The 88852-nt window shown below is 43.7% G+C and carries 89 protein-coding genes and 1 riboswitch; of the genes, 49 read left to right on the forward strand and 40 right to left on the reverse strand.

Annotated features, from left to right (window positions below):
* The 6 genes from Q8W40_RS23805 to arcA form a co-directional block, all read right to left on the reverse strand.
* A partial coding sequence (locus Q8W40_RS23805) for a ZrgA family zinc uptake protein (protein ID WP_305400806.1) occupies positions 1-545 on the reverse strand: 545 nt, incomplete at its 3' end.
* Between the two features lie 39 nt (positions 546-584).
* Entirely contained in the window at positions 585-869 is a 285-nt protein-coding gene (locus tag Q8W40_RS23810) for a DUF2607 family protein (RefSeq protein ID WP_305400808.1), read from the reverse strand.
* A 212-nt stretch (positions 870-1081) separates the two neighbouring features.
* Entirely contained in the window at positions 1082-1543 is a 462-nt protein-coding gene (gene pyrI, locus Q8W40_RS23815) for an aspartate carbamoyltransferase regulatory subunit (protein WP_305400809.1), read from the reverse strand.
* Positions 1544-1558: 15 nt separating this feature from the next.
* Positions 1559-2488, reverse strand: coding sequence for an aspartate carbamoyltransferase (gene pyrB / locus Q8W40_RS23820; protein WP_305400811.1), 930 nt, complete (start codon positions 2486-2488; stop codon positions 1559-1561).
* A gap of 227 nt (positions 2489-2715) precedes the next feature.
* Positions 2716-3720, reverse strand: coding sequence for an ornithine carbamoyltransferase (argF, locus tag Q8W40_RS23825; protein ID WP_305400813.1), 1005 nt, complete (start codon positions 3718-3720; stop codon positions 2716-2718).
* A 167-nt stretch (positions 3721-3887) separates the two neighbouring features.
* On the reverse strand, positions 3888-5108 hold the full coding sequence (gene arcA, locus Q8W40_RS23830) for an arginine deiminase (protein WP_104399888.1): 1221 nt from the start codon (positions 5106-5108) through the stop codon (positions 3888-3890).
* A 662-nt stretch (positions 5109-5770) separates the two neighbouring features.
* Here arcA and rraB point away from each other — a divergent pair.
* The 3 genes from rraB (at position 5771) to Q8W40_RS23845 (ending at position 7789) form a co-directional block, all read left to right on the forward strand.
* Positions 5771-6184, forward strand: a complete 414-nt coding sequence (gene rraB, locus Q8W40_RS23835) for a ribonuclease E inhibitor RraB (RefSeq protein ID WP_101111139.1) — start codon at positions 5771-5773, stop codon at positions 6182-6184.
* Between the two features lie 172 nt (positions 6185-6356).
* A complete protein-coding gene (locus Q8W40_RS23840; RefSeq protein WP_305400814.1) occupies positions 6357-7154 on the forward strand; it encodes a glycosyl hydrolase 2 galactose-binding domain-containing protein in 798 nt (265 codons plus the stop codon).
* A gap of 110 nt (positions 7155-7264) precedes the next feature.
* Positions 7265-7789: a GNAT family N-acetyltransferase gene (locus tag Q8W40_RS23845; RefSeq protein ID WP_305400815.1), complete on the forward strand. Its 525-nt coding sequence runs from the start codon at positions 7265-7267 to the stop codon at positions 7787-7789.
* A 13-nt stretch (positions 7790-7802) separates the two neighbouring features.
* Here Q8W40_RS23845 and Q8W40_RS23850 read toward each other — a convergent pair whose 3' ends face one another.
* The 3 genes from Q8W40_RS23850 to Q8W40_RS23860 form a co-directional block, all read right to left on the reverse strand.
* Complete coding sequence (locus tag Q8W40_RS23850; protein ID WP_305400816.1) at positions 7803-8708, reverse strand: bifunctional helix-turn-helix transcriptional regulator/GNAT family N-acetyltransferase; 906 nt, start codon at positions 8706-8708, stop codon at positions 7803-7805.
* A gap of 75 nt (positions 8709-8783) precedes the next feature.
* Positions 8784-9176, reverse strand: coding sequence for a DUF2061 domain-containing protein (locus Q8W40_RS23855; protein WP_305400817.1), 393 nt, complete (start codon positions 9174-9176; stop codon positions 8784-8786).
* A 77-nt stretch (positions 9177-9253) separates the two neighbouring features.
* A complete protein-coding gene (locus tag Q8W40_RS23860) occupies positions 9254-9418 on the reverse strand; it encodes a hypothetical protein (RefSeq protein ID WP_305400819.1) in 165 nt (54 codons plus the stop codon).
* Between the two features lie 109 nt (positions 9419-9527).
* Between Q8W40_RS23860 and Q8W40_RS23865 the strand changes: the two genes are divergently transcribed.
* Together Q8W40_RS23865 and Q8W40_RS23870 are read left to right on the forward strand one after the other, a co-directional pair.
* Entirely contained in the window at positions 9528-10781 is a 1254-nt protein-coding gene (locus Q8W40_RS23865) for a YjgN family protein (RefSeq protein WP_305400820.1), read from the forward strand.
* Positions 10781-11773 carry a M48 family metallopeptidase gene (locus tag Q8W40_RS23870; RefSeq protein ID WP_305400821.1) on the forward strand — a complete coding sequence of 331 codons (993 nt, stop codon included), beginning with the start codon at positions 10781-10783 and terminating at the stop codon, positions 11771-11773. The genes Q8W40_RS23865 and Q8W40_RS23870 overlap by 1 nt, the downstream gene beginning before the upstream one ends.
* Positions 11774-11880: 107 nt before the next feature.
* Here Q8W40_RS23870 and Q8W40_RS23875 read toward each other — a convergent pair whose 3' ends face one another.
* Positions 11881-12270: a RidA family protein gene (locus Q8W40_RS23875; RefSeq protein ID WP_305400822.1), complete on the reverse strand. Its 390-nt coding sequence runs from the start codon at positions 12268-12270 to the stop codon at positions 11881-11883.
* Between the two features lie 75 nt (positions 12271-12345).
* Positions 12346-13599: an amino acid deaminase gene (locus Q8W40_RS23880; protein ID WP_305400824.1), complete on the reverse strand. Its 1254-nt coding sequence runs from the start codon at positions 13597-13599 to the stop codon at positions 12346-12348.
* Between the two features lie 351 nt (positions 13600-13950).
* On the opposite strand from Q8W40_RS23880, the gene Q8W40_RS23885 reads away from it, so the two are divergent.
* Together Q8W40_RS23885 and Q8W40_RS23890 are read left to right on the forward strand one after the other, a co-directional pair.
* Positions 13951-15399: an N-acyl-D-amino-acid deacylase family protein gene (locus Q8W40_RS23885; RefSeq protein ID WP_305400826.1), complete on the forward strand. Its 1449-nt coding sequence runs from the start codon at positions 13951-13953 to the stop codon at positions 15397-15399.
* A 55-nt stretch (positions 15400-15454) separates the two neighbouring features.
* Entirely contained in the window at positions 15455-15847 is a 393-nt protein-coding gene (locus tag Q8W40_RS23890; RefSeq protein ID WP_126609614.1) for a RidA family protein, read from the forward strand.
* Positions 15848-15950: 103 nt separating this feature from the next.
* On the opposite strand, the gene Q8W40_RS23895 is transcribed toward Q8W40_RS23890, so the two are convergent.
* Positions 15951-16502: a YtfJ family protein gene (locus Q8W40_RS23895; RefSeq protein ID WP_305400829.1), complete on the reverse strand. Its 552-nt coding sequence runs from the start codon at positions 16500-16502 to the stop codon at positions 15951-15953.
* Between the two features lie 208 nt (positions 16503-16710).
* Here Q8W40_RS23895 and Q8W40_RS23900 point away from each other — a divergent pair, with 208 nt between their 5' ends.
* Positions 16711-16920: a DUF1107 domain-containing protein gene (locus Q8W40_RS23900; protein ID WP_305400831.1), complete on the forward strand. Its 210-nt coding sequence runs from the start codon at positions 16711-16713 to the stop codon at positions 16918-16920.
* Positions 16921-16958: 38 nt separating this feature from the next.
* Here Q8W40_RS23900 and msrA read toward each other — a convergent pair whose 3' ends face one another.
* Positions 16959-17591: a peptide-methionine (S)-S-oxide reductase MsrA gene (gene msrA / locus Q8W40_RS23905; RefSeq protein ID WP_305400833.1), complete on the reverse strand. Its 633-nt coding sequence runs from the start codon at positions 17589-17591 to the stop codon at positions 16959-16961.
* A 441-nt stretch (positions 17592-18032) separates the two neighbouring features.
* On the opposite strand from msrA, the gene Q8W40_RS23910 reads away from it, so the two are divergent.
* The 11 genes from Q8W40_RS23910 (at position 18033) to Q8W40_RS23960 (ending at position 22557) form a co-directional block, all read left to right on the forward strand.
* Positions 18033-19226, forward strand: coding sequence for an AraC family transcriptional regulator (locus Q8W40_RS23910; protein WP_305400835.1), 1194 nt, complete (start codon positions 18033-18035; stop codon positions 19224-19226).
* 93 nt (positions 19227-19319) lie between these two features.
* Entirely contained in the window at positions 19320-19520 is a 201-nt protein-coding gene (locus tag Q8W40_RS23915) for a RebB family R body protein (protein ID WP_101111123.1), read from the forward strand.
* A gap of 52 nt (positions 19521-19572) precedes the next feature.
* Positions 19573-19842 (forward strand): RebB family R body protein, encoded by a 270-nt coding sequence (locus Q8W40_RS23920; RefSeq protein WP_101111122.1) that lies wholly within the window; start codon positions 19573-19575, stop codon positions 19840-19842.
* Positions 19843-19866: 24 nt separating this feature from the next.
* Positions 19867-20133 (forward strand): RebB family R body protein, encoded by a 267-nt coding sequence (locus Q8W40_RS23925; RefSeq protein WP_004398402.1) that lies wholly within the window; start codon positions 19867-19869, stop codon positions 20131-20133.
* Positions 20134-20181: 48 nt separating this feature from the next.
* A complete protein-coding gene (locus Q8W40_RS23930; RefSeq protein WP_101111121.1) occupies positions 20182-20466 on the forward strand; it encodes a RebB family R body protein in 285 nt (94 codons plus the stop codon).
* Positions 20467-20523: 57 nt separating this feature from the next.
* Positions 20524-20817 (forward strand): hypothetical protein, encoded by a 294-nt coding sequence (locus Q8W40_RS23935; protein WP_101111120.1) that lies wholly within the window; start codon positions 20524-20526, stop codon positions 20815-20817.
* Positions 20818-20932: 115 nt separating this feature from the next.
* Positions 20933-21376, forward strand: coding sequence for a RebB family R body protein (locus tag Q8W40_RS23940; protein ID WP_305400839.1), 444 nt, complete (start codon positions 20933-20935; stop codon positions 21374-21376).
* A complete protein-coding gene (locus tag Q8W40_RS23945) occupies positions 21366-21623 on the forward strand; it encodes a hypothetical protein (protein WP_305400841.1) in 258 nt (85 codons plus the stop codon). Before Q8W40_RS23940 ends, Q8W40_RS23945 begins: the two co-directional genes overlap by 11 nt.
* 16 nt (positions 21624-21639) lie before the next feature.
* On the forward strand, positions 21640-21918 hold the full coding sequence (locus Q8W40_RS23950; RefSeq protein ID WP_126607925.1) for a RebB family R body protein: 279 nt from the start codon (positions 21640-21642) through the stop codon (positions 21916-21918).
* Positions 21919-22046: 128 nt separating this feature from the next.
* Positions 22047-22235 (forward strand): RebB family R body protein, encoded by a 189-nt coding sequence (locus Q8W40_RS23955; RefSeq protein WP_101111116.1) that lies wholly within the window; start codon positions 22047-22049, stop codon positions 22233-22235.
* 55 nt (positions 22236-22290) lie between these two features.
* Positions 22291-22557: a hypothetical protein gene (locus Q8W40_RS23960; protein WP_101111115.1), complete on the forward strand. Its 267-nt coding sequence runs from the start codon at positions 22291-22293 to the stop codon at positions 22555-22557.
* A 390-nt stretch (positions 22558-22947) separates the two neighbouring features.
* Here the strand turns inward: Q8W40_RS23960 and Q8W40_RS23965 are convergent, their stop codons facing one another.
* The 3 genes from Q8W40_RS23965 to Q8W40_RS23975 form a co-directional block, all read right to left on the reverse strand.
* Entirely contained in the window at positions 22948-23844 is an 897-nt protein-coding gene (locus tag Q8W40_RS23965; protein ID WP_305400844.1) for a hypothetical protein, read from the reverse strand.
* A 283-nt stretch (positions 23845-24127) separates the two neighbouring features.
* On the reverse strand, positions 24128-24697 hold the full coding sequence (locus Q8W40_RS23970) for a cysteine dioxygenase (RefSeq protein WP_305400845.1): 570 nt from the start codon (positions 24695-24697) through the stop codon (positions 24128-24130).
* 213 nt (positions 24698-24910) lie between these two features.
* Positions 24911-25705 (reverse strand): substrate-binding periplasmic protein, encoded by a 795-nt coding sequence (locus tag Q8W40_RS23975; RefSeq protein WP_305400847.1) that lies wholly within the window; start codon positions 25703-25705, stop codon positions 24911-24913.
* 175 nt (positions 25706-25880) lie between these two features.
* Here Q8W40_RS23975 and Q8W40_RS23980 point away from each other — a divergent pair, with 175 nt between their 5' ends.
* Positions 25881-26435: a hypothetical protein gene (locus Q8W40_RS23980; protein ID WP_305400849.1), complete on the forward strand. Its 555-nt coding sequence runs from the start codon at positions 25881-25883 to the stop codon at positions 26433-26435.
* Between the two features lie 145 nt (positions 26436-26580).
* On the opposite strand, the gene Q8W40_RS23985 is transcribed toward Q8W40_RS23980, so the two are convergent.
* From Q8W40_RS23985 to Q8W40_RS24000, 4 genes are all read right to left on the reverse strand, one after another.
* Complete coding sequence (locus Q8W40_RS23985) at positions 26581-28350, reverse strand: GMC oxidoreductase (RefSeq protein WP_305400851.1); 1770 nt, start codon at positions 28348-28350, stop codon at positions 26581-26583.
* Between the two features lie 43 nt (positions 28351-28393).
* Positions 28394-28936, reverse strand: coding sequence for a cupin domain-containing protein (locus tag Q8W40_RS23990; protein WP_305400852.1), 543 nt, complete (start codon positions 28934-28936; stop codon positions 28394-28396).
* Positions 28936-29346 carry a PAS domain-containing protein gene (locus Q8W40_RS23995; protein WP_104399869.1) on the reverse strand — a complete coding sequence of 137 codons (411 nt, stop codon included), beginning with the start codon at positions 29344-29346 and terminating at the stop codon, positions 28936-28938. Before Q8W40_RS23995 ends, Q8W40_RS23990 begins: the two co-directional genes overlap by 1 nt.
* A 408-nt stretch (positions 29347-29754) precedes the next feature.
* Positions 29755-30330 carry a TetR/AcrR family transcriptional regulator gene (locus Q8W40_RS24000; protein WP_305400855.1) on the reverse strand — a complete coding sequence of 192 codons (576 nt, stop codon included), beginning with the start codon at positions 30328-30330 and terminating at the stop codon, positions 29755-29757.
* Between the two features lie 128 nt (positions 30331-30458).
* Between Q8W40_RS24000 and Q8W40_RS24005 the strand changes: the two genes are divergently transcribed.
* Positions 30459-31526, forward strand: a complete 1068-nt coding sequence (locus Q8W40_RS24005) for an L-dopachrome tautomerase-related protein (protein ID WP_305400857.1) — start codon at positions 30459-30461, stop codon at positions 31524-31526.
* Between the two features lie 160 nt (positions 31527-31686).
* Here Q8W40_RS24005 and Q8W40_RS24010 read toward each other — a convergent pair whose 3' ends face one another.
* Entirely contained in the window at positions 31687-34908 is a 3222-nt protein-coding gene (locus Q8W40_RS24010) for a LamG-like jellyroll fold domain-containing protein (protein ID WP_305400859.1), read from the reverse strand.
* 1247 nt (positions 34909-36155) lie between these two features.
* On the opposite strand from Q8W40_RS24010, the gene Q8W40_RS24015 reads away from it, so the two are divergent.
* From Q8W40_RS24015 to Q8W40_RS24025, 3 genes are all read left to right on the forward strand, one after another.
* A complete protein-coding gene (locus Q8W40_RS24015; protein ID WP_305400860.1) occupies positions 36156-36647 on the forward strand; it encodes a hypothetical protein in 492 nt (163 codons plus the stop codon).
* 443 nt (positions 36648-37090) lie between these two features.
* Positions 37091-37699, forward strand: coding sequence for a hypothetical protein (locus Q8W40_RS24020; protein WP_305400862.1), 609 nt, complete (start codon positions 37091-37093; stop codon positions 37697-37699).
* Between the two features lie 141 nt (positions 37700-37840).
* Entirely contained in the window at positions 37841-38656 is an 816-nt protein-coding gene (locus Q8W40_RS24025; protein ID WP_305400863.1) for a cobalamin-binding protein, read from the forward strand.
* Positions 38657-38747: 91 nt separating this feature from the next.
* Here Q8W40_RS24025 and Q8W40_RS24030 read toward each other — a convergent pair whose 3' ends face one another.
* The 3 genes from Q8W40_RS24030 to Q8W40_RS24040 all read right to left on the reverse strand — a co-directional run bounded on the left by Q8W40_RS24030 (position 38748) and on the right by Q8W40_RS24040 (position 40285).
* The gene (locus Q8W40_RS24030) at positions 38748-39107 is read right to left on the reverse strand and encodes a hypothetical protein (RefSeq protein ID WP_305400865.1); all 360 of its coding nucleotides are present in this window, start codon (positions 39105-39107) and stop codon (positions 38748-38750) included.
* A 64-nt stretch (positions 39108-39171) separates the two neighbouring features.
* The gene (locus Q8W40_RS24035; RefSeq protein WP_305400867.1) at positions 39172-39762 is read right to left on the reverse strand and encodes a DUF2589 domain-containing protein; all 591 of its coding nucleotides are present in this window, start codon (positions 39760-39762) and stop codon (positions 39172-39174) included.
* A gap of 28 nt (positions 39763-39790) precedes the next feature.
* Positions 39791-40285: a DUF2589 domain-containing protein gene (locus Q8W40_RS24040; RefSeq protein ID WP_305400869.1), complete on the reverse strand. Its 495-nt coding sequence runs from the start codon at positions 40283-40285 to the stop codon at positions 39791-39793.
* An 863-nt stretch (positions 40286-41148) separates the two neighbouring features.
* Here Q8W40_RS24040 and Q8W40_RS24045 point away from each other — a divergent pair.
* From Q8W40_RS24045 to Q8W40_RS24070, 6 genes are all read left to right on the forward strand, one after another.
* Positions 41149-42453 (forward strand): IS4 family transposase, encoded by a 1305-nt coding sequence (locus Q8W40_RS24045; protein WP_370693426.1) that lies wholly within the window; start codon positions 41149-41151, stop codon positions 42451-42453.
* Between the two features lie 784 nt (positions 42454-43237).
* Positions 43238-43963 carry a hypothetical protein gene (locus tag Q8W40_RS24050; RefSeq protein ID WP_305400873.1) on the forward strand — a complete coding sequence of 242 codons (726 nt, stop codon included), beginning with the start codon at positions 43238-43240 and terminating at the stop codon, positions 43961-43963.
* Positions 43964-43975: 12 nt separating this feature from the next.
* Positions 43976-44455: a hypothetical protein gene (locus tag Q8W40_RS24055; protein ID WP_305400874.1), complete on the forward strand. Its 480-nt coding sequence runs from the start codon at positions 43976-43978 to the stop codon at positions 44453-44455.
* A gap of 235 nt (positions 44456-44690) precedes the next feature.
* Complete coding sequence (locus Q8W40_RS24060) at positions 44691-45338, forward strand: hypothetical protein (RefSeq protein WP_305400875.1); 648 nt, start codon at positions 44691-44693, stop codon at positions 45336-45338.
* A 639-nt stretch (positions 45339-45977) separates the two neighbouring features.
* Entirely contained in the window at positions 45978-46340 is a 363-nt protein-coding gene (locus Q8W40_RS24065) for a hypothetical protein (protein WP_305400877.1), read from the forward strand.
* Between the two features lie 205 nt (positions 46341-46545).
* Positions 46546-47850 (forward strand): hypothetical protein, encoded by a 1305-nt coding sequence (locus tag Q8W40_RS24070; protein ID WP_305400879.1) that lies wholly within the window; start codon positions 46546-46548, stop codon positions 47848-47850.
* Positions 47851-48300: 450 nt separating this feature from the next.
* On the opposite strand, the gene Q8W40_RS24075 is transcribed toward Q8W40_RS24070, so the two are convergent.
* The 10 genes from Q8W40_RS24075 to Q8W40_RS24120 form a co-directional block, all read right to left on the reverse strand.
* Positions 48301-48852, reverse strand: a complete 552-nt coding sequence (locus tag Q8W40_RS24075) for a GNAT family N-acetyltransferase (RefSeq protein ID WP_305400881.1) — start codon at positions 48850-48852, stop codon at positions 48301-48303.
* 412 nt (positions 48853-49264) lie between these two features.
* Positions 49265-50410, reverse strand: a complete 1146-nt coding sequence (locus tag Q8W40_RS24080) for an MFS transporter (protein ID WP_305400883.1) — start codon at positions 50408-50410, stop codon at positions 49265-49267.
* Entirely contained in the window at positions 50407-51744 is a 1338-nt protein-coding gene (locus Q8W40_RS24085) for a cache domain-containing protein (protein ID WP_305400885.1), read from the reverse strand. Before Q8W40_RS24085 ends, Q8W40_RS24080 begins: the two co-directional genes overlap by 4 nt.
* Positions 51741-52736 carry a gamma-aminobutyric-acid receptor subunit beta gene (locus Q8W40_RS24090; RefSeq protein WP_305400886.1) on the reverse strand — a complete coding sequence of 332 codons (996 nt, stop codon included), beginning with the start codon at positions 52734-52736 and terminating at the stop codon, positions 51741-51743. The genes Q8W40_RS24085 and Q8W40_RS24090 overlap by 4 nt, the downstream gene beginning before the upstream one ends.
* Positions 52733-54229 carry a pyridoxal-dependent decarboxylase gene (locus Q8W40_RS24095; RefSeq protein ID WP_305400887.1) on the reverse strand — a complete coding sequence of 499 codons (1497 nt, stop codon included), beginning with the start codon at positions 54227-54229 and terminating at the stop codon, positions 52733-52735. The genes Q8W40_RS24090 and Q8W40_RS24095 overlap by 4 nt, the downstream gene beginning before the upstream one ends.
* Positions 54230-54433: 204 nt before the next feature.
* Positions 54434-55390 (reverse strand): hypothetical protein, encoded by a 957-nt coding sequence (locus tag Q8W40_RS24100; RefSeq protein WP_305400889.1) that lies wholly within the window; start codon positions 55388-55390, stop codon positions 54434-54436.
* A 4-nt stretch (positions 55391-55394) separates the two neighbouring features.
* Complete coding sequence (locus Q8W40_RS24105) at positions 55395-56117, reverse strand: hypothetical protein (protein WP_101111094.1); 723 nt, start codon at positions 56115-56117, stop codon at positions 55395-55397.
* 94 nt (positions 56118-56211) lie between these two features.
* Positions 56212-57066 (reverse strand): hypothetical protein, encoded by an 855-nt coding sequence (locus tag Q8W40_RS24110; RefSeq protein WP_305400890.1) that lies wholly within the window; start codon positions 57064-57066, stop codon positions 56212-56214.
* Between the two features lie 30 nt (positions 57067-57096).
* Positions 57097-57396: a hypothetical protein gene (locus tag Q8W40_RS24115; protein WP_305400892.1), complete on the reverse strand. Its 300-nt coding sequence runs from the start codon at positions 57394-57396 to the stop codon at positions 57097-57099.
* Between the two features lie 15 nt (positions 57397-57411).
* Positions 57412-57981 carry a PhoU domain-containing protein gene (locus Q8W40_RS24120; protein ID WP_305400895.1) on the reverse strand — a complete coding sequence of 190 codons (570 nt, stop codon included), beginning with the start codon at positions 57979-57981 and terminating at the stop codon, positions 57412-57414.
* On the opposite strand from Q8W40_RS24120, the gene Q8W40_RS24125 reads away from it, so the two are divergent.
* The gene (locus Q8W40_RS24125; protein ID WP_305400896.1) at positions 57980-58240 is read left to right on the forward strand and encodes a hypothetical protein; all 261 of its coding nucleotides are present in this window, start codon (positions 57980-57982) and stop codon (positions 58238-58240) included. The genes Q8W40_RS24120 and Q8W40_RS24125 overlap by 2 nt on opposite strands.
* Here Q8W40_RS24125 and Q8W40_RS24130 read toward each other — a convergent pair.
* From Q8W40_RS24130 to Q8W40_RS24140, 3 genes are read right to left on the reverse strand one after another with little or no spacing between them, the layout of a single operon-like run.
* Entirely contained in the window at positions 58206-59150 is a 945-nt protein-coding gene (locus Q8W40_RS24130; RefSeq protein ID WP_305400897.1) for a hypothetical protein, read from the reverse strand. The genes Q8W40_RS24125 and Q8W40_RS24130 overlap by 35 nt on opposite strands.
* A gap of 41 nt (positions 59151-59191) precedes the next feature.
* Complete coding sequence (locus Q8W40_RS24135) at positions 59192-59965, reverse strand: lamin tail domain-containing protein (protein WP_305400899.1); 774 nt, start codon at positions 59963-59965, stop codon at positions 59192-59194.
* Between the two features lie 59 nt (positions 59966-60024).
* Positions 60025-60915 (reverse strand): N-acetylmuramidase family protein, encoded by an 891-nt coding sequence (locus Q8W40_RS24140; RefSeq protein WP_305400901.1) that lies wholly within the window; start codon positions 60913-60915, stop codon positions 60025-60027.
* A gap of 268 nt (positions 60916-61183) precedes the next feature.
* On the opposite strand from Q8W40_RS24140, the gene Q8W40_RS24145 reads away from it, so the two are divergent.
* From Q8W40_RS24145 to Q8W40_RS24160, 4 genes are all read left to right on the forward strand, one after another.
* A complete protein-coding gene (locus tag Q8W40_RS24145; RefSeq protein WP_305400903.1) occupies positions 61184-64786 on the forward strand; it encodes an FG-GAP repeat domain-containing protein in 3603 nt (1200 codons plus the stop codon).
* Between the two features lie 203 nt (positions 64787-64989).
* On the forward strand, positions 64990-66705 hold the full coding sequence (gene tamA / locus Q8W40_RS24150; protein ID WP_305400905.1) for an autotransporter assembly complex protein TamA: 1716 nt from the start codon (positions 64990-64992) through the stop codon (positions 66703-66705).
* The gene (gene tamB, locus Q8W40_RS24155) at positions 66702-70454 is read left to right on the forward strand and encodes an autotransporter assembly complex protein TamB (protein ID WP_305400907.1); all 3753 of its coding nucleotides are present in this window, start codon (positions 66702-66704) and stop codon (positions 70452-70454) included. Before tamA ends, tamB begins: the two co-directional genes overlap by 4 nt.
* A gap of 24 nt (positions 70455-70478) precedes the next feature.
* Entirely contained in the window at positions 70479-70826 is a 348-nt protein-coding gene (locus tag Q8W40_RS24160; protein ID WP_101111083.1) for a gamma-glutamylcyclotransferase family protein, read from the forward strand.
* A 138-nt stretch (positions 70827-70964) separates the two neighbouring features.
* On the opposite strand, the gene ppa is transcribed toward Q8W40_RS24160, so the two are convergent.
* Both ppa and fbp read right to left on the reverse strand, forming a co-directional pair.
* Positions 70965-71495, reverse strand: a complete 531-nt coding sequence (gene ppa, locus Q8W40_RS24165) for an inorganic diphosphatase (RefSeq protein ID WP_305400909.1) — start codon at positions 71493-71495, stop codon at positions 70965-70967.
* Between the two features lie 225 nt (positions 71496-71720).
* The gene (fbp, locus tag Q8W40_RS24170) at positions 71721-72731 is read right to left on the reverse strand and encodes a class 1 fructose-bisphosphatase (protein WP_305400911.1); all 1011 of its coding nucleotides are present in this window, start codon (positions 72729-72731) and stop codon (positions 71721-71723) included.
* 349 nt (positions 72732-73080) lie between these two features.
* Here fbp and mpl point away from each other — a divergent pair, with 349 nt between their 5' ends.
* The 5 genes from mpl to thiQ all read left to right on the forward strand — a co-directional run bounded on the left by mpl (position 73081) and on the right by thiQ (position 78701).
* Positions 73081-74445 (forward strand): UDP-N-acetylmuramate:L-alanyl-gamma-D-glutamyl-meso-diaminopimelate ligase, encoded by a 1365-nt coding sequence (gene mpl / locus Q8W40_RS24175; protein WP_305400912.1) that lies wholly within the window; start codon positions 73081-73083, stop codon positions 74443-74445.
* Positions 74446-74478: 33 nt separating this feature from the next.
* Positions 74479-75102, forward strand: coding sequence for a flavin prenyltransferase UbiX (locus Q8W40_RS24180; RefSeq protein ID WP_305400913.1), 624 nt, complete (start codon positions 74479-74481; stop codon positions 75100-75102).
* Between the two features lie 54 nt (positions 75103-75156).
* Positions 75157-75288, forward strand: a riboswitch (TPP riboswitch).
* A 45-nt stretch (positions 75289-75333) separates the two neighbouring features.
* A complete protein-coding gene (gene thiB / locus Q8W40_RS24185; RefSeq protein WP_305400915.1) occupies positions 75334-76341 on the forward strand; it encodes a thiamine ABC transporter substrate binding subunit in 1008 nt (335 codons plus the stop codon).
* A gap of 67 nt (positions 76342-76408) precedes the next feature.
* Positions 76409-78004 (forward strand): thiamine/thiamine pyrophosphate ABC transporter permease ThiP, encoded by a 1596-nt coding sequence (gene thiP / locus Q8W40_RS24190; RefSeq protein ID WP_305400917.1) that lies wholly within the window; start codon positions 76409-76411, stop codon positions 78002-78004.
* The gene (gene thiQ / locus Q8W40_RS24195; protein ID WP_305400934.1) at positions 77997-78701 is read left to right on the forward strand and encodes a thiamine ABC transporter ATP-binding protein; all 705 of its coding nucleotides are present in this window, start codon (positions 77997-77999) and stop codon (positions 78699-78701) included. The genes thiP and thiQ overlap by 8 nt, the downstream gene beginning before the upstream one ends.
* Before the next feature lies 1 nt (position 78702).
* On the opposite strand, the gene Q8W40_RS24200 is transcribed toward thiQ, so the two are convergent.
* Positions 78703-79101 (reverse strand): DUF2170 family protein, encoded by a 399-nt coding sequence (locus Q8W40_RS24200; RefSeq protein ID WP_305400919.1) that lies wholly within the window; start codon positions 79099-79101, stop codon positions 78703-78705.
* A gap of 566 nt (positions 79102-79667) precedes the next feature.
* Here Q8W40_RS24200 and Q8W40_RS24205 point away from each other — a divergent pair.
* The 9 genes from Q8W40_RS24205 to Q8W40_RS24245 all read left to right on the forward strand — a co-directional run bounded on the left by Q8W40_RS24205 (position 79668) and on the right by Q8W40_RS24245 (position 88445).
* On the forward strand, positions 79668-79973 hold the full coding sequence (locus Q8W40_RS24205; protein WP_305400920.1) for a PTS sugar transporter subunit IIB: 306 nt from the start codon (positions 79668-79670) through the stop codon (positions 79971-79973).
* Positions 79974-80058: 85 nt separating this feature from the next.
* A complete protein-coding gene (locus Q8W40_RS24210) occupies positions 80059-81393 on the forward strand; it encodes a PTS sugar transporter subunit IIC (protein ID WP_305400922.1) in 1335 nt (444 codons plus the stop codon).
* A 57-nt stretch (positions 81394-81450) separates the two neighbouring features.
* Positions 81451-81762 carry a PTS lactose/cellobiose transporter subunit IIA gene (locus tag Q8W40_RS24215; protein WP_305400923.1) on the forward strand — a complete coding sequence of 104 codons (312 nt, stop codon included), beginning with the start codon at positions 81451-81453 and terminating at the stop codon, positions 81760-81762.
* A 9-nt stretch (positions 81763-81771) separates the two neighbouring features.
* Entirely contained in the window at positions 81772-83091 is a 1320-nt protein-coding gene (locus Q8W40_RS24220; protein ID WP_305400924.1) for a 6-phospho-beta-glucosidase, read from the forward strand.
* A 30-nt stretch (positions 83092-83121) separates the two neighbouring features.
* Positions 83122-83862, forward strand: a complete 741-nt coding sequence (chbG, locus tag Q8W40_RS24225; protein ID WP_305400925.1) for a chitin disaccharide deacetylase — start codon at positions 83122-83124, stop codon at positions 83860-83862.
* 134 nt (positions 83863-83996) lie between these two features.
* The gene (locus Q8W40_RS24230; protein WP_305400927.1) at positions 83997-84992 is read left to right on the forward strand and encodes a LacI family DNA-binding transcriptional regulator; all 996 of its coding nucleotides are present in this window, start codon (positions 83997-83999) and stop codon (positions 84990-84992) included.
* Positions 84993-85113: 121 nt separating this feature from the next.
* On the forward strand, positions 85114-85938 hold the full coding sequence (locus Q8W40_RS24235; protein ID WP_305400928.1) for an HDOD domain-containing protein: 825 nt from the start codon (positions 85114-85116) through the stop codon (positions 85936-85938).
* A 265-nt stretch (positions 85939-86203) separates the two neighbouring features.
* Positions 86204-87454, forward strand: coding sequence for an HD-GYP domain-containing protein (locus Q8W40_RS24240; RefSeq protein WP_305400930.1), 1251 nt, complete (start codon positions 86204-86206; stop codon positions 87452-87454).
* 190 nt (positions 87455-87644) lie between these two features.
* The gene (locus Q8W40_RS24245; RefSeq protein ID WP_305400932.1) at positions 87645-88445 is read left to right on the forward strand and encodes an XRE family transcriptional regulator; all 801 of its coding nucleotides are present in this window, start codon (positions 87645-87647) and stop codon (positions 88443-88445) included.
* The last annotated feature ends 407 nt before the right edge of the window (positions 88446-88852 follow it).

Raw genomic sequence — 88852 nt, forward strand, 5'->3', positions numbered from 1 at the left:
TGATGGTCATGTTTGTCATGATCGTGCTTATCATGGTCATCGTGATGGTCATGTTTGTCATGATCGTGCTTATCATGGTCATCGTGATGGTCATGTTTGTCATGATCGTGCTTATCATGATCGTCGTGATGGTCATGTTTGTCATGATCGTGCTTATCATGGTCGTCGTGATGGTCATGTTTGTCATGATCGTGCTTATGATGGTCATCATGACCGTCATCTTCTCCCAGTGTATGACGAACTTCAGTAAAGGTCGGCTTACACTGAGCGGCGCTAGAAAGCGTCATCACTTTGTCTGCTTGGTTTAATACAGACAAGGCATTAGCTAGCTGTTTCTTTTGCTCTGCATTTTTAGGCGCACTTTCAAAACCAACAACATCAGCGCCCGGAGCATGAATTTCCATCAATAGCTCGTCACCGTCTTGTGCAATGTTAAGTTCTACCACACCGTGGACGTGCGCATCATGTTGACGAAATTCTTCTGCGTGTGCCGATGTTGTAACGATAGCCGCTGCCAATAGTGAAAGTTTAAATACGTGGTTCATGTTTACCTCTGTTTATAAATTTGAATGAAAAGTAGATGGCTAAACGTGAACAAGTGGAGGAGATCGAGCATGATAATACGGCAACGGTGCAAAGCTTGGTTTCAGAACATCGTAGGCTTGTGTCCAGAAAAAATGCGGCACATATGGAACCGAAGGAATCGATCCCGAAAGAGCATACTTACTGATCGAAAACATCTCACACGCATGTTCTTCATGGTGCGCAGGTTCCCAATCCTGACTGTGTACAACAAACGCTGCACTCAACCACAGCACACAGCTAATGGCGAGAAAAGCGAAGAATTGTTGAAACGTCCGTAAATGCATTTGAGTCAAATATCAAAAATAAAGGCTAAATGTAATAACATAACAAGGGTGCTGCAAGCGAATTTTCTACCCTTTCAAACCGGTGTCATTATTCCAACAACAAAGAGCGACCTAAGTGGTCGCTCTTTATACTCAATCTATAGATTAGGTGTTGCTGAACCTAGCACCTTGAGATGACTTGAGTATATATTCACAACGATAATCTACGATGATTAAAGTTCGGTGACAATCTCACGCGAAAACGCTTTCTCACAGTACTTACACTTCAAACGCACATCTTCATTTCGCTCGATGAGAGAGAATGACGTATCAATAGGTTCGAAGTTTGAGATACAGTTGCTATTAGGGCATGCGAATACCCCCAAGATTTTTTCAGGCAGTGTTAGCGCTAGCTTTTTCACTACCTTGTACTCTTCGATTTGATTCACGGTTGCATGGGGCGCATACAGTGCCAGTTTTTGCGCCTGATCTTCATTGATAAAGACATTTTCAATCTTGAGAAGATCTTTTGCGCCTAACGCAGAAGACGGTAAGTTTAATCCGACGGTGACACGCTGTTCTGAATTGTGCATATCGAATAAGCGCAAAACCTTAATACCAATTTGAGCAGGAATGTGGTCGATAACGGTGCCGTTACGAATTGCTTCTACCTGCAATTGAGTTTCTTTAGCCATGATCTTTCTCCTCAGTTACAGAGTGTCGTTAAGTACAAGTGCCAGCAGTGCTTCTCGGGCGTAGACGCCATTTTCAGCTTGCTGGAAGAAATAGGCGTAAGGGGTCTTATCAACATCCACTGTAATTTCATCCACGCGAGGGAGTGGGTGAAGGACTTTTAGGTTGTCTTTAGCATCGGTTAGCGTGGCAGCAGATAACACGTACGCCGATTTGATATGGGCATATTCAGATTCATCAAAACGTTCTTTTTGAACTCGAGTCATGTACAGAATATCGAGTTCTGGCACCACACTTTCCATTTCTGTATGTAGGCTGTATTCGATGCCAGCGTCATCCAGCTCTTCACAAATGTAGTCCGGCATTGCCAATGCTTCTGGCGCAATGAAGAAGAAGCGGTTATTGCTGAACTTAGCCAAGGCTTGTGTCAGTGAATGCACCGTGCGTCCGTATTTTAAATCACCCACGAAGGCGACGTTTAAGTTATCTAAACTGCCCTGAGTTTCGTAGATACTGAATAGGTCTAATAATGTTTGTGTTGGATGCTGATTTGCGCCATCGCCAGCGTTTATCACTGGAACATTATTAGAGAATTCAGAAGCTAGGCGAGCTGCCCCTTCTTGCGGGTGGCGCATAACGAACGCGTCGACGTAAGAAGAGATGACTTGCACAGAATCCGCTAGAGTCTCGCCTTTCTTAGCCAGAGAGGTGTTGCCATCGTTATCAAAGCCAATTACATCGCCACCAATACGTTGCACTGCGGTTTCAAATGAAAGACGTGTTCGGGTGGAAGGTTCAAAGAAGCAACTTGCGATAACTTTGTTTTTAATGAGCTCTGGTTGAGGTTCATTTTTCAGCTGACCTGCTGTTTTCACGATCAGCTCCAGCTCGTCACGAGACAGCTCAGAAATGGAGATGATGTGTTTTTGATAGAGTGAGTTCGCCATGATCTTCTTCCCTATGGTGATGCCATAAAAAAGCCCCCCTATTGAAGGGAGGCTTTAAAAAATAATACGGGAACAATAAAACAAAACAGGGAAGCCTAGTCGCTTCTTAATCATCACTAAATCAGGGATGAGAGTGTGTTTCATTAATCGTTCCTCAGACAAATTGCGGAGAATTATACGCCTAAGGAACGTGATCGCAAGCGATTACATTGTGTTTTTTGTTACTGCTATTGTCCGAGGGTTGCCACCATGACGGCTTTGATTGTGTGCATGCGGTTTTCGGCTTGATCAAAAACAATGGATTGCTCAGATTCAAACACCTCTTCAGTAACTTCTAACCCTTTTAAACCGTACTTGTCGGCTATCTCTTTCCCGATGGTGGTTTCATCGTTGTGGAAAGCAGGCAGGCAATGCATAAATTTGGCGTTCGGGTTACCTGTGGCGCTCATGACCTTAGCGTTAACTTGGTAAGGCGTCATTTGTGCCACGCGCTCATCCCATGCTTCAGGTGCTTCTCCCATTGAAACCCACACATCGGTGTAGAGGAAGTCCGCCCCCTGAACACCTGTTTCTACATCTTCGGTGAAGTGTAAAGAAGCGCCTGTGGATTGAGCGATGGTTTGGCATTCATCTATTAACTCTGAACTTGGCCAATAGGCTTTTGGTGCCACCACGGTAAAGTGCATGCCCATTTTGGCTGCGCCGACCAAAAGAGAATTCCCCATGTTGTAGCGGGCATCGCCAAGGTAGGCAAATTGAATTTCATTCAGCGGTTTACCATTACTGTGTTCAAGCATGGTTAGAAAGTCAGCGAGGATCTGAGTGGGGTGGAACTCATCGGTAAGCCCATTCCAAACAGGCACGCCAGCGTGTTTGCCGAGTGTTTCGACGATGTCTTGCCCAAACCCACGATATTGAATGCCATCGTACATTCTGCCTAGTACACGAGCCGTATCTTTCATCGACTCCTTATGACCAATCTGAGAGCCCGATGGACCGATGTAGGAAACTTGGGCGCCTTGATCAAAAGCGGCAACTTCAAATGCGCATCGAGTTCGGGTAGAAGCTTTTTCGAATATTAATGCGATATTCTTCCCGATAAGCGTTTTCTGTTCAGTGCCTGAATATTTCGCCGCTTTTAACTGCTGAGACAGTTGAAGCAGAAAGTCAATTTCCTTGGGCGTATAGTCAAGCAGCTTTAAGAAGTTGCGATTGCGTAAATTGAAAGCCATAAATCTTCCTTCGATAAGGCAAGTACGTTAAAAATCATTTATACATATAAATTCACTTTTTGTGAATGTTTATTTTAAATAAAATAAAAAAAGGTTGACGCTGTTAGCATCAACCTTTTGAGTGTAGTAACCCACATCAAGGTGGGTTGAAGGAGAGCGGGTGTTTTTTAGATTCCGTCGCGTTCAATAGGGCAGCTCATACAGCGAGCGCCACCTCGTCCACGTCCTAGCTCGTTACCCGGAATAGTCAGGACTTCAATCCCTGCTTTATCGTATTTTTCGTTGGTGTAAACGTTGCGTTCGTATGCGACGACAACACCAGGCTTCACTGTCAGAACGTTATTGGCGTCATTCCACTGTTCGCGTTCTGCTTCGTAATTGTCGCCACCTGTCGTAATAATTTTAAGGTGATCAACATCCAGCGCTTGTTCAACGGCATGAATGTAATTTGGCACTTGCTCTACGTTCATCGCTTTGCCGCCATTTGGCGTAAGGCGCCAAGTTTCTAAGTCGTTACGCATGATTTCTGGATAGACCGAGAACGTATCAACGTCCATGTGCGTCATCACAGTATCTAAGTGCATACATGAACGGTGCTTGGGCAAGTTAATCGCAATAACCTGAGACGCTTGACCAGATTCAAATAACCCAGCTGCCAAGTTCTCGACACCTTGAGGCGTGGTTCGTTCTGACATACCAACCAAGACGGCACCGTTACCAATAACCAAAACATCGCCGCCTTCAATATTTGCGTTATCGTAATGCAAATCTTCATCACCGAAGTATTTGATAAAGTCTTGACCTGCAAATACAGGGTGCCAACGGTAAATGGCGCGTAAATGGTTCGTTTCACGCTGACGTGCTGGCATCATCATCGGGTTCAGTGATACACCACCGTATACCCAGCAAGACGTATCGCGGGTAAATAGGTGGTTTGGCAAAGGCTCTATCACAAAGTCCAAAGGTTGATGCATCTTGGGTAGCATCGAAGCAGAAGCAATAGGCAACTCTGAATAGGCTAAACCACCAAGCAAAACTGTCGCTAGGTGTTCGTTGTCCATTTCACTCAGGTAATGACGCAGCTCACGCGCGAAAGTTGGACCGTAGCGAAAATCTGAAATCTGAGTATTAAGTAGCCATGTTCTGGCCTCTGGCACGGCTAAGGTTTCAACAAGAAGATCGTGAAGCAGCAATACTTCTACGTCTTGTTCTCTTAGTGTTTGTGCAAAAGTATCGTGTTCTTCACCTGCCGCTTCTACTGCTAAAACGTCGTCAAACAACAGCTCCTGACAGTTAGAAGGGGTTAAGTGGGTGAGTGCGCGCTCGGGACGATTTAACAACACTCTGCGCAATTGACCGACTTCAGAGCCGACATACAGCTTACTCATTGGGTGTCCTTTCTAATAATTCCGTGACTGACCCTTTGCTTTAATCCGATTCCACTTTCTTGTAACAAGCGCTCGCAACAAACGCCGCAATAAGCCAGTGGTTTAGATGAAACAAAAGGGCGACCTGCATTGAAATGAGGTCCGACTCACATTTATGACAAGGATGAAGACAAGATGCAAGTCGGTAATTTAGTGATAAAGTCGATGTTTAAGGCGTATTTTTAGAGGATTAGTCCTTTTTGGCTCGTATTTGTAAATTTTAGTGTTGTTTTTTAGTGAAGTGGATACCGTGCTGGGGTGCCTGAATATTCATGTCGGGTGGTCAGCGAAGTGTCATGATACCCATTACTGTGTGAATGAAGATGCATTAATCTGGTCAAATCACGGTGGATCGTTAGATTTTATGCAGTTCTATGGATTTCAACTCTATGCAATATTGAGTCATAAATTGGCGTATTTATTAAAAAACGCGGTGAAAAGCCTGACCTGACTTTGTTCTGTTTCAAAAAAAGTAAGTACATTTGTTAATATTTTGTTTCTGTGACTCAAGGTTGGTTTTGGTTAGCAGAAAAAATGATCAAGGATTGAGTTTGCTGGTGGTAATTTGCAGCGAACCGTGCCATATTTCACGCGTTTAATTACCCAGAGAGCGGAGCAATCGAATGTCTCAACAAGATGAATACCTATCGGTAGAAGCGTTACTTGAAATTCAAAAAGAAGACACTCGCGAAATCATCAGTGCATTACTTGAAGACGGCAGTGAACCTGATGCTCTGTATGAAATTGAACATCACCTGTTTGCTGAAGACTTCAATACGCTAGAAAAAGCCGTAGTAGAAGCGTTCAAAATGGGCTTTGAAGTCCTTGAAGCAGAAGAAACAGAAGATGAAGATGGCAACAAACTTCTTTGTTGTGATGCCGTTATGGAATCAGCTCTAAATGCTGAACTCATCGATGCACAAGTAGAAAAGCTGGTTAACCTTGCTGAAAAATACGACATCATTTACGACGGGTGGGGTACATTTTATGAAGGTGAAGATGCCGCTTACGACGTTGAAGAAGACGACGAAGAATAACCTTCCCATCCTCATCGAGAAACGCTGGCTTAATGCTGGCGTTTTTTTATCTCCAAACAAAGACTTTGATTCTCGTTTTGGCAATGTGGTGGTCAGACAATTGAAATTTCATTAGAAATTATGTGTCTACTTTCATTATAATGCCTCCAAACTTGATCTGGCTCAATTTATCATGCAACTTTCGCTCGCTGGTCTTTGGCAGCTTTCACCGCTAACAGACCTCTCTATCCCGCAGGATGACATCACTTTCCCAGCACCGCTTAGCGATGTGTTGCCTGAGTCCATTTCTGAATCTGACATCCGAAATCAAGAATGGCATTTAATGCATGATATTGAAGTCGATGATGCGATGTTGGCATTTCCAGCGGTGGATTTGGTGATGGCTGGTGTTGATTACTATGCCGAGGTTCGGATTAATGGTGTCGCGATATTTGATTGCGATGGCACTCAGAATCGTTATAAGAAGGACATTCGCCCCTATTTACAGCCAGGTAGAAATCGCTTTGAAATTTTGTTCTTAGAGCAAGATGAAGATTGGCTGTTGGACGAAACACCTGAGATTTGCCCGTTAACCCCAGAGCCTGTGTTAGAAACAGATAAGCGGGTTGGAATATGGCAGGCTCCGTACCTGCAATTTATCCGAAATTTGAGGCTTGATCATATTACCACGGAGCAGATCTGGCACCACGGTGGTGGTTGTGAGTTTAAAGTGGACCTCTACTACCAAACCTTCGCAGCGGGGTTGGTGTCGGCATCGGTAAAATTTGATGGCATGACCTATCATATCCCTATTGATGTCAGAGCCGATCACGCTACAGCGTTGTTCCAAGTTGAAGCACCGCGCTATGCAAATCCAATTTTCCCAGACGATCGCGATCTCTACCAATTGGATGTGATGCTGGACGGGCAAAGCCAAAATATGCGGATAGGACTCAGTAAAGATCTCTGCGTGATGCACTTCCCTGTTTAGTGAAGTACAAATAATTAGTATCACTACCAAATGTGACAGCTATCGGTTCCCTCCACATTATGATTTTATGTTAGCAGCTCAACCTGGCTGTTTTACATAAAGGATCTAATGTGTTTTTTCATGCAAGTGACATTAGCGATACGCTTAAAAATCAGATAATAGAAGGCAGAAATAAGAGCTTTCCGAATCATTCGTCAAATAACTACTTTTATAAACAAGTGCCTTATGGGGTTATCGTTATATTTGATGGGGATAAATTGGTCTCTCAATGTTCGATAATTTATAGATATATAAATATTGATGAATCATTCTTACCCATTCTTGGGGTGTCGGATGCATGGGTCGATGAAAAGTACAGGAAGAAAGGGTTCTTAAAATCCATGCTTGATGAGGTTCAGACCATGAGCAGGGATATGGGAATAGAATGCAATATCCTTGTGGCTGATGTTCCTAACATCTATTCCAAATATGGGTTTGTTGAATATAACCCAGTGGCACAATGGCTTAGAGTTCATGAAGGTAAGAACTATGGAGTGTCTGTAGAAAAAATCAAAGGCATTATGATCAGGAGCCTAGGAACGAGCAAGCCCCCTCAAAAAATGACAAGCATAGACTTCTTAGGGGAGCTGTTTTAATTAAACAAATGACTTAAAGTGCCTTAGCCATCACCACTTCACAGGCATCATGACCGGTATCCCCCCACGGGGCATCTAAATGTTCAAATCCGAGGTTTTCATAGAGTTTGATGGCGGTTTTCAAACATTGGGTGGTTTCAAGGTAACACTGCTTGAAACCTTGATGTTGGGCGTGCTCCATGGCCATTTTGGCGATGGTTTTGGCTAACCCCTTACCTCTGGCCTCCGGTAAAAAGTACATCTTCTGTAATTCGCACACGTCATCTCGACCACGTAAAGGGGCGTAACCACCGCCTCCGACTATTTTTCCATTGTTCTCGATAACCCAGTATTGGGAGCGGGGCTGCGAGTACACGTCGTATAAAAATTCTAGAGTCGGGTCCGCCACGCTATAGCCTTTATCAGAAGAAAGCCCATGTTCTTCTGAAACCGTTCGGATCACTGCGGCTAATGCGGCGTTGTCGCTTTTTCGTATTGGGCGTAGCGTTAATTCATAGTTCATTTTGGATGATGTCAGTGAGCGAATGTAGTGATCCAGAGCGCTCTGTAACTTTGCTTGCTCTTCAAAAGACATTTGGCTTAGTGCGGCTTCGTAGCGCACGTCTTGTTGATGGTTTAACTGCTGAAGAAGATCGTATCCTTTTGCCGTTAATGTATAGAGAACACTGCGTTTGTCCTGTTGATTCGCTGTGACTTCAATGCACAGCTTACTGGCGAGGCTTTTAAGTGCCCGGCTGGCGTTGGATTTGTCGATGTTCAGCCTTTGAGCAACCTGATTTACGGTGAGTACCTGCTGCTCTAATTCAATTAAACAGTGCGCTTGAATCGGAGATAAATCGATGTTCCCGCATTGCTTATCGAGTAAACCAAGTTCACGGATAAGGTTGCGAGAAAGAGTACGTAGCGTTGAGGTATCCATATTAACCACTAAATATAGTTGCGACTAACAACTATATTTAGTGTGATTTAGCAACTAAATCAAGAGGCAAGGATATTAAATGTGGTTGTGTTGGCAAATCGGAGCCAAACTGCTTCGCTTTAGCCAAATTCTTTCATGGAAATAGTAAGCAACCGTATTAATACTGGGTTCCAACAGTGCCATGACGCCACCAATGAATGCATCCCCCGTAATTAAATAGGTGACGGTAAATGCGACACCAAAATGCACGCTGGCAAAACTGGCTGTTTTTAATTGAGTTTGGGATTGGTAGCGTTTTAGCCACGGTATTTGAACCCAGGCTTTTTCATGGAAATAGAAAGCAACGGTATTAACTGAGGGCTCTATCATCGCAATTAAACTGCCAAGTAAAATATCCCCCGTTAGTAGATACGCGACAGAAAATGCGATTGAAAAGTGGAGTACGGCGAAAGTGAGTGTTTTCTTCATTATTCTGTCCTCGTAAGTGAATAGACCCTAGTATCTCTGCTTCTTTAATTTCGGTAAAAACGATTGTTTCTATCATTTCAATTGTTAATACCTAACACCATTGGCGTGCGCATTGCTTGATTCGCAATATTGAAAATAAAGTTGAAGCGAATGAATTGGTTAGTGGCTGATATTTGATCAGGCTGGTATTTTAGGTAGCGGTTATTTTTAACCGACAGTAGCACTTTAAGCTGCTTGGTCATCACTCTCACGCTCCCTAACCGAAGACAGCGATCTGAATAAAACGACGATCTGAATAAAATAATGACCTGAATAAAAAGGTATGGAGCGAAAACGTCAGAATGGAAAAATATGGAACAGAACAACAGTCTTGAACAGAACAACTGCATCGTAGAGAGCAGTCGTATCGAAGAGAAGAACAACAAATACTCGTTCAAATTTGAAGGGGAAGGCGCAGAGTTTTTTGGGATTTGGATCGTTAACGTTCTCCTATCGGTGATTACGCTGGGTATTTATTCGGCGTGGGCGAAGGTGAGAACCAATCAATATTTTTACGGCAACACTCGGCTCGATGGTGATGGCTTTGAATATCACGCTAAGCCGATTCAAATTTTAAAGGGTCGTATTATAGCGGTGGTTGTTTTTATCATTTGGAGCGTATCAAATCAGTTTGCACCCGAAGTGAGTGGGGTTCTGATGTTGGCGTTTCTCGCCATTCTACCTTGGCTGGCTTGGAGTAATGCGCGGTTTGATTCCGCAATGACCAGTTACCGCAATGTTCACTTCTCTTTTGCTGGGACATTAAAGGAAGCTTACATGACTATTCTAGGGAGAGGGATGGCAATCATTGCGTTGTTTCTCGCTGCTATGGCGGCAATTAGCTTCGAGATCGTTCCGGTTGGTGTACTTTTACTGCTGACGATACCTTTTGTGTTCGTCTGGGTTTTGGTGGGAATTTCGAACTATTTTGCTAACGGATACCGTTATGGTAAGCGAACGTTTTCTGCTCAATATACCGTCAAGGCTTACTTAGCGATTTATCTTAAAACCATGCTGTTTGCGTTTGGCTTGTCGATTGCGTTTGGTGTTGTTGCGTCTTTGTTCGCAGGGGCTTCTTTGCTTTCAATGGTATCTTCAGACTTTACACTTTCTGATGGCGGGTTCCCTAATTTTGCTTTCTTCGGTTTGATTATCGCGATTTACATTGGGCTTTTCTTTGTCGGGGTTATCGCTAATGCCTTTAAAACGGCTCAAATGCGTAATTACACCTTTGCACAATTAAACATTGATGCAAGCGATCAAGCTAAGAGTGAGCACGTTCAAGGTGATGAAGAAAAAACAGAAAATACGGGCTTCGCGTTTGAATCTACATTGGCAACGTGGAGCTTTGTCTGGCTGATAATGACGAACTTTTTGCTGCAACTGGTGACTTTCGGTATCGCAAGACCGTGGGTCATGGTCAGAACCAGCCACTTCCTTGCTAACCATACCTATGTGATTGGCGATCTGCCAAACCTAGTGGTTGAAGGGGAAGATCAGGACATGAAATCGGCGGTTTCCGATGAATTGTCTAATGTCTTTGATGTCGACATTGGGATTGGCTAATGCGAGTCAAAGGGATTGCCCACCCGCCCAAAAGCTCCGCACGCATAGAGGCGGAGCTGGATTTGTCGCAGCGTGACTTTATGTATCTGCATGTGGACGGGCAGATTTTCAGCGCGTCTATTCATGATATGGACATCACAGCTTCACCTGGCAAATTGCCGCCGAAAATCCGGTTACCTTCAGGGTGGTTGTTCGTGCCCAGCAGTGCTGAGAAGGTCAATGAATTTCTAGTACAGCATGGAAAAAAGAGCAGCCTAAGTCAGCTGGAAAAAAACGCAAAAGCTATCATAGTAAGCACATTGCTGATCGTTGGATTAACCATAGGTTCTTTTACTCATGGTATTCCTTGGTTTAGTAAGCAAGTGGTGAATTGGTTGCCTCATGAAGCGCATGAAGTGTTGGCTGATTATGTTTTAACTTCCATTGATGAAGAGTGGCTTTCACCTTCTGAATTACCTATTGAGCAGCAAGATGCCATTAGAACGCGATTCTATCAGCACTTAGATAAACTCCCGCCCGCTCCATTTGCTCCTCAGCTGAAGTTTCGATCGTCTGATGGTTCACCCAATGCCTTTGCATTAAGTGGGGGCGTGATCATTATGCTTGACGATATGGTCGAGCTTGCTCAGACGGAAGAAGAACTCGACGCAATATTGCTGCATGAACTGGGTCATATTTATCATCAGCATGTCATGCATAGGCTCGTCTCATCCAGTTTGGTTTCTGCAACGGTAGCCGTTATGACAGGTGAAAGCTCGGGGCTTATTGATACTATGGTTGGAGCCGGTGTTTTTGTTTTGCAAAGTGGGCATTCCCGAGAAGCAGAAATAGAAGCGGACGAATTTGCTAAAAAGTCGCTAAAGAAGATATACGGAACGAGTGAACCGCTGGCTGTGATTTTTGAGCGCTTACAAGAGGAATCGAGTGATATTCCGGAGTGGCTAAGTTCGCACCCTGAAATGGAAAAACGCATTCAAGAGGCGAGGGAATAGGGTTCTAACTTCTACTCACAGTAGATAGAGGTTGGACATAAAAAAACGAGCGCCAGTGCGCTCGTTTCTGTATTCATTTCAAAGCCGTATCTTATTAAAAGCTAAGGCTATTTACGTACCGCAATCGCTTCAATTTCGATTTTTACATCTTTTGGCAAGCGGGCAACTTCTACGCATGAACGCGCTGGGCAATTCGCGACATCGTGCTCATCGAAAAACTTGCCATACACTTCGTTTACTGTTCCGAAGTCGTTCAGATCTTTTACAAAAACTGTAAGTTTTACGATATCTGCAACCGTCAAACCTGAAGATTCAACGACGGCTTTTACATTCTCAAGAGATTGGCGCGCTTGTGCTGCGATGTCTTCTGGTACTTCACCAGTTGCTGGAACCACTGGGATTTGACCAGAAGTCAGTACCATGTTGCCAAGGTCAACACCTTGTACATATGGGCCAATAGCAGCAGGGGCAGATTCAGTGTGCAAAACTTTCGTCATTATTTTTGTTTCCACGTTGTTCAAAAGGGGTTTCAGTGTGCCTTTTGAGTCACTATTCGTAAAGAGGTGAGCGTTTTAAAAATGCGTTTCTACTAAATGCGTCACTTGGTAGTCGTTATCACACACACAAATATAGCGCCACTTATCAAAGGTTAAACAAGGGTGAGATGTTGAAAATACAACAATGTCACCAACAGTCAGCTCACTGTTCTCAGGAATAGCTAAGAATGTATGCTGATCCATAATATCGGTCGCGGTTAGTCCTTCGATACTTATCGCATCGCCATTGCGATAGACGCGTTCAGGTATGGGTAAACCAGCATCGAATGCCACATCTCGTTTTCCCATACCGATAATGGCTTTTCCCGGCTCAGGGATGGACAAAACATACGCCCAAAGCTCTAAGGAAGACGTGAGATCTCCACCCATATGACAAGCCACACTATCGTCACGCAGGCTGCGTTCCATGACGGTTTGCTGCGCATCTTGATAAATGCCTTTATCGTGAATGAGGTAACAGCCGGGTCGAATGACGGTGGTGAGGTGTGATTGGTTGGTAAAGCATTCAGCAACCACGTCATACCAAGCTGAACCTGCTCCTGTCAGAATGGGGCACTGGCGCTTTATCAAGCCTTGCTGTTTGAAAGACAGAGTCAGTTCAACAGCGCTGCCAATAAAATATCGGATCCGACGTTCTGAATCTTCACATTTGGGGATCGCCCCCTCATAGAATTCGATGCCATGAAGATCGACGCCAGGCAAATCTCGGATCATCATCGCCATGTTTTGCATCGCCTCTGGGTGCCTGACACCACAGCGTCCGCCTGCCATACCGTATTCTATCAATAGGTTGATCACTTGTTGGCGTTCTTGGAAAAATCGACTCAGTTGCAGTACGTTTTCTTGCGAATCGACGCAGCAAAAAAACTCGACGTCATTTTGAGACAGCAATTGAGAGGCTCTAGCCATATTGGCTTTACCCACCAATTGGTTCGCCAGCAATATACGTTTAGCGCCCGCTTCATAGGCAACCCAAGCCTGCTGAATATTGGCGACTGTTATTCCCCAAGCCCCCGCTTCTAATTGATGTTGGAACAAACCTGGCGTCATGGTGGTTTTGCCGTGAGGCGCTAACTTAACACCATGCTGGTCGGCAAAGTTTTGCATCCATTGGAGGTTACTTTGTATCGCTGATTGTTTGATAACTGCGGCCGGCAGCATGATCTCTTCATTGATCAAACTGTATTGACCTTTACTATTGTTTTCAGCCCAAACGCCTTTGGAACCCACGGCTTCAAATTTGTTTTGGTAATGAGTAACGCTCTTCATGGATTTACTTTCCTACCTGTTGTTTTTCTAACAAGGTCAAAACTTCAATCAGTACTTTGCCTTATCTCGATTCTAGCTTTAATGAATGATAGAAACTATCACACACCGTTTTTTAAACTGTGCGTCCTCTCACTGTTTGACCATTTAATTCCGCCTAGTATCCACTTTATATTAAGACCGTAAAAGCGTGGGTTTCTTTTCGATATCAAGCTTAATTTATTGTTTTATTGGGCTTATTCTGTTTCATTTTTAATGATGGGATTGTTGTTGTAACAGCGCGCCTTATGCTCGTGATTCTTATGTTAGAAAAAAACATAGGCTAGGTGGTAATACCCAAATAGAGGAAGGGAAATGCAATACGATGTTGTGTTCCGAAACGTGCTTGTCGTCGATGGCACGGGGGAGAGCACGTACAGTGCAGATGTAGCAATAAAAGAAGGGCACATTATGGAGGTGGGCGATCTTGCCAATACTGATGCGATCACCTTGATCGATGGCAATGGCTTGGCGCTTTCTCCCGGTTTTATTGATGTGCATACGCACGATGATACAAATGTGATTCGCTACCCAGATTGCTTGGCCAAGATAAGCCAAGGCGTGACAACCGTGGTTGTCGGTAACTGTGGAATTAGCGCTTCTCCTGCAATTCTAGCAAGCGATCCCCCCGACCCGATGAACTTGCTCGGTAAGCAATCAGATTTTCAATATCCGACTTTCCAATCTTATGCTCAAGCGGTTGAAACCGCGAAGCCTGCCGTCAATGTAGCAGCTCTGGTCGGGCACACCACACTTCGTAACAATGTGATGAATGAATTGCACCGAGCAGCATCGACTCAAGAAATAGTGGCTATGAAAGAAGCATTGAATCAAGCAATGCAAGAAGGGGCGCTAGGGCTAAGTTCTGGATTGGCTTATGCCAGCGCCAAGCAAGCCCCCACAGAAGAGGTCATGGCTTTAGCGGAAGAGCTTGCCGAGTTTGGTGGTATTTATACCACCCACATGAGAACCGAATTCGAACAAATACTAGAAGCAATGGATGAAGCTTTTCGTACAGGAAAATATGCGAAAGTCCCAGTTGTTATTTCTCATCTAAAATGCGCAGGAGCAGGTAACTGGGGACGCACCGTTGAAGTGTTGGATTTGATGGAGAAAACCGCGAAGCATCAAGATATTGGCTGCGATTGTTACCCCTATTCTGCTAGCTCTTCCACGCTGGATCTTAAGCAAGTCACCAGTGACTTTGATATCTTCATTACGTGGTCGGATACCCGACCGGACCTCGCGGGGCGCATGCTCAAAGACATTGCCAGTGAGATGAATTTATCGTTAATGGATACAGCGAAAGCGCTACAGCCTGCTGGTGCGGTTTATCATTGCATGGACGAATCGGATGTCGAGCGTGTATTGAAATACAAACTCACCATGGTCGGTTCCGACGGATTGCCGAATGATCCCCATCCTCATCCTAGGCTCTGGGGGGCGTTTCCCAAAGTATTAGGGCATTACAGCCGCGAGCGAAAGCTCTTCACGTTGCCAGTGGCAATACACAAAATGACGGGCATGTCTGCCAAGCGTTTTGGATTAGCCAAAAGAGGGGAAATAAAGTCGGGTTACTTTGCTGACTTGGTGTTGTTCGACCCTAACGAAATTAGCGACGAAGCGACATTTGAAAACCCCGTTGCAGCGGCAAAAGGTGTTCACCTCGTTATGGTGAATGGAGAAATCAGTTATCAAAACGGGCGCGTCGCCCAATCGCGGCACGGTCGATTCTTGTATAGAAACGAATACAGAAACAATTAAAGCGAAGGGCAAAGCCCTAACGTACAGAACTGGAATGTAAGAACTGGAGATTACTATGACAATTAAGCGTTACGGCATTGAAGGCGGAACGGGAACGGGTGGGCAGCACTTGCCATTTGCACGAGCAACAGAAGCGGGCGGCTTTTTGTACGTGTCGGGTCAAACGCCGATGACAGATGGAGAAGTGGTGGAAGGTGGGATTGTCGATCAATCTCGTTTGGCGATTCAAAACTGTGTCGACATCATGACTGAAGCCGGATATGGGCTTGAAGACGTGGTTCACGTTAAAGTGGTTTTGACAGACTCTCGCTACTTTCAATCATTCAATAAGGTTTTTAAAGAGTTCTTTGGCGAACACCCGCCAGCACGTATCTGCATGGTGTGTGATTTGGTGGTGGATGTGAAAGTCGAAGTGGATGTGACCTGTTATCGAGAAGATCGCCGCTAAAACAACGAATCTCGTTTAATTGAAAAGAGCGCCGTTTGGCGCTCTTGGTTTATGCACTGCACGGTTTCTGTTAAAAGGACACCGTCATTCAAAGTAAGAAACGCTACAAGCTGGTTTTAACAAGCTCGATCACTTTGGCGATTTCGTCTTCCGTTAGCGATCCTTCTTTTACAAACAGAACCGTTCCTTCTTTGTCGAGCACAGCAATGGCGGAGCTTTCTTCTTTCAGCTCCCATGCGCCTGCCGCCGTTCCCTCTTTATCCAGCACAATGGAAGACCAAGAGAACTCTTTTTTGCTGTCTTCTGCTGACGACTTTACAAAAGATCCTGTCCCCCACATGGCATCATCCTGGTTGATAATGGTGGTGGTTTGGTAGGCATCTTTAGAGAAATCGGCAGCGGTAATCGCTGTCATCAGAGGGGCGTTCATTTTTTTAGAGCTAGAACGTCCAGCGATTGCCTGAATGACACGCACTTTGCCTGTCAATTTGGCTGTGGACCATTCGGCGTATTCGATTTTGTCACCTTGTAGCATCAGTTCACCATGGCTAGCGACATTCACAGTAGGCAAGCCTTTGCCTATCTCTATGGTGTGCGCCATGCCCATCATTGGTGCAGCAGCAAGGATCAGGGTGGAGAGCAATTTCAGTTTCATAATATTATCCGGCTGATTTTATTGATTAGTTATTTGCAAGAACGGCACATTCTGTTGATGTGATGTGTCCGCATTCACAGGTTAGCTTAATTTTGCGTTTTAACGCGAATACTTGGCGCTCAATTTGCCGATTTGGCTCTAATTTTGCAGAGCTGAACACAAAGTCATCACGAAATTCAAAAAGCGTCAAAAAAGGGTGGAGGGAATCATGGAACGGGTCTTTAAACACTATCATCCAAAGCAGATTGCTAAATTCGTCAAGATTCTGTTCAAAGGATCATTTTGTATTGCTGGGATCGGAATGTTTTACTTTGAACAAGGTAAAGTCGTGCTGCCAGACATTAATAATAAGCAGATGCTTGTCGTTATGAAGGAAGTCAATGCAACGATTGACTCCCTTTCGAGTTTTTCAGCCTAATTGGGTATTTAACGCGATTAAGCTGAATGGAGCCGAATTTAGCTTTCAGGGGGGAAACAAACGCCCGTTCCCCCGATACCGCAGTATCCCTGAGGATTTTTTGCTAAGTATTGCTGGTGGTACGTTTCAGCAAAAAAGTAAGTAGGGGCAGGCAACACTTCGGTGGTTATGGCGTTTCTTTGTTCAGCGGACAATGCTTTTTGATATTCCAGTTTCGAATCCAACGCCAACATCATTTGTTCTTCGCTGTACACGTAGATTGCTGAACGATATTGCGTGCCCATGTCGTTCCCTTGTTGCATCCCCTGAGTTGGGTCATGGCTTTCCCAGAAAGTTTTCAGCAATGCGTTGAACGAAATAACTTCAGGGTCAAATACCACTCGCACCACTTCCGTATGCCCAGTTTGTCCTGTGCACACTTCCTCATAAGTTGGGTTTTGCGTAAACCCGCCTGCATACCCAACCGAGGTGGAGACTACGCCATCCAGTTTCCAGAACAGCCGTTCTGCACCCCAAAAGCAACCTAAGCCAAGCAAGACTTCTTGTTGGGTGCCTTTTGGTGCGTCGAAGAGGTTTGATTGATTCACAAAATGCGTTGCTTCTACGTTAAGCGGTGTGCTTCGGCCTGGCAATGCATCGTTGGCTGACACCATTGTGAGTTTGTCTGCCATGTTGATTCCTTTCGTTTCTGAGGTTCTTATCTGCATTTAACAATAGTTACGGTGAAAGAATCAATGACGGATTGGCATCAACTCGTATCTAAAGTTGGTTTTTGTATGAGTAGTTGATAGATTTAATAGTATGTTTTTGTTAATTGTGGATTCTAAATAATAACAGTTATAAGTTTTATTTCCTTTGAATGATTCATTTAAATTATTAGTGAACCGATCTCACCTGTATATATAGAAAGTGACCTTACTGCTCTAAATCATCCAGTATGAAGCTCTTAAGTTTATTTTATCTTTTATCTCAATTCCTTGTTTTATAGTGTTCTCTTACATTATCTCATCATCGAATCACTCGTAAAGATCGTAATAAACACCAATATTTTAATAAGTTGCCCAATTAGGATGTGTGTTCAACGTAACTTGGCTAGATAAAAGGATTTAATTTTGAACACAATATCTAATACGATAAATACAGAAACCAATGAGTTAGAAAAAATAAAAACACTAAATAAAATAATAAAAAAGGAACCAATAGTAGGCCATTCACCTTCTGTACTGAAAATAAGGCAGCAAACACAATTTGCTATTGAAATGAAAATGTCGGTTTTTATTACAGGGGAGGTAGGTACTGAAAAGATTGAACTGGCGGAGTTTATTCATCAGAAAAGCCGTATACCATCCAGTCGTTTTATCCGTATTTCTTCCAATTTCAGTGGGATTGATGCGTATAAATGTCATCTAGAGAAGGCGTTAGAAGAGGCGAAAGATGGCACGTTATATTTAGAAGACATTGACGTGCTCTCAGGAGATATACAGGACTTGTTGATTAGCCAATTTACTATAGGCCTATATCATGATTGGCTAATTAAAAATAACGTGAGATTAATAATATCCTGTCGAGATCCATTAGAAAGACTCAAGAGAAATAATGATTTTATTGGCGTGATATTAGAAAGTAATTTACCGTATGTTGAAATTAATATACCTCCATTAAAAGAAAGAAGTGAGGATGTGCCTGAGTATGTAGCACATATTTTATGCGAGTTTGGTATGGGAGAAGAGATACAAATATCTCCTAGCGCCTTGTCCCTATTCAAGCAATATGATTGGCCTGGAAATATTACTCAGATGCGAAGTTTTCTAATATTAATTGTGTCGTGCTGCGACGGAGTTATTCGTGAGGAAGATGTATTATCTTTAGGTGTTATTTCTAAAAAAGACTGCACATACGATATATTTGAAACCGTATTGGAGCAGCGATTTGAACGACTTGAAAATTTGCATCCAGCACTAAGAAAAGCCCTGATCTTTCTTGGTAAGAATTATACCGAATGCATAAAACTGAGCGATATGGCCAGCGCCGCCTATACCAGCCCTTCTCACCTTTCTTATCTTTTTCGTGAGCACCTAAACCTCTCTTTTAAAGCCATACTGGTTCAAGTCCGTATTCAAAAAGCCAAGCAGCTGTTCGATGCTTCCCCAATGCTTAAAGTCACGGACGTGTGCTTGCAAGCCGGATTTGGTGATTTAAGCCACTTCGAGAAGATGTTTAAGCGTTATGCCGACTGCACACCTCGTCAATACCGAGCGCAAAAAAGGCAGCGCACTCAGTTTGCTTTTTGTGGCTCTCCAGCTTGATATGAAGCCCTTAATTGTCCGTCGTTTTCGCCAAGTTTGACTCACCAGTGATGCGTAATATGAATCACATGAACGGACACAAAGAGCATTTTGATGGAAATCGATATTGAGAAGATGTTGCGCGAGTTTTCTCCCATTACCTCTAGGAATATGCACCTAACGATGGTTGCGGATTCCATGGGGAAAGCGGCTGAAAATACCACTCATGCACAGCAGCAAATTCAAACCATCTTGGTGACAAACACTGCATTGGGATCTGGGCTTATCTATTCCATCGCAGCAAAAGGTTCTTAACCGGTTCTGGGGTGCATTTTTGTGTACCTCTTCATCAACAGGAGCACTAACTATGTCAGTGAACGGAGCCGTTACAGATTCTGTAACGCAAGTAAATACCTCTGTGGTCGGCGAAACGCCTGCTATGGCAGGAGGAAACCTACTAATGGCAACCAGCCAAGCAATGGGGATCTCTGCACACAATAGCACCGGCGCAAATCAACAGGCCCAATTGGTACATCAGACAGCAACAATTCAAGGCGTGAACTCGTTGTTTGCCACAGGCACAGCAGTGATCGGACGAAGTGTTGAGCTGATTTTAGAACCTCAACCAGCAGCTTAATCAATAGCAAACTAGGAGATTATTATGGCTGATACAGTAAACGCACAAGTCACGGATTCGGTAACACAGGTGAACACAAAAGTTGTGGGTGAAACGCCTGCAATGGCAATGGGCAACCTGCTTATGTCTACCAGCCACGCGTTAAGCAATGCTGCTCACAATGCAACAGCAGCGCAGCAGCAAGCACAAATCACAATGCAAGCAGCGACGGTACAAGGCGTCAATTCATTGATGGCTATCGGTTCTTCAGTGATTGGTCGTGGTGCTGAAGGCATTATCGAGAAGGGTTAATTCTAACTCTTTCGCTTTTTCTTACTTAACTTCTAAAAGGATATTCACATGGCAGATGGTACAGCACCAACTACAGTAAATGGTCAGGTTACAGACTCAGTCACTCAGGTAAATACAAAAGTTGTGGGTGAAACACCAGCGATGGCAATGGGCAACTTACTGATGTCTACCAGCCAGGCATTGGGCACAGCCGCTCATAACTCCACAGCAGGTCAACAACAAGCGCAAATCACTATGCAAGCGGCAACGGTGCAGGGTGTTAACTCGCTTATGTCTATCGGTAGCTCGGTTATTGGTCGAAGCGCTGAAGGCATTATCGAGAAAGACGCGTAATGCAGAAGGCACCTTTACTTATAAAGCGGTAAAGGTGCTCTCTAAGGAGGCATCAACATGAAAGATCTTAATTCACCACCCGATCAAGAAAACTCCGCGTTTAATGCGGCAAACCAGTCGGTTGCGCAGTCTTCTGCTATGGCATTAGCGGATGCGACCGACAACTTAAGAAACCTAAATACCTTGAGCACAACCGCCATTGGTACGGCGTTAAGCCAAATGCTGGAAACAGGGGACACCAAGTACTTTCAGATCATCGATCAGGCACAAAGGGTCGTCACCAATGGTGCGGAAAACTTTGGGGTGGTCGGTGAGAAAGTCGCAACGGTATTGCAAGACCAAGCTCAATAATTCGCAGCATTTTTTCTGCCAGGCGGTCTTTTTTTTAGTAAAGCAACTTTCAACCCATTAAACGGCGGCGATAGGTCACAACACACCATTATCCAGAGATCAAAGAGGAGCGAACATGGATAAGCAGGATACGCGCTTTGAAAACGAATTTGAGCATGAAGTCTCAAGTAAAACGATTGATGAATTTAATACGCTTCAGGCTTTTTCTGTTCAGCCAACCAGTCTGCTGGAAACCACTCTAGCAGATACGCTTGGTCTCTCGATGCATAATGCTGTGACCAGTCAGCAGCAGTCTCAAATGACCACCGCAGCCTCTGTCACCAATGCGTGTGCAAGGTTACTTCAAACCCAAGTCAAGCCAGAGCCACTTGTGCAAGTGAATGCACCCATAGAAGAGCCAGCACTCGCGCGCACTAAGGTGCAAAGAATGGGGCACGATGAAGAGCCTTTGACCTCTGTCGCTGAAGAACCAACAGAGGTGGAAGAACCCAAAAAAGGCAAATTTAGCTTACTGGGTTTTTTGAAGAAAGATAAAGGGGATAGCAGCAGTGAGCAGTGAAAACGTGTTGAATTTTGATGTAAAAAAACAGCTCGAACAAATCGAAGCCTTTACTCGAGATCAGCAGCAAGAAGTGCAAGAGATGATCGCCAAATCTCGTGAACAATTTAACGTTTCTGATCCCGAAGAATCCGTCGATAAGATTGAATCTGAAGTGAATGGCATGCTCAGTAATATAGAGGGCTTGCTTGAACAAGAGATAGGAAAAATCAATGAGCAGCTTCAGCAGTTGCTTCCTAATGACTAGCAAATAAGGAAAGAGTATGGCAAAGCCACCAAAAGTGAATGAGCAAATTACGGATTCCGTAACGCAAACCAACACCCAAGTATTGGGCAGTGCTCCCTCGAATGCGATGGGGAACCTGTACACATCCATGGGACTCGCAATGTCTAACCTAAACAACAACGCAACCAATGCTCAGCAGCAAGCCAATATTGGAATGCAAGCCGCAACTGTTCAAGGTGTGAATGCGTTAACAGCGATTGGGACCGCCGCTCTCAGCAGAGCAACAGAAGAAATCGTTGAGAAAGACAGTGAATAAGCCGTAAAGTCGATTCTTAGCACCTGTCATTCTGAACAACATTGTAGACAAAATCCTGATACCCCATTTAGGCCAACCCTCTTAATTGGCCTTTTTTTTAGTGAAAGCGATGATCTTAAGAGGAAAATATGAGTGACGATGGAAAAAAAGATCTTGAACAGGTTTCAGAGATGATCGTTCAACTCGCAGACTCAGCTATGTCCGACACTATGGGCTTGCACATGCAAAATGCGGTCACGACTCAGCAAGGCATGCAAACAGTCGCGAACGCCTCAACGTCTACTGCTTGTGCTCTGATTTTGAAAAAGGGTGGTTAGTTTTTTTGGGTAGGAAAAAGCTATGTGTAGAAGAAAGCTAGGGTAGAGGAACGTAATGGCGGGTGAGAGCACGACTGACAAAGCGAAACAATCCGTTGCCCAATCTACAGCTATTGCTATTCAAGATGCCGCAGATAACCTCCGTAACCTAAATACCATGAGTACCACAGCCATCGGTGTCGCCCTTTCAGAGCTTTTGGCCACCGGTGATCCTAAATATGTCCAAGTCATAGAACAAGCGCAAAAAATCATGGAAAAAGGCACTGCTAATTTTGCTGAGTTGGGCAGTAAAGCTGCCGATGTAGCAAAGAAATTTGATTGAATAGCTGTATGGGGCACATTTATCCGAATGCGTGATTTCGCCTAAAAACCCCCTGTTCTTACTGGGTTTCTAACCCTCAATCCTCATTACAATCCTGGTTTTGTTGCAGATGTTTTAATAAGGACACACAATGCGAATTCTTGAAATACTGATCATAGCCTGGCTAACTTTTATCTCTCTTTATTTATTCAATTCCGCTTTTAAAGCCATGGTGGACGCTTGGCTATTGGTTTCGTAATTTCTAACTCGGTGGAAAGAACGTAATCTAATAGGAAAATCCAAGTTGAATGAGGTCACTCAACTTGGATTGATTATCTGGGTCTCAGACCCACGTAGGGTTTTGAAAGTGAACGTCTACTTTGAGAAAAGCAGAAGCTTGTTATTTGTTCATCAAACCACTACGTCACAGCAGCTATCAGTAAGAATGGTGAATGTGTCATTACCATCAATTACCGTTAAAGCGGAATAGTCATCATCGTTGTAGCCAAGCCAATTGAGATACGCTTCTTGAGTATGACTCAGGTTGGAATGAGAAACAGAATCTACATCCGTTAAAGCAAAGTTTGAACCAGTAACAATCAGACCGTGAGGTTCAAAGCCATTGTTTCTTAGGTGTTCAGACGTTAGATTGAAGTTGGACGTTTGAGACGTGCCCACAATCACTTCAAAGTTTCTGAAATCGACAGAATCATCGGACCCAAACACAAACTTGTCAAAACCCGATCCCCCATCGACGTCTCGAACAATGCCATCTGCTGCGTTTTTCAGTTTGGATATATCGACATAATCATGCCCTGAACCAGCATCGATGGTCACATCAGTTAGGTGCGAATTTTTACTGTCCACCATGGTGATAACATCACTGCCTGCGCCAGTGCTTATATCAAAATCGTTTTCCCAAAGGCTGTTATTGGATTGAACAGAGATATAGATTTTGTCGTGACCGCATCCCGTTTCAATGTCACCACGCTTTGAGTTGTTGATCAGTACTTTTGAGCCGCAGTAATTGTTAAGTGTTACGTTTACGTCAACGAAGTTATCTAAGTAAACCCAGCTAGAGTCGCCCTCTACCTTGACCTCCTTATAATTTCCTTTATCCCATTCTTCCGTTCTGGCGTAAATTTTACCGCCATGGCCCCAGTCGCAATTGACCAGATCAACCCCTTCGTCTAACCCGAAAGACCAACCTGTGCCAATGATTGCTTGTGTAGCATTTTCAACTGTTAAATTTCCGGCTGTTCCAGTGCTATCTAAGTTTGTAGTGCCTACTAACAGTACATCTTTCATAACAATAACCTCCATTTAATTGAAACGACATGTTTCGATTTGGAGTCTATTTGTTAATTTTGCGTTAGGAAATGTGTGAAGGAGACATTCACCTCAATATAGGGCGCAACGTATGACGAATAGGTTACCGTATGTTTTTCTAATTCATTTGATGGGTTTAGTTGCAGTGAAATTAATTTAATAAATCTAATACTATAAAATTAGTTTTATTTAATAAATGAGTTTTAACCTTTTGAGACTTAGCGATTTTCATTGGCTGTTTTATGCTACATGGGTATATATCTTATATCTCATAAGCCCACTGATCCTGATTCATCTTCTCAATCTGATTAGACTCCAATGAATAGAGCTTGGCAGCATTCAATGGGGGGGAATAGACGTGAAGAGTGACTAAGTCTTGCCCGTTGGATTGCAAATTGGAGATTTGATGGATTTGGTTATCACAACTGGAAGTGATTTGATCTCTTTCTAGTTTGGTTGAACCGAGCGCGAAGATGTGCCCGTTTTCTACACGCTTAAAATAGGTTTCTGTGGCCTCTCCTTTCAGCACTTTTACCCCGCAATTAGAACCTTCATGATCGTGTATTCGGCTTCTTTGACCGTTTAGCCACCCAAGAATGAGGACTTCCACATGATCACTTTGATACAAGTAGCGTCGATGGTATTGGTTACGATCAAAAACAGACAGTTCCTCTATCGTTGCTTGATCTACCCGAACATGCTCTAGCAAGAAACGGATCACCGGCAGCGAAAGCGGCTGGGAAGATTGATCTAAATGAGAAACAAGTTCTTTGACACATATAGGCTGTACCGACGACGGGGTGGTGGATAGCAGTTCCGTTAGCACGTTCATATTCGTTGAGTCCGATTCGATAAAGGTAGTTTTATCTTAAAGTCGGCTAAGGAGAATTAGTTTTTAATTTGTTGCTGAATTGTTAATTTTTGCGCAATGTTTTTCTCATAAACAGGCATATCTGAGAAAGGATTACTGAATCTTGATATTTGAGAAAATAATCGCAAATTTAATTCAAAAGCGAGTGTTTAGTGTCGACGCACTGCTTATCGCCTACTGAGATAAATCGAGCCCGTATTTATCCAAAATGTCATCATAAACGCCATTTTCTTTGATCCGCTTAAGCGCGTCATTAAAACGTTTTGTTAATGCTTTTGCGTTGGGGTATTCAGGAGAAACCATTAAATATGAATCCCAATTGGGATTCCCATTTTGATTGATCATTTCTTCAAAGGTTGTGTCGAGAGTGGCAAATAGGTGTTGCTCATTTGGGTAAAGCTTGCGAATCAGATACCAACCCAACAGTTCGTCCATCAATATCAGATCGACCCGCCCGGCGTGCAGCCGCATAATGTTTTGGCTATCCTTTGAAACCAACTCGAGCCGTATGCCTGCTTCCTCCAAAGTAGTAATAGAAGCCTCGCCAGCTAAACTGCCAAATTTGTAAGATTTAAGATCGGAGAGTTGCTTAGGATCTTTCGGTATATCAAATCTGGCTTTTCGGTAGAAGAATCGACCGTTTGGATTAATGAGTACTCGGTCGGAGAAGCTGAAATTCTTGGTACGCGCAGGAGTAATAGAGTAAGGAAACGCAGCAAAAGCATCGCCATTTTTTACCATGTGTTCTGCTCTTTTCCACGGTACAAATTTATAGTCAGGCGTCATACCCATCTCAATGACAACGGCGGTCGTGATCTCAGTGACAATGCCATAACCCTCCAGTTCGGCAGAGGTATAAGGCGGCCATTCACCTGTTGCAAGGGGGAGTCGTTCTCGAGCTTGCGCTAAAGATTGTGATGCACTGATTCCCCAAAGCAATAAGCTCATGATAAGTAAAAGCTTCATCATCGTCCCCAAGTTGCCTTATTTTCTCTTTTGAAAAGTATAGTCGTTAAGCCAAATTAGAGGCGCTCTCTATTGCGGTCAGGTTGATCAGATTTTTACCAAAACAATGTTGATAATGGTTATCATTCGTATATTGTATTTGAGATTTAGAACAAACGAAATCACTGCGGAGACGAAAATGGAACAAACTGATATTACTAAGCTGCTTATTCCTCAAAGTGACTGGGCATCCCCCGAGCTTTTTCTGTACGAAAATGAAGACCAATTACGCCTTGATTTAGCGTCAGCCATTCAATTTAGCGGTATTAACAGCGTCGGTGGGGTTGTTTTAGGCTTTCGACTGGTGCAGTACGCCGTAGAATTAACGGCTGGAAACATGCCCTTACAGCGAGATGGTATCAGTATTTATACGTCTTTCCCTGGTAGGGGGACGCAAGATGCGTTTGAATATACTTGCCGCGCACTTCGCGATAAGCGTTACTGTTGCGATACCACACTGCATCACCCTGGCGCGCAATCCGGTCAAAGAGGGCAGTTTTTGTTTACCATGCGTGTGAATGAGCAATCTATGGTGATGACTCCGGCTGATGGTATGCCTCAACACAGTTATTTTGAAGCAGACAGACTTTCAAAAGACAGCCACGAAGCCGCAATGAAATGGCGAGATGAAAAAATCAATTTTGCCAATACGCTATTAAGCTTACCGCCTGAAAAATGCTTGCGAGTACTGTAGGTTTGATGACTCTTTAGCTAATCGCTCAGGTTGGATTGGCTCAAAACAGAGCAGCGGTACGATGGCATGCGCCCTAGCACCGCTGTGATGTTCTAAAGGAGGCTACTCGATACAAAATACGAGCAGCCTGCCAGTTCCATAGCGGCTATTTCTTACTGTGCAGCTTGTCAGCCAAGTCTTGCGCGAGCGCCACCATGGTTAACGTTGGGTTCCATGATCCGCCTTGTGGCCATAACGCGCCACCAGTGATATAAACGTTGGCTGTGCCCTTGAGTTTATAATTTAAATCAACAGGTGCGGATTCTTCTTCACCAATGTGAAGTGTGGAGCTTTCATGAACGGGGGCATCGACACGGATATCTTTGGCTGCTGGTCGCGAGCCTACCCATTCCCCATGATCTTGCCCATTCTCAAAGCGTGGGTGCCAATATTCCACCACGCCGGAACCATTCGGTGAAAGCACGGTTTCCAAAATATCAAAAGTGGACAGATCCATCTTATCCCACGTTTCAATATCAAGTTCGTTAGTGGTAATTTGCAGTAACGAATTAGTCGTCACATTATCGTCTGCTGCGTTTTGTTTAAACCAGTTATTGAAGTTCTTATAGTCGAGTTCACCTAATACCGCGCATACAAAAACAACGTGGTCAGGTGAGGATTGCAACTGCTCCATTGAAGCCGTTGCAACCACATCCGGCATGTACCTTAATGCGAGTTCTGCGTTTTTCTCGGGGTCGGAATCCCACAAGGAAGAAAGCTGTATGTGGAACTGCTGATCAAAGCTATCGTTGGCAACGCCCGCAACGTAGTTTGCCCCTAATTCTAACTGACCAAATCGCCCATCGGGATCTAAATCGGATTTAGGCACACGAGCCACAATCGAACTAATGAAGTGAGCGGAAAAACGCGATCCTAAATTCGGAATCGTTGGGAATGAATTACGAACCAATGTAGTCGGTGGCAAAGTCCCCATTGCCAATACGAGTTCAGCATTGCCCAGTGGCAATACACCACGAGAGGTTTGCAGTGCGGTGGCTTTTCTTTCTCCATTCAGCTCTTGCTGGTGGATCTCTTCGACAGTACATGCGCTGACAATATCAAGCTGTGGTCCAACGCGTTCGCCATTTTCGTCGACTTTATTGAATTTTTCTGCCAGTTCGAGCAATTCACCTGGCGTTGCGAATTTTTGGAAATCAATGCCATTTTCCTGCATAGAGGCTGAAGCCAGTGGAGCAGGGTCGGTACGATAAATGCCATTCACGCCTGTACCGAGCTCTTGCAATAATCCTTGTACTTGTCTTTGTAGAGCACCATAAACAGGGCGAGTTCCAGAAACAAAATTCGCGATTTCTTGATTCGGGAAGTTATCGATCTCGTCTGCATTTTGCACCCTAAGTAGAGTTTTAGCTGCTTCGAAATTCTTTCTTGCGGCTTCAATGGTATGTGTTGGCCAACCGGCAAACTCTTCACTATTCGGTATTGGGCACCACGCGCTCCAAAGCGTTGAACGCCCGCCAAAGAAAGGCACCATGCCGTGTTGCCACTTAATAAGGGATTCCGGCTGCTGATTTTCAATCGACATTGTCCACGGGAAGGTTTCCGATAACCCACCTAATGTATCTTTAAAGGGGAGAGGTAGGTTTTGGAAGTGCTCAGGCAAAAAGAACGTTCCTCGTTCAATCAATAAAATACGAGCATTGGAATTTTCTTTTTCTAGAATTCGTTCTGCAAATGCCAAGGCGCAAAAGCCAGTACCGACCACGATGTAATCGTAATCATTTTCTTCGCGTGCTTTTTTCCATTCGCCATTGGATAGGAAAAACACATGGTCCATGACTTTTTGAGCCGTTGGGCTTTGTGGCCCTGGAGTCGGGTAGCCGTACTGCAGTTTGTTACTTGATGCCGCTGTTCCCATTATTCATTCCTTTTTATATTTGAGGTGGCTTGTTACGTAGCAATTAGCAATTAACACTGAATGCCAAGCGCTTAATGATGTCTGTTTGTTCTGGATAATCTGAGATAAGTTGCTGAATATCGGATTCGGTAGGAGTGATTGAATCTTCCGGATCCCACCCTGGCGCTAAACTGCATGCGCACAGAGCAAAGCTGGAATTGTCTTGGAGTTCAGCCCCGAACCAAGTGTTATGAGGGGCTGAGCACAGTAAAACCTGATCCAGCTCCAACTTGTCTCCTACGGTAATTTCTTTGAACTCACCATGAGATAAAAACAGATAGAGCTTGAGCGCCGACCCTTGTAAAAAGAACCACTGCTCATCTTGATTTAATTGATGTAAAGCCAAACGAGAAGAGGGAGTAGGAGACGCTAAGTCACGCGCAAGCATGTAATAATTGTTTGAATAAAATCGTCTGTCTGAATGGAATCTATCCGGTAGTGCTTGCTGAGGAATAACCTCGTCGGAGGCTTCACCTTCACCAAAAAATCCACCTAGCTCAATGGCTTCTAGCTTTAGGTGGTCAAGCCAGTATTCTGCGCCTTTCATCACGCCTCCTCAGGTGGGTTGACCAGTGAAAAGCACACGGTGATGCCTTTGATCAGGTCTGGGTTTTTGGTGTCTCGCCAAAGCCCTTTCTGAGTTACGATGGGTTCGTCTTTGTGGCCGCCAGAACCATCAGGAACGGGGATGGTTTCATGTAAGTTGAGGATAGGTTTTCCGGATGCAATAACCAGTTTGTCGTGGGCAACATGAGCAGCAAATTGGTCTTTTTGTCCAATTAAGTCACTTTTGGGGACGCCAATTAAATCGGAAAAGTTTTGGTTGACCCAAATAAAAACAGAATCTGTATTCTTGATAACATAATAAATACCATCTTGCGTATCTAAAACGTCCATTAAAATGTCTGAATTAAATTCCTCTGGGCTAATAGGGGGCTCTATAACATTTTTAAGCATATTTTGATCCTTATTATTGGTGCAAAATTACTTATTTAGAGTAGAGCGGTTTTTATTTGTGTGTAAAAGGTTATTAAATTGAGATGTGATGGCTGGATAATTTACTGTGTTTATTGAACTCGCAATAAAAAACAAATCGAAATATTTTGCTTTATGGTTCCTTTACTTGTTGATTATTAAGGGTTATTTTCGTTTTTATGCTTTGAGTTATAAGTAGGAGGAGGGGTTTATGTTATACAGGTGTATTAAATTGTTTTTTTATTTTCTTTAAATTTTAATAACTTAAATATATTAAAGTTAATTATAAATAAAAAAGTCAGAAATAATCTAATCTGGACTTTTATTAAAACCAAATAAAACTATACGGGTTAAATACTATTGTGGGCTATAAGGAGTATTGGTTTTTTATTACATTCCACTCTTAGCTTCCGTTAGCCAAGGTAAAAAACGTTGAATGTTATCGGTCAGTACTTCACTCGCATTCTTCTGATACCCATATACTCGAATACCAAAAATCACCATCATGAGTTGATGCGCGTAATTTTGTGCCTCCGACGTTGAAAATGTGCTTTCTAGATGGTGGCAGTACGTCTGCTCTATCACTTGCAGTTTGTCTGTGGCTAAGAACTGTAAATCATCATCCAAAGCGGACAACTCTAGTTGCGATTTAACCAAAAAACAGCCGCAGTAGGGGGATTCTTCCGTTTGCTCAATAAGCTCTATGAGAATGTGTTGTATTCCTTTGATGGCACTCCCCGTTTTTTGGACAGCGGTATGAATTTCTTCAACAGAATGATTGGCATAGCTTTCTAACGCCATGCGAAACACTCCTTCCTTACTGCCAAACTCGTTGTACAAACTACCGGGTTTAAGACCTGTTTTTTTCGAGATATGTTGAATGCTCGTCGCAGAGTACCCTTGGCTCCAGAACAAGTCTGTTGCCTGTGAAATGACCTCTTCGATTGAATACTTCTTTTTTGCCATACGATCTTAATCTCCTACTGCTGAGGACATAATAGCAGTTTTGAACGATCACTCAAAAAGTATTTGACAGGCAAACTTTGGATATATATTTTGAATGAGCGTTCAAAATGTTTTGAAAAGGATAATTCATGAAAAAATCACTTTTAACTTCGCTTAGCACTCTCGCCATAATGGTTTCATTCAACGCCTCATCGAGCGACCTGAATGTTGTTCATCAACTGGATCATAAAGCGCCTCCGGGGAATATTGCCGCTTCTTCGTCTGGTCGAATATTTATGAGCAATCATCACTTCTACGGTGCGAAAAACAAGATTGTCGAAATCACCGCTGAAGGTAAAGCCGTCGCTTACCCAAATGAAGCATTTAGCCAAAGTCTTAACCCTGTTTTGGGAGTGATTTTGGATAAGAAAAACGTGCTATGGATGCTAGAAACGGCAGATTCTGACACGCGTGTCGGGCGTCTTGTTGGTTGGGATACAGAAAAAAACGCACTGCACAAAGTGGTTTACATCGCAGCGCCTACGATTCCACAAGACTCCTTTCTAAACGATCTGGCCGTCGATAGAGACAATGAAGTGGTTTACATCACCGATACTGCTGCTGGGCGTAATTCCGCATTAATCGTGATTGATTTGAAGACCGGTGTGACTCGACGCGTGCTAGACGGTTCTCCTTTTACGCAGCCAGAAGACATTGATATGGTGATTGACGATAAAGTCGTCACGCTTGGTGGGTCGCCAGCACGCATTGGCGCGAACCCCATTACGCTGGATACAAAAAATGAATGGCTCTATTTTGGCGCAATGAGCGGTACTAAACTGTATCGAGTTAATACGTCTGATTTGCGTAATTCAACACTGTCGGCGAAGCAATTAGAACAGCGGGTAGAAACATACGCCAACAAGCCGATCAGCGACGGTATCGCCATTGATCAGGACGACAATGTCTACATCACGGATATCACCAACGATGCGGTTGGGTATATTGGTCAAGATCGTCAGTATCGAGTGTTACATTCCGATTCTGAATTACTGAGCTGGAGCGATGGCTTTGCAACAAAAGCCAATGGGAAGATTCTGGCTACGGTCAATAAGCTTCACAAATCACCGGTGCTAAATCAGAACAAAGATGAAAGTGGCGATCGCTATTACATCGTTGAATTTGATGCCCTAGGGCAGACACAAGTGGGTCGATAAGGGTTTACGTAGGGGAGTATTTTCTCAACCAGACCGAATATTGTTTAGGCAAAGTATCGGATGGTTATGCGGCTCTGCTTGAAAAAACAGGGCACGCGCCTTAAAAATAGTATTATTTCTAAAGTGTGTGCCCAAAGAGAAATTATGTGAAGAAGACTACTTAGTCTTCAAATATATGGTCAACTTCTATCACATTCATGTATTCCTGAAATTCAGCGAAACTGACACTTTTTTTACCAGCCCACATCTTTTGAGATAATGTCTGTATCGCTGGTTTGACGCGATCTTGGATATCATCAATAGTGTAATGCGTTCCTGCTGCAAAGGCATCATTCCATACCGCAAACATACCGCCCTTAACTTGCGGGTGATCAATATCAAATTGAACACTAGAAAATGTATTGGGTGTCCAATTCTCATACAACCACTGAGAGTTTAGATAATCGTGGTAATAGCCAGCAAAAGGAACAATATACAGAAGTGAATCCTGCGTATTGATAATGTCATAGCCATCACTTACTGCCTGAGCTGGATCGTAGTAGCCTCCGAACCAAATATTAACCAAAAGATCACGATCTAAACCAGCTGCTCCACCAATTGTATCTTGGCTCCCCCACATTCTTACTGGGTTCTTACCAAGCCCTTTTAGATAGCCATTGAAATGGTTAATGAACGCTTTCATTTCAGCAGGTGATCCGTTGTTGTACTCATCTGTACCGATATGAACATCTTCAATGAATGGCGCGTATTCAGTCCATAACTCTTCCAGGAAAGTGGTTACATCGGGGTTCCCGAGATCAAGGTGATCTTCTTTCAAGTTAGGGTGACGCAAGTCAGGTCTATATTGCGTAAAGGCGAGAGAGTGTGCAGGTGCATCTATTTCGGTGATGATAGTAACACCGTAAGTTTTTGCTAGTTCAATGAGCTCTATGTATTCCTGCTTAGTGTAGTGTTGTTCCGACGTAACACCTGGGTGAGTGTTACTTTCTAAGCGGAAACCAGCTTGAGCCTCCTGCCATTTACTAGAATCAAATCCAATCACATTGTCATTGATATGGATCTGAAGATCATTCATCTTAAAATATGACATTTGTTTGACCATATCGCGTAAGAATTCCATTGGCATGAACATTCTTCCTACATCAAGAAGTAGCCCTCTATTCTCCCATTTTGGATGGTCAGTAATGAACCCTTTCGCTATTGAGTCGTTTGCTAAATCGACTTGCAACATTTGTAAGATGGAACGAGTACCAAAGAAAGTACCGTCAGCATGATTGGCGGAAATAGTGACAGAGTTACCGATGTCAATGGTGTAGCCTTCTTCACCGAGTTCGCTATTGTTAGCCCCAAGTGTGAGAAAGATATCACCTTCAGATGGGGTAGTATTTGTGATAATCGGTAAGTGTTTAGCCGCCAAATCAAAAATATCGGATTGGAATACTTCGGCTTTATTCTGCAATTGATTGGCGTAACTAGGATGTAAAACAATTCTGGAATTGGCACTTAGGATGAATTCTCCTTGGGCTCCTTCCCATTCAGAAACAGATGGAATGATTTGTGGCGCCTCATTTTTCAGACCGTAGAATTTGTGAATCTCTGAACTTGACATTGCTCTATCGAATATTTGAAGTTCATCTAATTCACCATGAATCGCATCCGAGCCATCTGCGCGCATACCTATGATATCTAGGGGAAGATTGATGACATTCGAGATGGAACCTTGATCTTCGCCATCTGCATATAAGGTAATACTCTCATCAGTCTTAACAAAAGTTAGATGGGTCCAAGTATCCAAAGGCAAAGTAAAATCAAAAGAATAATCGGCAGCACCAAACTTCGTAAAACCAACATTTGAATTTTCAGAACCGTATTGTTCAAGCTTTAGAGCACCATGTTGGGAAGAAAGTACAGTAGAAGTTGATCGCTGGCTGGATTTATTCACCCAGAAGGACATAGTCCAGTCACCGGTTAGGTCTTCTGCACCAAGGACGACGTGATCGTCAGTGCCATCAAAACTTAATCCTCCATTTTGTTTTCCTTCACTCCATACTGCACCATTAATTGTTCCTTGAAGCTCGTTTTTAGCGTCATTAACTAAATTTCCCGCACCTTCATTGAAATCCAATCTAGAATACAAACCTTTGGGACCAAAAAATTTAGCAACATCACTTGCTGGAATCGCGGTATCAAACACATGAACTTCGTCCAAAACAGCATGAAGTTGATCATTACCGTTTAGCCTTGCACCAATTCGTTGTCGAGGTAACGGGATTGAAACGGGTAAGTGATCGACAAGGTAGCCTCCAGAATAGAGCGATAAGCCGTTACTATCATTAACGAAAGTTAAATGCGTCCAGCTATTTAATGGGACGGTATATTCAAATGAATAATCTGCAACACCTAACTTTGTGATACCCAAGGCATGATTACTGCTTCCCCATTGCTCTAGCTTAATAGCGTAATCTTGGGAGGATAGAATCACCGAGCTTGGAGTGTCAGCGGTACGTTTGACCCACATCGCCAGTGACCAATCACCACTCAATTCACTGTTGTTGAGATCGATTGGACCTTTGGTATCACTGAATGCTAAGGCACTCTTGCTAAGGCCTTTTTCCCATTGAAAGCTAGATACTGGGATGTCAATACTATTAGACGCGTCCACCGAGCTATTTCCAGTGCCTTCATCAAAACTGAGATGATTTGTGAATGCGCGGCTTCCATATACGGCTTGAACTTCCAATGGCTGAAGGGCTTTTGAGTGTATAAGAAGAGAGTCAATTTCGGCCTTTAGAAAATCTTCCCCATTTAATTTTGCACCTATTCGATCTAGAGGTAATGGTATTGAAATATCTAGGGATGAGTTGAACTCTCCATTTACATATAAATCCAAACCAATAGAGGAGTTTACAAATGTGAGATGTGCCCACTCACCAATTGGGGCAGTATATTCAAATGTATAATCTCTATTTCCGATTTCAGTAACACCTATTCGGTGGTTATTGCTTCCCCACTGTTCTAACTTGACCATATGATTTTGTGAAGAAAATAACGCAGATGAAGGAGTGTCTGCACCACGTTTTACCCACAGTGAAGCCGTCCACTCGCCACCCATATTTGAGTGCTCGATATCAACGTAATCATCGATGCCATCAAAGACAAGACCTCCATCTGTATATCCATTGCTCCAATTAGGACCTTGGAGCATAGCAGTAGCGTTACTTATACTGTCTTGGGAGGTAGAACCTGAACCTTCATTGAAATCCCATTGATTGGATAAAGTATTTGGTTGAATAGTGGAGGTATTTCCGGATATAGGAAGCAACGCTAAAACTATTAACGTTCCTAATTTACCGAACTTCTCGGCGGTTGCGAAATGAAACATAAACTAACTCCTTGTTTTTATATTGTGTGTTTCATTAATTATCAAAATTGATACATTTAAGTTGAACGTTAAATTTTATTAATATCTTTAAGTTCTAGTATTTAATTAAATACTTACATGTGATTAGTCGAATAACTTCGAGTGTTTGAAGTCTGATTCTCATGTTCTATATGTTTAAAAAATATATTTTATCAATTTGATGTTAGTGTTTTATATCTTTGGTTTTATATGGTTTGGTGTGTTTCTCTTTATAGGTTGTATGTATATAGGCATTTACTTAATTAGATTTCTCTGTTGTTCTTTTAAAGATTAAAACCTGAAGTGTGAATGAAGCTTTAATCAATATTTCGCTTTGTAAATAAAGTCTATAGCAGTAAATTCTGCATTATTGGGAGTGAGATCACACTTTCTAACTTAATTTTTGCCTCTAAAAAACAAGTGATTATTTAGATTCATAGCCTGTCATATTACCGGGGTGTTGTTTATGTCACTTGTTTTTTTGTTTTTAATGGTTTTATATTTGGTTTTCATCTTAAGTAAATTGAATTTAGTTATTCTGATATTTACTTGTATTTGTAATATATCTTTAAGCTTGATCTTATTGCACTGAAGTTTGAAATAACTTAACTCACTAAATAAAATGCTTTGGTGTTGATTTTTTGGGAAAGGACGAGTATTAAATATATTAAAAAAGTTTCATACTTTATTCGTACGTATATCCATATCACTTAAAGTGTCTTAGTAAGATAAGAAATCATTTCAAGAATTATTTATCACATTAGATTTACAAAAACGCATGTTTTTCTTCTTACATGTATTCTGTTATTAGATATGTACATTTACCAAAGTAAATTGTGTGATAACTGAGTGCATTATGGATACATCAGGTTTCCTTGTTTCGGTACAGCACTCAATCCACTAGTAAGATCAAGGCAAGCGAACTTCTCCTACCCAATCCCTGCGCCGCAATGGCCAAAACGAATCATATGCCCCCAACTTTAGCGCCAGTTTTCATCAAATGTTTAATTTCAATTTTTGAAGCTAAAAGTGGAAGCTGTAACATCCCCCCCTCTTCCTTACGCCCAATATTTTATGAAATCCAGATGATTTCGCAGACTATTGCATTCCTCAAGCCGAGTAAGGCACACCTGCGTTGATTTAGATTCAAGGTAGAAAGAAATTGAAGTCGCATTTCGCCACTTCAAATTGAAGCTTTCTATCAATGACTATCAACAAAGGAGTGAACAATGCGCTTAATCTATGCCTTGCTTTTGTCAGTTGTCGCACTGGCATCTAATGCAACAGAATCTATTATTTTGGGAAGTTCTATCTCCAAAATCTCGCTAGGTGATGCCAAACTCGATACATTTGTAGTGTCTGTTGGGCACGAAAGTAAACTGAAGAACAACTTTTCAATCATTCCAGAAATCAAGCTAGGTACTGGTATAAGAGACAGTCGTAGTGGTGATAAAGTCACGAGGCTTGAACACTATGCATCTTCTGGTGTCAGGCTACAACATGATGTAACAGAACAGTTGTTTGTCTACCTATCGCCTACTTTTGCAAATTTTAAGGTCAATTCATCTTCCTCTACACGCCTACTCACAAGGAGCACTTCCCATTTTGGGGTTGGTTTCGGCGTAGGCTATCAAATTGGTGACAGTATTCTAATTGATGGTTCAACTGAAGAATTTGATGAGTTTGATCTCTTTCAGGTGGGTTTGAAAGTCTCGTTCTAAAACAGCTGTGCTCGTATACGGGCACATTGCCAGCTAACTAAATGTGTTCAGAATAAGTGAGGAGTATTATGGCTTGGAGCGTATACAAAGTATGCAAAGCAACTTTACTGGAACGGTTGGTCAGCCACAAAAAAATACAGCGTGCTCGGGCAGAAGCAAAAATTCGGCTAATCGACCAGACGAGCGTAGGTTTCGGCTGGCAAAGCGAATGGTTGACGATGATTTTCTGCCTGCCTTTTATCTTAAGTTTTATACCTGTAGTCAGGGACTACATCCTTCCTGGGTTCACCCTTATCTCTGAGTTTCCAGAGTGGTATCGGTGGCTTTTAGGGTTAGTAGTAGTTTCAAATTATGCAATACGTGTCGCCGACCGGTGCAATTTATAGCGTCGCAAACAATAACAGTGGCTAGTTAAATCAGTCCTTTCAATTGTAGGAGGGTGCATGTCAGACAAAGATCTTGATGAGTTAGAACAGATAGAGCAAGAACTTAAAGACTTAGAAGAGGAGGAACATACCAAAGCAAAAGCCCGAACAAAGCCCCAGGAAGTGGTTATGGTGCTTGTTGGAAGATGGGCAATGCCTACAACAGTGGTGTTAGTACTTATTACCTGTATGTCTGGCTATTTCCTTGAGGTGGAAGCGTTTACGCCAGTGGTGGGTATGATTGCTCCGGTCGTGATGGCTCTTATTATGGTTATTCGTGAGGCTTCTGTGGGTAAAGAGGAAGACGAAACCTACAAAGACAGGGAGCGTGAGCGAGAAGAGCGAATAAAACAGTATCAGATGGAAAAAGAAGTCAAACTGGCTCAAATGGAATTTGAAGACAAAAGACATCAACAAGAAATGGCAGAAAAAGCCAGACAGTTCGATGCCAACTCAGTGTCGACAAGCGAGTTTGTCGGTTTAGCGAGAGAGATGAACAGTCAGTTGGCAGAGATCATGAAAAAAGAAACCGAACTGGTCGTTGGAGACACAAGAATCAAGGTAGCCGATGGCAGTACGAAAGTAGCGCAAGACGAAAAAGGTCAGAAAAATAGCAAGTCATCCTAAATAGTATGCAGCGGAATAACCTGCAGGTTTAGTGCTTACGGTTATCCGCTAAAATTCCTTATCAAAGCCTGGGTTTAACTCGTTCAAAACTTCCCTATAATTCAATTACCTAATATCCACTAACACGAGTAGGCGAACCCGATGCCAATCCCTGCGCCGCAATGGCCAAAACGAATCATATGCCTGACAGAAGAAACCACCGAGGCGCTTTACCTGATGGGAGAAGAAGACAGAATTGTCGGTGTTTCTGCCTACACGGTACGCCCTGAGAGAGCCAAACGTGAAAAGCCCAAAGTCTCGGCATTTGTGAATGCACGTATCGAGAAAATCATGGATCTCAAACCGGATTTGGTTCTGGCATTTTCGGACATTCAGGCAGACATTGTTCGCGACTTGGTTAAGCAGGGCGTCGATGTGCACTGCTTTAATCACCGAACTTTGAGTGACACGCTGCAAATGATACGAACGCTTAGCGCGCTTATCGGCGAACCTCAAAAAGGTGAAAAGTTAGTACAGGAACTTACTCAAGGGCTGGCTGAAGTTAAGGCAAGCGCCGATTCGCTCACTCACAAACCGAGAGTGTATTTTGAAGAGTGGTTCGATCCATTAATTACTGGCATCACTTGGGTGAGTGAGCTGGTGGAACTCGCTGGTGGCATTGACTGCTATCAAGAGTTTGCCAAAGAATCGTTAGCCAAAAACAGAATCATCGAACACCCTGAACAGGTGATAGAAAAACAGCCTGACATTATCATCGCCTCCTGGTGTGGTCGCCGTTTCCAAAAAGACAAACTGACCCAGCGAGAAGGCTGGCAGAACATTCCCGCCATTCAAAATGATGAAGTGTATGAAATCAACTCAAGTGACATTCTGCAACCCGGACCAGCCGCGCTGACGGATGGGGTAAAACAACTTCACCAGATTATTAAAGGTTGGAGTGAACGGCAGTCGAATTAGTTTTTAGAACAGAAAAGTGAAAGAGAGCTGCACTAACATTTCATAAAATGCTAGTGCAAAAGAGCAGCATCCATGGCTCAGAGCGCCACGCTTATTCAATATGTTTCGAGATGATATCATCCACCTTTTGCGGGTCAATGGCGAATTCGGGTTCTGCATTTTTCTGTTCTACCAGCCATTGAGGGGCTTTTTTAAACCCAATATGGTAAGCAATCGACTCCAAGACGACCTGATGCTCCCCAATACGAACGACTGTGAAGCTTCGCTCATTGCCGATGATTCGTCCTTTAGGGAAATCATTTAAGCAGCGATTGACAAACGCCATCTGCTTATTGGTTTCTGATTCGGTCGGGATATTTCCGGGGTCGGTTGTGCCCACTACAACTCTTTCAATATGACCGATTTCGGTAATATCAAAAGTATTTACCTGAGACGTACCTTGTCCAAACATAGTTTTCTACTTTCTTAACCCAGTTGATTGAAAAGGCTCCGAATACGGAGCCTTGAGGATGGATTTACGCAGGAACTGGCGCAATAGATTGTTGAAGGATATCCAGTACGCGGGACAAACCTTCCGGTGTACCAGACTGGCGAGCTTTCACAGCGACGTCATATTTTGCCGAGTTGTCAGACTTACGCTGCGTTTCTTTGCTAGAAGCAACGGAACCCTGACACTTCACTTTAACGCTCCAAAGCCCAAATTTACCTTCCGCTTCCGCAGCGAATGAAGCGGCGCGATCGGTTTTGGTCTGTTCACTGAATGACGATTTCACTTCCATCATAAAGTTCACATCCACTTCAGATACCTGAAGCGTTGGAACAGATACAATAGAGATGAAAGGCACACTCACTTTGTACTTGGTGCTTTCAATGGCGACTGAACCATCTGCTTGTTTGATTTGCTCGGGTTTTTCAAATGAGAATGGCACCATACGAACGGAAGTGTTTCCGTTAGCATCTTCTTCGAAACCGACATTCTCAATGAAATCCGACGTTGCTTTCGCCAGCGTGATTTGCGCGTCACAGGCTGCAGAAAGCGGACCGCCAATCAGTTGGTCCATTGGGAGTCCGCCAAATTGGTCGGACATTTTTACGAGTTCACTCATAGTGTCTCCTTGTTGTGTGTTGCTTGGGTTAGAAAAGCTTTAGTAACTCGTTTTGTAGCTTTAAGTAGGCTTCGGTGGCTTCGCCTGCTTCAAATTCGATTTCCATAGTCGCTTTGCGATCCCCTTTCTCTTTGGGACCTGAAAACAGGTCTGTCGACAACACCTGCTTTAAGCGGCTCTCAGACTTTTCGTTGTTTTTTGTGGCGGTATCCACGCCATCAACACCGTTCAGGCTAATATCGAATTTGGAAATTAACTTTTTGATCTTTATAGGATTGTTCTGGGTAAGGGTAATAAGGGGAACTTGGATTTCTCGCTCAGCCAACTGACCTCTGGCTCGCTTTTTATCGGCTTCCGAGCCAAAGGCAGGAACTCGAAACGAAATCATTTTCGGGCGACCATCTTCATCAAACCATTCATTGATGTTTTCTAAAGTTTGCCGTTCTATTTGGTCTTGCGCTTCGGAAATAGAACCCATGATGGCTTCAACCAAGTTTTGTAATGTCAGTGTCGAATTAGACATGTTGCTTTCCTTTCCATGTATGTGAGGAAGAAGAAGGAGTACGCGCTTCGTTGACAGAACGAACTAAAAAGTAGTGCTTCCCCCAATTCCCATTAGCAGTGTTTGCTTGATGCCAATGGCGACAACGCAATTGGCAGAAATTGCAGCTCTTTCAGCTTTGTTAACGTCCAATGTAGTGATTATGAAAAGTGCTTACTCGGGGAGAGTTATGGCTTAATCCGGGTAATAAAGGAGATGAAGGAGAGGTGGTAATCAGAACGAAAGTGAGGGGCTGAATATGCGTGAGTCTCACGTTTCAAGTAATTCTGTGGCAATAGCGTCGAAGTCAATATTGAATCGATAGCAACCAAATTTCGAATAGCATAGAAAATGCACGAACACCTGATGATATTTTGACTATCAACCGGAGAGGGGCTGCTTCTTACTGAATTTGTCCCAATAAGATTGAATTCGCTAAAAACTGATTTAGCCTAAACACTGCTTTCCCAGATTTTTAACTAAACAGCCCAATTACTCATGGTTGCAGCCACTAAGATAGACCTATCAATTACGTAGGTAGGATTACCCTACTTTTTTAGAAGGTTGCACAGACATGACAGTGAAACAATTCGCGCTAAAATGGCCAAACTCCAGAAAATTCAGACCACAGCAGTGTCCAAAAGCGCATCGAAGCTGCCAAAGCTGGTAAACAACCAAAACAACTTTTACGGTTTACTGGCTGCCTCCGAAAACATATACCCAAGGGCTAATGCCGATCAGTTAAGGTCAAAATGATCGGTTGAACGATCCTCTAGAAGAGTTATAAAGGTCCTAACTTTCTATGGTTAGGACCTTTTGTTTTGCAACTCACAACCGCTCTCGCCATGGCTAATGGCTATGCACTAAACACTGAAGAACTCGGGAAACTCTCTGATATTCTTTGCCCAAACTTTATCAATCAATGTCTTAAAACTTCGGGTGTGTCTACCATGAGAAAACGCCGTATCCCTTTAGATATGGCTGTTTGGACCGTTATCGCCATGTCTCTTTATCGACAGGAGCCTGTTTGGAGTATTGTGAGTAAAGCGAATTTGATGTTGCCGGGAAAGAAACCTTTAGTGGCTCCTAGCGCTGTTGTTCAAGCTCGCCAACGGCTGGGTGTCGATGCAGTAAAAGAAGTCTTTCATCAAAGTCAGCAAATGTGGCATCAGCAAGCCGAGCATCCGACTTGGTCTGGGCTCAAGCTCCTTGGTGTCGATGGAGTAGTCTGGCGGACGCCAGACACACCTGAGAACAGAGAGCGATATCAATCCGCCTCGAATCAAAATGGCAACGGTGCTTTCCCACAAGTTCGTATGGTTTGTCAGATGGAATTAACCAGTCACATGATGATAGCGAGTGCTTTCGATAGCTATAAAACGAATGAGATGGTATTGGCAGAGCGCCTCATCGAAACGACTCCCGATAATAGCCTGACTCTGTTTGACCGAGGGTTTTACTCTCTGGGGCTACTCAATCGTTGGCAACAGGCCGGTGAAGAACGCCATTGGTTGATGCCAATGAGGAAAGATACCCAATACACAGTGATTAAGAAGTTAGGTCGTAATGACAGAGTGATAGCCTTGAGAGCGAGTCCTCAAGCAAGGCGGAAATTCCCCGACCTATCAGAAACGGTTGAAGTGAGATTACTCACGAAAACGATTAAGGGAAAAGAGGTCAATATCCTGACCTCAATGACCGATGCCATGCGCTTCCCATCAGAAGAAATCGTCGATTTATATAGCCACCGATGGGAAATAGAAGTGGGTTACCGAGAAATCAAATCGTCTTTACTCAACAATGAGTTCACGTTAAGAAGCAAACTTCCCGATATGATAGAACAGGAGCTGTGGGGCGTCCTGCTTGGCTACAATATTATCCGATATCAAATGGTTAATATGGCAAAGACGATACCGGGGATTTATCCTAACCAACTGAGTTTTACTACAAGTGCAACCGCAATAATCCACTTGATATATGGGTTTTGGCTAGAAGCGGCAGGCACTATTCCCAAACGTATTCATCATCTTTTAGACGAAACCCCACATCATGTTTTACCACTAAAAAGAGAAGATAGAATATACCCGAGAAGCGTGAAACCTAGGAATAGAAAATACCCCAATAAGAAGAATGCCAGTCAGCTTAACTGACTGGCATTAACCCAAGGGTTGCCATTTGAACTGAAATCATACTTGGAACTGGTTGAGTTAACCGGAAAGTGTATTCGAGAAGATAAACGTGGCTATTACAAACTGAACAGCCTATCCCCACGAGATTGAATATTTCATCAGAAAACTGTGTTAAAACTCACCTCTCAGTTCACAAGAGTATTCAGAGGGGGAGTGGGTAAGCCCGAAACACTCGAAAGCGACTGCGCTAATTTAGAAATCAAACGACGACCTAACGTCAGCCAAAGTGAACGGTTACTGGCTTAACCTTTCCTAAAATGACGCAAAAACTTTCATGCCTTTTACGGGGAATTCGTTTGCCTAAAATATGGCAAGTGTAGGTTTTTACATCATTTATCCTCAGGAAGATTGATTACAGGTTAGCTTTTGGGTTTAGAGTGTATGATTGAATATGAGCTGCAGGCAAGGCATAGAGTGCTAATTTAACCTTGGGTGTTATAGATTTTTATCGAACGACGGAAAGAACCAATTATCTTGTTAAATCAATAGGGAGATAACAACCTGCTTTCTAATGGCTCTTTTCACTGACTATTGCGTTGAGCTCATCTCCAAGCGATTGTATTTTTTATATTTATAGTGTGTTTCGTGACATGCGACCTCCTCTTTTCATCCTTAGTGTAATCACGTGTAATCGAGTTTAAGGAGGAATCTTATTACAGTTTCTGTGGTTTTAAAGATGTCGCAATAAAGCCGAAGTACAAACTTTTTTACATTTAATGAATTAAGAAAACGACGGGAAGAGATAATGACAACGTATACCACAACCATTAATATCAGTAATAATGATGTTGCTTACTTAAAAGAAAACGGATACTCGCTTTACGCATTTAAAGCAGTACAAGCGGCAGGAAATGGCGCACCTACCGTATGGTTTAAATTAGAAAAGAAGAAATTACTGACCAAAACTTTTATAGAGTGGGAAGAAGATTTTAGTGGTTATAACTCCCTCTCCCAAATCGCAGATAAAACGGTGATCACAACTAGTAATACTATTGATACCGATTTGGGTAATCTCATTACGATCGATACCAATGGTAATCTTAGTAATACCACTGATGGTAGCAAAGCCTCCGTCTCTTTCTTGAACAAAGATACTCAAAAATACACAGTTGGCATTAACCAAATGGTGAACAACGAAGTCAATACACTGTGTGCATTTCCTATTTTGGGCGCTGGTGCAGGGCGTGTCATCACACCTATCTCAAAGATTGCACTGATTTTTTCGACAGATAAGCTCAAAACATCAACAGTGATAACGAAAGCCATGTCACCAGGTTGTTTTATTGACTTGACAGGCACCACCGACCGTACAGTTGAGTACAGTACTGATAATGGTTGGAGTGCTAATGGCGCTTCTTGGTTAAAGACCATCAATGCGTTTGAAGACTTGAAGTCTTTGTTGATTGAGTCGCCATCAAAAAGCAGTGAAGAGCTTATCCTTGAAAGAAATTTAGAACGTGAAGGCGCATAAGGAAGGTATAAAATGAATGACTTGAACAGTTTCAATCGTGCACCAGCCAGTGCGCCAGTTGAGTCTACGCTCACTCCTGTCGGTAATCCATTCAAAATGAGAGTGGTGGATGAGAACGAAAAAACGCTCGGTTTCATCAGTTTTAAAAAATCTGGGCTTTATAATCAGTATGGCGTGATTTCAGATGAGAAAGATGCTGTTATTTTTCAAATCAATGAAGATGATTCTGGCAAGCAATTATGGGAAATGAAATCTGGCATAGCGAAAGGCTATTTCTTAGGAGTTACCCCTAATTTTTGGTTATGCTCTGCAAGGGAATCCCTTAGTCAGTATTTTTATTACAGCAAAAAAGACAGTACAGTCCGAGTCGATACTGTTCCAAGGTACCCATTGAGTGTTCAAGGTGAGTCAAAAGTTGGAGATTGGATTGCGGTCTATGACTTAAAAGACTATCGAGCGTTAAGAATTCAACTTGATGAAAATATCTCTTAATGAGCTGAGTTCGGGGTGCGTCGTTATCTCGAACCCAGAATGAATAAGCTTGCTCAAGTCTTATTTAAGTCTAGACAGACCCTAATCATTACTGGTGGGTCACCTTAATTGTCCTGAACATTCAATATCTGTGATATCAAAAGTGATGACTTTTTGATACCACTCTCTATGCCCAAGTGTTGTATACCCTACCTTCGAGGTCACTTGGGCTTACACTACAAAATGAGTTATTCCAATGCAAGATATCGAGAATATGGTTAAAGGGTGGGAAGAAAGACACCAAATTAGAAAAGCCATGTCCCAAAAAAACGCAGAGTCCATGATTCCGAACGTGGGAACGGGTGACATTATATCAACCGCCGTCGCCTACTTAGGGAATAAAGTGTTAGATGGGCTAAATGCAGCTTATGAGAATTTTAAAAAATACAATGTGAACCTACTTCAGGTAACCAATTTAACGGATCATTATATGGGTTCCTTGTGTTTCCGTTCAGAGCCGGGTTCAAAAGTCACAGTAGGTGCTATTGCTCCATTGCCAGTATTAATTTCTAAAAATACCTCGGTGGATGCGATTTATGAAAAGGGACTGCTTGATTCTAAAAAGGATGGCTCGGCTTATCAGTGGATAGAGCTTTCTTCTAAAAAGGGCGATATTCAATACACCATTAGGCTGCATATGACTTTAGTGAGCGTAGGCTCATCAAGTCAGCCATCAATGACAATCACCCTTTTTAGGAATGATCAAAAAGCGCCTCTAGACGAGGTTGTGATCGAGCCCGGAGGGATCACAGGAATACGCCGACTGAAAGATACCCCATTTAGCTTGGCAGCAGAAGTTACGGTTGGTGCTTCCGTGTTAACACTGATTGAGCATGATGCCTAGGGTCGACATACCCTAGAGAAAATGGAATTAATGAAGACACCCATAAATTACGTTATGAGAAATAGTACCTACACTCACATAATGTAACATTTTCTGGTCAACGCCCGATGGCAACAGCGTGAAAACGACAGGTTAGTTTGGTTGATACCAAGTATTACTATTGTATTTCGCGTTGTGTGCATCGGGCTTTTTTGTGTGGTGAGGATACGGTAACGGGCAAATCCTACTCGCATCGCAGTGGCCGAGTTGAAGCCAGATTACTCTAACTGGTCAAAGTATTCTGCACGATAATCGATTCAATTTTAAATTGCTATTATACCCAAGTGACCTCAAGATGCAGGATTCAGAGCAGCATATTCTGGTCCAATTCAAGGAAAAGAACGCAGTGTAATTACTGGTTCTTACCACCACTTCATTCTCCAACAATAACTGATTTTATCCTAAACATTACTTCCCCCTTATTTCTAACAAAACAGCCCAATTAATCATGCTGACAGGTCCCTAAGGTAACCCGATAGATAACGCAGTTAGGGTTTGCCTTCTTTTGTAAAAAATACGTAGTTTGAAAAATTTAGCTATGTGGATGACTGGTTAATTTTATGCCGTACCCGCTACCAATTAAAAAAACTAAAAAAGCAGATGTATCGCTGTTTAGACGAGGTAAAGCAAACCATTCACCCTTGTAAAACCTACCAAGGCAAAGTGCCAGAAAACGGGATTGATTTTCTGGGCTATTGCATCGGTGGCAAAGCAGAAGGTAAACCCAAAAACACATTAAACCTAGCGTGGAAAACCATTGCTAACCACCTTACAAAAATTCAGCGGCTTTATGAGCAAGGTGCCTCACCTGAGTGCATTGCGGGTTATGTAACACGGTGGCTTAGGTGGGTAAAAAGCGGTGTAACCATAGCGTTAGAGCAAGTAGTCACGCAGGTGTTTAACAGCACGATAGGAAAAGGATTAGACACCCAATTTGACCTTCAGGGGTTTTATAGGGGCTGAGTGGTTGGGGGAGATGCCTGTGGGTTTGAGTGGGTGTCTCTTATATTTTTTGGTAGCTCTAGCGTTTTCGATTTTATGGTTACCGATGTGGATTGATTGAATTATGCACACGAACCACAAGCCACTCTAGCCAGTAATAAAAAATGCAATTCACTAGATATCGAATATTAATTTAGTTAAATCGAAACACCAAAGGAAAACGATTATGGAAGAACTATTAGATGGTATTACAATAAAAGCTGAACAACAAACAAGTTGGTTTAACGGGAATGTCAAATACCCACGTGTACTATTAGAACCAGATGACACGCAAAACCCGGAACTTTGTAAGCTCAAAACCAATGTTGATCTATTATTAAGTATCTTAGAGAAGCGTGTGGCGACTATCAAAGGCAAGTACGGAGGAAGGGACGACTGGTTAGAGTCACAACATCTGCAGATAGACAGAACACGACCAGTAACGATTGTGCCAACGGGGTGTCGTAACGGGAAGTGGTTTAACGATGCCGTTAAGGGTAAGTTGAAAAAAAACAAAAGTGAAACATATAGACCATGGTGGGCAAAAATGGCCGAGGATGGCTGTAACGTAATCATGGTAGTGAGCGAAACCGACAAAGACAATTACGAAAAGTGTATTAAAGAACGGCAAAAGGGAGGACACTTGAATAGCATCCAACTCATCGCATACCCAGGTGCCGGAATTGGATGGGGTCGATTCGCAGCCTGTGCCGTAGCTAAACGCTTGAAAATGCCTTGTTGGATCGTGGACGACCGGGCATATGGACCAATGAACCCGAATGATGACGGTGATAAGGTGTATGAATACGGGGAGATACAAGAGCTGGAACGCAGGATCAACGAGGCGAGAAGCGAAGCGTACTGTCCGATGTTATACGGCCAGGGCTTTCCGCAAAGTGGCGTGGTAACTTTCGTGAATCCTGCCTGGATTAAGAACATAGAAACAAAACGCAAAAGTGGGGCGGGTGAACAAACGACTGCATACCTGAGGGAATTAGATAACTTTTGTTTTCATAAAGGTCTAATACTTTGTAAAGAAGACATCACTTATTTTAAACTACTAGAAGACGTGTTTCTTAAACTGATCGTAAAGAACGTGCCCAGCGGAAGCCTGCTGTATAAAGCAGGGACAGCAACCCATAATACTGGAGAAGATTATGTCAAATACCAATGTACGGATAAGGAGGGCAGTCAACGGACCGGTTTGATGGAAGACCTCAGCAAGAACAGTTGTCTCAAATATAAAGTAGCAGACACAGAACAAACCAAACGACTTACAAGTGAGATCCTAGAGGGATCTTATGGCTTGAAAAGCAAAAGTGAAGTGGTGAAAGTTCAAGACGGGTCCATATGCTCTTTGATCGAGTACATTATCGATGTGTATAACAGCATAGTGTTTGATCCCAATCCTCTGACTGCAGAAGGGAAGAAGAAAACGGCGAAGACAATTATGTTGAGACTACTAAAAGAGTGGAATAGAACAAACACGTAAACGAGCACGAAGGGGGGACAGGGTACGAAAAGGTCCAAGTATGTGTGCTCATCTTTAACAACCACCTCAAAAGATGGTCATCTGCACATAGTCACCGCGAGAAAAAAACTCAAGAATTAAAAGGGACAGGAAACTTACAAAAAGGCAACCAAGACAATCTTTAACAATGCATCTTTCAGTCGACATCTCCATCAAATCCAGTGAGTTATTAGGTAAATTCTCGGTGTTTAGGTGTGGTTTTTAGCAATTTTACGCTTTTTAAGGTGAGTGACATCAGCAAAACGTGCTTTGAGAGAGGTTGAGAGGGAAGTGGGGGCAGAGGTTTAGATATCTGGAAGCCGAAGTCCTGAGACTCGCTTTCTTTTGAGAGTCGGTAGAGCACGCTTTACCGACTCTTCTTTACCAATCACATTCTCTCTTTCCAGTCTCTTTAATCAACTTTTGTTAGCTTCACATTCTCCTCTCAAACCGAAATATCATTCTAGGTTCAAATCGAACCGGCTTTTCTTGCCGCTTAAAACCAAAGCTATACAGTAAGTTTTGAGAAGCATAGTTGTTGTCGAACACATCGGCATACAGCTGGGTTATGCCTTGCTGCTTGAGTTGGTGGATAAGCTGCTCGATGGCTAATGAAGCAAAGCCTTTACGTTGGTAGGGAGCGGATATCCAGTAATAGATAAAGGCATGAGGTTGTCGCTGGTCAGTGTGTAGGTAGTAGCCCACACAGCCGATGAGGCCAAACTCAAGATGAAATACCCCTTGCCGAGTATGTGGCTTGCCACTGTTTTCTAAGATGTAATCCTGTGCACTTTCAATGGAGTTTATCGGTAAGCAGTTCAACGCTTGGCAAATGTTTTTGCTTATGCGCTTTAGGATGAGCAGTGCATGCTTAAGATGAATGGGTGCCAGCTGAATCGTATTTGGTTGTGGAATCACATCCGTTTTGGCGGTTTGCTTTTTAACGGTGTGATTGTTGAATTGTTTTAAAGGGCTGAATGACATAGTTAACCTGAACTCGGGATAACAACTTACTTTCTATTGGCTTTTTTCACTTAATACTGCGTTGAATCCTCTCCCAATAACCCGTTATTGGTTCGTGGTTTCGCCTTGTCTTAAGTGAAAATTTCTCATTAGAACGTCTCGATAAAGATTTCATATATTTTAATGGGTTAGCTAACTTCTTATCCCGAGTTAAGGTTAGTTAAGGTGAAGTAAGCGTATTGAGGTGAAGTACTCAATGGCTTCTTATGAGCATAAAGAAATACACAAAATGGGCGACGAAAAAGGTTTTTATACCCACCTGTCGCCGTATATGTGCTTGCATGTACAGGGCGACAGAAAGACCTATTGAATAGATTTGTCGCCCATTTTGTGTCGTTTGAACTGTACTTCCGCTAGGGTCAACAGACTTTAATTACTCAAACGTCTGCCGTGGAGCTAACAGCTCATACACAAAGAACACCAACAGCGCACAACCAAAGGTGATCAACACGGTGGTCATTCCTTCCGATCCCATCCAGTCGAGCATAAAGCCGATCACCAGTAAGCCCGTCATACCGCCTAACGAATCCATAATGGTGTAGCTCATGTTGGCGCTCATCTGATCCTGCTGACAGAAACGTTCGCCTACCGCGGTTAAGCCAATGGCGTAGATGCCTCCCATCGAGCCTCCCCAGAAAAACAGCAGCGTCAGTGCTAGCCAGTATTCGGTGTAAACCGCCAGTGAAAGGTACACCGCGCACACCACCGAGGTAAAAATGCAGCCCAACACCACAATGCTGCGGTTGAGAAAAGACGCCCCAGTGCTAACGAAAATACCAAGGGTGACGCTACCAAACATAAACATGGTCAGCAGAAGTTGCGATTGCGATTCGGTGAGCGCGTTTTCCATTCCGTATAAAGTGAGAAAAGAGGGCAAACCAAAGAAGCTGATGCCGCCAACAAACGCTGAAACTAAAATAACTTTGGCGTGGCGCAGCGCAAACCTTACCCGAACGGTTCCCGCATTGTCGGAAGACTGCATTTTCTGCCCCGCAAACAGCAGAAGCACAAAGGGCAAGCTGGTGATGATGGCGCTAGTTTCCAGCTGCCATTCTGGGTCGATATACGGCAGTTGCAGCAGCAATGGCCCCAGTGCAAGCCCGCCAGACAACGCCGCCGAAAATAACCCCATCACCAAACCTTTTAGCTTGCCTTGAATACAAGTATTTAAAGAGGTTTGGATAATCACCAGCATCATCCCTGTGGATGCGCCGTAGCAAAAAATACCCACCAACCATAACGGATAGTGTTGGCTGTGAGAGAGCAAAATAAGGCTCGATGCCCGAAGTGCCGACATCAGAAGAATGGAGGGAGACAGCCCCCATTTTTCCACGCAACGAGAAAGGGGACGATAAAGCAAAAGGATACCGATGATCTCAAAACTCATGGCAAACCCGATTAAGGTATTGCCATAGCCTTGCTCACTCATGGTGAGCGGGACGGTGACGTAGTTAATGCCAGAGGAAAGCTGAACAAACAAGGTCGCGATGATCAGTAAAAAAGGGGCGATTTTCGTCATTCCGTATTCTCCTTATACACTTTCCAAATCAGTTCGATCCGGTTTTTTTCACCCGAGACCAAGTCGAAGCCCATTTGCCTTAGGCGATTGATGGTGCTCATGATGCCTAGCTCGTCTGGGGATTGTTGTGCCATATAGGCGCTGCCCGTAATGTGTTCAAACTCGTTGGCTATCAAGGAATGTAGGGCGCTGAGTTTAGAAGATGTATCCAAATAGAAGTGGGTTGAAAATGCCCAGCAATCGAGGTGCTCTTTTAATAAACTGGTCTCGGCTCTGAGCGGTTCCGACTGCGCTCGCGCCAGTTGGGCGTGTAATTGTGTTAACTCTTCCGTGATTTTATCGCTGGTGAACACCGCTTCTGTTTGCATTGGAATGTGCCAGTCATGAAAACCTTTGCAACGTTTGTAGGTGTGTTGATCCAATGAGTGGAACCAATCCTGAACCGATTGCTTGTCTGATTGAAAAGCTAATGGTCTCAAGCTTTGCGAGTAATGATAAAGCGCTCGAACACGTGGTGTGTGCTTCACCAAATCCCTTGGAATACGCTTGTAAAAATAGGTGAGTAATCCAGAAAGCAACACGTTCAGGTGATGAGCGCGAGAGAGCTTTTCTTTGGCGTTGGCTTCTCGATGGCGAATGATATTGAGGTGATTGACTTGCGAACGGCGTATCCACCAGATGATCATCCCTACAATCAGCCCCAAGAATAGAATGATGATCTTGGCTTTATCGAACACTCGCTCAATGCTCTCTAGCCTTTCTTGGAAAGCGCTCACTTCCAAATCCATGGCCAATACACCGGCAAAGTCCCCTTCGTTACTATAAAACGGTGCATACGCACTGATGAAACTGCCCCATTGGTCGCTGTAGGTGCTTATCTCAATGCTGTATCGCTCGAGTGAGCGTTTTAACTCGACTGGCGCATCGTCATATAGGGTCATCAGGGCGGGGGGAGGATCAGGCAAACCGTCGCCATCGGCGTCATTTTGTGGGCTTGGGTTCACCATAAAGTAGACGTTGCCATCTTTGAGCACGCTGGTGTAAATGTAGCGAACATCCGCGGCGGAACGGCGGATTTTCTCCATTTTCTCAGCCATGGCTTGATAATTTGCATCGGACGCTTTGGTGCTTTCATCAAAGGTAAGGTGCATTGCGCCATCAAGCGTTGAAGCCGAGGTTTTTACTGTCGAAATCAGCCCTATTTTAATTTGGTCTTCCAATGCATTGAGCGATTTGGAATAGAGCAAGTAGGTGGTGACCCCGAGCAGTAAGATGAAGATGGATGAACAGATCACCGCTTCAATGATGGTCTGTAAAGATTTGGATGGTCTCATAGCTGGCTGTTTACTCCGATCAAGATGGCTATCGCGGCAAGGAAAAAAGTCGGGAATGCGGTTCGGCAATATGGAATTAAAGCGTTGGTAGTTTTGCCTTTTTCTTCGCGGATTTTGACGAACACGATGATCAAAATGGCGGCGAAAATACTGACGTATCCCATGATGATCATGCGCTCAATAAATGTGGTGTAGGGCAGCCGTGGCAGCAGGCTACTGGTGTAGAAGGTATACGCCACAACCGTCAGCATCATGGTAAATGACGTCATCAGGCGTTCGGAAAACCCTTCAATCCAAAATACCGCCCAGCTCGCGACCAATATTAACGACAGCGGAAGAATAAACTGCCAAAGGTAATAGTTCGGTTTTCTGTTGGCATCAATAGTCACGGTTAAGCGGGAGTAGTAGGTGCTTTCGGCGTCATCCAAATGGTGGTAGCTGTGTTGGCTCACTTTCGCGGTGGGGGTGCTTTCCATGTCCCATTCGCTGATGATTTTGTTGGTTAGTTCCTCCACATACACACTGGCGTCACCAAACTTTAAGCGTTCTTGGTCGAACGAAAAGGGCTCCATGATGATTTCAAAAGATTGGCGATCAAACGGGAAGCGGCGAAAGTCCATTTCTGTGGTGAAGGTGCCTTGAAATCGTTCGTTGTAGGTAATGTCACCATTACTGGTGATCACCAAGCGCTTATTAGGGGTGAGGCGTTGCCCTATGATGTTGATGAATTCAAACGCGGGCACCCACGATCCTTCTTCAAGCAGTTTGTCTAGGTGCTGATTTTCTATCAATCGAACCCCCGATTTTGGCTTAAGAGGGTGCTTAACGTCTTGCCAAGTGGCTACGAGGTAACCATCGATTTTGTAGGTTTGATCAATGGTGTTGACACCGTAAATCTTATTGATCGAAAACGAGGTGTGAATAACGTGCTGTGCCTTTGTTGAAAAAGACAAAAAGATCAGGACACACAGCAATGGAAATAACGTATTCATGGGCTCTCCTTTAGAGTGTTTGGGTGAATAGGGCTGGGTTGAAGGTGAACCGAGCGAGATTGAGGTCGATAAAAGTTCGGCTGGCTAACCAGGGGGTTGAGCGTCGATAATGTATGGGGTTCAAACGCATTAGAGGCGGAGAGTTCAGACAAAAATTGATCAATCAAAGGGCGCTGAACATGGCTCAGTAACACGGCATGGCTAAAGAGCTGTGGCTTGCCATTTATCGATATGTTTTCTTGTGCGAGCGAATATTTTTTATTGATGTGGCTAGAAGGCGACGAGAACCGAACAATGTTGGCGCCAGGCATTCGAGGTAACACGATGAACTTCTGTTGCTGCAGGCGTTTTGAATTGGCGAGCTGTCGCAGTGCGGCTTGCAAGTATTCGGTATTACTTTCGTTTTGCTGAGCGATCTGTTTTAGCCCTTGAGTACCAAGAGAAGAGAGACGTTCCCAGAGATAAAGGGAGTAAAGCCCTTGTCGAGACCCCGCAATAGTGGAATCACGCCCAGCTATGTAGGTTGGGCGATTGGATGATCCGACTTTGTACCTTTCCTGCATCAGGTAAATACCGCAGCTCCAAGGTGCACCGAGCCATTTATATGGGCTGGTACACATCGACATCACTTCTCGATGACGAAACTCATAGGGCTCGGAAGAAACAGAAAAAGGATCCGACTGTAGAAACGGAGAGAAATTGGCCGAGAGGGCACCATCCACGTGTACCCAGTAACGTCGATTGCGTTCTGTGTTGACGCCCAGTAAGGGTTTTAATGTGGTCAGTATGCGAAAAATGGCATCACTGCCACCGCTGAAGGTGGTGCCGTGGTTTAAAAATAAAATAACCGGATGCTGCCGCTCTACAAAAAATTCGGTGAGACGATATAAGTCTTGCTCGACCACCGACCCGTATTCATCTACCGCGAGGCTTTTTTGCCAATCCCCTTGGTTAATGGGGCAAACACCGAGCTTTTTTCCCGCTTGATTGAAGGTGGGGATTCCCAACATTTGGCAAGCTTTGTAAATCGAGTAATGGGTACAGGATGAGCTGATTAACACTGGTGGGTTGGGCACATGCACCGATTTTTCATACCCTTCTACGGCGCTACCACTTAAGTAATCCCTCGCGTTCCATAACGCATATAAGTTGCCTTCTGTGGAGCCCATTGCGGTGACATACCCCCAATAATTTCGCTGAGAGTTGGGCATCGTCATGCCCCACAACCGGGCGTAAAAATCGAGTACGGCACGCTCAAATTGCTTGGCATTGATTTGATAAGATCCATCTTCATACCCGTCGCCAAGGTTGAGTAAATTCAACGAAAGAAAAGGATGAAGCTCAGGGGGGAAGTTCACCTCTTGGTTCGTTTGATAGCCTAAAAAGTGTGTTTTTTTTAGGCGCATTTCATCCAAGTAGTTCCCTAGAATATTGGCTTTTTCGGATGTTGGTATTCCATTTTCACAGATGGATAAATAGTGAGGAAAGCTCATAGATGCCCCAAAATATTTGAACGAATGTCTCGTTAATGTAGCGAGGCTCATCGGTTCAAACGTGGGCAATACTGCCTTTAAATCGGGGTTTAAAAAGGAACTGCCACAATTGTGAATTGTTGTGTGATTATCTGGTGTTCATTGCGCTAGAGATGGGCTGTCGGCATTTCGATACCGACAGGTCTGGTGATGAAGCGAACCGATTTAAGACGACATAGCCCACTGGGCTGCGTCTTCCATTTTGTGGAGATTGAGCGTGTGCTGGTGAGTAGCGCTGGCTAATTCAAAATCGGAAATGATGTCGGAACGAAATGCCAAGCCCAGTTCAATACATTGAATTTGCTGATTACATGGGTAATAGCTGATTTGTTCGCTCAACGAATGGAGGTGGTGTAATTCCTCTCTATTGAAATTGAGGTGTTCTAACAGTTCTTTTACCGTTGAGTACATGGGTTTGTTCTGCTGCCTGTCCTCTGTATTTTGTGCAAAGTTTTGTTCCCATTGAAAGGTGGTGCCAAACAAATAACAGCGAATGGCATGCATCAGTAACCAGTAGGTTGATTTGATGTTTCCACCAACGTGTTTTTGGTCGCTTTTCCAATAGAAATAGAGCGCAGCAATGAATTTGCTCTGTGCTTGGCTGTCGGTGTCCATCATAGCCAGCATAATGGCTTGGTTGATTTTATGTGGTCGTGGGATTGCTTTAGCCACTTTCGATGTACTTTTATCGCTCGATGCCTTTTTCGTGAGCGATGGCTTTGTTGTAAATGGTGGCTTCGTTGTGAACGAAGATGTGTTGCGAGCAGATTTAGTCGAAAACGGAGATGATCGGCGCAAGCCAAGCCGTAAACCTCTTTCGTTTAATGTACCTCCACTTAACCAGTCGACGTGATTCAGTGGATTGATTGGGCGAACGAACGTGTTTGTATCACGTGGTTTAGGCTCTGCAACCACGCTTGAGCGCATAGTATGATTTTTTATTGGTTCGGATTCTGGTGTAAAGGCAGCTGGCTCTGAATTGGACGCTGAACCTAGATCAACTTGCGGACCCGAAAGGTGGATATACGCTAGCTGATAAGCTAACTGCTGTGCAATTCCAGGCTCTGCCCCTGCCATTAATGCGGCGCTAAACGCCGCATAGTACATTTCGTCTGAACTCATGGCGTTACTCCTTGTTGGAGAGAGAGTCCGGCGCGTTTAACGCTTTGATGCTGCTATTAAATTGAGGCAATGCTTCAACGAAGCGATTGATAACTTGTTCTGCCGTAGCCGCTTCGATGGGTTTTTCATTGATGTAAGTATCGACTTCCGTGCGGATGTGTCCGCCAGTCAGCGCGTCTTTTTCTCTTTGGATCACAATCGCGTGTACCGCTTGGCAAAACGCAAACGGGTCGGTTTTGCAATAAATACGATGCTGGCTGCCCGTGTTGCCACTTTCTGGGTAACGTGCAGAGGCATAAGACACCATATAGGGTTGGGTACTCGGATCATTACCGATGAGCTCTTCGCAAGAAAATAGGACGAAATCGGTAGAGCGATAGCGATCCATCATGTCATTGCAAATGGGCAAGTCAGCTTCTATGGCAAGGTTGTAGTCGCAGAAGAATACGTCCACTCCCGGGATCAAGCTTGAAATCATGGTGTCGAATGCGGATTGTAGCCCTTCTGGTAGTTCGTCATCGTCGGGGAGCTGTTCAAACTCCTGCGAAGTGACAGAGTAAGAAGCGCGCCATTTGGCGAGTAATTCTTGCCCGTTACCGCTATCTCTGTATTTGTAGGCGACTTTGTACCCGCTGTCGAACATGTCTTCGACATCTGGCTGGTCTGTTAAAAAAGCGAATTGGCGTCCGTCAGACGCTTCACATAAGCGAAAAAGTAGTTGTCTCATGGTGATCTCCTGTTGAGTGATATACCCAAGTAACCTCCACAGGATAATGAAACCTAGGATCAGGTTCTTGGCGTAATGGATGAAAAGATAAGGGTTACGGATACTTCTCCGACATTAAGCTGGGCGCGATACCCGATAGTTTTCTCAGGTGCGGTTCCACGGGTTTTCTTTTTGCTTCCTGATTGCCTGATTCTTCCGATTTTTCTGATTCATCATTGTTCGTAGTTGATGGCTCATTGTTCGTAGTTGATGGCTCATTGTTCGTAGCTGATGGTTCCGAGGGAAAAGTATTCGCCTGTCGTCCTGTATTTATTTCATTGTCAGGAGCTCTGGAAATACGGGGGAGTTCATCAGTTAACATCAGTTCCGTTCGGCAGGCATCTAGCTGGGTTGCTTTTTGATGAGTGAGATCTGTAGTGTTTGTTCCTACCCTCGCAGGTTTCATTGATTGCGAGATCTGTGTGGTAAAGCCGTCCTGTTGGTCCACATGGCGAGTAAACGCTTCATCAGGCATGCCAACCAGTGAGTGTGACATGTCTTGAAGGTAATGTTTGTATGGGTTAAACGCATCATCAAAGGTGGCGACTTGGCTTTCTTCAACGGTTTCCTTTTGTGCTTCACGAGCCGATTTTTTCTCTATACTCGCGTTGTCATTATCCTTGATTGAGAGGCTGCCCTTGGGTGACGCATGAGATTGCTCTTCTTTGGCACGACAGTCGGTTTCTGCGATAACTGCGTCCATTGGCGTACTCGTACTGCCACTTTGAGATATTATTGTCTCTTCCATCACCTTTTGTTCTTTATGGTGCGTTTGAGCCGAAGGGCGCAGAGGTGTCGCTTTCAAGGGCTCTGCAGGAACACGCTGACGGATGACTGCTTTTTTCAGTTTGGCTCGTGGTTTCAGCCGATAGCCATACGGAACCCAAATGATGCGTGTTCGCTGCTTCATAATGCCTCTCCGTGGTGTTGGTACGTGTGGCTAAAGAATGGTTTTCGCGAGTGCATGAAAGGTCTTATTCACCACTTTTTGGACGTCAGCCTTGGCCGCGATTTGCCAAGTCAGCATCTCTGCTTCTACGAGCAGCCTTTCTCTATCCAGTTCTAACTGGAATTCATCTTCACTGAGTTGCCCTTGTTTTTTTGCCATAAGCAACATCTCAAGTTCGCCCATTCGCTCGTCCGCGCACGATTTTAGTGCGCTGCTAAGCAAATCTTTCATTGGTGAGTCGTCTAACTGCGAGGTGACGGTATCGATCACGGAGCTAATACTTTCTTGCATGGCAATATCCTTACGTTATTTTTTGGCTAGTTCGCCTTCGATCAAGGCATCAAAAAGTCTTCGGTATTGGCTAGTGCGGCGGCTGATAATGAAATCGGAGAGGGTGTTGTTTTTCTTATGAGTGGCGTCGTCTTGTATCCAGAACCCCAAAAGAGTTTGGGTTTGTTTTAGAGATTCTGTGTTTTTCTCTCTTCGTTTTTGTCGTCTTTCTAAGCTTCGAATTTGTAGCAAAACCTCTTGGTAACGTTTCGCGAATAAGCGGTAATGCCTTTCTTCCATAGGGGTAAAAGACAAATCCATATACAACCGATCGACTTCACGATCGATCATCTCTATTTGTTTTAAGGTTTCGTTGTCGTAACTGGCAATAAACTGAAGTGCACAGCCAGACAGCGCGAGTATAAGTGTCAACCAGCTGATGATGAGCAGTTTGTTTTTCATGACTAAATCCAGAGTTGGGGAAGTGTTCTCATCTTGGCTTAATAAAGGGGAGGAAGGCTCAGGGAAATGGACGAATTTGTTCGTTGTTTTTGCCAAGTGTTCAAAGAGACAGTGAGGTAACGTTTGGGGAGGAGGTAACGCCATGGAAGATCTACTCAAAGCTTTAGATTTGGCGATAAAAGCGCTGAAGAAACGCCCTCAGAAACCTAAATTAACCCCTGAGCAATTCAAACAATTGGCAAAAGTAAAAAAGGAAATAGAGAGCATTTTAATGGGGAAGCAATCGATTGTAGAACTGTCCAATGAGACGAATGAAATGCTGGTTAAACTCACCAAAACCTTTATTGAACAAGCGCCAGAGAAAGCGACTAAGAGCGTGTCGTCGGTGGAGAAGAAGTCGTAGTATCGGTGTTGCGGCGAATCCCATCAATTAACCGATCTAGAAGGGTAAACATGACTTCAATGCTGTAACCCGCCAAAAAAGCTAATGCCATGGGGGAAAGGGTCATATCGCCCATTTCGGGTTTCAACAGCCAACCAGTGATCATCCCTGCTAAACAACCCAGAGTCAGCCTGAGCCGATACCCCACTTCTCTGCTGGCGGTGTAGGTGAGGTTTCGAACTTGCTGGAGCAAACTCCGCAACACAAAAATAAAAGCCCCAAGCAATCCGTACATCAAGGGTAAAACGTAATTCTGTAGCATTTGGAGGACCGACTGTGCCGAAATGAGGTTGGCTTGGTATTCGAGTTCCGATTCAGTGTTGGCTTGGGTATCGAATTGAAATTCTTGCCCGAACATCCATATGCCGTTCCATTTCTTTAAAAGCTGATAATTGGCTTCTAAATCTTGGCTAAGAGGAAATTCGGCTTGCGGCAGTGATTTGACCAATGTTTGAGTCAGGGAGTGACCAAATAGGTAGAACATTTGAAAGGCGAGCAAACATATCAGTGTGAGCACAGTGTAGCGTCGATACCATGTAATGACGCGAGCCGCCCCGTTAAACGACGCTTTTCCATCGGTTACGTTAGGCACCACGGCTTTGATGCTTTCAACGGTGACGGGATACACCTGTTTGGCGAGTCGATCAAAACAGTGCAGTAATTGAATTTCGTCTTCCGTGCTCCAGTATTTGGTGCCCATTTTCTCGTTTGCACGAGCAATGCCCATAGCGATGTCGGCATCGATAGAAAGGTCCCCGTGCCGCGCCACATAGTGCAGTAGAAGACCCCCATCATTGGCGAGGCGTTGTAAATCCTTGCCTGATTGGGGGCGGGAGTCGTTCGCTAATGTCTTCACTGCTTTATTCGACACGGGGAAAACCTAATAGTTAGTGGGATACCTAGTGGCTGGAGTTAATACTGATAACTTGCTACTTCATGGTCGAGGTAATCAAACAGTTTGCATCCACCCCTTTCGTTGTTCCAAATAGCACGAGGGCTATCAAAGCTGAACTCGTTGTCACCAAGGTTACTCTTGTTTGTGAAGATCTTTAGCGTGGACTGAGCATTCAACCGTGTACCTTCTGGGAAAGTAAAGACACTTTGGTTGCGTATGGATTCTAGCCGCCAAAGGCTAATGTCTACGGTGTTGTCTGAAATATTGGATATTTCGACATACTCGTCACCTTCTGTGTGTTTTTCTTCACCGTCGAAGTGCACATTACTGATCAGTACATCGGCATAGGCATCGCCACCATAAACCAATCTAGCGACAACTTGCCCGTTTGGGTCCAGCAGCGTTGCGGTATCCCCGTGGTTGTTCCAAATCGGCATTTTGGATTGGAAACTGAATTCACCTTCACCAGCCGTGGCGACGTTTAGTTGTCCATACGGTGCCAAAACCGCGCCTTCAGAAAACGTGAATTCTTGATCGGGGGAGCCTGCTTGAATTGTCCAATTGCTCAAATCAATGGCGAGCCCACCACGGTTATTCAGCGTAATGGATTCATCCAAATGGTCTGTTTGCCCTCTAAAGTTCAGCTCGCCAATCTCAATTTGGCAAAGCCACTGCAGCTGGTTTAGCTTCTCCCAGTAATTGTCGAGATCGTTTTTGGATGCTGGCACGGTAAGTATTTCGTCTGTTATGTTTTTTAATGTGTTTTGGATAGTTTTCAGTGTAAGAGCCACGTTGTTCTCCTTGATGTGCAAAATGCAGATGGTGAAGTGTTTAAAAGTCGGTTTCGCCGTTACCCAGCGTATTTCTGGTAAGCGGAAAGCAGTTTTTCATCGTATCGATTTTCAGCGTAAGCAGGGCCGTTGTAGTAGCGAGCGAACGTCGCCCAATCCAACTCTTGAATCGCGTTGTGCATTTTCGGATTCGATTTGATGAAACTGACAAACGCAAACAAGTGGAAGCGCTCAGCGAAGAACATGTCACGAACAAAGGTTTCAACATCGTTATAGCCCGCTGCAGCGTGGTTGAACCCCATGATTTGATAGCGACCATAAGACGCCGATTTTAAGGCGGCTCTTCGGTTTAGCGTCATTGCTTCTTGCAAGCGCTCGTATTCTTTTTCTCCGCCAACATAGAGCGAGCGATCCCATTTACGCGAGGATATCTCTGGGTGAGACTCATCAAACTTTCGGTCGCTGTATTTGGAGAAAATATGCGCTTCAAACAGAATACAAGGTGGTCCACTGGCAAAGAAACCGCTGCCTGCCGACTCCACTTCCGACACCGCTTTTACAGCAGCAACCTCACAATCCAGTGACTCGGCAGCTTTTTCAAAATCTTCATCTGATAAGCCTTCTTCCGGTTCTATTTGAGGCAAAAATAGGCTTGGCGCAACACCTAATTCATCTGAAGCCGCTTCTGCCAGAGCTCTGTGGCTTTTCCCATCACGGTCGATACGACCATCAGGGTTTTTGAACCCCAATAATGTTGCCTGCATCTTGCAGATCGCTTGGCATGTTTTTGAGTGCTCAACATCACCCTCAATAACGCCATCTTCTTCTAATGGCCCATCCAGCCCGATGGATTTTGCCGCTTCATTTAACGCTTTCTGAATCGCCAGTACGTCTTCTTTTTGGTTTTCAGCGTGGCTTCCGACAGAGGAAGTGAGTGGTATGTCTTTCATAGTTGGCTCCTGATTGCGTAATTTTGTCTTCATTACGGTATCTGAGAGCCAGTAGGTAAAACTTGGTGGAATTGAGGGGGAAAACCGTCAGAACAGTGAAATCAGCTTTAAGGACGTTATTGGAACCATGGCTTTAGGGTAGATGATAATAATTCTATAAATACGACTTAGTGCAAATTCTTAGTGATAATCAGAATGAATAAATATGATATGTTCATTCCAAAAAAAATAGCGGGCTAAAGCCTCAATAACAAATCAAAGGAATTGTATGCTTCGTCAATTAAAAGCGTCGTCAGTGCTAGGGATTGCGGTTCTTCTTACTGCGTGTGGAGGCGGTGGATCTGGCTCAAACGATTCAGGTTCGTCAACTTCAGAGCAGAAAAAAACAGAAGAGTCTTCACAGGCCTCTAAAATCCTAACAAACGCAATTCAACATACCCCCGAAGAGCTTATAAAAGCCGCGTACAGCTTGGTTGAGCATGGGTATGCCGGAAAATCAAATGTGGTGCAACTAAATGAAACTGTTGTAGGGCAGGCTTCAGCTACGGCTCTATTGCCGGAATATCGTCATATTTTTAGTGATGACCAAATTCGTAATTTTCTTTCTTTAAACGATGTCGCTGGAAAGTCATTTACCTGTGGTGTCTCTGGCTCAGTCGATATTCACTCAAAATGGAATGAGCAAGGCATAAGAGTTATGTCATTGGATTTCAATAATTGTGTGACTTCATCAGTACATTGGATGACTATTTCAGGAGTGCTGGCATTATCCTCTGAGAGTTATAAGCAAAAAAGCTATTATTTCGACGAGCTAGATATTGATGGAGTGAAAGTAACGGGTTACACCCAAGAATATTCCTCTGAGTTTGATAGTGGTGGACATGAAGATGTGATAAAAAGTCATCTTTTGTATTCTTATAAAGACGGAAGAAATATCAAGGTAGAACTTGAAGAGTCGTCAAGTGCACCTAATCGCGATACACAAGCAACTGTTGGCGTTAAAGGTACGGTATGGTTAAGCGAATCTGGAAAAGTTAAGATTTCATCCCAAGGACTAAAATCTTCGTACAACGGCTTCTATACTGGCTCTCTGAGCTTTAAAGCAGATACTGAAATCCAGCTTTCGTTTTCGGATAAATTCTTTACCTATAAAAAAGATTTAGACGGCGATGGCTCTTTTGAATTAGGTACGCACTTATCTAAAGTGAGTGGTTTCCAGTTTGCGTTGATGCAACCTGTTGACCTTTATCCACTTGCCTTATTGTCGCAGCCACCTGCTTTTAATAGTACACCTACACAATCGTCTTACGATGTAAACACAGAAACTCCAATCGTAGTTGAAAGCTCGGAATTTTCAGACCCTGATACACCAGCGGAAAATTTACAACTGAGCTATCGATGGTATATCAATGATGAGTTGGTTGAGGGAGAAATTACCAATACCCTTCCTGCCTATACGGCGGCTTATGGCGATGAAGTTAAAGTTCAAGCGGTCGTTTTTGATGGAACGAGTTCAATAACCAGTGAATGGGCATATATTTATCTTAATGACATTAAACCAGTAATCAAAACAGAAAACTTACCTGATCAAATTTTGGCTGGAGATGAACTGAAATTTAGTGTCTCTTGGTTTGACTTAGATGTTAACCGGCAGGAAAAAGTTCGCATGGTGTCTGGACCTGAAGGGGCCACCATGAGCAGTGATGGGGTTATTTCTTGGACGGCACCTTCTGAATCCGATTTCCTAATACCAGTTCAAGTTTTTGAATTTACATTTAAAACCTTAGATGACGATTATCAAGAAGCGACTTTAGGTGTTGAAGTAAAGAGTAACAGGACGTCACCAATAGTACGTTCGGGAGAGATCAGTCCGTTAGCAAATGATTCTATTGTTATCGATGACTTTGATGGTGACGGCTTAAAAGAATTCCTAACAACAAATAATGGTAATGGTCTTTATCTTTACAATTTTGAAAATGGACAATACAACCAAAAATGGATGTATCCGTATACCTTACCTATTAATGGTAGCATTGAGCAGTTGCATTATTTAGACATTGATAATGATCTAAAAAAAGAAATCATCCTTGTTACATCTAAAAATATTCTTACCCTTGAAGACCTATCAAGTAGCCCTAAAGTTGTATTTGATACTCCGAAACATATTTTGAGAGTTGCGATAGGAGATGTTAACAAGGATGGAGCGCCAGAAGTTGCAATATTGCAGTATGAAGATGATGTTTCTCGCTCTACTCTTTCTGTTTATAAATGGAATGATTTTTCATCTCCAGTTTTAAACGAGCTTGATACTAATGGGTCTTCTCTACTGTCATTTTCCAATGTTGATAATGATCAGCCACTTGAACTTATCCTGAAAGGCGGCTTGGTTATTGATACCTCTACTTGGGAAGTACAGTGGGACTACGGTGAACAATTCTCCCAACGTGGAATGGTTATTGGAGATTTCAACCAAGACGGCGTAAATGAAATCTTCGGCATGTACCATAACGGTGATTTATATAGATATTCTGTCGTTGCAAAGACTGCGACTGAAATATCATCTACTCAATATTTATCTTCATGTGTATTGGAGAAGTCCCAACTATCTATCGATACTGATGACTTGCTGCTAATGAGTTGTCCATATAGTGGAATTAAAGCATTCAAAATAGAAGGTGATGCTCTTACCCAAAGGTGGCATTTGTCATTCAGCTTCTCAGGAAGAGTGAGCTCCTTGACTACCGGAGATATTGATAATGACAACCAATTTGAGCTGTTATGGGGCACAAGTGGTCACTATTCAAAGTCTGGATTTGCTAGTGCTGATATTTCTAACATAAGTGCGATCATGAATCATTCCACTGTTACCAAAAGTTCTTCTTCATTCAAAGCGATTGGATGGGGGAATACAACACCAGAGAAGGAAGATGCTCTATTTTTAGTTGGAACATACGACGACGATGGTGTCAGAAATAGATTTGTAACAGTAAGCTCTGATGGTAGTGTTAAAATATCTAGTGGTACAAGCTCTACACATAATCCAATAGTTGATACAGTTCATATTGATTCTAATGAGGATGGTTATTCAGAAATTGTATTGCCGGAAGTTGGCTATCAAAACTCTAAAATGGATTTGGTTCAAATCTCTGATGAGCTTGTTACAAGCACTCATGAGTTATCAGCTGGTACCGGATCGCAAATCGTTAAGGCTGCTGATTTTAATAAGGACGGTAAGAAAGACATTGTAATTGCTCATGGTTCTCAAATAACCGTGTACGATGTTGCCAATAACACATCAATAGCCACCCTCCAAGCACCATCAGAACACAGATATATTCAGGATCTTGAGGTATACGACGAATCTTCCGGAGTCATCATTGCTACTGATGGATATAACATGTCGATTTTGGAATTAGTAGGTAACTCTTTGACCTCAAAATTCACAGGCGACTTCCCAAGCCCAGACTGTAATAGAATTTTTGTATTTAACTATGACTCAGATATACGTAATGAGATCGGGTGCTTTAATAGCTTCGGTACGTTGTTTTCAATTTTCGAAGTTGCTGACAATGAGATTACTCTGAAAGAAAGCAATAATATGAAATTCTACGCAAAAGGCGTTGCTGTTGACCCATCTAGTGCTAGTGAGCAAAACTTGATAATCACAAGTAAAGAAAGCACGAATTCTGATCCGTGGGGGGCAGGTCTTTACCATGTTCGAAAAACGGATAACAAAGGCAATACGATTTGGAAAAGCCCTCCCTTAATCGGAGAGCCAAGCAGCCACGGTATTAAGCTACGAAATCATCCTGAAAAAGGGCTGCAAGCGCTCCTCTCTACCGATCAAGCTATGTACCAAATCAACCCATAGAATTTACCAAGCTTAAAGGCGAACCGAAGGGTTCGCCTTTTTTAACTGCCCATCGTTTACTTACTACTTACATCATACTCACCATACTTTTCTCTGTAATTAGAGCCAATATCAGTTTCCACTGTTTAACACTATGTGGCGCACGCAATTTCTGATAGCTTTGAGCGGTCTTGAGAAAAAGGTTGTACATTGCGCTGTCAGATATGAATAAGAAACAAATTTCGCGCCTGTTAGGGTGTGGGTTACTTACTATTGGATTCCCCGTAATCGCTTTCGATTTTGAAGTAGAAGGGCTACAAGGAGAGCTGGACACCAACGTGTCTGCTTATCTATCTGCTATCGATCCTAGCGAATACTCAACGTCACTTCGTTTTCAATCCCGAGTGGAAGATAATATTCAGAAGGCATTGAAGGCACTAGGTCATTACCAGCCTGAGATTGCTTTTCAAGTTGGAGAAGATTCTCAATCCCTTACGGTATTGGTTGATCCAGGACCGGTGGTGATGATTCGCACCAGCGATTTGATCATTTCGGGGGAAGCAGCAACGGATCCTGATTTCATTCAGCTTCGCAGTGATGCCAAGCTGGGTGTTGGTGAACCGTTGAACCACAGCGCCTATGAATCTTACAAATCAAACTTACGAAATTTAGCATTAAGAAAAGGTTATTTTGATGGCGAGTTTGGTCAGACTCGTTTAGAGGTCTCTCCCGAGCATAAACAAGCCTTTATCACCATAGAATTTACCAGTGGTCAGCGCTATTACTTTGGTGAGACTCGGATTTTTGGCAGCCAAATCCGCGAAAGCCGAGTGCGATCTCTCGTGCCTTTTGAAGCGGGTGATCCTTATCTGGCATCCAACATCGGTGAGCTGAATCAGAGTTTATCTAATACTGAGTGGTTTTCTTCTGTGCACGTTGAGCCCGATCTTAGTTACATCGGAAAACAGCGCGAATTACCGATGAATATCAACCTCGCCCCACAGTCTGAAAACCAGATAGAAACAGGCTTAGGTTATTCGACGGACATTGGTATTCGAGGCAAACTCAGCTGGAAAAAACCGTGGCTCAATGATCGCGGGCACAGCTTAGACAGTAGCATGTCTCTTTCTGTGCCAGAACAAGCGATCACCGCTAGCTACAAAATTCCGCTAGAAGATGTGTTACGTGAATATTATGAAATTCAATACGGAATGAAGCGTACTGATAAAGATGAAACCAAGAGCCTAGAGCATAACCTAGCGGTGAAAAGACATTGGAAACTAGATTCAGGTTGGCAAAGAACGGCTTCCGTAAGATTCCTATACGACGACTCAGAAGAGCGAGGCCAATCTCGTATCTCTAAATTCGTTTTACCGGGTTTCAGCTTCAGTCGTGCGCGAGTTCGTGGTGGCGCTATGCCTATGTGGGGAGACAAGCACCTGCTTACCGTTGAAGCCGGCAATGAAAGCCTGCTCTCTGATACTGGTATTTTAAGGGTGCAGGGGCGAACCGCCATCGTACGCAGTGTGGGTGAAAATCACCGTGGGCTAGCGCGTTTCGATGCGGGCGGTGTATTTGCAGGTGAATTTGACAAAGTCCCTCGTTCTTTGCGTTTCTTCGCTGGTGGTGATAACAGCATCCGTGGCTATGGGTATGAAGATATTCCGACGACCCAACCAGAAGATAAGTTCAGTGGCGGTAAATACTTAGCAGTGAGTAGCCTAGAATATCAATATCGAGTTTATGGCAATTGGTGGGCGGCAACATTTGTTGATTACGGCGATGCATGGACAGATACACCCGAGTGGAAAAAAGGTGTTGGTGTGGGTATTCGATGGGCTTCGCCTGTGGGGCCAATCCGATTAGATTTTGCTTGGGGACTGGATAAAAAACCTGACGAAAGATTTGCCATTCACTTTACGTTGGGACCAGAGCTATGACCCGTACTGTTGCTAAATGGCTAGTGCGCTTTGCCCTTTTTATTCCGTGTTTTGTTCTTGTTCTGTTACTTCTATTGGGTGGCTTACTGTTCACGCAAGCGGGGTTGAACCTTGCCATGTGGGGAGCGCAAAAAGCATTGCCCCAACTCACTGTAGACGAAGCTGAGGGGGCGATACTCACAGGTATAACGCTTCATCAAGTCAATTTTAGTGATCCCGATTTATTTATCGAACTACACGCTAAGAAAGTGCAACTCGAACTGGATGCCGAATGTTTATTTGAACCCCGAGTGTGCATCGATAATCTCGCTCTAGAATCATTATCCTTTGCTCTTACAGGCACAGCGCCTACTCAGGAAGAACCAACACCTTCAGAGCCACTCACCGAGATCACGTTACCTGTTCCTGTTTCAATCAACCATGTTCAGTTGAATGATATTGCGCTTGATGTGTTGGGCACAGAGATCAAGTGGAAGTCGTTTTCTACTGCGGCGACGATGGAAGGTCGAGTGCTGACGTTGCACCCAACAACGTGGGATGGCATCGATATTACACTTGCTCCAACTGACGCCAACGCTTCGGTCGAAAAAGCGTCGACGGACAAAAACGCAGACATTGAGCTTCCAGAAGTATTAATTCCGCTGGATGTCGTTGTAGAAGGGTTTGATATTCATAACTTTGCTTTGCACGGTGAATCGCCAGTGAAGGTGAATCACTTGGGATTAAAGGCGAAAGCGAGCGATCATTTGGTCAGCATTGAAAAGCTAGCCTTGGATATGCCAGAAGTTACCGCGGACGCTAGCACTGAGATCGAACTGAAAGGAGATTACTCCCTCCCGAAATTGACCCTTAATGCCAAACTCAATAAGACTGAGTTAAAAGGGCAAACCTTGGCGCTAAAGGCAGACGGTAGTGTGGCGGAACTCAACCTCAACGCTGATTTTGGGGGCGTAATCAAAGCGCACCTTGAAGGAAACCTAAAGCCGCTACAGGCTGTGTTGCCTTTCGACCTGTCTTTGTCACAAGGGGAAGTGCAATGGCCTCTCACTGGTAAATACGATTATCGCTCAGACATTGAAAGCATTGATATTAAAGGTAACTTGGATGTGTATCAGATCTCCCTTGCGTTGAAAGCGCAGGGCAAAGATATTCCGGATTTAGACCTCGATACGTCAGCGAGCGGCACATTAGAAAGTATCGATGTGCACAGCTTAGTTCTCAATACGTTAGGTGGTCGAGTCTCTGGTCAGGTTGAAGCTGATTGGTCCAAGTTAGTGAAATGGAACACTACGCTCGGTTTAGACAGCATACAGCCGGGGTTACAATGGCCAGAAGCCGAGGGCAATATCAGTGGCAGTATCACGACCAATGGCTCCTTAACTGAAAGTGGTGGTTGGAAAGTGGGTGTCCCACTACTGGCTATCCAGGGTTTAATCCGCGACTACCCGTTGTACATCAATGGCCAATTGGATGCTGCGGACATCAATAAAAGCGGTGAACCTAGCATTCATACTGAAGGGCTGGAGCTATCTCATGGTCCTAATAACCTATTTGTGTCGGGCTCATTGGATAAACAGTGGGGGCTGGATGTAGAGCTAAACTTCCCTGAGTTTGTTAAATCGATTCCGGAACTTCGTGGGCACATGTACGGCAAAGTTAACTTGCGTGGTGAATTTGAAGAACCCCAAATCAAGGTGGAATTGAGTGTTAACGAAGTCGATTGGAAGCAAGAAGTGACGGTGGAATCCGTTGCCCTATTTGGTGATATCTCACCTCTACCTGCTCCGAAAGGCGATTTGTCATTAGTCGTTAAAAACGTGAAAGCGCAAGACCAATACATCGATAACGTGGATCTGGAGTTCTCAGGTACACAGGAAGCTCATCAGCTTACGTTAGATGTGTTATCCGATTTGGTGTCTACAAGTTTGAAGGTCGTCGGTGGGTTAACTGATAAACCAGAAATGGTATGGCAAGGTGAATTACAGCGAGCAGAAATTACATCCGAACAAGGCACGTGGACATTAGCCGATAAGGCGGCATTAGGCTTTAACATGGCAACCAATCTGGCAAGTGTTCAAGCCCATTGTTGGAATCAACAAGATGCGTCATTGTGTTTAACCAAAGACCTCTCTGCGGGGGAAAGTGGTGAGGCGAATATTGCTATCAAGCAGTTTAACTTTGAACAGATTAAGCGCTTCGTCCCACAGGAAACCGACCTTCAAGGTGAAGTCAATGCGACAGCATGGGCGAGCTGGGCACCAAACGCCAAGCCTGAGTTAAAAGTGTCTGTTTCTTTACCAGAAGGGCAGGTTACACAATCGTTGGATGCACCAATCACACTTGGGTGGAACAACATAACGTTAGATGCCGAGTTAGAGAACGATAACTTAAGAAGTCGTTGGTCATTGGATTTATTCGACAACGGAGTGATTGATGGTCAGGCGAATATTGCAAATGTGCAATCCAACAATCAGACCATTGACGGCAAGTTGGGGATTCGCGATATCCACCTCGGTATGCTCAAGCCTTTGCTGGGTGAATTCAGTAAAGCGGATGCCAATATCCATTCTGATCTCAGTTTCAGTGGCCCCTTGCTTCATCCGAAATTACAGGGTGATTTTGTCATCGAGAAACTGATTGCCAAAGGTGACATTACTCCCGTCGATGTCAATGAAGGTCAAATCTCCGTTGCCTTCAGCGGGTACGATGCAGTTCTGAACGCGCAAATTCACACGCCTGATGGCACGCTCAATTTAGACGGTGACGGAAATTGGGCAGATCTAAAAGCGTGGCGTGGCAACTTAGCCGTTTTTGCTGAAGAGTTGAACGTGAAGCTACCGCCAATGGTTCACATTAAAGTGAAGCCAGATCTTAAGATTTCCGCGACGCCTAAGCTCGCTAAAATTGAGGGCGACATTCACTTACCATGGGGGCGCATTGAAGTGGAAGAGCTACCGCCAAGTGCGGTTGGCGTGTCCAGTGATGAAGTGTTACTGGATGAAAACTTCAAGCCTGTAGAAGAAAAGCAGCCTTTGCCAATGAATATTCAAACCAACGTGAATGTAAAGATTGGTGACGACTTCCGGTTAAGTGCTTTTGGTCTATTGGGTAACCTCAAAGGGGATTTAAAAGTCTCTCAACGTGACAAAGGACCTTTTGTCGTTGGGGAAGTCAACATCCTCAATGGTTCGTATCGCTCATTTGGACAAGACTTGCTGATTCAGAAAGGGAAGATTTTGATGAATGGTCCAGTGGATCAGCCTTATGTGGTGATCACAGCCATCCGGAACCCAGACAATATCCAAGATGATGTCACCGCGGGTATCCGTGTGGATGGCCCTGCTGGTAATCCTCAAGTGTCGATATTCTCCGATCCAGCCATGCCACAAGCCAATGCGTTGTCTTACCTATTGCGTGGTAGAGACATTGATGCTGAAGCGGGTGGAAACTTAATGACCACCACGTTGATCGGCTTGAGTTTAGCAAAAAGCGGAAAAGTAGTCGGAGAGATTGGCCAGGCATTTGGTGTACAAGATTTGCAATTGGATACGGCAGGTTCTGGTGATGACTCTCAAGTAACTGTGAGCGGGTACATATTACCCGGCTTGAAAGTCACTTACGGAGTGGGTATTTTTAACTCACTTGGTGAATTTACCGTGCGTTATCGCTTGATGCAGGATTTGTATGTTGAAGCGGTTTCTGGTCTTGATAGTGCGGTGGATTTGATTTACCAGTTCGAATTTGATTAAGGCGTGAGCCTGATGGAGAGTGCGATGGAACAGCTGGTGTTTGTGTATGGGACGTTGCGACAAGGCGAAGACAATCATCACTTTTTGGAAGGGTGCGAGTTGGTTGCCCAGTTTCGGACTGGGCCTGCGTTTGCTTTGTACGATTTAGGTCATTACCCAGGAATGGTACAAGGTCAGCAGGAGATCTGCGGTGAAATCTACCGGATTAATGCGCAAATATTGGCAAAGTTAGATCACCTTGAAGATGTGCCATACGAATACCGCCGTGAGAAAATGTCGACTCCATTTGGCGAAGCATGGGTCTACCTCTATCAAGATGGCAGCCAGTTATCTGAGCCAATCGACTCGGGCGATTGGTGCCAGCGCTTTTAGTTCTGTAGAGCGGTACTGGCGGTGAATGAGCTCTTTGGTTATCCAAAACCCGTTAATGTATTTCAAGTAAAACAGCCCAGTCGATACTGGGCTGTTTTTTTATTTGTGGAATGCTATCCAAAGTATTCCGAATTCAGGTTATTTATTCTGCGCTCGATCATAAGAGGTCTGGATTTCCTCTCGTGCGGCGGCAGCGTCTGCCCAGCCATCGACTTTTACCCATTTACCCAATTCAAGCTCTTTGTAGCGCTCAAAAAAATGCGTAATCTGCGCTTTTAGCAATTCGGGGATGTCATTCACATCTTGGATATGTTCATACTCTTTTGAGAGTTTACTGTGAGGTACGGCTACAATCTTGGCATCTTCCCCAGACTCGTCGGTCATTTTCAAAACCCCCACAGGACGACAGCGGATAACAGAGCCGGGAATAAGTGGGTGCGGTGTCGGAACAAGTACATCCACTGGGTCACCATCTAGCGATAAGGTGTGGTTTACATAACCATAGTTGCATGGGTAGAACATGGGGGCAGACATAAAACGGTCCACAAAAACCGCGCCAGAATCTTTATCGACTTCATATTTGATCGGATCTGCGTTTGCTGGAATTTCGATTACGACATAAATGTCATCAGGCAACGATTTACCCGCGGGTACATTGTTTAAACTCATTGTGCTTTCCTTTTCTAATGAATTTCACTGTACATAGCTTAAGCGAATTTACCGTATCCTGCTATTCCACTTTAGACCAAAACACGATCCACTTAAGACTAGATCAGCGCCAAAATTAGAGCGTAAGCCCATCGGTTTTGGAGGGGGTGTGACTGACAAAAATAAGAAATCCCCGCCCAGCTCAATAAAGCCGGCGGGGATTCTTCGTATTTATGCTTGGCGGATTCAGTCTTGATTCAGTTCAAGAAATTCTTCCACTTTGCGAACCATATTTTTAGAACCCACAAAGAAAGGCACACGCTGGTGCAGCTCGGTAGGTTTGATTTCCATGATGCGGTTAACGCCATCAGAAGCCAGGCCACCTGCTTGCTCTATCAAAAACGCCATTGGGTTGCATTCGTACAACAAACGCAATTTTCCGTTCGGGTGACTTTGGGTGCTTGGGTATAAGTAGATACCGCCTTTAAGCAAGTTACGGTGAAAGTCGGCCACCAACGAACCAATGTAACGTGACGTATATGGGCGGTTTTCTTCAGGCGCATTTTCCTGACAGTACTTGATGTACTTTTTCACACCCGTTGGGAAGCGGATGTAGTTACCTTCGTTAATGGAGTAAATCAAACCATCTTCAGGGATCATCATGTTTTCATGAGACAGACAAAAAACGCCGAGTGATGGGTCATAAGTAAATCCATGAACCCCTTTACCTGTGGTGTATACCAGCATGGTTGAAGAACCATAAATGATATAACCAGCCGCGACTTGCTTGTCTCCTGGCTGGAAAAAGTCTTCTTCTGTTGCTGGCGTGCCAATAGGTGAAACACGCTTGTAAATAGAGAAGATAGTGCCGACGGAAACGTTTACGTCAATGTTTGAAGAGCCATCCAGTGGATCCATTAAAACAACGTACTTCGCATTTTTATTGAGTTCTTTATTGAATGCGACCGCTTCGTCTTCCTCTTCACTGGCGACACCACAAACCTGATCGCGAGCTTCAAGTGCAGCTTTGAATTTTTCGTTGGCGTAGACATCAAGCTTTTGCTGAGCTTCGCCCTGTACGTTTTCAGTGCCAACGGCACCCGTTATATCGACAAGACCCGCTTTATTGATTTCTCGGTTTACAATTTTGGCAGCAAGCTTAATTGAACCGAGAAGAGAGGATAGATCGCCACTGGCGTGAGCGAAGTCATTTTGTTTTTCAACAATAAACTCGCCTAGAGTGCGTATCTCAGACATGTATGTTCCTTTGTTCAGTTTCCTGGGCTGAGATCCAAGCTACCGACGACGCTGACTGGGGAAGGTCAAGTTTCTCAAGGGTTCACGGTTAAGAAACTAGGTCGTGTGGTTGAGCTCAGATACAATAAAGTCCCAATCTAAGTTGGGTTGCCTACCCGATAAATGTAGGGGTATCTGGGTTTCATTTATTATTGTATAAGTTGAATCTTTTTAATGGTAATGAAGTAACGTGCTGATCCTTGAATAAATTTAGTTGGACATCACACTTTCATACTCACATTTCGCTGACATAAATCAGGCATGATAAGAAGCAATTAAAGACGTCAAAACAGACTAGGAATCGTAATTTATGCATATTCATATTTTGGGAATTTGCGGGACATTTATGGGCGGAGCCGCGGTATTGGCTCGTCAAATGGGGCACAAAGTCACGGGATCTGATGCCAATGTTTACCCCCCAATGAGCACGCTATTAGAATCTCAGGGTATCGAAATTATAGAGGGGTTTGACCCGTCGCAATTGGAGCCGAAGCCAGACTTGGTGGTGATTGGTAATGCAATGAGTCGCGGAAACCCTTGTGTAGAATATGTACTGAATCACAATCTGAAATACACATCAGGTCCACAGTGGCTGCAAGAATTTTTGTTGCATGATCGCTGGGTGTTGGCGGTATCTGGAACGCATGGCAAAACGACCACGTCGAGCATGCTAACTTGGATCCTTGAGCACTGCGGTTATCAACCCGGATTTTTAGTTGGGGGCGTTTTAGGCAATTTTGGTGTTTCGTCTCGTCTTGGTGAAAGTATGTTTTTCGTGGTCGAAGCGGATGAATATGACAGCGCTTTTTTTGATAAACGTTCTAAGTTTGTTCATTATCACCCAAGAACGTTGGTGATGAATAATCTTGAGTTTGATCATGCAGATATCTTCGACGACTTGGATGATATTAAGCGACAGTTCCATCATTTGATCCGTACCGTGCCTGAAAATGGCCGTATATTTTCCCCAATTAATGACGAAGCGCTTGAAAGCGTGCTTGAGCAGGGTTGTTGGAGCGAACAAGAAAAGACAGGCTTCAATGGCGACTGGCAATCCGAAAAGATCAAATCAGACGGCAGTGAATTTAACGTTATCTTCCAAGGCAAACATGTTGGCAAGGTTTCTTGGAACCTGATTGGTGATCACAACGTCGATAATGCACTGATGGCGATTGCGGCGGCGAGGCACGTGGGTGTTACGCCTGATTTAGCATGTGAAGCTCTGGCGTTATTTGTAAACACAAAAAGACGCCTAGAGCTGAAAGGCGAGGTGAATGGTATTACGGTTTACGATGATTTTGCTCATCACCCAACCGCCATTGAACTAACGTTACAAGGATTACGTAATAAGGTTGGTGAAGGAAAAATTCTAGCGGTGCTAGAACCTCGCTCCAGCACGATGAAAATGGGCGTCCATAAAGAAACACTCGCCAATGCACTAAGTACTGCCGATTCCGTCTATTTGTTTCAGCCAGATAATATCCAATGGTCAGTCGACGATGTTGCGAGTCAATGTCACCAGCCGGTACAGACCAGCGACGACATCAATACGCTGGTTACACGTATCGTCGAAGAAGCTAAACCAGGCGATCAGATATTGGTGATGAGCAATGGGGGATTCGGTGGGATTCATGATAAGTTACTCAATGCACTCACGGCTGATACGCTAACCTAAGAGTGGACTGATTTTTCAATGTAAGAAGTAAGAATGACTCAAAAAAATAAAGCCATTACGTTGGCATTTACAGGGGCATCCGGAGCACCTTATGGGCTCCGGCTACTGGAATGCCTACTCGCCGCAGATTACACCGTCTATTTGTTGATATCTTCCGCCGCGCGAGTGGTGATGGCAACGGAACATGGGTTGAAACTACCGGGCTCTCCAGATGGCGCAAAAGAAGCGCTGGTTGAACACCTTCAGTGCGATGCGGATAAACTCATCGTCTGTGGTAAAGAAGATTGGTTTTCACCCGTAGCTTCAGGTTCGGCAGCACCGAAACAGATGGTGGTTTGCCCTTGCAGCGCAGGCAGTGTGGCTGCCATCGCCCACGGCATGTCGGATAATCTTATAGAGCGTGCTGCCGATGTGGTCATGAAAGAGCGTGGGCAACTGCTTTTGGTTGTTCGTGAAACGCCTTTTTCTACTCTTCATTTGGAAAATATGCATAAGCTCTCTCAAATGGGTGTCACCATCATGCCTGCCGCACCGGGGTTTTATCACCAACCAACCAGCATTGATGACTTAGTCGACTTTATGGTTGCACGCATTCTTGACCATTTAGGTGTCGAGCAAGGTTTAGTCCCTCGTTGGGGATATGATCAGCGCAATTAGAAACGATTGAAGTAATTGCATATGGCTAAGTTCATAGAAGTCGATAAAATAGAACCACTCTCATCGGGGTGCTAAATGAATAGGCGATGTTTGCATCGCTTTTCTTATGGCTGAGATAAACCTTTGGTTTGAACCCGTACACCTGAACCAGATAATACTGGCGTAGGAATTGAGCGCGGAAATTTCCCCCTCTCAACACCTGTGCCGCTCAACAATGGATAGGAGCGACCAGTGAAATACGCACTGACTACTCATGTATTGACGACGACAGCACTTGTTACACTTGCTGCCACACCGGCATTCGCCGCAGAAAACACGCTAACGGTTTACACGTACGACTCTTTTGCTGCGGATTGGGGACCGGGTCCAACGGTCGAAAAAGCGTTTGAAGCTCAATGCGGATGTAATCTAGAGTTTGTTGCACTTGACGATGGCGTGACCATTCTCAATCGCTTACGCCTTGAAGGTAAAAACAGCAAAGCGGATATCGTGCTTGGTCTTGATAACAATCTAATGGCTGAGGCAAAGAAAAGCGGTTTGCTTGCCGATCACAGCGTAGACACGACTAACGTGACGATCCCTGGTGGCTGGAAAGACAGCACATTTGTCCCTTACGATTACGGCTACTTTGCGTTTGTTTACAACAAAGAAAAACTCACTACCCCACCCAAGAGCCTAAAAGAGCTGGTTGAAAAGCGTGATGATCTTAAAGTGATTTACCAAGATCCACGCACCTCGACGCCTGGTCAAGGTTTAATGCTGTGGATGAAGTCGGTGTATGGCAACAATACGACGGATGCATGGAAACAACTGGCCAAGAAAACCGTCACTGTAACGAAAGGTTGGTCTGAAGCGTACTCAATGTTCTTGGAAGGCGAGTCCGATCTTGTGCTTTCATACACAACGTCTCCGGCGTATCACTTAATCGCAGAAAAAGACGCGAAATACGCTGCTGCCAATTTTTCTGAGGGTCATTACACTCAGATTGAAGTCGCGGCAAAAGTGAAGGCTAGTGGGAATCAAAAATTAGCCGACGAATTTATGGCGTTCATTCTAAGCGATGAGTTCCAATCGGCGATGCCGACAGGCAACTGGATGTATCCAGTAACCGGAGTTGAACTTCCTGAAGGCTACAACACGTTAACCGTTCCAGCGAAAGCTTTGTCTTTCTCTTCAGATGAAGTTGCTGAGAGCAGAAAAACGTGGATTAAGGAATGGCAAAACGCCCTGACTTTCTAAGTTTTACATTATCGTCAAGCCATGCATAATGCGTGGCTTGCTTGTATATGCATAGGCTCATTCTGCTGTGATTCGAAATGTACCTAAAGTCGGGATAGTCGTCGCGACGGTTATCTTAGTCTTTGTTGTCTCTGCTTTGTGGGCATTATTGTCAAATGCGCCTTCTCTGAATCCTCTCCAAATATGGTCTGATCCTTATTATCGCCATGTTACCCAATTCAGCTTTTATCAAGCATTTCTGTCTACATTACTCAGCGTTGGGTTTGCCATTCCTGTCGCGCACGCACTGTCTTACCGACAATTTCTCGGTAGAAGCTTACTGCTTAAACTGTTTGCTAGCACGTTGGTGTTACCAGTTTTAGTTGGGGTATTCGGAATATTAGCCATATATGGCAACAGTGGTTTGATTGCCGATTGGCTGAAAGACAATGGGATGTCTTTGCCTTTTTCGATTTATGGTTTAAACGGCATTTTGCTTGCTCATGTGTTTTTTAACCTGCCTTATGCAACGCGGCTACTACTCCAGGCGTTAGAGAGTATCCCGCCAGAGCAACACAAATTATGTGCTCATTTAGGGATGTCCCGCTGGAATAAATTTCGTTGGGTAGAATGGCCTCGATTAGCAACGCAGCTCCCTCAAGTGTGTGGTTTGGTCTTTATGCTTTGCTTTACCAGTTTTGCTACGGTTATGGCACTCGGCGGGGGACCGAAATCAACGACAATCGAATTAGCTATCTATCAAGCGATAAAATTCGACTTTGATCTTCAAACCGGTGCATTGCTGGCCATGTGGCAAATGCTGTTGTGTGGCGTGCTCGCCATCAGTGTTCAAAAGCTATCAAAGCCTTTACCTGTCACTTCGGGAAGCCTGAAGCCACTGCCCATGTATTCCGATAGCCGTAAAGCCAAAGCGTGGGACACCTTTTGGATTGGTTTAGTGATGATGTTGGTGTTGCCGCCACTAACGATGGTTGTGCTAAGCGGCCTTAACAATAAAGTATTTATCGTATTGTCGGATGGTCGTTTTTGGAACGCTGTGATTTCCTCTCTTCAGGTCGCTTTATTAGCCAGTGTTTCTGCGTTGCTACTGGGTGCAACGATTTTGTCGACTAGCCGAGTATGGCGACTCAAAAAACAACACTTTCGTGCCGATAAAATAGAATTGGCGGGTACCATTATCCTCGTTACACCAGGCTTGGTGATCAGTACTGGGCTGTTTTTATTGATCAGAGAAATAGCCGACGTATTTAGCCTAGCATTTTGGATTGTCGTTGCAGTCAACTGTTTAATGGCATTGCCTTATGTTATCAAAACATTGTCGCTCCCTATGTATCAATTGGTTCAACAGTATCAATACCTATCAGCAAGCTTAGGTATTCAAGGGTGGAATCATTTTCGCTTAATGGAGTGGCGAGCATTGAGAAAACCGTTTGCCCATGCGTTCGCAATAAGCTTTATGCTATCGATGGGCGATCTTAGCGCGATTGCTCTGTTTGGTAGCCAAGAATTTAGGACTCTACCTCTGTATTTATTTCAATTACTTGGAAGTTATCAAATGGAAGCGGCAGCGGTGGTTTCTTTGTGTCTTTTACTTCTGAGTGTGTTGAGTTTTTCACTTGTTGAAGCCCTATTTAAACAGAGAGTTCCCCATGACCATTCTTAGTTTACAAGATGTGAATTACCGTTATAACGATGAGCTGTTTAGGTTTAACTTAGATGTGAGTGAAGGCGATATCGTTTCATTGATGGGGCCAAGTGGTGCTGGAAAATCGACCTTACTATCGCTGGTGGCAGGTTTTATTCAGCCACAGTCGGGGCAGATCCTTGTCGCGGGGCAATCGGTTTTAGGGTTACCGCCGCACCAGATTCCTTTGTCTATGTTATTCCAAGAAAACAACCTATTTGCTCACTTAACGGTGCGTGAAAACATAGGGTTGGGTATAGAACCTAGCTTAAGGCTTTCTTCTAAACAGAAAGGACAGGTAGAAGAAGCGGCGGTAATGGTCGGGATCGGTGACTTTCTGGATCGACTTCCAGAGCAGCTTTCTGGCGGACAGAAACAACGAGTGGCATTGGCGAGATGTTTTGTTCAGCCTCATTCCATTTGGCTTTTAGATGAACCTTTCTCAGCGCTTGACCCTGTTATTCGCGAAGACATGCTCTCGCTGGTACAAACATTAGCCAAAGAGAGAAACATCGCCATCGTTATGGTCACTCACCACGTCAGCGATGCGAAATCCATTGCCACTCAATTTGCTTACATGTCAAAAGGGGAAGTGCGTGCTGTATTGCCTATCGAGGAGCTAGTTGCAACAAACTCAAACCAAGAAATAGCGGTATTTGTTAGAGCTGGTGAGTAGATCAATACTCTAGATGATGGTTGTACATGTCGATAAAGGCTTCGGCGTTTGTGAAAAGCGTTGCCACTTCAATGATGACACTTTCTTCCTTAGCTTGAGAAGACAGCGAGCCAAATGCGGTGTAGTAGCTCACTTCGTCTACGTTGTTTATACCGACATTGGTTAATGGAATCAGTTTATGAGTTTGTAGGATCTCCTTATTGAGGGCGTGAACATCTTTTACGTTTCGTTCCGGAAATAAAATACTTTCTATGACGATCTGATGTTCAGAAATACTTAAGTAAGCAATTAAGCTGTCTTCTTTGTTGTTGATGATTAGCGTTCCTGAATCAATGGAATCAACCTCCCATCCTCTTCTCGTGTCTATTAGTTTTCGTAGCCCGCCTAATGTCCATGACACAATAATAATCCTTTAAAATCAGCTAGTAAGGTCATGGAGTATAGAGAATAAGTGACTAATGGCAACACACGTTTATTGTGCCTTGTAGTCAATGAAATCTCTATTGTTACGAATAGTGTCAATATATCTACTTGTTATAGTAAGTGTATTTTTAGGCAAGTTATAAATATTGCTTTCTAATTTATATTTATATTTTTTCTAGTAGTTGTAATTATTGGGATACGCATCACTTTTTATTCTCTTTTTACGAATTCTATGGGGACGGAATCACGTTTCTCTCTAAATGAAATAATCGTAAAACGTTACATTAAAAATCCGTTTTTTTATAAGTTTCGTGAATGATTGTTTTCTCAGTTATCATTTTTATTTTGTGCCTGACCATTTGAAACCTTTTCTCTAATTTAATTTATTTTAGGTAACAAAATAAATTAAACTCGGATCTTTCTTATCCAATATTTATTAAATTGGGACATTCTTCACGCAAAATGCAACCGGTTGCGCTTTTTTGTTAATCCAGTTTTTGATAGAGTTTTTATAGTTCATTAATTGATCAACTGGAGTGAGTTATGAAAAGGATATTGCTTTGCTGCAGCGCAGGTATGTCTACGAGTATGCTAGTTAAGAAAATGGAAGCAGCCGCAACGGAACAAGGGATTGAATGCAAGATAGATGCGCTGTCTGTTAGTGCATTTGAAGGTGAAATTCAAAACTACGACGTTTGTCTCCTCGGCCCTCAAGTCCGTTTCCAGCTAGAGGAAATGAAGAAGGTGACGGATCAGCATGGTATTAACATCGCTGCGATACCCCCTCAAACCTACGGCATGATGAAAGGTGATGAAGTCTTAAAACAAGCACTCTTACTTATTAAGTAAAACAAAATTAATCTGAGCCTTATATAACCTGATTATATTAATTCATCGGGAAGGGGCTCTTATATCCAAAATATGGGTTTTAATTATGAAAATTTATGAAGCAATGATGAAAGTTGTAGAACAACATATTGCGCCCTTAGCTGCAAAAGTCGGAGCACAACGGCATGTTAGGGCAATGAGAGACGGTTTTATTATTGCGATGCCTTTTATTATCGTCGGAAGTTTTATTTTAATTTTTGCGTTTCCACCATTTGATCAAGACACCACAAATGGATTTGGGCGCGCTTGGCTTAATTTCGCTTCGACGCATTTCGACACCATTATGATGCCTCACTTTATGTCGATGGCCCTGATGGGGTTATTTGTATCCATGGGGGTAGCTTACAGTTTAGCGAAATCGTACGGAATGGATGGCATTACCAGTGCCGCCCTCGCGTTAATGAGCTTTTTACTGGTAGCGGCTCCTGCAAAAGAAGGCATGTTATCCATGCAATACCTTGGTGGTACGGGCGTGTTTACTGCCGTACTTTCCGGCTTCTTTGCTGTAGAACTTTACCGCGTAATGAAGAAATACAACATTACGATCCGGATGCCAGAACAGGTTCCGCCTGCCATTCAACGATCTTTTGAAGTACTACTCCCAGTATTGGTTGTATTCCTAACGTTGTACCCACTCAGTATTTGGTTGCAAACACAGCACGATATGTTGCTTCCTCAAGCGATTATGGAAGCGTTCAAACCATTGGTGAGCGCCTCAAATACACTGCCAGCTATTATCGGCGCCTTACTGTTGTGCCAGCTATTGTGGTTTGCGGGTATTCACGGTGCGGCCATAGTTGTCGGTTTACTTGGTCCTATTTTCCTCACGAACCTTACCGTTAACATTGAAGCATTTGTTGCAGGTGAAGAAGTGCCTAACGTGTTTACTCAGCCATTCTGGGATTTCTACATCTTTATTGGCGGCTCTGGCGCGACGTTGGCGTTAGTTGCGTTGATGTCATTCAGCCGCTCCGCTCACCTGAAAAGTTTGGGAAGAATGAGTGCGGTTCCCGGCTTATTCCAGATCAATGAGCCGGTTATTTTTGGTAGCCCAATTGTTATGAACCCAACACTGTTCTTACCGTTTGTTGTTGTGCCAATCATTAATGCAACGATTGCATATATTGCTGTCCACACCGGTTTTGTTGGAATGGGGGTTGCGACGATGCCATGGACGACGCCAGCCATCATAGGCGCATCTTGGGGAGCGGGCTGGACATTAACACCTGTGCTTCTTGTTGCCGTGTTGTTTGTTATCGATATCGTTCTTTATTACCCGTTCTTCAAAATATTTGAGCGCGAGCTTCTTGCCCAGGAAGAGCAGTCTGAAACCACAGAAGAATCAGCGACACCTGCTCGTGGAGAAGGTGTCACCGCTTAACTAATCGTATTTGGAGTCTGGCGACGGCTCGTCAGGCTCTAGAATTTGGAGAGAAAAATGGAACAAGAAGCAGTTGTAATGGACATTATCTGTAATGCAGGTGAAGCCAGAAGTTTATGTTTTGAAGCGCTTGCAAAAGCTAGGGCGGGTGAATTGAGCCACGCCAAATCTTCTCTAGTTCAGGCAAAAGAATGCTTGAACCAAGCACACCTTACTCAAACTCAGCTTATCGAAGCGGATCAGGGGGAGGGGAAAGTGCCGATGACATTGGTCATGGTACATGCCCAAGACCATTTAATGACAACAATATTGGCACATGAAATGGCAACAGAAATGGTTGCACTTCACGAACAGTTGGCAAAAAGGTAGGAAATGATCATGGCTAGAAAGGCTCTGAAACTTGCGATTATTGGTGGGGGGAGTAGCTATACCCCTGAATTGGTAGAAGGCGTCCTCACTCGCATCGATCGCTTGCCTGTGAGAGAAATCCATTTTGTTGATGTTGAAGAAGGGCAAGAGAAACTTGAAATCATCGCTGCACTTTCAAAGCGCATGGTTGAAAAAGTAGGTGCAGACATTGAGATAAAAGCATCGTTAGATCGAAGAAGCGCAATTAAAGATGCTGACTTTGTCATGACTCAATTCCGTGTGGGTGGGCTTCAAGCTCGGGCGAATGACGAAAGAATTCCACTGAAATACGATGTTATAGGGCAGGAAACCACTGGAGCAGGGGGATTTGCTAAGGCGCTAAGAACTATCCCTGTGATATTGGATATATGTCGAGACATTGAAGAGCTGGCGCCCAACGCTTGGATGTTGAATTTTACAAACCCTGCTGGGTTGGTCACTGAAGCTGTGCAGCGACATACCAACGTAAAAAGCATCGGGCTGTGTAATGTACCGGTTTCCATGAAAATGATGGTCGCGGAAATGATGGATTGTCAGCCAGACGATCTTCAAATGGAATTCGCAGGGTTAAACCACCTTGTTTGGGTTCACCAAGTTTGGCTACATGGCGAAGACATCACCGAAACCGTATTGGAGAAAGTGGGGGATGGTGCCAACTTCAGTATGAAAAACATTTTTGAAGAACCGTGGGATCCCGATTTCTTATATGCCCTAGGTGTAATCCCTTGTCCGTATCATCGCTATTTTTACCAAACAGAGGCGATGTTAGAAGAAGAAAAGCAGTCCGCTCAAGAAATTGGCACTCGTGCAGAACAAGTCATGCAAACAGAAAAAGAGCTGTTTGAACTTTATCGTGATGTCAATCTCGCTCACAAGCCAGAGCAATTGGAGCAAAGAGGTGGCGCGTATTATTCTGATGCCTCTCTCAATCTGGTAGATGCGATTTACAACAACCTGAACGCAGTACATGTTGTCAATGTTCGAAATAATGGGACGATTCACACATTGCCGGATGATGCGGTGATTGAATGCAGTGCGGTTGTGGGAAGCTTTGGTGCGAAACCTCTTACTGTCGGTCCATTTCCAGCTGAAATTCGCGGTTTGATACATCAAGTAAAAGCGTATGAAGAGCTTACCGTCGAAGCGGCAGTGTCAGGCAGTTATGAGAAAAGTCTAATGGCATTAGCAAACAACCCACTGGTTCCAGATATTGCGAAAGCAAAAGCGATATTGGATGAAATATTACAAACTAACAAACCGTATCTGCCTCAATTTAAGGAGGCACTTTAGCCCGTATGATGGCAGAAGTAGGAGGACAGTATGCACGTAATATTCAATGCAGATGATTTTGGTTTAACTCATGGAGTAAACCAAGGAATCAAAGACGCTCATTTAAAAGGTGTCGTGAATTCAACAACACTTATGGTCGGAATGAGTGCCGACAAAGAAGCGGTAGAAATGGCAAAAGCGTTACCGAATTTAAAAGTAGGGATTCATCTACGTTTTACGGCAGGAAAGCCACTAACAAATTTGCCAAATCTGTTAAGTGAAGATGAGTACTTTCCTGTTCAACCCGACTTTTGGTCACGCAAGGACTTTTGCGCAGATGCGGTGGAATTAGAAGTGCGGGCTCAGCTTAGATATTTCGATGAATTAGGTCTGACATTGAGCCATATTGATAGCCATCATCATGCGCATCGACATCCTCAAATACTGCCCATTGTCGAGCGAATCGCTGCTGAACGAGGTGTCCCACTGAGGGAGCAGTCTATTGATGGAGTTCGGTATCAATTTACGGACAAGTTTTTTGATGACACCGTTTCAATGGATGCATTACTTTCATTGATTGCCACTTATAAAGATCGTTGTGATGTCCTTGAAGTGATGTGTCACCCAGCTAGGATAGATGAACATCTCGAACAGATATCCAGCTATGTGATTCCAAGAGAAAAAGAACGAACGGTTCTAACCGACCCGCAACTCACATCTTTACTAAAAGATATGGGGGTAACGGTCTCTGATTACTCTGCTGTTACGTTGTTGGTGGAGTCCACCCAGTAAAATAAAGTAGCTGCCACTTTGGAACCCCCTAAACCTTAATTCCAATGTTTGAATCTGGCAGCTTGCTTTTTTCTTAGTTAGATTGAGTCACATTAGGTCAACAGACCCTAGTTTTAAAAGGAAATCGAGAAAGCATGGCGAGAATCAAAGACGTTGCTTTGTTGGCTGGCGTAAACCGTTCTACCGTCTCTAGGATTATTAACGGTGAAGGGAAATTTAGAGAAGAAACAAAAAGGAAAGTCGAGCAAGCGATGGCGGAGCTTAACTATCGTCCTAGTGCGATAGCGCGCTCTTTGGCAACCGCCTCAAGTAACATGACGGGGCTACTTGTCACATTTTACACTGGTGGCTTCTTTGGTGAGATGATGGACCAAGTGCAAAATGAACTGGATAAGCACAAGAAGTTTTTAATCACCGCTCAAGGTCATCACAGTGCGGAAGGCGAGCGAGAAGCGATACAACGCTTTCATGACTTAAGATGTGAAGGGTATGTGCTTCATAGTCGCTATATGAGTGATGAAGAGTTGCGAGAACTCGCTTCCTTACCCACACCATTTGTGTTGCTTGATCGTTTTGTTGAAGGGTTAGAAGACAGGTGCATCACCTTTGATCATGAAAATGCGGCATTTATTGCTACCTCACATTTAATCGAAAATGGGCACACATGCATTGGTTGTATTGCTGGACCAAGTGAACGGGTCAGTGCTAAGAAGCGATTATCTGGATTTGTAAAGGCGATGGATTCTCGAACTATTCCGTGGAGTGATAGTTTGATAGCAGAAGGAGATTATGGGCGTGAAAGCGGCTACTTAGCGGCGAAAAAACTCGCATCCCAAAACCCAGAGCTGACGGCTGTGTTTTGTACGAGTGAGGAAATGACAAGTGGTGCTATGCAGTATTTTCATGAACATGAAATTCGAGTACCTCAAGACATTTCTGTAGTCAGTTTTGATAGCGTTTACGTTTGCGAAAGCTTTTACCCGACCGTTTCATCTGTCCAATTCCCAATTAGTAAAATGGCGCGCTCTGCCGTAGAAATTCTAACAGCCAAAATTCAGGGGAAAGAAACCGGTGTTGCACAAGAGTTTGAGCCTGAATTGATCCGAAGAAAAAGTGTTTCCTCCCTCTAAGCATAAAGGCTGTGAATAGACGCTTGATTCTAGGGAAAAACGCTAAAAGTAGGTAAAGCAATAACATCCCATTCTTAGACTATAGTTAAAACTGCACATTCATTAATTTGGGGAGAATTCAATGGATCAAGCGAACTTATTATCAAGAATAAATGAATTGCCTAAAATTCGAAAAGTCTTACAGGAACTTGTCGAGATGGTGAATCGAGACGAAGTCGATCTGATGGAGCTTTCACAAAAAATTGCCATGGAACAGGTAGTCTCCGCACGTATTTTAAGGTTAGCCAACTCCGTTCACTTTGGACGAAGCAGAACGGTCGCATCAATCGATGAAGCTGTTATACGTTTAGGGACCGAACCGATCAGAACATTAGTCGTGGTATCAGTATTGACGAGTGCCTTCCCTAAATTTGAAACGATGGATGTGACTGAATATTGGAACAACACATTTGAAGTCGCCACTATCGCGAGTAACATCGCGAAAGAAATTGGTCTAGAACCTAACCAAGTATTCACCGCAGGTATCCTTCACAATATAGGTGAACTAATGATTCATGCGTTAGCGCCGGAAGAAGCAAAAAAAATTCAAGAGCGAGTGAGTGAAGGTGAAGATGCAGAAACAGTGCAGCGTGATGTTCTTGGAACTTCAGCTTGTGAGCTAGGTGCTAAATTGGCGACAGCGTGGAAGTTCGCACCTCAACTGGTTGATTCCATCGCTCACTGCCTCAACCCAGAAAAAGCAGAAGAAGAGCCTAAAATTGCATGGTCTCTGCATTTGGCGAGGCAAATAAATTTCGATTGGGATGATATTGAAGAGGAAGATGAACGGCTCGAATATATTGAGTCAAACCAAGACGCAAAAGTATTGGGCTTATCAACCACTTTTGTGCCCACTTTAGAAAATGTGAGAGGGCAAGGAAGGGATCTTGCCGCCCAAATGGTGTAACGAAATGTATTAAAGGGGTTTGGATACCCCTTTTTTTCTTTATAATGTCAACGCTCAATTGGAGAGTGCTCGCAAATCCTCCAACTAAATTAAGAGTGTTGAATGTGCAATAACATACTGAATATTATTCATAATGTTACCAAAATCAAACTAAGCGAACGTAATATAAAGCGCCATTAGAGCTTTTGTTCCAAATAATGTTAGATTTGTCATTCTGCTCAATTCGCAGCGAAAAAAACGTAACTTAGGAATAAATCGATTCAGTGTGGCCAGTATAAAAATTACGGTCGATCGTATTCAGCCAGGTCTTCATGTCAGACTGCCTGTGAATTGGAAAGATCACCCGTTTCTTCTCAATAGCTTTAAGATCAAATCCCAAGACCAGGTGGACATCATTCGTCACTTGGGGATTAAGCACGTCTATATCAATCCACTTCAAAGTGATTCTGAACCATTACCTGCAAACGAAAGCTCAGACAACGTAGAGCAAGAAAGTGAACTTGAGCTAGCCAAGAAAAAAATGTGGGAAGAAAAACAAGCTCGAATTGAAAAGCTAAACGCCTACCGCAGGCGTGTAAGTAAATGCGAGAAAGAATTCGAACGTTCCTTATCACAACTTCGATCTGTGATGAGTAAAATCCGCAATCGACCAGCTGATGCTGTTAATGAAGCTACCATTATGGTGGACGAAATTGTCGACAAACTATTGGCGGATAACAACGTTACACTGCATCTAATGAGTGGGAAGAGTAAATTCCAGGATATTTATTTTCATTCATTGAACGTTGCAGTTATTGCAATGATGATCAGTAAAAGCAAAGGATTCAAAGCCGAGCAAATCAAAGAAATTGCATTTGGTGCCCTGTTCCACGATATGGGTAAAGTGCGAGTGCCATCTGCAATAATCAATAAGAAAACCAAATTGTTGGCACCGGAAGTGAATTATCTGAAGCTCCACACTAAGTATGGTCTGGAAATAGCAGAAAAAATTGAAGAATTCCCTTCGAGTGCCAAACGCATCATTACTCAACACCATGAGTGTGTCGATGGTAGTGGTTATCCGGAGGGATTAAAGGGTGATCAAATTGATGCGTATGCGCAGATAGTAGCACTTGCTAATGCCTATGATAATTTATGTCACCCAAGAATAGAGGCAGAGCAGAAGATTCCATTCAGTGCGCTGTCTCATCTCTATAAGAAATGTAAACATCTATATAATAATGAAAACCTGAACATTCTCATCAAATTTATGGGAGTGTATCCACCAGGAACCGTCGTCCAGTTGTCTAATGAAATGGTAGGGTTGGTCATTTCTGTTAACGCCCAGAATATTCTATACCCGAACGTATTACTTTATGATTCTAACGTGCCTCGAAATCAGGCGCCTATCCTTGATCTTGCAGATAGCGATCTGAAAATTGTTTCTGCTATTTTGCCGAACAAGCTTCCAGACAAGGTTAGGGAATACTTAAATCCAAGGACTCGGATATCTTATTACTTTGAGAGTGACGCGTGATGTCTTCTCAAAATGGCTACAAAATGGATGTATTGTAGTCACTAGTTTGTCATGTGTTTGACTTCAACCTTAGTTTTAAATGCAGACACTTGGCAAACGAAAGATGCTCTGATTTTATAACCATCTATATAGATGCTTGGATTCATAACAACGAGACGTTGTGGAATCCTTTGTACATTGGAGTGTAACTATGCAGTCAACGACACAAACAGCAAAGCCAGAATACTTGCTCATGGCTTTGCGACAAACAATAAAAGATGAAGGCATTACCTACAATACTTTGGCGCAGCAGCTTGGTGTGCCACTTTCATCTCTAAAAAGACATCTTCACAATTCTTCTATTCCCTTAGAAAAGTTACTGACCTACTGCGTAGGGGCTGGTATCAACCTTTCTGAACTTCACCAAGTCGCGCTTAAACTGCAATTCAAGAACGAGAACTTCTTCAACGAGATTCAAGATGACGTATTTTTTGAATTTCCTCAGCTATACGACTTCTACCGTGAACTTCGTCATAGAGAAAATGAGCTGCATCTTATGCAGGAAGAATACGGGCTGGATGATGCCTGTACCTATCTTTATTTGAGAGCGTTAGAAATCCTAGGTTTGATTCAGTTAGGTGAAAGCAACCGTTTCTCCTTTATTGGTCCTTATCATTATCAAATGTCCAGCACCTCAAAGCTGGGGGTGCAGTATCTAAAAAGTTTGAAGCAGCAGGCGCTTGAAGCTAAAGACGCTGCGAAAGTGATATGTGGGCGAATGTATTTATCAGATGAACAGCTTGAAGCCATCGAAACTAAGTTAAATGAAGAGATTCTTCGGACACATAATGAAAACATGGAACATGGAAGAACCGAACCTCAACATTTACGCAATATGATGTTCTTCGAAACGAAGTATAAGAAGGTACTTTTTTCTGATGGAGTTGGTCCTTTACCTAATGATGTACTCAATCGGGTCAAAAATATGATCAGTGAAGACGGAAATCTTTGATTTATCCACAGGGAAGTGTGGGTAAATTGTGTGAATAAAGGGGGTAAAACTGGATTCGTATAAAAGTTGTTCGTACGGCTCTTTTTTTCCAAAAAAATGTCTTTTTAGTATTGCCAACTTCAAATAACTCCCTATAATGCCGCCTCACTGACACGGCAGACGCCACAAGGCTTCAGAGTTAAATGTCAGTTAGGCTTCTAGCACAAAAATAGATAATTTGTTTCTCCTTTGAAAAAAGGGAAATTAAAAAAGAAAAAGTGTTTGACACTGATAATTATCTCGCTAGAATGACCGCCTCTTCGCAAGGAAGCTTAGCGACTTACGAAGAAAGCTCTTTAACAATATAGACCTATCAATCTGTGTGGGCACTCGTTGATGATAATCCAAATAGTTTCTTCGGAAACAAT

It is taken from the genome of Vibrio penaeicida, from assembly GCF_030689305.1.
In the GTDB taxonomy this organism is placed as follows: domain Bacteria; phylum Pseudomonadota; class Gammaproteobacteria; order Enterobacterales; family Vibrionaceae; genus Vibrio; species Vibrio penaeicida_B.

Excerpts from the sequence above, each read along its gene's own strand:
- Q8W40_RS23955 (WP_101111116.1), top strand. The coding sequence starts at position 22,047 with ATGAGTGACGATGGAAAAAAAGATCTTGAACAGGTTTCAGAGATGATC.
- Q8W40_RS23915 (WP_101111123.1), top strand. The coding sequence starts at position 19,320 with ATGGAAATCGATATTGAGAAGATGTTGCGCGAGTTTTCTCCCATTACC.
- Q8W40_RS24180 (WP_305400913.1), top strand. The coding sequence starts at position 74,479 with ATGACTCAAAAAAATAAAGCCATTACGTTGGCATTTACAGGGGCATCC.
- Q8W40_RS24100 (WP_305400889.1), bottom strand. The coding sequence starts at position 55,390 with ATGAGTTCAGACGAAATGTACTATGCGGCGTTTAGCGCCGCATTAATG.
- Q8W40_RS24045 (WP_370693426.1), top strand. The coding sequence starts at position 41,149 with ATGGCTAATGGCTATGCACTAAACACTGAAGAACTCGGGAAACTCTCT.
- mpl (WP_305400912.1), top strand. The coding sequence starts at position 73,081 with ATGCATATTCATATTTTGGGAATTTGCGGGACATTTATGGGCGGAGCC.
- Q8W40_RS24160 (WP_101111083.1), top strand. The coding sequence starts at position 70,479 with ATGGAACAGCTGGTGTTTGTGTATGGGACGTTGCGACAAGGCGAAGAC.
- tamB (WP_305400907.1), top strand. The coding sequence starts at position 66,702 with ATGACCCGTACTGTTGCTAAATGGCTAGTGCGCTTTGCCCTTTTTATT.
- Q8W40_RS24080 (WP_305400883.1), bottom strand. The coding sequence starts at position 50,410 with ATGACGAAAATCGCCCCTTTTTTACTGATCATCGCGACCTTGTTTGTT.
- Q8W40_RS23985 (WP_305400851.1), bottom strand. The coding sequence starts at position 28,350 with ATGGGAACAGCGGCATCAAGTAACAAACTGCAGTACGGCTACCCGACT.
- Q8W40_RS24125 (WP_305400896.1), top strand. The coding sequence starts at position 57,980 with ATGGAAGATCTACTCAAAGCTTTAGATTTGGCGATAAAAGCGCTGAAG.
- Q8W40_RS23895 (WP_305400829.1), bottom strand. The coding sequence starts at position 16,502 with ATGAAACTGAAATTGCTCTCCACCCTGATCCTTGCTGCTGCACCAATG.
- Q8W40_RS24205 (WP_305400920.1), top strand. The coding sequence starts at position 79,668 with ATGAAAAGGATATTGCTTTGCTGCAGCGCAGGTATGTCTACGAGTATG.
- Q8W40_RS24050 (WP_305400873.1), top strand. The coding sequence starts at position 43,238 with ATGACAACGTATACCACAACCATTAATATCAGTAATAATGATGTTGCT.
- Q8W40_RS23860 (WP_305400819.1), bottom strand. The coding sequence starts at position 9,418 with ATGACCAAGCAGCTTAAAGTGCTACTGTCGGTTAAAAATAACCGCTAC.
- Q8W40_RS23890 (WP_126609614.1), top strand. The coding sequence starts at position 15,455 with ATGACAATTAAGCGTTACGGCATTGAAGGCGGAACGGGAACGGGTGGG.
- Q8W40_RS24095 (WP_305400887.1), bottom strand. The coding sequence starts at position 54,229 with ATGAGCTTTCCTCACTATTTATCCATCTGTGAAAATGGAATACCAACA.
- Q8W40_RS24055 (WP_305400874.1), top strand. The coding sequence starts at position 43,976 with ATGAATGACTTGAACAGTTTCAATCGTGCACCAGCCAGTGCGCCAGTT.
- Q8W40_RS24015 (WP_305400860.1), top strand. The coding sequence starts at position 36,156 with ATGCGCTTAATCTATGCCTTGCTTTTGTCAGTTGTCGCACTGGCATCT.
- Q8W40_RS23930 (WP_101111121.1), top strand. The coding sequence starts at position 20,182 with ATGGCAGATGGTACAGCACCAACTACAGTAAATGGTCAGGTTACAGAC.
- Q8W40_RS24040 (WP_305400869.1), bottom strand. The coding sequence starts at position 40,285 with ATGTCTAATTCGACACTGACATTACAAAACTTGGTTGAAGCCATCATG.
- arcA (WP_104399888.1), bottom strand. The coding sequence starts at position 5,108 with ATGAGTAAGCTGTATGTCGGCTCTGAAGTCGGTCAATTGCGCAGAGTG.
- Q8W40_RS24020 (WP_305400862.1), top strand. The coding sequence starts at position 37,091 with ATGTCAGACAAAGATCTTGATGAGTTAGAACAGATAGAGCAAGAACTT.
- Q8W40_RS23965 (WP_305400844.1), bottom strand. The coding sequence starts at position 23,844 with ATGAAAGATGTACTGTTAGTAGGCACTACAAACTTAGATAGCACTGGA.
- Q8W40_RS24005 (WP_305400857.1), top strand. The coding sequence starts at position 30,459 with ATGAAAAAATCACTTTTAACTTCGCTTAGCACTCTCGCCATAATGGTT.
- Q8W40_RS24075 (WP_305400881.1), bottom strand. The coding sequence starts at position 48,852 with ATGTCATTCAGCCCTTTAAAACAATTCAACAATCACACCGTTAAAAAG.
- Q8W40_RS23975 (WP_305400847.1), bottom strand. The coding sequence starts at position 25,705 with ATGATGAAGCTTTTACTTATCATGAGCTTATTGCTTTGGGGAATCAGT.
- Q8W40_RS24035 (WP_305400867.1), bottom strand. The coding sequence starts at position 39,762 with ATGAGTGAACTCGTAAAAATGTCCGACCAATTTGGCGGACTCCCAATG.
- Q8W40_RS24115 (WP_305400892.1), bottom strand. The coding sequence starts at position 57,396 with ATGCAAGAAAGTATTAGCTCCGTGATCGATACCGTCACCTCGCAGTTA.
- Q8W40_RS24140 (WP_305400901.1), bottom strand. The coding sequence starts at position 60,915 with ATGAAAGACATACCACTCACTTCCTCTGTCGGAAGCCACGCTGAAAAC.
- Q8W40_RS24220 (WP_305400924.1), top strand. The coding sequence starts at position 81,772 with ATGGCTAGAAAGGCTCTGAAACTTGCGATTATTGGTGGGGGGAGTAGC.
- pyrB (WP_305400811.1), bottom strand. The coding sequence starts at position 2,488 with ATGGCGAACTCACTCTATCAAAAACACATCATCTCCATTTCTGAGCTG.
- Q8W40_RS24215 (WP_305400923.1), top strand. The coding sequence starts at position 81,451 with ATGGAACAAGAAGCAGTTGTAATGGACATTATCTGTAATGCAGGTGAA.
- Q8W40_RS23950 (WP_126607925.1), top strand. The coding sequence starts at position 21,640 with ATGGCAAAGCCACCAAAAGTGAATGAGCAAATTACGGATTCCGTAACG.
- Q8W40_RS23970 (WP_305400845.1), bottom strand. The coding sequence starts at position 24,697 with ATGAACGTGCTAACGGAACTGCTATCCACCACCCCGTCGTCGGTACAG.
- Q8W40_RS23920 (WP_101111122.1), top strand. The coding sequence starts at position 19,573 with ATGTCAGTGAACGGAGCCGTTACAGATTCTGTAACGCAAGTAAATACC.
- Q8W40_RS23870 (WP_305400821.1), top strand. The coding sequence starts at position 10,781 with ATGCGAGTCAAAGGGATTGCCCACCCGCCCAAAAGCTCCGCACGCATA.
- chbG (WP_305400925.1), top strand. The coding sequence starts at position 83,122 with ATGCACGTAATATTCAATGCAGATGATTTTGGTTTAACTCATGGAGTA.
- Q8W40_RS23935 (WP_101111120.1), top strand. The coding sequence starts at position 20,524 with ATGAAAGATCTTAATTCACCACCCGATCAAGAAAACTCCGCGTTTAAT.
- ppa (WP_305400909.1), bottom strand. The coding sequence starts at position 71,495 with ATGAGTTTAAACAATGTACCCGCGGGTAAATCGTTGCCTGATGACATT.
- Q8W40_RS24030 (WP_305400865.1), bottom strand. The coding sequence starts at position 39,107 with ATGTTTGGACAAGGTACGTCTCAGGTAAATACTTTTGATATTACCGAA.
- Q8W40_RS23865 (WP_305400820.1), top strand. The coding sequence starts at position 9,528 with ATGGAACAGAACAACAGTCTTGAACAGAACAACTGCATCGTAGAGAGC.
- Q8W40_RS24105 (WP_101111094.1), bottom strand. The coding sequence starts at position 56,117 with ATGAGACAACTACTTTTTCGCTTATGTGAAGCGTCTGACGGACGCCAA.
- Q8W40_RS24090 (WP_305400886.1), bottom strand. The coding sequence starts at position 52,736 with ATGAATACGTTATTTCCATTGCTGTGTGTCCTGATCTTTTTGTCTTTT.
- Q8W40_RS23980 (WP_305400849.1), top strand. The coding sequence starts at position 25,881 with ATGGAACAAACTGATATTACTAAGCTGCTTATTCCTCAAAGTGACTGG.
- Q8W40_RS23855 (WP_305400817.1), bottom strand. The coding sequence starts at position 9,176 with ATGAAGAAAACACTCACTTTCGCCGTACTCCACTTTTCAATCGCATTT.
- Q8W40_RS23925 (WP_004398402.1), top strand. The coding sequence starts at position 19,867 with ATGGCTGATACAGTAAACGCACAAGTCACGGATTCGGTAACACAGGTG.
- Q8W40_RS24145 (WP_305400903.1), top strand. The coding sequence starts at position 61,184 with ATGCTTCGTCAATTAAAAGCGTCGTCAGTGCTAGGGATTGCGGTTCTT.
- argF (WP_305400813.1), bottom strand. The coding sequence starts at position 3,720 with ATGGCTTTCAATTTACGCAATCGCAACTTCTTAAAGCTGCTTGACTAT.
- Q8W40_RS23960 (WP_101111115.1), top strand. The coding sequence starts at position 22,291 with ATGGCGGGTGAGAGCACGACTGACAAAGCGAAACAATCCGTTGCCCAA.
- Q8W40_RS24110 (WP_305400890.1), bottom strand. The coding sequence starts at position 57,066 with ATGAAGCAGCGAACACGCATCATTTGGGTTCCGTATGGCTATCGGCTG.
- msrA (WP_305400833.1), bottom strand. The coding sequence starts at position 17,591 with ATGGCAGACAAACTCACAATGGTGTCAGCCAACGATGCATTGCCAGGC.
- Q8W40_RS24230 (WP_305400927.1), top strand. The coding sequence starts at position 83,997 with ATGGCGAGAATCAAAGACGTTGCTTTGTTGGCTGGCGTAAACCGTTCT.
- Q8W40_RS23885 (WP_305400826.1), top strand. The coding sequence starts at position 13,951 with ATGCAATACGATGTTGTGTTCCGAAACGTGCTTGTCGTCGATGGCACG.
- Q8W40_RS23875 (WP_305400822.1), bottom strand. The coding sequence starts at position 12,270 with ATGACGAAAGTTTTGCACACTGAATCTGCCCCTGCTGCTATTGGCCCA.
- Q8W40_RS24070 (WP_305400879.1), top strand. The coding sequence starts at position 46,546 with ATGGAAGAACTATTAGATGGTATTACAATAAAAGCTGAACAACAAACA.
- Q8W40_RS24245 (WP_305400932.1), top strand. The coding sequence starts at position 87,645 with ATGCAGTCAACGACACAAACAGCAAAGCCAGAATACTTGCTCATGGCT.
- Q8W40_RS24065 (WP_305400877.1), top strand. The coding sequence starts at position 45,978 with ATGTATCGCTGTTTAGACGAGGTAAAGCAAACCATTCACCCTTGTAAA.
- pyrI (WP_305400809.1), bottom strand. The coding sequence starts at position 1,543 with ATGGCTAAAGAAACTCAATTGCAGGTAGAAGCAATTCGTAACGGCACC.
- Q8W40_RS24000 (WP_305400855.1), bottom strand. The coding sequence starts at position 30,330 with ATGGCAAAAAAGAAGTATTCAATCGAAGAGGTCATTTCACAGGCAACA.
- Q8W40_RS23850 (WP_305400816.1), bottom strand. The coding sequence starts at position 8,708 with ATGGATACCTCAACGCTACGTACTCTTTCTCGCAACCTTATCCGTGAA.
- tamA (WP_305400905.1), top strand. The coding sequence starts at position 64,990 with ATGAATAAGAAACAAATTTCGCGCCTGTTAGGGTGTGGGTTACTTACT.
- Q8W40_RS24210 (WP_305400922.1), top strand. The coding sequence starts at position 80,059 with ATGAAAATTTATGAAGCAATGATGAAAGTTGTAGAACAACATATTGCG.
- Q8W40_RS24085 (WP_305400885.1), bottom strand. The coding sequence starts at position 51,744 with ATGAGACCATCCAAATCTTTACAGACCATCATTGAAGCGGTGATCTGT.
- Q8W40_RS24010 (WP_305400859.1), bottom strand. The coding sequence starts at position 34,908 with ATGTTTCATTTCGCAACCGCCGAGAAGTTCGGTAAATTAGGAACGTTA.
- Q8W40_RS23900 (WP_305400831.1), top strand. The coding sequence starts at position 16,711 with ATGGAACGGGTCTTTAAACACTATCATCCAAAGCAGATTGCTAAATTC.
- Q8W40_RS23840 (WP_305400814.1), top strand. The coding sequence starts at position 6,357 with ATGCAACTTTCGCTCGCTGGTCTTTGGCAGCTTTCACCGCTAACAGAC.
- Q8W40_RS23810 (WP_305400808.1), bottom strand. The coding sequence starts at position 869 with ATGCATTTACGGACGTTTCAACAATTCTTCGCTTTTCTCGCCATTAGC.
- Q8W40_RS23990 (WP_305400852.1), bottom strand. The coding sequence starts at position 28,936 with ATGAAAGGCGCAGAATACTGGCTTGACCACCTAAAGCTAGAAGCCATT.
- Q8W40_RS23940 (WP_305400839.1), top strand. The coding sequence starts at position 20,933 with ATGGATAAGCAGGATACGCGCTTTGAAAACGAATTTGAGCATGAAGTC.
- Q8W40_RS23880 (WP_305400824.1), bottom strand. The coding sequence starts at position 13,599 with ATGAAGAGCGTTACTCATTACCAAAACAAATTTGAAGCCGTGGGTTCC.
- Q8W40_RS24025 (WP_305400863.1), top strand. The coding sequence starts at position 37,841 with ATGCCAATCCCTGCGCCGCAATGGCCAAAACGAATCATATGCCTGACA.
- Q8W40_RS24120 (WP_305400895.1), bottom strand. The coding sequence starts at position 57,981 with ATGGCGTTACCTCCTCCCCAAACGTTACCTCACTGTCTCTTTGAACAC.
- rraB (WP_101111139.1), top strand. The coding sequence starts at position 5,771 with ATGTCTCAACAAGATGAATACCTATCGGTAGAAGCGTTACTTGAAATT.
- fbp (WP_305400911.1), bottom strand. The coding sequence starts at position 72,731 with ATGTCTGAGATACGCACTCTAGGCGAGTTTATTGTTGAAAAACAAAAT.
- Q8W40_RS23995 (WP_104399869.1), bottom strand. The coding sequence starts at position 29,346 with ATGCTTAAAAATGTTATAGAGCCCCCTATTAGCCCAGAGGAATTTAAT.
- Q8W40_RS24060 (WP_305400875.1), top strand. The coding sequence starts at position 44,691 with ATGCAAGATATCGAGAATATGGTTAAAGGGTGGGAAGAAAGACACCAA.
- Q8W40_RS24235 (WP_305400928.1), top strand. The coding sequence starts at position 85,114 with ATGGATCAAGCGAACTTATTATCAAGAATAAATGAATTGCCTAAAATT.